At 66.4% G+C, this 112,619-nt stretch carries 102 protein-coding genes (1 of these 102 running past the window's edge); 43 read left to right on the top strand and 59 right to left on the bottom strand.

Translation table 11 applies throughout. The features are described from left to right. Window positions 1–12 precede the first annotated feature (12 nt). Window positions 13–2,262, top strand: coding sequence for a YgiQ family radical SAM protein (locus QO207_RS03950; protein WP_301531274.1), 2,250 nt, complete (start codon window positions 13–15; stop codon window positions 2,260–2,262). Window positions 2,263–2,298: 36 nt separating this feature from the next. Here QO207_RS03950 and QO207_RS03955 read toward each other — a convergent pair whose 3' ends face one another. After that, window positions 2,299–2,709, bottom strand: a complete 411-nt coding sequence (locus QO207_RS03955; RefSeq protein WP_301531275.1) for a bacteriohemerythrin — start codon at window positions 2,707–2,709, stop codon at window positions 2,299–2,301. Between the two features lie 178 nt (window positions 2,710–2,887). Here QO207_RS03955 and QO207_RS03960 point away from each other — a divergent pair, with 178 nt between their 5' ends. From QO207_RS03960 to QO207_RS03995, 8 genes are all read left to right on the top strand, one after another. After that, on the top strand, window positions 2,888–4,135 hold the full coding sequence (locus QO207_RS03960) for a parallel beta-helix domain-containing protein (protein ID WP_301531276.1): 1,248 nt from the start codon (window positions 2,888–2,890) through the stop codon (window positions 4,133–4,135). Beyond that, a complete protein-coding gene (locus QO207_RS03965; RefSeq protein WP_301531529.1) occupies window positions 4,135–5,256 on the top strand; it encodes an SO2930 family diheme c-type cytochrome in 1,122 nt (373 codons plus the stop codon). Before QO207_RS03960 ends, QO207_RS03965 begins: the two co-directional genes overlap by 1 nt. A 109-nt stretch (window positions 5,257–5,365) precedes the next feature. Further along, a complete protein-coding gene (locus QO207_RS03970; RefSeq protein ID WP_301531277.1) occupies window positions 5,366–6,217 on the top strand; it encodes a mechanosensitive ion channel family protein in 852 nt (283 codons plus the stop codon). A 241-nt stretch (window positions 6,218–6,458) separates the two neighbouring features. Next, window positions 6,459–6,932 carry a type IV pilus modification protein PilV gene (gene pilV / locus QO207_RS03975; RefSeq protein ID WP_301531278.1) on the top strand — a complete coding sequence of 158 codons (474 nt, stop codon included), beginning with the start codon at window positions 6,459–6,461 and terminating at the stop codon, window positions 6,930–6,932. A gap of 1 nt (window position 6,933) precedes the next feature. Further along, window positions 6,934–7,881, top strand: a complete 948-nt coding sequence (locus tag QO207_RS03980; protein WP_301531279.1) for a PilW family protein — start codon at window positions 6,934–6,936, stop codon at window positions 7,879–7,881. Beyond that, on the top strand, window positions 7,868–8,347 hold the full coding sequence (locus QO207_RS03985) for a PilX N-terminal domain-containing pilus assembly protein (protein ID WP_301531280.1): 480 nt from the start codon (window positions 7,868–7,870) through the stop codon (window positions 8,345–8,347). The genes QO207_RS03980 and QO207_RS03985 overlap by 14 nt, the downstream gene beginning before the upstream one ends. Window positions 8,348–8,367: 20 nt before the next feature. After that, a complete protein-coding gene (locus QO207_RS03990) occupies window positions 8,368–11,655 on the top strand; it encodes a pilus assembly protein (RefSeq protein ID WP_301531281.1) in 3,288 nt (1,095 codons plus the stop codon). 1 nt (window position 11,656) lies between these two features. After that, a complete protein-coding gene (locus tag QO207_RS03995; RefSeq protein ID WP_301531282.1) occupies window positions 11,657–12,052 on the top strand; it encodes a type IV pilin protein in 396 nt (131 codons plus the stop codon). Window positions 12,053–12,059: 7 nt separating this feature from the next. Here the strand turns inward: QO207_RS03995 and QO207_RS04000 are convergent, their stop codons facing one another. Further along, window positions 12,060–12,647: a TIGR00730 family Rossman fold protein gene (locus QO207_RS04000; protein WP_301531283.1), complete on the bottom strand. Its 588-nt coding sequence runs from the start codon at window positions 12,645–12,647 to the stop codon at window positions 12,060–12,062. A gap of 410 nt (window positions 12,648–13,057) precedes the next feature. On the opposite strand from QO207_RS04000, the gene azu reads away from it, so the two are divergent. Next, a complete protein-coding gene (gene azu / locus QO207_RS04005; protein WP_301531284.1) occupies window positions 13,058–13,504 on the top strand; it encodes an azurin in 447 nt (148 codons plus the stop codon). 112 nt (window positions 13,505–13,616) lie between these two features. Continuing rightward, the gene (locus tag QO207_RS04010) at window positions 13,617–14,243 is read left to right on the top strand and encodes a hemolysin III family protein (protein ID WP_024766000.1); all 627 of its coding nucleotides are present in this window, start codon (window positions 13,617–13,619) and stop codon (window positions 14,241–14,243) included. Window positions 14,244–14,295: 52 nt separating this feature from the next. Here QO207_RS04010 and nadE read toward each other — a convergent pair whose 3' ends face one another. From nadE to QO207_RS04025, 3 genes are read right to left on the bottom strand one after another with little or no spacing between them, the layout of a single operon-like run. Next, window positions 14,296–15,123 (bottom strand): ammonia-dependent NAD(+) synthetase, encoded by an 828-nt coding sequence (gene nadE, locus QO207_RS04015; protein WP_301531285.1) that lies wholly within the window; start codon window positions 15,121–15,123, stop codon window positions 14,296–14,298. Between the two features lie 32 nt (window positions 15,124–15,155). Continuing rightward, entirely contained in the window at window positions 15,156–16,355 is a 1,200-nt protein-coding gene (gene pncB, locus QO207_RS04020) for a nicotinate phosphoribosyltransferase (RefSeq protein WP_301531286.1), read from the bottom strand. Window positions 16,356–16,357: 2 nt separating this feature from the next. Continuing rightward, window positions 16,358–17,005 (bottom strand): nicotinamidase, encoded by a 648-nt coding sequence (locus tag QO207_RS04025; protein ID WP_301531287.1) that lies wholly within the window; start codon window positions 17,003–17,005, stop codon window positions 16,358–16,360. Between the two features lie 155 nt (window positions 17,006–17,160). On the opposite strand from QO207_RS04025, the gene QO207_RS04030 reads away from it, so the two are divergent. Next, on the top strand, window positions 17,161–17,721 hold the full coding sequence (locus QO207_RS04030) for a nicotinate-nicotinamide nucleotide adenylyltransferase (protein WP_301531530.1): 561 nt from the start codon (window positions 17,161–17,163) through the stop codon (window positions 17,719–17,721). Next, window positions 17,708–18,400 (top strand): NUDIX domain-containing protein, encoded by a 693-nt coding sequence (locus tag QO207_RS04035; RefSeq protein ID WP_301531288.1) that lies wholly within the window; start codon window positions 17,708–17,710, stop codon window positions 18,398–18,400. Before QO207_RS04030 ends, QO207_RS04035 begins: the two co-directional genes overlap by 14 nt. A 217-nt stretch (window positions 18,401–18,617) precedes the next feature. Here QO207_RS04035 and QO207_RS04040 read toward each other — a convergent pair whose 3' ends face one another. Then, window positions 18,618–19,511, bottom strand: coding sequence for a LysR family transcriptional regulator (locus tag QO207_RS04040; protein WP_301531289.1), 894 nt, complete (start codon window positions 19,509–19,511; stop codon window positions 18,618–18,620). Window positions 19,512–19,631: 120 nt separating this feature from the next. Between QO207_RS04040 and QO207_RS04045 the strand changes: the two genes are divergently transcribed. The 9 genes from QO207_RS04045 (at window position 19,632) to QO207_RS04085 (ending at window position 30,434) form a co-directional block, all read left to right on the top strand. Continuing rightward, window positions 19,632–21,122 (top strand): aldehyde dehydrogenase family protein, encoded by a 1,491-nt coding sequence (locus QO207_RS04045; RefSeq protein ID WP_301531290.1) that lies wholly within the window; start codon window positions 19,632–19,634, stop codon window positions 21,120–21,122. A 216-nt stretch (window positions 21,123–21,338) separates the two neighbouring features. Further along, entirely contained in the window at window positions 21,339–22,622 is a 1,284-nt protein-coding gene (locus QO207_RS04050; protein WP_301531291.1) for an FAD-binding oxidoreductase, read from the top strand. Between the two features lie 414 nt (window positions 22,623–23,036). Continuing rightward, complete coding sequence (locus QO207_RS04055; protein WP_301531292.1) at window positions 23,037–24,173, top strand: branched-chain amino acid ABC transporter substrate-binding protein; 1,137 nt, start codon at window positions 23,037–23,039, stop codon at window positions 24,171–24,173. Between the two features lie 134 nt (window positions 24,174–24,307). Further along, window positions 24,308–25,222 carry a branched-chain amino acid ABC transporter permease LivH gene (locus QO207_RS04060; RefSeq protein ID WP_301531293.1) on the top strand — a complete coding sequence of 305 codons (915 nt, stop codon included), beginning with the start codon at window positions 24,308–24,310 and terminating at the stop codon, window positions 25,220–25,222. A 2-nt stretch (window positions 25,223–25,224) separates the two neighbouring features. Further along, entirely contained in the window at window positions 25,225–26,529 is a 1,305-nt protein-coding gene (gene livM, locus QO207_RS04065; RefSeq protein ID WP_301531294.1) for a high-affinity branched-chain amino acid ABC transporter permease LivM, read from the top strand. Beyond that, a complete protein-coding gene (locus QO207_RS04070; RefSeq protein WP_301531295.1) occupies window positions 26,526–27,401 on the top strand; it encodes an ABC transporter ATP-binding protein in 876 nt (291 codons plus the stop codon). Before livM ends, QO207_RS04070 begins: the two co-directional genes overlap by 4 nt. Further along, window positions 27,398–28,114: an ABC transporter ATP-binding protein gene (locus tag QO207_RS04075; RefSeq protein WP_301531296.1), complete on the top strand. Its 717-nt coding sequence runs from the start codon at window positions 27,398–27,400 to the stop codon at window positions 28,112–28,114. The genes QO207_RS04070 and QO207_RS04075 overlap by 4 nt, the downstream gene beginning before the upstream one ends. A 116-nt stretch (window positions 28,115–28,230) precedes the next feature. Beyond that, window positions 28,231–29,160, top strand: a complete 930-nt coding sequence (locus tag QO207_RS04080; RefSeq protein ID WP_301531297.1) for an ornithine cyclodeaminase family protein — start codon at window positions 28,231–28,233, stop codon at window positions 29,158–29,160. A gap of 509 nt (window positions 29,161–29,669) precedes the next feature. Continuing rightward, the gene (locus QO207_RS04085; RefSeq protein WP_301531298.1) at window positions 29,670–30,434 is read left to right on the top strand and encodes an SDR family oxidoreductase; all 765 of its coding nucleotides are present in this window, start codon (window positions 29,670–29,672) and stop codon (window positions 30,432–30,434) included. A gap of 73 nt (window positions 30,435–30,507) precedes the next feature. Here the strand turns inward: QO207_RS04085 and QO207_RS04090 are convergent, their stop codons facing one another. Next, complete coding sequence (locus tag QO207_RS04090; protein WP_301531299.1) at window positions 30,508–31,404, bottom strand: LysR family transcriptional regulator; 897 nt, start codon at window positions 31,402–31,404, stop codon at window positions 30,508–30,510. A 107-nt stretch (window positions 31,405–31,511) separates the two neighbouring features. Here QO207_RS04090 and mdlC point away from each other — a divergent pair, with 107 nt between their 5' ends. From mdlC to QO207_RS04110, 4 genes are all read left to right on the top strand, one after another. Continuing rightward, window positions 31,512–33,098 (top strand): benzoylformate decarboxylase, encoded by a 1,587-nt coding sequence (gene mdlC, locus QO207_RS04095; protein ID WP_301531300.1) that lies wholly within the window; start codon window positions 31,512–31,514, stop codon window positions 33,096–33,098. 81 nt (window positions 33,099–33,179) lie between these two features. After that, window positions 33,180–34,571 carry an MFS transporter gene (locus tag QO207_RS04100; protein WP_301531301.1) on the top strand — a complete coding sequence of 464 codons (1,392 nt, stop codon included), beginning with the start codon at window positions 33,180–33,182 and terminating at the stop codon, window positions 34,569–34,571. Beyond that, window positions 34,568–35,581 (top strand): ketopantoate reductase family protein, encoded by a 1,014-nt coding sequence (locus QO207_RS04105; RefSeq protein ID WP_301531302.1) that lies wholly within the window; start codon window positions 34,568–34,570, stop codon window positions 35,579–35,581. The genes QO207_RS04100 and QO207_RS04105 overlap by 4 nt, the downstream gene beginning before the upstream one ends. 24 nt (window positions 35,582–35,605) lie before the next feature. Then, a complete protein-coding gene (locus QO207_RS04110; protein ID WP_301531303.1) occupies window positions 35,606–37,081 on the top strand; it encodes an aldehyde dehydrogenase family protein in 1,476 nt (491 codons plus the stop codon). A 51-nt stretch (window positions 37,082–37,132) separates the two neighbouring features. On the opposite strand, the gene QO207_RS04115 is transcribed toward QO207_RS04110, so the two are convergent. The 5 genes from QO207_RS04115 to QO207_RS04135 all read right to left on the bottom strand — a co-directional run bounded on the left by QO207_RS04115 (window position 37,133) and on the right by QO207_RS04135 (window position 40,758). Next, entirely contained in the window at window positions 37,133–37,705 is a 573-nt protein-coding gene (locus tag QO207_RS04115) for a HupE/UreJ family protein (RefSeq protein WP_301531304.1), read from the bottom strand. 73 nt (window positions 37,706–37,778) lie between these two features. Further along, window positions 37,779–38,393 carry an urease accessory protein UreG gene (gene ureG / locus QO207_RS04120; protein ID WP_301531305.1) on the bottom strand — a complete coding sequence of 205 codons (615 nt, stop codon included), beginning with the start codon at window positions 38,391–38,393 and terminating at the stop codon, window positions 37,779–37,781. Window positions 38,394–38,403: 10 nt separating this feature from the next. Then, the gene (locus QO207_RS04125) at window positions 38,404–39,081 is read right to left on the bottom strand and encodes an urease accessory protein UreF (RefSeq protein WP_301531306.1); all 678 of its coding nucleotides are present in this window, start codon (window positions 39,079–39,081) and stop codon (window positions 38,404–38,406) included. 99 nt (window positions 39,082–39,180) lie between these two features. Further along, complete coding sequence (ureE, locus tag QO207_RS04130) at window positions 39,181–39,681, bottom strand: urease accessory protein UreE (protein WP_301531307.1); 501 nt, start codon at window positions 39,679–39,681, stop codon at window positions 39,181–39,183. A 441-nt stretch (window positions 39,682–40,122) separates the two neighbouring features. Then, window positions 40,123–40,758: a TetR family transcriptional regulator gene (locus tag QO207_RS04135; RefSeq protein WP_253445748.1), complete on the bottom strand. Its 636-nt coding sequence runs from the start codon at window positions 40,756–40,758 to the stop codon at window positions 40,123–40,125. Window positions 40,759–40,912: 154 nt separating this feature from the next. On the opposite strand from QO207_RS04135, the gene QO207_RS04140 reads away from it, so the two are divergent. Continuing rightward, window positions 40,913–42,013 (top strand): ferredoxin reductase, encoded by a 1,101-nt coding sequence (locus tag QO207_RS04140; protein ID WP_301531308.1) that lies wholly within the window; start codon window positions 40,913–40,915, stop codon window positions 42,011–42,013. A 17-nt stretch (window positions 42,014–42,030) separates the two neighbouring features. After that, on the top strand, window positions 42,031–43,116 hold the full coding sequence (locus QO207_RS04145; RefSeq protein WP_301531309.1) for a fatty acid desaturase: 1,086 nt from the start codon (window positions 42,031–42,033) through the stop codon (window positions 43,114–43,116). Between the two features lie 6 nt (window positions 43,117–43,122). Here the strand turns inward: QO207_RS04145 and QO207_RS04150 are convergent, their stop codons facing one another. Together QO207_RS04150 and QO207_RS04155 are read right to left on the bottom strand one after the other, a co-directional pair. Then, a complete protein-coding gene (locus tag QO207_RS04150; protein ID WP_301531310.1) occupies window positions 43,123–43,338 on the bottom strand; it encodes a hypothetical protein in 216 nt (71 codons plus the stop codon). Between the two features lie 96 nt (window positions 43,339–43,434). Next, window positions 43,435–43,692 (bottom strand): DUF6868 family protein, encoded by a 258-nt coding sequence (locus tag QO207_RS04155; protein WP_301531311.1) that lies wholly within the window; start codon window positions 43,690–43,692, stop codon window positions 43,435–43,437. A 217-nt stretch (window positions 43,693–43,909) separates the two neighbouring features. Here QO207_RS04155 and QO207_RS04160 point away from each other — a divergent pair, with 217 nt between their 5' ends. After that, window positions 43,910–45,220, top strand: coding sequence for an MFS transporter (locus tag QO207_RS04160; protein ID WP_301531312.1), 1,311 nt, complete (start codon window positions 43,910–43,912; stop codon window positions 45,218–45,220). Window positions 45,221–45,302: 82 nt separating this feature from the next. Here the strand turns inward: QO207_RS04160 and QO207_RS04165 are convergent, their stop codons facing one another. From QO207_RS04165 to QO207_RS04175, 3 genes are all read right to left on the bottom strand, one after another. After that, window positions 45,303–45,809 carry a phage infection protein gene (locus tag QO207_RS04165; protein WP_301531313.1) on the bottom strand — a complete coding sequence of 169 codons (507 nt, stop codon included), beginning with the start codon at window positions 45,807–45,809 and terminating at the stop codon, window positions 45,303–45,305. Between the two features lie 331 nt (window positions 45,810–46,140). Beyond that, a complete protein-coding gene (locus tag QO207_RS04170; RefSeq protein ID WP_301531314.1) occupies window positions 46,141–46,854 on the bottom strand; it encodes a hypothetical protein in 714 nt (237 codons plus the stop codon). Between the two features lie 800 nt (window positions 46,855–47,654). Then, complete coding sequence (locus QO207_RS04175; RefSeq protein WP_301531315.1) at window positions 47,655–48,188, bottom strand: bacterioferritin; 534 nt, start codon at window positions 48,186–48,188, stop codon at window positions 47,655–47,657. Window positions 48,189–48,483: 295 nt separating this feature from the next. Between QO207_RS04175 and QO207_RS04180 the strand changes: the two genes are divergently transcribed. Continuing rightward, window positions 48,484–50,574 carry an AsmA family protein gene (locus tag QO207_RS04180; RefSeq protein ID WP_301531316.1) on the top strand — a complete coding sequence of 697 codons (2,091 nt, stop codon included), beginning with the start codon at window positions 48,484–48,486 and terminating at the stop codon, window positions 50,572–50,574. Window positions 50,575–50,948: 374 nt separating this feature from the next. Here the strand turns inward: QO207_RS04180 and QO207_RS04185 are convergent, their stop codons facing one another. From QO207_RS04185 to QO207_RS04200, 4 genes are all read right to left on the bottom strand, one after another. Next, entirely contained in the window at window positions 50,949–51,404 is a 456-nt protein-coding gene (locus QO207_RS04185) for a GyrI-like domain-containing protein (RefSeq protein WP_301531317.1), read from the bottom strand. 138 nt (window positions 51,405–51,542) lie between these two features. Further along, window positions 51,543–51,887, bottom strand: coding sequence for an osmotically-inducible lipoprotein OsmE (gene osmE / locus QO207_RS04190; RefSeq protein WP_301531318.1), 345 nt, complete (start codon window positions 51,885–51,887; stop codon window positions 51,543–51,545). Window positions 51,888–51,974: 87 nt separating this feature from the next. Next, window positions 51,975–52,181, bottom strand: coding sequence for a hypothetical protein (locus QO207_RS04195; protein ID WP_301531319.1), 207 nt, complete (start codon window positions 52,179–52,181; stop codon window positions 51,975–51,977). A 74-nt stretch (window positions 52,182–52,255) separates the two neighbouring features. Further along, window positions 52,256–53,521 carry an Hsp70 family protein gene (locus tag QO207_RS04200; protein ID WP_301531320.1) on the bottom strand — a complete coding sequence of 422 codons (1,266 nt, stop codon included), beginning with the start codon at window positions 53,519–53,521 and terminating at the stop codon, window positions 52,256–52,258. A 208-nt stretch (window positions 53,522–53,729) separates the two neighbouring features. On the opposite strand from QO207_RS04200, the gene QO207_RS04205 reads away from it, so the two are divergent. Then, complete coding sequence (locus tag QO207_RS04205) at window positions 53,730–54,593, top strand: oxaloacetate decarboxylase (RefSeq protein WP_301531321.1); 864 nt, start codon at window positions 53,730–53,732, stop codon at window positions 54,591–54,593. Window positions 54,594–54,614: 21 nt separating this feature from the next. On the opposite strand, the gene QO207_RS04210 is transcribed toward QO207_RS04205, so the two are convergent. Next, window positions 54,615–55,259 (bottom strand): hypothetical protein, encoded by a 645-nt coding sequence (locus tag QO207_RS04210; RefSeq protein WP_301531322.1) that lies wholly within the window; start codon window positions 55,257–55,259, stop codon window positions 54,615–54,617. A 180-nt stretch (window positions 55,260–55,439) separates the two neighbouring features. On the opposite strand from QO207_RS04210, the gene QO207_RS04215 reads away from it, so the two are divergent. After that, entirely contained in the window at window positions 55,440–55,706 is a 267-nt protein-coding gene (locus tag QO207_RS04215) for a DksA/TraR family C4-type zinc finger protein (protein WP_301531323.1), read from the top strand. A 158-nt stretch (window positions 55,707–55,864) separates the two neighbouring features. Here QO207_RS04215 and QO207_RS04220 read toward each other — a convergent pair whose 3' ends face one another. The 28 genes from QO207_RS04220 to QO207_RS04360 all read right to left on the bottom strand — a co-directional run bounded on the left by QO207_RS04220 (window position 55,865) and on the right by QO207_RS04360 (window position 90,820). Then, a complete protein-coding gene (locus tag QO207_RS04220; RefSeq protein WP_301531324.1) occupies window positions 55,865–58,024 on the bottom strand; it encodes a GAF domain-containing protein in 2,160 nt (719 codons plus the stop codon). Further along, entirely contained in the window at window positions 58,021–58,620 is a 600-nt protein-coding gene (locus QO207_RS04225) for a biliverdin-producing heme oxygenase (protein ID WP_301531325.1), read from the bottom strand. Before QO207_RS04225 ends, QO207_RS04220 begins: the two co-directional genes overlap by 4 nt. A 665-nt stretch (window positions 58,621–59,285) precedes the next feature. Then, window positions 59,286–61,985 carry an autotransporter outer membrane beta-barrel domain-containing protein gene (locus QO207_RS04230; RefSeq protein WP_301531326.1) on the bottom strand — a complete coding sequence of 900 codons (2,700 nt, stop codon included), beginning with the start codon at window positions 61,983–61,985 and terminating at the stop codon, window positions 59,286–59,288. 345 nt (window positions 61,986–62,330) lie between these two features. After that, window positions 62,331–62,657 (bottom strand): hypothetical protein, encoded by a 327-nt coding sequence (locus QO207_RS04235; protein WP_301531327.1) that lies wholly within the window; start codon window positions 62,655–62,657, stop codon window positions 62,331–62,333. Window positions 62,658–62,822: 165 nt separating this feature from the next. Next, window positions 62,823–64,523 (bottom strand): urease subunit alpha, encoded by a 1,701-nt coding sequence (gene ureC / locus QO207_RS04240; protein ID WP_301531328.1) that lies wholly within the window; start codon window positions 64,521–64,523, stop codon window positions 62,823–62,825. A 210-nt stretch (window positions 64,524–64,733) separates the two neighbouring features. Further along, window positions 64,734–65,039 carry an urease subunit beta gene (locus QO207_RS04245; protein WP_301531329.1) on the bottom strand — a complete coding sequence of 102 codons (306 nt, stop codon included), beginning with the start codon at window positions 65,037–65,039 and terminating at the stop codon, window positions 64,734–64,736. Then, window positions 65,036–65,542 carry a GNAT family N-acetyltransferase gene (locus tag QO207_RS04250; RefSeq protein WP_301531330.1) on the bottom strand — a complete coding sequence of 169 codons (507 nt, stop codon included), beginning with the start codon at window positions 65,540–65,542 and terminating at the stop codon, window positions 65,036–65,038. The genes QO207_RS04245 and QO207_RS04250 overlap by 4 nt, the downstream gene beginning before the upstream one ends. Before the next feature lie 60 nt (window positions 65,543–65,602). Continuing rightward, window positions 65,603–65,905 (bottom strand): urease subunit gamma, encoded by a 303-nt coding sequence (locus tag QO207_RS04255; RefSeq protein ID WP_017518207.1) that lies wholly within the window; start codon window positions 65,903–65,905, stop codon window positions 65,603–65,605. A 1-nt stretch (window position 65,906) separates the two neighbouring features. Continuing rightward, complete coding sequence (locus tag QO207_RS04260; protein ID WP_301531331.1) at window positions 65,907–66,740, bottom strand: urease accessory protein UreD; 834 nt, start codon at window positions 66,738–66,740, stop codon at window positions 65,907–65,909. A 468-nt stretch (window positions 66,741–67,208) separates the two neighbouring features. After that, window positions 67,209–67,661, bottom strand: coding sequence for a GNAT family N-acetyltransferase (locus tag QO207_RS04265; RefSeq protein ID WP_301531332.1), 453 nt, complete (start codon window positions 67,659–67,661; stop codon window positions 67,209–67,211). A 194-nt stretch (window positions 67,662–67,855) separates the two neighbouring features. Continuing rightward, window positions 67,856–68,554 (bottom strand): urea ABC transporter ATP-binding subunit UrtE, encoded by a 699-nt coding sequence (gene urtE / locus QO207_RS04270; RefSeq protein WP_301531333.1) that lies wholly within the window; start codon window positions 68,552–68,554, stop codon window positions 67,856–67,858. A gap of 163 nt (window positions 68,555–68,717) precedes the next feature. Beyond that, window positions 68,718–69,572: an urea ABC transporter ATP-binding protein UrtD gene (gene urtD / locus QO207_RS04275; protein ID WP_301531334.1), complete on the bottom strand. Its 855-nt coding sequence runs from the start codon at window positions 69,570–69,572 to the stop codon at window positions 68,718–68,720. Next, window positions 69,569–70,648, bottom strand: coding sequence for an urea ABC transporter permease subunit UrtC (gene urtC, locus QO207_RS04280; RefSeq protein ID WP_301531335.1), 1,080 nt, complete (start codon window positions 70,646–70,648; stop codon window positions 69,569–69,571). The genes urtD and urtC overlap by 4 nt, the downstream gene beginning before the upstream one ends. 148 nt (window positions 70,649–70,796) lie before the next feature. Beyond that, window positions 70,797–72,383 carry an urea ABC transporter permease subunit UrtB gene (gene urtB / locus QO207_RS04285; protein ID WP_301531336.1) on the bottom strand — a complete coding sequence of 529 codons (1,587 nt, stop codon included), beginning with the start codon at window positions 72,381–72,383 and terminating at the stop codon, window positions 70,797–70,799. A 172-nt stretch (window positions 72,384–72,555) separates the two neighbouring features. After that, window positions 72,556–73,824: an urea ABC transporter substrate-binding protein gene (urtA, locus tag QO207_RS04290; protein WP_301531337.1), complete on the bottom strand. Its 1,269-nt coding sequence runs from the start codon at window positions 73,822–73,824 to the stop codon at window positions 72,556–72,558. A 236-nt stretch (window positions 73,825–74,060) separates the two neighbouring features. Continuing rightward, window positions 74,061–74,654, bottom strand: a complete 594-nt coding sequence (locus tag QO207_RS04295) for a MarC family protein (RefSeq protein ID WP_301531338.1) — start codon at window positions 74,652–74,654, stop codon at window positions 74,061–74,063. Window positions 74,655–75,085: 431 nt separating this feature from the next. Continuing rightward, on the bottom strand, window positions 75,086–77,926 hold the full coding sequence (locus QO207_RS04300) for a hybrid sensor histidine kinase/response regulator (RefSeq protein WP_301531339.1): 2,841 nt from the start codon (window positions 77,924–77,926) through the stop codon (window positions 75,086–75,088). 126 nt (window positions 77,927–78,052) lie between these two features. Then, the gene (gene purD, locus QO207_RS04305) at window positions 78,053–79,342 is read right to left on the bottom strand and encodes a phosphoribosylamine--glycine ligase (protein WP_301531340.1); all 1,290 of its coding nucleotides are present in this window, start codon (window positions 79,340–79,342) and stop codon (window positions 78,053–78,055) included. Between the two features lie 94 nt (window positions 79,343–79,436). Further along, complete coding sequence (purH, locus tag QO207_RS04310) at window positions 79,437–81,044, bottom strand: bifunctional phosphoribosylaminoimidazolecarboxamide formyltransferase/IMP cyclohydrolase (RefSeq protein WP_301531341.1); 1,608 nt, start codon at window positions 81,042–81,044, stop codon at window positions 79,437–79,439. Between the two features lie 87 nt (window positions 81,045–81,131). Continuing rightward, a complete protein-coding gene (gene fis, locus QO207_RS04315; RefSeq protein ID WP_024766365.1) occupies window positions 81,132–81,452 on the bottom strand; it encodes a DNA-binding transcriptional regulator Fis in 321 nt (106 codons plus the stop codon). Then, window positions 81,449–82,456, bottom strand: coding sequence for a tRNA dihydrouridine synthase DusB (gene dusB / locus QO207_RS04320; RefSeq protein WP_301531531.1), 1,008 nt, complete (start codon window positions 82,454–82,456; stop codon window positions 81,449–81,451). Before dusB ends, fis begins: the two co-directional genes overlap by 4 nt. A 221-nt stretch (window positions 82,457–82,677) precedes the next feature. Then, complete coding sequence (locus QO207_RS04325; protein WP_367620472.1) at window positions 82,678–84,327, bottom strand: DUF3426 domain-containing protein; 1,650 nt, start codon at window positions 84,325–84,327, stop codon at window positions 82,678–82,680. Between the two features lie 61 nt (window positions 84,328–84,388). Then, window positions 84,389–85,267, bottom strand: coding sequence for a 50S ribosomal protein L11 methyltransferase (gene prmA / locus QO207_RS04335; RefSeq protein WP_301531342.1), 879 nt, complete (start codon window positions 85,265–85,267; stop codon window positions 84,389–84,391). A 183-nt stretch (window positions 85,268–85,450) separates the two neighbouring features. Then, window positions 85,451–86,800, bottom strand: coding sequence for an acetyl-CoA carboxylase biotin carboxylase subunit (accC, locus tag QO207_RS04340; RefSeq protein WP_301531343.1), 1,350 nt, complete (start codon window positions 86,798–86,800; stop codon window positions 85,451–85,453). Between the two features lie 17 nt (window positions 86,801–86,817). After that, complete coding sequence (accB, locus tag QO207_RS04345) at window positions 86,818–87,285, bottom strand: acetyl-CoA carboxylase biotin carboxyl carrier protein (RefSeq protein WP_301531344.1); 468 nt, start codon at window positions 87,283–87,285, stop codon at window positions 86,818–86,820. A 24-nt stretch (window positions 87,286–87,309) separates the two neighbouring features. Further along, a complete protein-coding gene (gene aroQ, locus QO207_RS04350) occupies window positions 87,310–87,753 on the bottom strand; it encodes a type II 3-dehydroquinate dehydratase (protein ID WP_138214110.1) in 444 nt (147 codons plus the stop codon). A gap of 149 nt (window positions 87,754–87,902) precedes the next feature. Next, window positions 87,903–89,750: a protein-disulfide reductase DsbD gene (locus QO207_RS04355; RefSeq protein WP_301531345.1), complete on the bottom strand. Its 1,848-nt coding sequence runs from the start codon at window positions 89,748–89,750 to the stop codon at window positions 87,903–87,905. 161 nt (window positions 89,751–89,911) lie between these two features. Next, window positions 89,912–90,820, bottom strand: coding sequence for a LysR family transcriptional regulator (locus tag QO207_RS04360; protein ID WP_301531346.1), 909 nt, complete (start codon window positions 90,818–90,820; stop codon window positions 89,912–89,914). Between the two features lie 108 nt (window positions 90,821–90,928). Here QO207_RS04360 and QO207_RS04365 point away from each other — a divergent pair, with 108 nt between their 5' ends. Beyond that, the gene (locus QO207_RS04365; RefSeq protein ID WP_301531347.1) at window positions 90,929–92,026 is read left to right on the top strand and encodes a polyamine ABC transporter substrate-binding protein; all 1,098 of its coding nucleotides are present in this window, start codon (window positions 90,929–90,931) and stop codon (window positions 92,024–92,026) included. A gap of 189 nt (window positions 92,027–92,215) precedes the next feature. Continuing rightward, complete coding sequence (gene speB, locus QO207_RS04370) at window positions 92,216–93,178, top strand: agmatinase (protein WP_301531348.1); 963 nt, start codon at window positions 92,216–92,218, stop codon at window positions 93,176–93,178. 168 nt (window positions 93,179–93,346) lie between these two features. On the opposite strand, the gene QO207_RS04375 is transcribed toward speB, so the two are convergent. Both QO207_RS04375 and QO207_RS04380 read right to left on the bottom strand, forming a co-directional pair. Then, window positions 93,347–95,317, bottom strand: a complete 1,971-nt coding sequence (locus QO207_RS04375) for a methyl-accepting chemotaxis protein (RefSeq protein ID WP_301531349.1) — start codon at window positions 95,315–95,317, stop codon at window positions 93,347–93,349. A 134-nt stretch (window positions 95,318–95,451) separates the two neighbouring features. After that, a complete protein-coding gene (locus QO207_RS04380; protein ID WP_301531350.1) occupies window positions 95,452–97,062 on the bottom strand; it encodes a PleD family two-component system response regulator in 1,611 nt (536 codons plus the stop codon). A 287-nt stretch (window positions 97,063–97,349) separates the two neighbouring features. Between QO207_RS04380 and QO207_RS04385 the strand changes: the two genes are divergently transcribed. From QO207_RS04385 to speA, 4 genes are all read left to right on the top strand, one after another. Continuing rightward, complete coding sequence (locus QO207_RS04385) at window positions 97,350–98,414, top strand: DUF2333 family protein (RefSeq protein ID WP_301531351.1); 1,065 nt, start codon at window positions 97,350–97,352, stop codon at window positions 98,412–98,414. A gap of 3 nt (window positions 98,415–98,417) precedes the next feature. Next, window positions 98,418–98,960, top strand: a complete 543-nt coding sequence (locus QO207_RS04390) for an NUDIX hydrolase (protein WP_301531352.1) — start codon at window positions 98,418–98,420, stop codon at window positions 98,958–98,960. A gap of 309 nt (window positions 98,961–99,269) precedes the next feature. Continuing rightward, the gene (locus QO207_RS04395; protein WP_015479046.1) at window positions 99,270–99,641 is read left to right on the top strand and encodes a translation initiation factor Sui1; all 372 of its coding nucleotides are present in this window, start codon (window positions 99,270–99,272) and stop codon (window positions 99,639–99,641) included. Window positions 99,642–99,923: 282 nt separating this feature from the next. Continuing rightward, window positions 99,924–101,837 carry an arginine decarboxylase gene (speA, locus tag QO207_RS04400; RefSeq protein ID WP_301531353.1) on the top strand — a complete coding sequence of 638 codons (1,914 nt, stop codon included), beginning with the start codon at window positions 99,924–99,926 and terminating at the stop codon, window positions 101,835–101,837. 495 nt (window positions 101,838–102,332) lie between these two features. On the opposite strand, the gene QO207_RS04405 is transcribed toward speA, so the two are convergent. From QO207_RS04405 to QO207_RS04420, 4 genes are all read right to left on the bottom strand, one after another. Beyond that, entirely contained in the window at window positions 102,333–103,031 is a 699-nt protein-coding gene (locus QO207_RS04405) for an anaerobic ribonucleoside-triphosphate reductase activating protein (protein WP_301531354.1), read from the bottom strand. Further along, window positions 103,028–103,174 carry an anaerobic ribonucleoside-triphosphate reductase gene (gene nrdD, locus QO207_RS04410; RefSeq protein ID WP_301531355.1) on the bottom strand — a complete coding sequence of 49 codons (147 nt, stop codon included), beginning with the start codon at window positions 103,172–103,174 and terminating at the stop codon, window positions 103,028–103,030. Before nrdD ends, QO207_RS04405 begins: the two co-directional genes overlap by 4 nt. Before the next feature lie 40 nt (window positions 103,175–103,214). After that, a complete protein-coding gene (locus QO207_RS04415) occupies window positions 103,215–105,230 on the bottom strand; it encodes a ribonucleoside triphosphate reductase (protein WP_301531356.1) in 2,016 nt (671 codons plus the stop codon). A 328-nt stretch (window positions 105,231–105,558) separates the two neighbouring features. Further along, window positions 105,559–106,989: a PLP-dependent aminotransferase family protein gene (locus tag QO207_RS04420; protein WP_301531357.1), complete on the bottom strand. Its 1,431-nt coding sequence runs from the start codon at window positions 106,987–106,989 to the stop codon at window positions 105,559–105,561. 263 nt (window positions 106,990–107,252) lie between these two features. Here QO207_RS04420 and cbpA point away from each other — a divergent pair, with 263 nt between their 5' ends. After that, window positions 107,253–108,221 carry a curved DNA-binding protein gene (cbpA, locus tag QO207_RS04425; protein ID WP_301531358.1) on the top strand — a complete coding sequence of 323 codons (969 nt, stop codon included), beginning with the start codon at window positions 107,253–107,255 and terminating at the stop codon, window positions 108,219–108,221. Beyond that, a complete protein-coding gene (locus tag QO207_RS04430; protein ID WP_225594885.1) occupies window positions 108,218–108,520 on the top strand; it encodes a chaperone modulator CbpM in 303 nt (100 codons plus the stop codon). Before cbpA ends, QO207_RS04430 begins: the two co-directional genes overlap by 4 nt. Window positions 108,521–108,527: 7 nt before the next feature. Here the strand turns inward: QO207_RS04430 and QO207_RS04435 are convergent, their stop codons facing one another. Together QO207_RS04435 and QO207_RS04440 are read right to left on the bottom strand one after the other, a co-directional pair. Beyond that, window positions 108,528–109,280: a hypothetical protein gene (locus QO207_RS04435; RefSeq protein ID WP_301531359.1), complete on the bottom strand. Its 753-nt coding sequence runs from the start codon at window positions 109,278–109,280 to the stop codon at window positions 108,528–108,530. A 163-nt stretch (window positions 109,281–109,443) separates the two neighbouring features. Further along, entirely contained in the window at window positions 109,444–110,004 is a 561-nt protein-coding gene (locus tag QO207_RS04440; protein ID WP_301531360.1) for an NADPH-dependent FMN reductase, read from the bottom strand. A gap of 183 nt (window positions 110,005–110,187) precedes the next feature. Here QO207_RS04440 and QO207_RS04445 point away from each other — a divergent pair, with 183 nt between their 5' ends. From QO207_RS04445 to QO207_RS04455, 3 genes are read left to right on the top strand one after another with little or no spacing between them, the layout of a single operon-like run. Then, a complete protein-coding gene (locus QO207_RS04445) occupies window positions 110,188–110,928 on the top strand; it encodes an NAD(P)-dependent oxidoreductase (protein ID WP_301531361.1) in 741 nt (246 codons plus the stop codon). Continuing rightward, window positions 110,925–111,407 (top strand): cupin domain-containing protein, encoded by a 483-nt coding sequence (locus QO207_RS04450; RefSeq protein WP_301531362.1) that lies wholly within the window; start codon window positions 110,925–110,927, stop codon window positions 111,405–111,407. The genes QO207_RS04445 and QO207_RS04450 overlap by 4 nt, the downstream gene beginning before the upstream one ends. A 22-nt stretch (window positions 111,408–111,429) precedes the next feature. Next, a complete protein-coding gene (locus QO207_RS04455; protein ID WP_301531363.1) occupies window positions 111,430–112,275 on the top strand; it encodes an arylamine N-acetyltransferase in 846 nt (281 codons plus the stop codon). Between the two features lie 4 nt (window positions 112,276–112,279). Here QO207_RS04455 and QO207_RS04460 read toward each other — a convergent pair whose 3' ends face one another. After that, on the bottom strand, window positions 112,280–112,619 hold the 3' portion of the coding sequence (locus QO207_RS04460; RefSeq protein ID WP_301531364.1) for a hypothetical protein. Its footprint extends 269 nt past the window's final position; 340 of the gene's 609 nt are visible here — the last part of the coding sequence; its start codon lies beyond the right edge, outside the window; its stop codon occupies window positions 112,280–112,282.

Here is a 112,619-nt window from a genome sequence, read left to right on the forward strand (position 1 = left end):
CTGGTGCCCGTGATGCAAGCCGCCAAGCCGTTGTTCGACTATCCCAAGTTCTGGGCCGAGTGTTTCGGCCCGGCGCCGTTCCTGCCCATGAGCAAGGAAGAGCTGGATCAGCTGGGTTGGGATTCCTGCGACATCATCATCGTCACCGGGGATGCCTACGTCGACCATCCGTCGTTCGGCATGGCCATCATCGGCCGGCTGCTGGAGGCCCAGGGCTTCCGCGTGGGCATCATCGCCCAGCCGGACTGGCGCTCGAAGGACGACTTCATGAAGCTCGGCCAGCCGAACCTGTTCTTCGGCGTGGCGGCGGGCAACATGGACTCGATGATCAACCGCTACACCGCGGACAAGAAGATCCGCAGCGATGACGCCTACACGCCGGGCGGCCTGGCCGGCAAGCGCCCGGACCGCGCCAGCCTGGTCTACAGCCAGCGCTGCAAGGAAGCCTACAGTGATACCCCGGTGGTCCTCGGCGGCATCGAGGCTTCGCTGCGCCGCATCGCCCACTACGACTACTGGCAGGACAAGGTGCGCCGCTCCATCCTGATGGACGCTACCGCCGACATCCTGCTGTACGGCAACGCCGAACGTGCCGTGGTGGAGATCGCCCAGCGCCTGGCAGCCGGTGAGCAGGTCGAGCAGATCACCGACGTGCGCGGCACCGCCTTCGTGCGCCGCGACACCCCCGAAGGCTGGTTCGAGGTGGACTCCACCCGTATCGACCGTCCGGGCAAGGTCGACAAGATCATCAACCCATACGTGAACACCCAGGACACCGCCGCCTGCGCCATCGAGCAGGACAAGGGCGAGCAGGAAGACCCGAACGAAGCCAAGGTCGTGCAGTTGCTGGCCCACCCGCGCCTGGAGCGCGAGCGCACGGTGATCCGCCTGCCGTCGTTCGAGAAGGTGCGCAGCGATGCGGTGCTCTACGCCCACGCCAACCGCGTGCTGCACCTGGAGACCAACCCCGGAAACGCCCGCGCCCTGGTGCAGAAGCACGGCGAGGTGGACGTGTGGTTCAACCCGCCGCCCATCCCGATGAGCACCGAGGAAATGGACTACGTGTTCGGCATGCCCTATGCGCGCGTGCCGCACCCGCTGTACGGCAAGGAGAAGATCCCGGCCTACGACATGATCCGTTTCTCGGTGAACATCATGCGCGGCTGCTTCGGTGGCTGCACCTTCTGCTCGATCACCGAGCACGAGGGACGAATCATCCAGAACCGCTCCCACGAATCGATCCTCGCCGAGATCGAGGAGATGCGTAAGGTGCCGGGCTTCACCGGCGTGGTCTCCGACCTGGGTGGCCCGACCGCCAACATGTACCGCATCGCCTGCAAGGACCCGGAGATCGAGCGTCACTGCCGCAAGCCGTCCTGCGTCTGGCCGGGCATCTGCGAGAACCTCAATACCGACCACTCCTCGCTCATCGAGCTGTACCGCAAGGCCCGCGCCCTGCCGGGCGTGAAGAAGATCCTGATCGCCTCCGGCCTGCGCTACGACCTCGCCGTGGAGTCGCCCGAGTACGTCAAGGAACTGGTGACGCACCACGTCGGCGGCTACCTGAAGATCGCCCCGGAGCACACCGAGGAAGGTCCGCTGTCGAAGATGATGAAGCCGGGCATCGGCACCTACGACACCTTCAAGCGCATGTTCGAGAAGTTCTCCAAGGAGGCGGGCAAGGAGCAGTACCTGATCCCGTACTTCATCGCGGCGCACCCGGGCACCACCGACGAGGACATGATGAACCTCGCCCTGTGGCTCAAGCGCAACGGCTTCCGCGCGGACCAGGTGCAGGCCTTCTATCCCTCGCCGATGGCCAGTGCGACTGCCATGTACCACTCGGGCAAGAACCCGCTGCGCAAGGTCACCTACAAGAGCGACGGCGTGACCATCGTCAAGAGCGACCAGCAGCGCCGCCTGCACAAGGCCTTCCTGCGCTACCACGACCCGAAGGGCTGGCCGATGCTGCGCGAGGCGCTGGAGCGCATGGGCCGTGCTGACCTGATCGGCAACGGCAAGCACCACCTGATCCCGACCTACCAGCCGCAGACCGACGAGTACCAGAGCGCGCGCCGCAAGAACTCGACCCCGGCCGGCAGCAAGAAGGCCGGCCAGCCGCTGCTGACCCAGCACACCGGCCTGCCGCCGCGCGCCAGCAACGGCTCCAAGCCGTGGAACAAGGCCGAGGAAGGCAAGGCCACTGGCTACGCCAAGGGCAAGAAGCGCACCACCAAGCGGCAGCCGAACATCCCGCGCTGATCCGTCTGCTGCGTGCTGTGAAAGAAGGCGTGCCCGCTAAGCGGTCACGCCTTTTTGCTGGAAGAAGCTCACGTAGGCCTTGTCCACCTTGAGTATGTGGTGGATCAGCCAGGCCTTGAGCAACTCCAGCGCCTCCACCGAGACCACCTCGCCATCCTCGTGGCGGTACAGCAGGTCGATGATCTGCCGGTTGAAGCGATCGTGCTCGGCCCGGTGCGCTTCCTCCTCCGGGTAGCCCAGGCGCTGGAACAGCACCTCCTCGACGATGAAGTGATTCATCGTGTACTCCACCAGCTGCTCCAGCAGCTCGCCGATGGGCGGACCCTGATCCTCCCGGCCCTGCAGGCGGTCGTACAGCGCGTTGGTGAGGTCGACCAGCCAGCGGTGCTGCTCATCGATCCGCGCGATTCCAATCACGAACTCGTCGTTCCAGGGCATGAAGCTCATCCGTGCACTCCTTGGGTTTGGATGCGCAGATCATCCCGATCCGCCACCGTGCGGCAGTGACGTCAATCAATCAAAGTGCGATGTATCTGAAGGGCTGGCGTGGCGCGGGATGTAGGAGTATTCTCGGCATTAGTTGGTACGATAGTTCCATATCATAAGAACAAGACCGGAGCCCGCCATGCGTCTCGCCACCCTCTCGCTCATCGCTCTTTCCGTTGCCCTGGCCGCCTGCGGCGAAGGCGACAAGCCCACCGCCGCCGTCAGCAGCGACTTCCAGAAAGACCTGCAGGCCCGCCTGATCAAGGCCAAGGCCGGCGATGTCATCGACATTCCCGCTGGCACCTACCACCTGGACCGCAGCCTGAGCCTGAAAGTGGACGGCGTGACCATCCGCGGCGCCGGGATGGACAAGACCATCCTCAGCTTCAAGAACCAGAAGGCCGGCGCCGAAGGGCTGTTCGTCGACGCCTCCGATTTCACCCTGGAAAACCTCGCCATCGAGGACACCAAGGGCGACGGCCTGAAGGTCATCGGTGGCAAGAACATCGTCATCCGCAATATCCGCACCGAGTGGACCAATGGCGCCTCCACCGAGAACGGCGGCTACGGCATCTACCCGGTACAGACCGAGAACACCCTGCTCGAAGGCAACGTCGCCATTGGCGCCTCGGACTCGGGCATCTACGTCGGCCAGTCGCGCAACGTCGTGGTGCGCAACAACCGCGCCGAGCGCAACGTCGCCGGCATCGAGATCGAGAACACCATCGGCGCCGACGTCTACAACAACGTCGCCACCGACAACACCGGCGGCATCCTCGTCTTCAACATGCCCAACCTGCAGCAGCCGGGGCGTGGCACCCGCGTCTTCGACAATGACGTGCAGAACAACAACCACGACAACTTCGGCCACAAGGGCACTCCGGTGGCCAGCGTGCCGGCGGGCTCGGGCGTGGTGGTGAACTCCAACGACGACGTGGAAATCTTCAACAACAAGATCGGCAACCACAAGACCGCCAACGTCATCATCAGCAGCTACTTCAGCACCAACTACTCGGAGAAGGCCACCCAGCCGAACTTCGACCCCTATCCCGAAGGCATCTTCATCCACGGCAACACCTTCGGCCCCGGCGGCGACAGCCCGGACCACCTGGAGCTGAAGGCCCTCAAGGTCGCCAAGTTCGGCCTCACCGGGCGCCTGCCGGACATCCTCTGGGACGGCTACTTCAACGAGAAGAAACTGGTCGACGGCAAGCTGCCCGAAGCCCTGGCCATCTGCATCGACAACGGCAATGCCGGCATCGTCAACGTCGACGGTCCCCACGGCTACAAGAACATCAGCACCGACATGACGTCGCACCAGTGCAAGCTCCAGCCGCTGCCGAAGATCGAACAGGCCGGTCTCGGCGAGAAGGGCAATAAAGCATGATGAAACCCGCTTCGTTCCTGTTGTCGCTCGCCCTGGCCGCCGTTCTGGCCGGGTGCGGGCAGGAGAGCAAGCCGCGTTACCAGCCCGAAGGCGACGACTACCCGGAAAAACTCAGCGGCTGGGGCATGCTGCACCTGGCGGGCGGCCACCTGACGCCGGCCGCCGAGGTGCTGCCCTACGACCTCAACACCCCGCTGTTCACCGACTATGCGCACAAGCTGCGCACCGTGTGGATGCCCGACGGGCAGTCGGCGCAGTACGCCGAGGACCGTTTCGACTACCCCGTCGGCACGGTGCTGACCAAGACCTTCTATTACCCGAAGGATGCCCAGGGCAACCTGCTGCAGAACAGCCAGGACGACCGTGATCCCAAGGCCGGGCTCGACATGGCCAGGGTGCACCTGGTGGAAACCCGTGTGCTGGTGCGGCAGAAGGACGGCTGGGCGGCGCTGCCCTACGTGTGGAATGCCGAGCAGAGCGAGGCGACCCTGGAGCTCGCCGGCGACAGCCCGGCGCTGGAGCTCACGGCGGCGGACGGCAAGAAGACCGCCTTCACCTACATGGTCCCGGATGCCAACCAGTGCTCTGAATGCCACGCCGAGCAGAAGGGTGGCGGCATCGCCCCGCTGGGCCCCAAGGCGCGGCACCTGAACAAGGACTTCGCCTACGAGGGTGGCAGCGAGAACCAGCTGCAGCACTGGCAGGCGCGCGGCTTCCTCACGGGCCTGCCGGAGCTGGCGCAGGTGCCGCAGAATGCCCTGTGGGGCCATCCGCGTGCTGGTGAAAGCCTGGAGAAACAGGCGCGCAGCTACCTCGACGCCAACTGCTCGCACTGCCACAACCCCAAGGGCGCGGCGCGCACCTCGGGTCTCTACCTCGACCCGCACACACCGGTCTCCATCGCCTACGGCATCTGCAAACCGCCGGTGGCGGCGGGCGGCGGCACCGGCGGGCGGCTTGAAGATATCCACCCCGGCAGCCCGGACAAGTCCGTGCTCACCTACCGCGTCGGCAGCGATAAGCCGGGCGACATGATGCCCGAACTGGGCCGCGCACTGGTCCACCACGAAGGCCTGGAAATGCTCGACCGCTGGATCGCCTCGCTGCCCGGCGACTGCTGATGGAAACGCCCCGGAGCCCGCCAGGGCTCTGGGCTGCGTGCTGCACCGAGCAAACGGCCAGGGGCGTGCTAGCGTTCATCTGGTCCCTTTCCCTCGCAGGTGCGCATCCATGGACGATACAAACATCATCAATGTGGGTACGGAGAAGTTCAACGCACTGTGGGCGACGGTTTCGCAGTACGCGCTCGCTTTCGGTGTGAAGATCCTCGTAGCCATCCTCTTCTGGGTCCTCGGCCGCTGGCTGATCACCTTCGCCGTCGGCCTGGTCGAGAAGGCCCTGGCCCGACAGAGCGTCGATCCGACGGTGCTGCGCTACGTCGGCTCGTTCATCACGGTCACCCTGAACATCCTTCTGGTCGTCGGCATCCTCGGCTACTTCGGCGTGCAGACCACCAGCCTCGCCGCGCTGATCGCCGCCATCGGCCTGGCCATCGGCATGGCCTGGTCCGGCCTGCTGGCCAACCTCGCTGCCGGCGGCTTCATCATCGTCCTGCGGCCGTTCAAGGTCGGTGACTTCGTTTCAGCCGGTGGGGTGACCGGCACCGTCAAGGAGATCGGCCTGTTCGCCACCGCCATCAACACCCCGGACAACGTCCTGACCCTGGTGGGCAACAACAAGATCTTCAGCGACACCATCCAGAACTTCACCCACAACCCCTACCGCCGTGTCGAGCTCAAGGCCCAGCTGTCCGGCGCCGCCGACTGGCAGGCCGCCGCCGCCGTGCTCAAGCAGCGCATCGCGGCGATCTCCAACGTGCTGAGCGACCCGCCGGTGGACGTGGAAATTCTCGAGTTCAACCTCGTCGGCCCGGTGCTCGCAGTGCGCCCGTACTGCCACAACGACGCCTACTGGCAGGTCTACTTCGATACCAACCGCACCATCAAGGAAGCCCTGGGCACCGACTTCCCGGCACCGATGCCGGCGCAGACGGTGATCGTGCAGCAGTCGGGCAACGGTTGAGAGTTCCGCGCTCAAGCAGAGGCCACCTTGAGGTGGCCTCTTGTTTTTCTGCTGTAGCGTGATGGGTGGTCAACTGCTGGAGACCAGTGGCTTTCCGTCGTGAAAGCCTTCCGCCGCCTGCTTCCAATCACTCCCCGTGGACGGAATTTTCCCCGCGACTCGCAGAACCGGGCTGGCTGACCGCTACTGGAATTGCCTCGCACTCTAGAGGCCGGGTTCACTCTCCGGCGAGGTGCGGTACATGGACAGTCGCTTGTGCAGCAGGGGCTTCACCCTGATCGAGTTGCTCGTTTCCCTGGTCGTGCTGTGCATCGGTCTGCTCGGGTTGGCCGGGCTGCAGAATGTCGGGATTGCCGCCAGCCACAGCTCACTGCAACGCTCCCAGGCGTCCTGGCTGGCCGGCGAGATGGCCGACCTGCTGCGGGCGAACCGACTGGCCGCCTGTTCCGGTGCGTACAACGTTGGTTTTGCAGCGGTAGGTGGCGCCTGCCCTGGTGTCTCCGGAACGACGCGGGCACAGCTCGATGTCAGCCAGTGGCGCAACGGCCTCTGCACCGCACTGGGTGTTAGCGCTGGCGGGTCGGTGCAGGTAGTTCGCCAAGGCGAGTCCTGCAACACGCAGATCGACGTGCGCTGGGACGACAGCCGGGTGCGGGCGCGTTTGGCCGAGGGCGGCGAGCGCTGGGAAATCTTCACCTACCGCACGGTGCTGTGACATGGGCCGCTGCCGCCAGCGCGGCCTTTCGCTGGTCGAGCTGATGATCGCCATGACCCTCAGCCTGCTGCTGATGGCCGGAGTGGTGCAGGTGGTGCTCGCCAGCAAGCGCAGCTACCAGGCCAACCTGGCGCTGGCTGAGTTGCAGGAGAGCGGACGCTTCGCCCTCGACGCCATGGCGCTGGACCTGCGCAACGCCGGTTTTCGCGGAGCTTGTGCGGCGGGGCTGGTTAATGCCAGCGGCCAGTCCTCTGCGCAGTACGCACTGGAGAGCGCCGGTATCGAAGGTTATGGCAGCGGCATGAGTGCTCCCGCCTGGCTGCCGTCCAGCCGGTTGGGCAACACGGATGCACTGCTGTTGCGCTATGCCAGTGACACACCGCTCGAAGCCCGCAGCATCTCCGGCAGCACGCTGACGCTTGCCTCCGGCAGCGTGTCGGCGAGCGCGTTCTACCTGCTTTCCGACCAGCAATCCTGCCTGCTGCTGCGAAACATCGGCAGCGGTTCGGCGCTGGTCGCGGAGCGTTCACTGCAACACCTGCTGGCGCCGGCGACCCGCGTCTACCCGTATCGCTATGCCATCTACTGGATCGGCAAGGGTGTGGATGGCAATCCAGGCCTTTTCCTCACTGACAACAGCGAAAACAGCGGCGTGGCGCAGACCAGCGAGCTGGTCTCCGGTGTGGCTGGTCTGAGCCTGCGCTATGGCGTCGCCGGCACAGGCGAGGGCGTGGTGACGAGCTACAAGGCGGCACGGGAGATGGCGCCCGGTGACTGGCGGCGTGTCCGTACCGTGCGGGTCAGCCTGTTGCTGCAGAGCCTGACCCGCGAGGTCGATGAGGCACCCGCAAGCATCAGCTTCGACGGTCGCACCCTGGCGCCGAACCCGGAGCGTCGCTTGCGGCTGGTAATGGGTAGTACCACGGCGATGCGCAATGGCGCCCCTTAACCGACAGGCCGGCGCGGTGCTGCTGGTCTCCCTGGTCATGCTCCTGCTGCTGACGCTGATCGGGCTGGCCGGCATGCGCCTCGCCAGCCTGGAGGAGCGTATCGCCGGCAACCAGCGCGACCGGGAAGTGGCGTTCCAGGCCGCCGAGGCTGCATTGCGCGCGGGGGAACTGGCGGCGCGTGATTTCGTGCGCCGGGGACGGGCCGACGCCTCTGTCTATGAGCACCGCGAGGAGGTGCAGCTGGCCGGCTTTGCCTATGCCGACAGCGCCGAGCTGGCGCGGCAGCCGGGCTATCGCCTGAAATTCCTGCGCCTGCTGGGCAACGAAGGGCTGGAGGTCGGAAAAGGGCAGTCCTCTTATGGCGTCGCCCTGGAGGTACGGGCGGTGGGGTATGGCTTCCGCCAGCAGCCCTCGGGCGAGCCGGTCTCCAGCGTCAGGCTGAACAGCATCTATTTCGTGCGCTGAACGGCGACGAGGAGGCGACCTTGCTGCGAATTCTGCTGATCATCCTCTTGTTGCCGAACCTGGCGCTCGCCGCGCCGTTGAGCCAGGCGCCTTTGCAGATCGGCGGTGGCGGGTCCGGCAACCTGATCCTGCTGCCGTCCACGGCGCATTCGGCGATGGCCCAGGCGGCCAACGCCGATACGGATTACGCACCGGCCACTATCTACGCGGGGTATTTCGATCCGGACAAGTGCTATGGCTACCGCCAGCCTGAGCGCTATTTCCAGCCTCTGGGGCCGGCGCGGGCACATCTGTGCGTGGCGGCCTGGAGTGGCAACTTCCTCAACTGGGCATCGGCGCAGGCGCTGGATGTCTATCGCGCCGTGCTGACGGGTGGAGACCGCTACGTCGACGGACCTGGCTTCACGGTCCTGCAGAAAAGCCGCAACCTGCGGGCCGACGGTGCCTTTCCAGATCGCCGCCTGCCAGCGATGTTGAGTGGTAGTGCTACGCCATTCCCTGGCGCCGATCTGCACCTGAGAATCGCTGGCCAGGACCGCGATCTGCTGCTGAGCCGCAGCGCGGAGTTTCCCGGCGAGCCGCAAGACTTCATGTCGAACCAAATGCTGGAGCCGGGGAGTACCTATCGACTGGCGGTCCGTGTGCAGGTCTGCGTGGAGAGCCAGCTGGAGCGGAATTGCCGCCTCTTTGCGAGCGGCTACAAGCCCGAGGGGTTGTTGCAGGAGTATGCCCAGCGTCTGCGTTACAGCGTGTTCTCAACGACTGGTAATGAGGGCGAATCGGGACGGGTAACGTTGCAGGCCCGGCAGGGATTCATCGGTCCGGAACTGGACGATGGCACGGCGAATCCCCAGGCGGAATGGTCCGCCGACAGCGGCGTGCTTCTCGCCAATCCCCAGCCAGGCGGAGTGATCGGCTATCTGAATCACTTCGATGAGTCGGGATTGCGTGAATCCGACGACTCCGGCGAATTGCTCTACGCCGCCGTGCGCTACCTGCAGAATCAGGGCAGTCATGCCGCCTGGGCAGTGGGTGAGGGAGAGCCGCGCGCCCAGTCCTGGGGCGATCCAATCTCTCATGCCTGCCAGCCCAATGCTGCGCTGGGGCTGGGCGGGGGAGGAGAGCACGCTGCCCCTGTCGGCGCGCGGCTGGCACAGCTGAGTGCCGGTGACACCACGCTGAACCTGCTCGCGGCCACCCGCCAGGTTGCGGTGATGGAGGGCGACGCCTCGCTGGAGTTCGCCGGGTTGGCGTACGCGGCCCACGTGCGTGATCTGCGCCCGGACCTGCCGGGACGGCAGAGTCTTTCCAGCCATTGGCTGGTGTCACCGCGGGAGAAGACTGGAGCGTTCTGGCAGGTCGCGAAGTACGGCGGATTTTCCGTGCCCCAGGACTATCGTTTCGAGCGCAGCGAACCTTTGCCGATCGACTGGTGGCATGACCCTGCGCGATCCGTCGACGGACGTCCGGACAATCTCTTCCTGCTCGGCGAGCAACAACGGCTGCGAGCAGAGCTCAAGCAGGCCTTCGCCCGTATCGCTGCAAGTGCAGACGCCACCAGCCGGCAGCTCAGCGCGGCAGGGACGTCGGGGGAAGTCCTGGTCACCTCGCTGGAGGCACGGCGCTGGAGCGGTGACCTGCAGCTCTGGCAGAAGGGCAGCACGGAACCTCTCTGGTCAGCCGCGCGAAGCCTGGATGAGCTCACGGAATCACAGCTCGGCGGGCGCACCATCTTCACCGCTGTTCCGACGGCCAGCCAGGCGAAGGATGGCCCGCAGGTACTCCGCAGCGCGGTGCCCTTCGCCTGGAGTTCACTGGATGAGGTGCAGCGAGCAGCACTGGGTAACGAGGCGTTGCTGGACTACCTGCGCGGCTCCCGCCGGGACGAACGTGATGCCCTCCATGCTGATCGGCAGTTCCGCCAGCGCGGCAGCCGGCTGGGCGATATCGACCATTCGCGGCCGGCCTATTCCTGGCATGACCCACAGCTCTATGAGGCATTGCCGGTTGCGCAGGACGATGGGAAAACGCTGGGCGAGAGCTATCGCCAATTCCTCGCCGGCGCTGCCTATCAGCAACGCGCTCCGCTGGTAGCCGTGGGCGCCAACGACGGCATGCTGCATGGCTTCGATGCGCGCGACGGGCGCGAATTGTTCGCCTATGTGCCGGCGGCGGTGTTCGGACATTTGCGCGAGCTGGCCGATCCCGGCTACGCCCACCGCTATTTCGTCGACGCCTCGCCGAGTGTGGGTAACGCCTGGGTCGGTGGCCGCTGGCGCACCTTGCTGGTAGGCGGCACAGGGGCGGGCGGCAACAGCGTATTCGCCCTGGATGTGACCGACCCCGAACGGATGAACGCCGGGAGCCTGCTCTGGGAATTCAGCCATCCCGACCTCGGCTACACCCTGGGGCGGCCGGCGTTGCTGGCGCTGGAGTCGGGACGTTTCGTGGTGGTGTTTTCCTCCGGTGCTCGGGAGCCAGAAGGGGCTGCAGGTGCGCTGTGGATAGTCGATGCGGCGGACGGTCGGTTGCTCAAGCGCATTTCGCTGCCGGGTGCAGGCGATCTCGGGGTGGTAACGGCGATCAGCAGCACCGGGGCCGTGACCGCCAACCGGCTCTATGTGGGGGACAGCCACGGCAATCTCTGGCGCGTGGACCTCGCGGGAGAGGACGGGCGCGAGTCCGCCATTCCAGCTTCGCTGGCAAGTGGTCCGTTGTTCCGGGCGGTGTTGGCGGATGGCAGGACTCAGGCGATCTCCGCGCCCATCGCTGCAGCGCTGGATAGCAGCGGCGCGGTGCGCTTGCTGTTTGGCACCGGGCGCTACTCCCGCGTGGGCGACAACCTGCCGGCCAATCCGCTACGAGTCGAGAGCCTGTATGGCCTGCTCGACGACGGCAAGGCGCTTGCCGGGCGTAGTCGGCTTGCTACGCGGCCATCCGGGACGGAAGGCGCTCGCGGCTGGTATCTGGACCTGCCGGCCGATGGGACTCGCGTGGTGGAGCAGGCACAGGTGCGTGACGGTCGTTTCGTCCTGTTCAACCTGATCACGCCAGGACAGGACCCTTGTGCCGATCCCCTGCGCCACGGCTCGCTGGCGTTATCCATCGAGGCGGGTGGCGAGCCGGTGCTGCCCGTCATCGCCGTGGCGGGTAACCAGCAAATAGATCAGGACAGCGGCGTGCGGGTGCAACCCGATGCAGAGGGCGGTGTGCAGCTTTCCACCCTGGACCGCCAAGGTCGCCCGCAGACCCGCACGCTGGCGCTGCCGGACGACAGCGGGCGCAAGGCCTGGCAGGAGGTGCGTTGAGATGGGCGTCTGGCGTGGCCGGGGTTTCACTCTGGTGGAGCTGCTGGTGGCAGTGACCTTGATCGGCGTGCTCAGCGCCATCGCCCTGCCGACCTATCGCGAGTATATCCGTCGCGCCCAGCGAGTCGACGCGCAGAAGTCGCTGGTGGAGCTGGCGCAGTTTCTGGAGCGCTACCACACCAGCCGGGGGACTTACCTCGGCGCCAGCCTGCCATTCGATACCGCGCCGCGTGAGGGCGGTGTGGCGCGTTATCGGCTGGGGTTTGCAGAGCCGCCGCAGGCTTCCAGCTATCGGCTGCAGGCCGCGCCATTGGACACGATGGCCGAGGATGCCTGCGGGGTGCTGACGCTGGCCAGCAGCGGGCTCCGTGGCGCGGCCGCGGAGCGCTGCTGGTAGGCGCAGGTCAGGTCGGCGTGCGGTCCACCCACTTGGGCGCGGCCAGGGGTTTCCAGGCGGCGAGGGCGTCGACCAGCTCGGCGGGCGAGGAGGCGCGCTGCAGCATGTCGCGGTGCGGCTGGCGGACGAAACGCTCCTGCACCAGATGGTCGAGGAAAGTCAGCAGCGGGTCGAAGAAGCCGTTCACTTCCAGCAGGCCCAGCGGCTTGGCGTGGTAGCCCAACTGGCCCCAGGTCCAGACTTCGAAGAGTTCTTCCAGGGTGCCGAGGCCGCCGGGCAGGGCGATGAAGGCGTCGCTCAGCTCGGCCATGCGGGCCTTGCGCGCGTGCATGCCGTCGACCACTTCCAGACGGGTCAGGCCGCTGTGGCCGACTTCGGCGTCCTTCAGGCTCTGCGGGATGATGCCGATGACTTCACCGCCGGCGGCCAGCGCGGCGTTGGCGACCATGCCCATCAGGCCCACGGCGCCGCCGCCATAGACCAGCTGGATGCCGTTCTCGGCGAGGTGGCGGCCGAGGGCTTCGGCGGCTTCCTGGTAGATCGGGGTGGCGCCGGGGCTGGCGCCGCAGAATACGCAGATGGAACGCAAGGTCATGGAGCTGTCCTCGTTTTGCTGGCCGGTTCTTGCAGGCCGTCAGGGTAGCGGCAGAGCGAGGGGCGACCAAGCCAAAAATCCGCTACTCCAATCCGGTGCGGCCGAACCCGCCGGCGGTGGCGCCCTGGGCGTAGCTGGCGAGCAGGCTTTGCAGCAACTGGTTGTGCAGCAGCGGGCTTTGTAACAGTGAAAGACGGGGCATGGCGCGAACTCCTGTTGGGCCGGGGCGAGAGGTCTATGCTAGGCGGGGTGCGCTGATCTGCCTCGTTGATCCTGCTGATCGACCTGATAGACAGTTCAAAGCTTGGCTCGTGGCCGATGGCCATTGATGCAGATCAGGGGAACCCCGATCACGTTCGGGCAGTCTTCCCCTTCAGGATTCTCCGCCCAACCTGCCTAGGAGGCATGTCATGTTCCGTAAACTCGCCGCTGTATCCCTGCTTGGCCTGTTCAGTGCCCCGCTGCTGGCCGCCGAATGCTCCGTGGACATCCAGGGCAACGACCAGATGCAGTTCAGCACCAACGCCATCAGCGTCGACAAGAGCTGCAAGAGCTTCACCGTGAACCTGTCCCACCCGGGCAGCCTGCCGAAGAACGTCATGGGCCATAACTGGGTACTGACCACCGCTGCCGACATGCAGGGCGTGGTGACCGACGGCATGGCCGCCGGTCTGGACAAGAACTACATCAAGGACGGCGACACCCGCGTGATCGCCCACACCAAGATCATCGGTTCCGGCGAGAAGGATTCGGTGAGCTTCGATATTTCCAAGCTCAAGGAAGGCGAGCAGTACACCTTCTTCTGCTCCTTCCCGGGCCACTCGGCCATGATGAAGGGCACCCTGACCCTGAAGTGAGGCGACTTTCCTCGAAAGTCTGCTGATCCGAGAAGCCCGACCCATGGTCGGGCTTTTTATTTCATGAAAGGACGGTAGGGTGTGACGTGGTTGAGATCCTGACGGGGGACCCATGTACCACGGTGAACGCTTCAACGCCTGGACCCACCTGATTGGCGCCTTGCTGGCGCTGGTAGGCGGCATCTGGCTGCTGGTGGCCACCAGCCTGCTCGGCGAGCCGCTGCGCATCGTCAGCGTGGCGATCTACGGCACGACGCTACTGCTGCTCTACAGCATTTCCACGCTCTACCACAGCGTGCGGGGTCGGGCGAAGGTCATCCTGCGCAAGCTCGACCACCTGTCGATCTACCTGCTGATCGCCGGGAGCTACACGCCGTTCTGCCTGGTGACCCTCAAGGGGCCCTGGGGCTGGACGCTGTTTGGCATCGTCTGGTCGATGGCGGTGATCGGCATGCTGCAGGAGATCAAGCCGCGCTCCGAGGCGCGAGTGCTGTCGATCATCATCTACGCGGTGATGGGCTGGATCGTGCTGATCGCGGTCGGCCCGCTGTACCGCGCACTGGGCGGCGCGGGCTTTGCCTGGCTGGTGGGCGGCGGGGCGTTCTACACCATCGGCATCATCTTCTTCGCCTACGACAGCCGCTTCCGCCACTGGCATGGCATCTGGCATCTGTTCGTGATCGCCGGCAGCCTGCTGCACTTCATCGCCATCTGGCGCTACGTCATTCCCCAGCACTGAACCCTTGAGCCGTTGACGCGAAACTGCTTCCGCGCCAACGGCTGCCTTGCGCTTACGGTGAGGTGGGCAGGGCACGCTTGTGGCGGGTCTTCTCGAAGGTGCGGACGATGATGTCGAAGGCTTCCTGGCCGACGTCCTGGCCATGCAGGAAAGCGTCGATTTCCTTGTAGGTCACGCCGTGGGCGTGCTCGTCCGGCTTGCCGGGGGCGAGGTCTTCAAGGTCGGCGGTCGGCACTTTCTCCACCAGATGCTCGGGCGCGCCGAGGCTGCGGGCGATGCTGCGCACCTGGTTCTTCACCAGGCCGGTGAGCGGGGCGAGGTCGCAGGCGCCGTCGCCGAACTTGGTGAAGAAGCCCATCACCGCTTCGGCGGCGTGGTCGGTGCCGACCACCAGGCCGGCGCGGGCGTTGGCGATGGTGTACTGGGCGACCATGCGGACGCGCGCCTTGGTGTTGCCCAGGGCGAAGTCGCGGGTGGCCGGAGCCAGGCCTTCCAGCGCCTGGGTCTCGGCGGCCAGCGCCTGCACGGCCGGGCCGATGTTCACGGTGTGGCGCTCGTCGGGGGCGATGACGTCCACCGAGTCCTGGGCGTCCTGCTCGTCGCCTTGCACGTTGTACGGCAGGCGCACGGCGAGGAAGCGGTAGTCCTGGTTTCCGGTCTCGGCGCGCAGGCCTTCCACGGCGCGCTGGCAGAGCATGCCGGCGGTGAGCGAGTCGACGCCGCCACTGATGCCCAGCACCAGGGTCTTCATTCCCGAACCCTTCAGGCAGTCCTGGATGAAGCGCACGCGCCGCTGGATCTCGGCCTGCAGCTCGGTGTCGGACTGGAAGGGCGGCTGCACATTGAGTTCTCTGGCGATGGCGGCCTGTGTGTCTTTCATCTGGAGGGCTCCTGTGGAAAGCGGAAAAGGGGTTACACCGGCACCTTGAACACGTGGCGCAGGTAGGTGACGAAGTTCTCGTCGCGGCATTGGGTCTTGCCCGGCGTGTCGGAAATCTTCGCCACCGGGTGGCCGTTGCAGGCGGTCATCTTGATCACGATGTTCATCGGTTCAACGCCGGGGATGTCGCAGGTCAGGTTGGTGCCGATGCCGAAACTGACGTTGATCTTGCCACGCAATGCGCGGAAGAGCTGCAACGCCTTGGGCATGTCGAGGCCGTCGGAGAACACCAGGGTCTTGGTCATCGGGTCGATGCCCAGGCGGCGGTAGTGGGCGATGGCCTTCTCGGCCCAGGCCAGCGGGTCACCCGAATCGTGGCGCAGGCCATCGAAGAGCTTGGCGAAGTACAGGTCGAAGTCGCTGAGGAAGGCGTCCATGGTGATGCAGTCGGTCAGCGCGATACCCAGCTGGCCGCGGTATTCGCGCACCCAGCAGTCCAGCGCGGCGATCTGGCTGTCGATCAGCCGCGGGCCGAGTTGCTGGTGCGCCATCAGCCATTCGTGAGCCATGGTGCCGATCGGCTTCACGTCGAATTCGCGGGCCAGGTGCACGTTGCTGGTGCCGACGAAGCGGCCGGGGAAGTCGCGCTTGAGGATGTGCACGACTTCTTCCTGGGTGCGGTAGGAGAAGCGCCGGCGGGTGCCGAAGTCGGCCACCTGGAATTCCTTCAGCTCCTCCGCGCTGGCGTTGCCGGCGAGCCAATCGAGCTTGCGATAGAGCTGCTCGCCGACCTGCTCCAGCACCACCTCGCGGTAGCGGTAACGGTTGCGCACCTCGCTGACGATGGCCAGCAGCGGCACTTCGAAGAGGATCACGTGCAGCCACGGCCCGCGCAGGCGGATGGCCAACTGGCCGTCCTCGATGCTGGTGTGCACGTAGCGCAGGTTGAAGCGGAACAGGCTGAGGAAGCGGATGAAGTCCGGCTTGATGAACGGGATGCGTTCGAGGAAAGCCAACTGGTCCGGGGTGGCTTCCAGTTCGGCCAGGCGCTCGATCTGGTAGCGGATTTCCGCCAGGTATGGGCGCAGGTCCTCGGCGTTGCGGCAGCGGAACTCCCACTCGACCTCGGCGTTGGGGTAGTTGTGCAGCACCGCCTGCATCATCGTCAGCTTGTAGAAGTCGGTATCCAGCAGGTTCTGCACGATGCTCTCGGCAAACACGCTCTCGGCCATGATCAATTCTCCCTGATGCCCATGAGGGCGTCGTCCAGTTCGTTCTCATCCGCGCAGAGGATCACCCCGGCGCTGCGCATTTCGTTGCAGGCGGCTTCTGCGGTTTCCTCCGCGATGGCGCGGCAGGCCGGCAGGTACAGCAGCACCTGGAAGCCAGCGCGGCGCAGTTGCAGCGCGGTGGTCTTCACGCAGTAGTCCAGCGCCAGGCCGCCCACCAATATGTGGCTGACCGCATTCTGCCGCAGGTATTCGATCACTCCGGTGCTGCGCCGTTCCGCCAGGTCGTGGTAGCAGGCGCCGTAGGGGTGCAGGTCCGGCTCCACACCCTTCCAGATGAAGAAGTCGTAGTCCATCGGCTGTGGCAGTTCGTCGAGCAGCTCGAAGCCCGGCGTGCCCGGCACACAGTGGCTGACCCAGGTGAGGTCGGCGTTGGGCAGGCTCAGCGGTTGCAGCATCTGTGCCGGCTCGCTCACCACCCAGGGCGCTTGCGGCGTGTGGGCGTCCTTGCTGCCCAGGCGCAGGCTGGCGCGTTCGGCCATCAGGTTGAGCGCGCCGCCGATGGCATCGCCGCCGGGTACCGGCAGCTCGTTGGGGCAGAGCGGGGTGAAACCTTTCTGGGCGTCTACATCGAAGCTGGCGATCAGGGTCATGGAAGCCTCCGCTTGACGGTTGGTGGCCTGTCGTGACTACATAATTCACGACATGAAATAAGTCGTCAAGCAGAAAGATCGACAATCATCGGAGGTGGAAGATGATTTCTGTACATGGTGAAATAAGTCGCGGAATGCGCACGGTGCCGGCGGAAATGGCTGCCGGGCAGTCGCCGGCCTTCGCCCTGGCGGTCTACGGTGGGGCTTTCGACCCGCCGCACCCAGGGCACGAATCGGTGATTCGCCGGGCCCTGCGGCACGCCGAACGGGTCGCGCTGGTGCCCAGCCACCGGCACGCCTTCGGCAAGCGCATGGCCGATTTCCACCTGCGTTGTCGCTGGCTGGAGCGGCTGGCGGAGCGGATGGATGGGCAGCGGGTGTACTGCGAGCCGATCGAGGCGCGCCTGGCGCCGGGGGATGCGGCGATCTACAGCATCGACCTGCTGGATGCGCTGCAACGGTGCAGCGGGCTGCCCTCCACACGTATTGCCTTGCTGATCGGTGAGGACAACGAGGCGCAGCTGGAGGGCTTCGAGCGTGCCGACGAATTGCGCCGGCGCTATGGCCGGCTGGTGGCGGGGGAGAGCATCGCGCTGCACAGCTCGATGATCCGCCAGCGCCTGCACCAGGGTTTGCCGCTGCCGGAAGCCTGGTGCCTGGCGGAAGTGAAGGAAGAATTGCATTGCTATGCGAGGAGCATCGATGAGTACCGCTGAAGTGCTGGCCACCGTGGATATCGTGGCCCTGCGCCTGAACCCCGAGCAGGGGCTGGAGCTGCTGCTGATCCGGCGCGGCCAGGCGCCGTTCGAGGGACAGTGGGCGCTGCCTGGCGTGCTGATCAACGGCCGCTGCGCCGACCACGGCCTGGACGATGCCGCGCTGCGTGCATTGCGCGAAAAGGCGCGGGTGAAGCCGGCGTACATGGAGCAGGTGGCGACCGTGGGCAACGCGGTGCGCGACCCGCGCGGCTGGTCGCTGAGTGTGTTCTATCTGGTGCTGGTGGCGCCGGATACCGAGCTGGCCGCTGACGATCTGGACTTCGTGCCGCTGGAGTCCGTGCGCGGCGAGCGCTTCGCCTTGCCCTTCGACCACACCCAACTGGTGCAGCAGGCCTGCGAGCGGCTGGCGGGCAAGTCGGTGTACAGCGCGCTGCCGCTGCACCTGCTGCCGGAGCGCTTCACCGTGGCCGAGGCGCTGAAGGCCTTCGAGTGGTCCATCGGCGAGGAAATCCAGCATTCCAGCCTGCGCGGGCGGCTGGAGCGGATGAAGGCAGCGGGTTGGGTGGAAGACACCGGCGAGCGCCACCAGCCGCCGATGGGCCGGCCGCAGCATGTCCTGCGCTTCACGCCGCAGGGGGATGGGGCGTTTGTGTTTGATCGGAGTTTGTTGGTTTAGGAGTTCCTGGGGGCGTTTGGAGTTGGGCGTTCCCTCTCCCTAACCCTCTCCCTGAAGGGAGAGGGGACTGATTCGGCGTGAAGGGGAACAGCGTGCCCCGCTTGCAATCATGGTGTCAGGAGAACACGGGCGCCCGAGTCACTCGGACACTCCCTCTCCCTTCAGGGAGAGGGCTGGGGAGAGGGCTGGGGAGAGGGTGCCACCGGCCACACGAAAATCACCCCTCCATCCGCTCCCCGATCCACTCCACGAACGCCCGAACCTTGGGCACCGCCGCCGCATGTTCGGGGTAGGCCAGGTAGTAGCCGCTGCGGCTCTGCAAACCGTGCTGCCAGGCGATCACCAGCTTGCCCTCGCTCAGCTCCTCTTCCACCAGGAACCGTGGCAGCAGCGCCACGCCGCAGCCAGCCTGCGCGGCGCGGATGCACATGTAGAAGGTGTCGAAGCGCGGCCCGTGGTAACTGTGCTCGCTGTGCTGGCCGAGGCTGAGGAACCACTCGTGCCAGGCCTCCTGGCGCGTGGCGTTCTGCAGCAGCACCAGGTCCGCCAGCTGGGTCGGGTCGCTCAGCGGCTGCGCCGGCAGGATCGCCGGTGAGCACACCGGCACCATCTCCTCGCCGAACAGCGCCACGCACTCTGCGCCGGGCAGGGTGCCGGCGCCGAAGAAGAACGCGATGTCGCAGCGCGATTGCAGCAGGTCGCCGGGCTCCAGTTCCTGGCGCAGGTCGAGGTGGATGTTCGGGTGACGATGACGCCAGCCGTTCAGCCGCGGGATCAGCCAGCGCGCGCCGAAGGTCGGTGGCGTCGCCACGCGCAGCACTTCGGTCTCGCCGCCGTAGGACAGCAGGTAGTGGGTGGACATCTCCACCTGGGTGAGGATCTTTCGCACTTCCACCAGGTACAGGTCGCCCGCCGGGGTCAGTTGCAGGCGGCGGCGCACGCGGCGGAACAGCAGGTGCTGGAGCATTTCCTCCAGCTGCGCCACCTGCTTGCTGACGGCGCTCTGGGTCAGGTTCAGCTCTTCGGAAGCGCGGGTGAAACTCAGGTGCCGCGCCACCGCTTCGAAGCATTGCAGGGCGGTCATGGACGGCAGGTGGCGTTTGCTCAGCATGGCGGGCAGTTCATGAATTTACGGAATGATGTGCATAGGAAACGTCGTTTGTTGTGCCTCGGCAAGCCGTTTATTACTGCTGGCATTCCGTCAGGTCATCTGAAAAGAACTGGAGCCCGCATGATTTCCGCACTGCTCGAATACCTCGGCGTCGACGCCCGCCTGGTCACCGGTGGCGATCAGGTCATCCACTCTCCCATCGACGGCAGCCGCCTGGGCGCGGTGCGCCTGGAAAGCGCCGCCGAGGTGGAACAGAAGATCGGCCGCGCCGCCCATGCCTTCGACGCCTGGCGCAAGGTGCCGGCGCCGCGTCGTGGCGAGCTGGTGCGGCTGTTCGGCGAGGAGCTGCGGGCGAGCAAGGCGGCGCTGGGCGAACTGGTGTCCTGGGAGGCCGGCAAGATCACCCAGGAAGGCCAGGGTGAAGTGCAGGAGATGATCGATATCTGCGACTTCGCCGTCGGCCTGTCGCGCCAGCTCTACGGCCTGACCATCGCTTCCGAGCGCCCCGGCCACCACATGCGCGAGACCTGGCACCCGCTGGGCGTGGTCGGGGTGATCAGCGCCTTCAACTTCCCGGTTGCCGTGTGGTCGTGGAACACCGCGCTGGCGCTGGTCTGCGGCAACTCGGTGGTATGGAAACCGTCGGAGAAGACTCCACTCACCGCGCTGGCCTGCCAGGCTCTGTTCGAGCGGGCGCTGAAGAAATTCGGTGACGCCCCGGCGCACCTCAGCCAGGTGGTGATCGGTGATCGCCACGCCGGCGAAGCGCTGGTGGACGACGTGCGCGTCGCCCTGGTCAGCGCCACCGGCAGCACCCGCATGGGCCGCGAAGTCGGCCCTCGCGTGGCGGCGCGTTTCGGCCGCAGCATCCTCGAACTGGGCGGCAACAACGCGATGATCCTGGCGCCCAGCGCCGACCTCGACATGGCCGTGCGCGCCGTGCTGTTCAGCGCCGTCGGCACCGCCGGGCAGCGCTGCACCACCCTGCGCCGGCTGATCGCCCATGAGTCGGTGAAGGACGAGTTCGTCAGCCGCCTGAAGACCGCCTACGCCAAGGTGCGCATCGGCCATCCGCTGGAGGGCAACCTGGTCGGCCCGCTGATCGACGAGCGCAGCTTCCTCGCCATGCAGGGCGCGCTGGAGCAGGCACGTGGCGAGGGCGGGGTGGTGTTCGGCGGCGAGCGACAGCTGGCCGACCAGTTCCCCGAGGCCTACTACGTGTCGCCGGCCATCGTCGAGATGCCCGAGCAGAGCGACGTGGTGCGCAGCGAGACCTTCGCGCCGATCCTCTACGTGGTGCCGTACAAGGACTTCAACGACGCGGTGGCGCTGAACAACGGCGTGCCCCAGGGGTTGTCGTCGTGCATCTTCACCACCGACCTGCGCGAGGCGGAAGCCTTCATCTCGGCGGTGGGCAGCGACTGCGGCATCGCCAACGTCAACATCGGCCCCAGCGGCGCGGAGATCGGCGGCGCCTTCGGTGGCGAGAAGGAAACCGGCGGCGGCCGCGAATCCGGCTCCGACGCCTGGAAGGGCTACATGCGCCGGCAGACCAACACCGTGAACTACTCGCGGGAACTGCCGCTGGCGCAGGGCATAGTCTTCGACTGAGGCCGGCATTCAGCGCTGGGCTGCGGCGGATAACGCGTGCCGCGTTATGCGCCCTACGGATTGGCTCTTCGTAGGAGCGAGCTTGCTCGCGAACAAGGCCCGGGTGAGCTTCGGTGTTATGCGGTTCGCGAGCAAGAACTAGGCGTCCCCCTCGCTCCTACACAAAGCACAGCTGTATCGAGTCATTCACAAAGGTTCGCGTAGAAGGATCGCTGGATGTCGCTTCGCCAAGAGTGTCTGTGGGAATACCTGACTCCTGACCGCCCGGAAGCCCCGGAGCTGCGCGGGGACCGCAAGGTTGACGTGTGTGTCATCGGTGCCGGCTTCACCGGCCTGTCCGCCGCGTTGCATCTGCTGGAGCGCGACCAGCAGGTCTGCGTGCTGGAAGCCCACACCACCGGGCATGGAGGCTCGGGGCGCAACGTCGGGCTGGTCAACGCCGGCCTGTGGATTCCGCCGGACGAGATCGAAGCGGGCATGGGGCCGGAGATCGGCCAGCGGGTGAACCGCATGCTCGGCAACGCGCCGTCGCTGGTGTTCTCGCTGATCGACAAGTACGCCATCGATTGCCAGGCGCGCCGCGAGGGCACCCTGCACATGGCGCACAACGCTCGTGGCCTGGCCGACCTGCGCAGCCGCTGTGAGCAATGGGGCCGGCGGGGTGCACCGGTAGAGCTGCTTGCCGGCGCTGACTGCGAACAGGCCTGCGGCACCGACAAGATCGCCGGCGCGTTGCTCGACCGTCGTGCCGGCACGCTCAATCCGATGGGCTATGTCAGCGGCCTCGCCCGCGCTGTGGTCGGCCTGGGTGGCGAGCTGTACCACCACTCTCCGGTGGTCGGCCTGGTACGCGTGGGCAGCGCCTGGAACGTGATCACTTCCGGCGGCGTGGTCACTGCCGACAAGGTGGTGATCGCCTCCAGCGCCTACACCGAAGGCGAGTGGACGCAGCTGCGTCGCACCTTCTTCCCCGGTTACTACTATCAGGTCGCCTCGCGTCCGCTGGAGGGCGCGGAAGCTGCGCGCATCCTGCCGGGCGGGCAGGGCTCCTGGGATACCCGCCAGGTGCTCAGCAGCATCCGCCGCGATGCCGACGGCCGCCTTTTACTCGGCAGCCTCGGCAAGGGCACCGGCAAGCCGGCGTGGTTCCTGAAAAGCTGGGCGGACCGTATCCAGCAGCACTACTTCCCCAGGCTGGGCAAGGTGGACTGGGAGTTCACCTGGACCGGCTGCATCGACTTCACCCCCGACCACCTCATGCGCCTGTTCGAGCCGGCGCCGGGGCTGGTCGCCATGAGCGGCTACAACGGTCGTGGCGTCACCACCGGCACGGTGGTGGGCAAGGCCTTTGCCGACTTCCTGCTGGACGGCGACGCCAGCGCGCTGCCGATGCCGCTGCGGCCCATGGAGGAAATTTCCGCTGTGGGCCTGCGCAGCTGTCTGTACGAAGCCGGCTTCTCCCTCTACCACGCCGGGCAATGCCTGCGGGTGGTGATCTGAGGTCGTTCAGACTGGGGCGCGCGCCGCCCCGGTTTGACCCACCAACGCTCGCTGCACTTTGGTCTAGCCTCTTATGGTGCGTTACCCCGACGGGTCTGCACCGCGGATGTGCAGTTCGGTGACAGCAATGGTTACGGTTGGGGTTGCGCCTGTGGTGGCTGGAAAAAGCCAGCTCACGGGAAAGGTGGTTGCACCCTGTTTGCCGCCTGGTTGCACCTTCGGCATTGATGGGGTTGCACGTGTCTAGCACTTGATGTCTGCCAGCTCAGGCTGTTTTTGCTGTAGGACTTGGTTAATAACAAAAACGAATGGCACGCCGCTTGCTGTCGATAACTCGCTGAATCGCTTAAACGAGAAATCGCCAACACGAAATACAACGCGCCATTACAAAAAAACCCTCAGGAGCAAAACTCCATGTCGCAGAAGATTTTCAGAAAAGGTTTTCTGGCTCTGGCGGTGACTACCGCGCTGGGCATGTCTTCCGTTGTACAGGCCGATGTCGTGATCGGGGTCGCAGGGCCGCATACCGGGGCCAACGCCTCGTTCGGTGAACAGTACTGGCGTGGGGCGAGCCTGGCCGCAGAGGACATCAACGCCGCCGGCGGGATCAATGGCGAGAAGATCAAGCTGGTGAAGGCCGACGACGCCTGCGAGCCGAAACAGGCCGTGGCCGTGGCCAACCGTCTGGTGGACCAGGACAAGGCGGTCGCCGTGGTCGGCCACTTCTGCTCCTCCTCCACCATCCCCGCCTCGGAGGTCTATGACGAGGCCGGCATCATCGCCATCACCCCCGGTTCCACCAACCCGCAGGTCACCGAACGCGGCCTGTCCGGCATGTTCCGCATGTGCGGTCGAGACGACCAGCAGGGTGTGGTCGCCGGCGACTACATCGTCGATGTGCTGAAGGCCAAGAAGGTCGCGGTGATCCACGACAAGGACACCTACGGCCAGGGCCTGGCGGACGCCACCCGTGCGCAGCTGAACAAGCGCGGCGTGAAGGAAGTGCTGTACGAAGGCCTGACCCGTGGCGAGAAGGACTTCAACGCCCTGGTCACCAAGATCCGCGCCTCGGGCGCAGAAGTCGTCTACTTCGGCGGCCTGCACCCGGAAGCCGGCCCGCTGGTACGGCAGATGCGCGAGCAGGGCCTGACCGCCAAGTTCATGTCCGACGACGGCATCGTAACCGACGAACTGGTCACCACCGCTGGCGGCCCGCAATACGTCAAGGGCGTGCTGATGACCTTCGGCGCCGACCCGCGGCTGATCCCGGACGGCAAGGCCGTGGTGGAGAAATTCCGCGCCAACGGCTTCGAGCCCGAGGGTTACACCCTGTACTCCTACGCCTCGATCCAGGCCCTGGCCGCTGCCTTCAACGGCGCCGGCAAGACCGACCCGGCCAAGGCCAGCGAGTGGCTGAAGTCGCACCCGGTCCCCACCGTCATGGGCCAGAAGGAGTGGGACAAGAAGGGCGACCTGAAAGTCTCCGACTACGTGGTCTACGAGTGGGACGACAAGGGCAAGTACCACCAGCTCGACGCGTTCAAGAAGTAACCGCCTGACCGGCCGGCGCCGCTACCCGCGGCGCCGGCTTCCCCGCAGGTCGACGAAACGCGCGCAGCTGGTCACGAGCCGGTGATTGCGCGAGCCGTCCGCCTTTCCTGCCCTGCTTGCGCGAGTACTCAATCGTGGACGGTATCTTCCTCCAGCAAATGATCAACGGGCTGACCCTGGGGTCGGTCTACGGCCTGATCGCCATCGGCTACACGATGGTCTACGGCATCATCGGCATGATCAACTTCGCCCACGGCGAGGTGTACATGATCTCCGCCTACCTCTCCGCCGTGGCCCTGGCGCTGCTCGCGTTCTTCGGGTTGCAGTCGTTCCCGCTGCTGATCCTCGGCACGTTGGTCTTCACCATCTTCGTCACCGGCGTCTACGGCTGGGTGATCGAGCGCATCGCCTACAAGCCGCTGCGCAACTCCACGCGCCTGGCCCCGCTGATCTCCGCCATCGGCATGTCGCTGATCCTGCAGAACTACGTGCAACTGGCCCAGGGCCCGCGCCAGCAAGGCGTGCCGACCCTGCTCGACGGTGCCTTCAAGTTCCATATCGGCGAAGGCTTCGTGCAGCTGACCTACACCAAGGTGTTCATCCTCATCGCCGCCTTCGTCGGCATGGCGGTGCTCACCTACGTGATCCAGTACACCAAGCTCGGGCGCATGTGCCGCGCCACCCAGCAGGACCGCAAGATGGCCTCGATCCTGGGGATCAACACCGACCGGGTGATCTCCTACGTGTTCATCATCGGCGCCGCCATGGCCGCGCTGGCCGGCGTGCTGATCACCATGAACTACGGCACCTTCGACTTCTACGCAGGTTTCATCATCGGCATCAAGGCGTTCACCGCCGCGGTGCTCGGCGGCATCGGCTCGCTGCCCGGCGCCATGCTCGGCGGGCTGATCCTGGGCGTGGCCGAGGCGCAGTTCTCGGGCATGGTGAACACCGACTTCAAGGACGTGTTCGCCTTCGGCCTGCTGGTGACCATCCTGATCTTCCGGCCGCAAGGGCTCCTGGGTCGTCCCCAGGTGTCGAAGGTGTAAGCATGACGTCCGCCTCCCAGACTTCAGCCGCGCCCAAGACTGCGCGCATCGATATCAAGAAGAGCCTGGTCGACACCGTGCTCGCCGGGCTGATCGCCCTGATCGTCTTCGGCCCCATCGTCGGCATCGTGCTCGACGGCTACAGCTTCAAGCTCGAGCCGGTGCGCCTCGCCTGGATGATCGGCGCGGTGATGCTCGGCCGCCTGCTGCTCAGCCTGTACCTGCAGACTCCGGCCGGCAGCCGCATCATGGACCGCTTCGAAAGCACGGACTCGGGCATCAGCGTCCTGCCGCCGGGCTACAAGACGCGCCTGCGCTGGATCGTTCCGCTGGTGATCCTCGCCGCGGTGATCTTCCCGTTCTTCGCCAGCAAGTACCTGCTCACGGTGATCATCCTCGGGTTGATCTACGTGCTGCTGGGCCTGGGGCTGAACATCGTGGTCGGCCTCGCCGGCCTGCTAGACCTCGGCTACGTGGCCTTCTACGCCATCGGCGCCTACGGCCTCGCGCTGGGCTACCAGTACCTGGGCCTGGGCTTCTGGTCGGTGCTGCCGCTGGCGGCCATCACCGCCGCGCTGGCGGGGGCGCTACTGGGCTTCCCGGTGCTGCGCATGCACGGTGACTACCTGGCCATCGTGACCCTGGGCTTCGGCGAGATCATCCGCCTGATCCTCAACAACTGGCTGTCCTTCACTGGCGGCCCGAACGGCATGCCGGTGCCGTCGCCGACCTTCTTCGGCCTCGAATTCGGTCGCCGGGCGAAGGAAGGCGGCACGCCGATCCACGAGTTCCTCGGCATCGATTACAACCAGAACTTCAAGTTCCTGTTCATCTACATCGTGCTGTTCCTGGTGGTCATGCTGGTGCTCTATATCAAGCACCGGCTGACCCGCATGCCGGTCGGCCGCGCCTGGGAAGCGCTGCGCGAGGACGAGATCGCCTGCCGCGCCATGGGCCTGAACCACGTGCTGGTGAAGCTCTCGGCGTTCATGCTCGGCGCTTCCACGGCGGGCCTCGCCGGGGTGTTCTTCGCCAGCTACCAGGGCTTCGTCAACCCGTCGTCGTTCACCTTCTTCGAGTCGGCGCTGATCCTCGCCATCGTGGTGCTGGGCGGTATGGGTTCGACGGTGGGCGTGGTGATCGCCGCCTTCGTTCTCACCGTGGCGCCGGAGTTGCTGCGCAGCTTCGCCGACTACCGCGTGCTGCTGTTCGGCATCCTCATGGTGCTGATGATGATCTGGCGTCCGCGCGGGCTGATCCGCATCAGCCGCTCGGGCTTTGCCGTGCGCAAGGGGGTGGCGCCATGAGTGCTGACAAGATCCTCAGCGTCGAACACCTGATGATGCATTTTGGCGGCATCAAGGCGCTCAACGACGTCAACCTCGACGTGGAGCGCGGCTCCATCACCGCGCTGATCGGCCCCAACGGCGCCGGCAAGACCACGGTGTTCAACTGCCTTACCGGCTTCTACAAGGCCACTGGCGGCAACATCCTGCTCAATACCCAGGGCGGCACCACCGACGTCATCAAGGTGCTTGGCCAGCCGTTCCAGGCCGGCGATTTCGTCAACCCGGCGCAGTTCGGCAATCGCGTCTTCTACAAGATGTTCGGCGGCACCCACCTGGTGAACCGCGCAGGGCTGGCGCGGACCTTCCAGAACATCCGGCTGTTCCGCGAGATGTCGGTGGTGGAGAACCTGCTGGTGGCCCAGCACATGTTCGTCAACCGCAACCTCATCGCCGGCGTGCTCAACACCCCCGGCTACCGTCGCGCGGAAAGCGAGGCGCTGGACCATGCCTTCTACTGGCTGGAAGTGGTGGACCTGGTGGACTGCGCCAATCGCCTTGCCGGCGAGATGTCCTACGGGCAGCAGCGCCGCCTGGAGATCGCCCGCGCCATGTGCACCCGGCCCGAGCTGATCTGCCTCGACGAACCCGCCGCCGGCCTCAACCCGGCGGAAACCCAGGCACTGGCGCGCATCGTGCGCTACCTGCGCGACCACCACGGCATCACCGTGCTGCTGATCGAGCACGACATGGGCATGGTGATGAACATCTCCGACCACATCATCGTGCTCGACCATGGCGTGGTCATCGCCCGTGGCGCGCCGGACGAAATCCGCCACAACGAGAAAGTGATCGCCGCCTATCTCGGCGCAGACGAAGAGGAGCTGGCATGACGGCGCCGATGTTGGAATTCCGTGAGGTCGATGTGTTCTACGGGCCGATCCAGGCGCTGAAGAAAGTCTCGCTGACCGTCAACGAAGGGGAAACCGTGGCGCTGATCGGCGCCAACGGCGCGGGCAAGTCGACGCTGCTGATGTCGATCTTCGGCCAGCCCCGCGCGGCTGGCGGCGCGATCCTCTACAAGGGCCAGGACATCCGCCACAAGTCCGCGCACTACGTCGCTTCCAACGGCATCGCGCAGTCGCCGGAAGGACGCCGGGTGTTCCCTGACATGACGGTGGAGGAGAACCTGCTGATGGGCACCATTCCTGTCGGCATGACGCACGCCGAGGAAGACATGCAGCGCATGTTCGACCTCTTCCCGCGCTTGAAGGAGCGGCGCAACCAGCGCGCCATGACCATGTCCGGCGGCGAGCAGCAGATGCTCGCCATCGCCCGTGCGCTGATGAGCCGGCCCAAGCTGCTGCTGCTCGACGAACCCTCGCTGGGGCTGGCGCCCATCGTGGTCAAGCAGATCTTCCAGACCCTGCGCGAATTGGCCAAGAGCGGGATGACGCTGTTCCTCGTGGAGCAGAACGCCAACCATGCGCTGAAGCTGTCCGACCGCGGCTATGTGATGGTCAACGGCGAGATTCGCCTGAGCGGTACCGGCGCTGAACTGCTGGGTAACCAGGAGGTTCGTAACGCGTATCTGGGTGGGCACTGACCCATCACCTTGCGTAGGAGCGGACTCCGTCCGCGATGCTTCCCGGCGCGCCTGAGAACATCGCGGACAGAGTCCGCTCCTACGGTTATCCAGCGCTTTTCTGCAGAGGGGTTTCCATGCAAGACCTCCGCTTCCTCACCAACGCCGACGTCGCCGCACGGCTGAGTTATCCCCAACTGATCGAAGCCCTGCGCATCGGCCTCGCCGGAGCCTGCGAAGCCCCGGTGCGCGCCTGCCATGAATTGCCCGCCGACGCCTCGCTGCTGACCATGCCGGTGTGGCGGCCAGGGCAGGATATCGGCGTGAAACTGGTCACCGTGTTCCCCGACAACGGCGCGAAGAACCTGCCGGCGGTGGCCGCCCTGTTCTGTCTGTTCGATGGAGAAACCGGGCGTCCGCTGGCGATGCTCGAAGCCTCGGAAATGACCGCCCGGCGCACCGCCTGCACCTCCGCGCTGGCCGCCGATTACCTGGTGCGCCGTGATGCGCGGCGGTTGCTGGTGGTCGGCAGCGGCACCCTGGCGCCACACATGGTCCGCGCCCATAGCTCAGTGCGTGAGTACGAGGACATCGCCGTCTGGGGCCGTCACGAGGACAAGGTGCATGCGCTGGTGAAGCAGCTGCAGGAGGAAGGCTATCCCGCCCACGCCTGTGTCGATCTGCGCGGTGGCGTGGCGGCGGCGGACTGCATCAGCTGCGTCACCACTTCCCGCGAGCCTATCGTCCACGGAGCCTGGCTGCGCTCGGGCTGCCACCTCGATCTGGTCGGCGCCTTCCTGCCCAGCATGCGCGAGACCGACAACGAAGCCGTCAGCCGCGCGCGCATCGTGGTCGATACCCGCGAAGGTGCACTGGAGGAGGCGGGCGACCTGCTGATTCCCATGGGCGAAGGCGTGATCGACGAGAGCGCCATTCAATGCCAACTGTCAGACCTCCTGCACGGTCGCGGCGCACGCCAGGACGACAGCGAGATCACCCTGTTCAAGTCCGTGGGTCATGCACTGGAAGACCTGATCGCCGCACGCCTGCTGCTTGCCGTGAATTAATCCAGAAAAACTGTGGGCGGGCCTGTGGATAACGTCTGGGAGAACTTCCCCAGGCCCCATGGCCACAGGCGCCGCCCAAGGCGGTCGATTTCTGTTCGATCGCCCTGCAGTCCCTGTATGGATGGACAGTTACGCTTTCGCGGATTAGTTCCCCTTTTGCGATAGTTGTCCCCGCCAGCCGTTGAAAGATCTGTGGATAACCTTGGGAAGAACTTCTCCAGCGCAGCGGCGGCGCGGCCTGCGGCGGGGCGCTCGAAAAACGTCCAGGGGAAATCGGCATTCCGCTTTGCCCACAGAATCCGTGGAACAGCCTGTGGACAAGGTGGGCGCAACCTGCGGCAGGCTAGTAGCCGTGGGGCTTTCAAGCGGCTGTTCGGGTTTTATCCAGCACGGCTGTAACGCAACGCGATGGGTTCGGGCTGTTATGCTCGATGACCGACCAGAACGCGCACCGCACGATTCCCCGGCATGCATCGGCGACGGCAGTGCCCAGTAAGAGGATATCTGTGATGACCACTCCCACTCTGTTCATTACCGGCGCCACCTCCGGCTTCGGCGAAGCCTGTGCGCGGCGTTTCGCCCGTGACGGCTGGTCGCTGGTGATCACCGGCCGCCGCGAGGAGCGTCTGAACGCGCTGGCCCAGGAGCTTTCCGCCGAGACCGATGTACTACCGCTGGTGCTCGACGTGCGCGACCGTGCGGCAATGACTGCCGCCGTAGACAGCCTGCCGGAGAAGTTCGCCAAGTTGCGTGGCCTGATCAACAACGCCGGCCTCGCCCTGGGCACTGACCCGGCGCAGAACTGCGAGCTGGATGACTGGGACACCATGGTCGACACCAACATCAAGGGCCTGATGTACGCCACCCGCCTGCTGCTGCCACGCCTGATCGCCCATGGCACGGGCGCGAGCATCCTCAACCTGGGTTCGGTGGCCGGCCGCTGGCCGTATCCGGGCGGCCACGTGTACGGCGCGACCAAGGCCTTCGTCGAGCAATTCTCGCTGAACCTGCGCTGTGACCTGCAGGGCACCGGCGTGCGCGTCACCAACCTCGAACCGGGCATGTGCGAGAGCGAGTTCTCCCTGGTGCGCTTCGGCGGTGACCAGGCCAAGTACGACAAGACCTATGCAGGCGCCGAGCCGATCCAGTCCACGGACATTGCCGAGACCATCCACTGGATCATGAACCAGCCGCCGCACATCAACATCAACACCCTGGAAATCATGCCGGTGAGCCAGGCGTGGGCGGGGTTTGCGGTGCATCGCAAGGGCTGATCGAAGTCCCTCTTACCGGGCAACGCAAGGTTGTCCGGTGTTCTTCCTGCGCAGCCTGCCTGCCACCGCAGGATCAGAGTTGCCCCTCGATGATCGCTTCGGCGATCAACTGGCGGAACCAGTCCAGGGCCGCCGACTGTTCGCTGCTCGCGCGCCAGTGCAGGGACACCTCGAAGTCCGGTAATTCGAACGGCAATTCGAGCATCTTCAGGCCACCCTCGGCGACGAACATGCAGGCGATCTGCGCCGGCAGGATGGCCAGCAGGTCGGTGTCGGCAATGATCTTCGGCAGCACCGAGAAATGCGGCACGCGCAGGGCGATGCGGCGTTCCAGCTTCATGGCCTGGAGCACTTCCTCTGCGATGCCGTGGCCCGAGGTGCGGGTCACCACCACGTGACGTTCGCCCAGGTAGGTCGCCAGGTCCAGGCTGTCGTCGATGCGCGGGTGCTCGGCACTGAGCAGGCACACGTAGTGCTCCTGGATCAGCACCTGGCTGCGGCTGCCGGGCACGGCCTGGCGGCAGATGGCGGCGTCGACCTTGCCGCTGGCCAGCCAGTCGCCGACCTCGTCCACCTGCAGGGCCAGCACTTCCACTTCGGCCAGGGGCGCTTCGTGGTTCAGTCGCGCCAGGATCAGCGGCAGGAAGCCCAGTTCGCCAAGGTCCGACAGGGCAATGCGAAAGTGCCGCTCGGTACTCGCCGGATCGAACTGCCGGGTGCTCTGTACGGCTCCCTCGATACGGGTCAGGGCCTCGCGCAGGGTGACGTAGAGCTGCTCGGCGACGAAGGTCGGCTGGATGCCCTCGCGGCTGCGGGTGAACAGCGCGTCATCGAACAGTTCGCGCAGCTTCGCCAGCGAATAGCTCACCGAGGGCTGGGTGACGAACAGGCGCTCGGCGGCGAGGGTCACGCTGCCGGCCTCGAACAGGGTGACGAAGGTGCGGATCAGGTTGAGGTCGATCTGGGCCATGACGTCTACATAGATGGAATTTATTTTCGATAGAAAGACCATCGATTTGATTGATTATGTTCGGGTTGAGACAGTGGCGCAAATCCCCACAGCCCGAAGGGCCTTGCATGAAAACTGTCCGCAGCGCCTCCTACGACATCCTCCGTCGGCACGGCCTGACCACCATCTTCGGCAACCCCGGCTCCAACGAACTGCCGTTCCTCAAGGACTTCCCCGAAGACTTCCGCTACGTACTCGGTCTGCATGAGGGCGTGGTGGTGGGCATGGCCGATGGCTACGCCCTGGCCAGCGGCAAGCCGGCCTTCGTCAACCTGCATGCCGCCGCCGGTACCGGCAACGGCATGGGCGCACTGACCAACGCCTGGTACAGCCACAGCCCGCTGGTGATCAGCGCCGGCCAGCAGGTGCGTTCGATGATCGGCGTGGAAGCGATGCTGGCCAACGTCGAGGCGACCCAGCTGCCCAAGCCGCTGGTGAAGTGGAGCGCCGAACCGGCCTGCGCCGCCGACGTGCCGCGGGCCCTGAGCCAGGCGATCCACCTGGCCAGCCTGCCGCCGAAGGCACCGGTCTACCTGTCGATACCCTATGACGACTGGGCCCAGCCGGCGCCCGCGGGCAGCGAGCATCTGGCGGCGCGGGAAGTGGCCAGCGCCGGCCTGCCTTCTCCGGCACAGCTCGCCGCTCTGCAACAGGCCCTGGCGCAAGCGAGTAATCCGGTGCTGGTGCTCGGCCCGGATGTCGACGGCGCTGGAGCCAACGACCTGGCAGTGCAGTTGGCGGAGCGGCTGCGCATGCTGGTATGGGTGGCGCCTTCGGCGTCGCGCTGCCCGTTCCCTACTCGCCATCCGTGCTTTCGTGGCGTGCTGCCGGCCGCCATCGACGGTATTTCCCGCGTGCTGGCCGGGCACGACCTGATCCTGGTAGTGGGCGCTCCGGTGTTCCGCTATCACCAGTTCTCGCCGGGCGCTTACCTGCCGGAAGGGGCGAAGCTGGTTCATCTCACCTGTGACCCGTCGGAGGCCGCCCGCGCGCCGATGGGCGACGCGTTGGTCGGCGATCTGTCGCTCACGCTGCAGGCCTTGCTCGAAGAGCTGCAGCCTAGTTCGCGCTGCATGCCTGGCGCCTTGCCGAGGCCTGCGCCGCGCCAGGCTGAAGGCGAGCTGTTGCACCCGGCGACGGTGTTCGACGTGCTCGATGAGCTGGCGCCGGAGGATGCCATCTACGTCAAGGAGTCCACTTCCACCGTCAGCGCGTTCTGGCGCCGGGTGGAGATGCGTCACCCCGGCAGTTACTACTTCCCGGCCGCTGGCGGCCTGGGCTTCGGCCTGCCGGCGGCGGTCGGCGTGCAGCTGGCGCAGCCGCAGCGAAGGGTGATCGGGATCATCGGCGACGGCTCGGCGAACTACGGCATCACTGCGCTGTGGACCGCCGCGCAGTACCGCATCCCGGTGGTGTTCCTGATCCTCAAGAACGGCACCTACGGTGCGCTGCGCTGGTTCGCCGGGGTACTCGACGTGCCGGACGCCCCCGGTCTTGACGTTCCCGGCCTGGATTTCTGCCAGCTAGGTCGCGGTTATGGCGTGCGCTCGGTCACGGTGTCGGACGAGGCAGCCCTTCGCGAGGAACTGGCGCGTGCCCTGGCCGGCAACGAGCCGGTACTCATCGAGGTTCCGACCCTGACCATCGAGCCCTGAGCATCGGGTCTGGCCGTCCAACGGCGCTTGCCGGCGGCTGAACAGCCGCCGGCGCACCAGAACAATAAGAAGAGGTGATCCATGAATACAACTTCCCTCGGCCAACGACCGGTCGCCGCGCAAGTGCGGCCGCTGCCGCACCCACCCAGCGTCGATATCGGCAACCTGCTGGACCAGGGGCCGTTCACGCCCCTGCAGAAGATGGTGGTGCTGCTCGCCGCGCTGTCCATCGTGATGGATGGATTCGACGGCCAGCTCATCGGCTATGCGATTCCGCTGATGATCCAGGAGTGGGGCATCACCCGCGAAGCCTTCGCCCCGGCGGTGGCTGCCGGGCTGATCGGCATGGGCATCGGCAGTGCCTGCGCGGGCCTGCTCGCCGACCGTTTCGGTCGGCGCGTGTCGCTGGTCACCAGCGTCTTCGTGTTCGCCTCGGCAACCTGCGCGATCGGCCTGGCTTCGGGCGTATCGACAGTAGCGCTGCTGCGCTTCATCGCCGGCCTGGGCATTGGTGGCGCGCTGCCCAGCGCTGCGACCATGACCGCCGAGTTCACCCCCGCGCGGCGGCGAACCCTGGCGATCACCCTGACCATCGTCTGTGTGCCGCTGGGTGGCATGCTGGCAGGGGTGTTCGCATCCCATGTGCTGCCAGCCTACGGTTGGCGGACGCTGTTCTTCGTCGGCGGCGCCTTGCCGCTCGTACTGGGGCTGGTATTGCTGATGGCCCTGCCGGAATCGCCGCGCTTCCTGGCACGCCAGCCAGAGCGCTGGGGTGACCTGAATGCGCTGCTTCGGCGCATGGGTCGCCCGCTGGCCAGCAAGACCGGCTTCACCGATACGCCGGGGCAGACAACGCACCAGCGCGTGGGCGTAGGCGGGCTGTTCAGCGCCGGGCTCGGGCGCGACACCCTGGCCATCTGGGTGACCTTCTTCATGTGCCTGACGGCGGTCTACAGCGCCTTCAGCTGGCTGCCGACCATGCTCCAGGCCGAGGGCCTGCCGCTGTCGGTGGCCGGTGGCGGCCTGACTGCCTACAACATGGGCGGCGTAATTGGTGCGCTGGTCTGTGCCGTGGCCATGGCGCGCTGGGGATCGTTCTGGCCGCTGTTGCTCTGCTGTGCCGGCGGCGCCGCCAGCGCCTTCGCCCTGATGACCGTGGATATCCAGCAGAACACCAGCCTGCTGATCTTCGGCTTCGGCGTGCACGGGCTGTTCGTCAACGCGGTGCAGTCCACTCTCTACGCGCTGTGCGCCTTCATCTACCCCACCAGCGTACGGGCCACCGGCACCGCTTCGGCACTCGCCTTCGGCCGCCTGGGCGCCATTCTCAGCGCCTTCGTCGGAGCCGCGATCATCACCCAGGGCGGCGCCCACGCCTACCTGGCGCTGCTGGGGACGGCGATGCTGCTGGCGTTGCTCGCCCTGAAACTGGTCAAGCGCCACATACCGGCGCCAACAGGAGAACCGTCATGAGCCAGGCCGTCGCGACGCAGAAGGAGCAGCCGGTGGCGAATGCCATCGCAGTCCCCGAGGAAGTCCTCAACATCACCATCCTCGGCGCTGGCGCCATGGGCTCGCTGTTCGGCGGCTTGCTGGCGGAGTGCGGGCAGAACGTCACGCTGCTGGACATCAATGACGCGCACCTGGAGGCGATCCGCAGCCAGGGCCTGCGCCTGGAGACCGACCAGGGCGAGCGCTACATCCGCAACCTGCTGGCTTGCCGCCCGGAGCAGGCCAGCGAGCGTGCCGACCTGCTGCTGGTATTCACCAAGACGCTGCATACGGAGGCGGCGCTGCAGGGCGTTGCGCACCTGCTGGGCGAGCAGACCCAGGTGCTCAGCCTGCAGAACGGGCTGGGCAACGCTGAGGCGCTGGGCCGCCACGTCGCCGCGGAGCGGGTAATGGTCGGCATGACCACCTGGCCGGCGGACCTGCTGGGCCCCGGCCACGTGCGTTCCCACGGCCAGGGCGTGGTGCGCCTGCTCTGCGCCGATGGCGTCGAGCGCCCCGCGGCGACCCAGGCCGCCGCCCTGCTGGAAGCGGCCGGGCTGCGCTGCGCGGTGGACCACGAGGTGTGGACCGCGATCTGGGAAAAGGTTGCCTTCAACGCCGCCCTGAACAGCCTGTGCGCGGTGACTGGCTGCACGGTGGGGCAACTGGATGGAGCACCGGAGGGCATGCGCCTGGTCCATGGCATCGTCATGGAAGTGGTAGCAGTGGCGCAGGCGTTGGGCGTGCCGGCAGACCTGCAGCGCTGCCTGCACAGCGTCGTCGACGCGGTTGCGCAGCATCGCACGCACAAACCGTCCATGCTGCAGGACATCCTGGCTGGCCGGCCAACCGAAATCGGCTCGATCAACGGCGAGGTGCTGGCCCGCGCGCGACGTTGCGGTGTTGCCGTCCCGCTGACGGAAACCCTGCTGGGGCTGCTGCGTCTGATGGAGACGCGGGCACGTACCGAGTCCACCCGTTCAGCCACCTGATGCGATCCTTCGAGGAGCCTTGTCATGAGTGATGCACCGACCCGCTACACCGACCTACACCTGCTGCCGCTCGCCGGGCAGTGGCGCGCCGGCGCCGCCGGCAGGACCCTGCGCGACGACAATCCCTACGACGGCAGTACCTTGCTGGAGATCGCCCAGGCCAACCGTGATGACCTCGATGAGGCCTACCGCAAGGCAGCGGAGGTGCAGCCGGCCTGGGCCGCCACGCCGCCGGCCGAACGCAGTGCGCTGCTGCTGCGGGTGGTCGCGATCTTCGACCAGCGCCGCGAGGAAATCATCGACTGGCTGATTCGCGAGTCCGGCAGTACCCGTCTGAAAGCCACCATCGAGTGGGGCGCGGCGCGCGCCATCAGCGTCGAGGCGGCGTCCTTCCCCAGTCGCGTGCATGGCCGCATTGTCGACTCCAATATTGCCGGCAAGGAGAGCCGCATCTACCGCAGCGCCATTGGCGTGGTGGGCGTGATCAGCCCGTGGAACTTCCCCCTGCACCTGACCCAGCGCTCGCTGGCCCCGGCCATCGCGCTGGGCAATGCGGTGGTGGTCAAGCCGGCCAGCGACACGCCGGTCTGCGGCGGCCTGCTGCTGGCGCGCATCTTCGAAGAAGCCGGCCTGCCCGCCGGGGTGCTCAGCGTGGTGGTGGGCGCCGGCAGCGAGATCGGCGATGCCTTCGTCGAGCACCCGGTGCCGGGCCTGCTGACCTTCACCGGCTCGACCCCGGTGGGGCGCAACATCGGCAGCCTCGCCAGCGGCGGCGCGCATCTCAAGCATGTGGCGCTGGAGCTGGGCGGCAACAGCCCGTTCGTGGTGCTGGAGGATGCCGATCTGGAGCAGGCGGTGGCTGCGGCGGTTTTCGGCAAGTTCCTGCACCAGGGGCAGATCTGCATGGCGATCAACCGGATCATTGTCGTCGAGCCGTTGTACGACGCCTTCGCCGAGCGTTTCGTCGAACGGGTGAAGCAGCTCAGGGTTGGCGATCCGCAATCGATCGAGACCGCGCTCGGGCCAATCATCAATGCCCGGCAATTGCGCGGGCTGCTGGAGAAGATCGCCGGTGCCCGCCGTGAAGGTGCCCGGCCGTTGCATGAAGGCGGCGTGCAGGGGCAACTGCTCGCTCCCCACGTCTATGGCGAGGTGACCGCCGACATGGAAATCGCCCGCGATGAAATCTTCGGCCCGCTGGTCGGCCTGCTGCGCGCCCGCGATGAGGCGCACGCGCTGGAACTGGCCAATGCCAGCGAGTACGGGCTTTCCAGCGCGGTGTTCAGCGGCAGCCTCGAACGCGGCGTGGCTTTCGCCCGGCAGGTTCGCGCCGGCATGACCCATGTGAACGACATACCGGTCAACGACGAAGCCAACGCGCCTTTTGGCGGCGAGAAGAACTCGGGTCTCGGGCGCTTCAATGGCGACTGGGCCATCGACGAGTTCACCCGCGATCAGTGGGTAAGCGTGCAGCGCACGCATCGTCACTACCCGTTCTGAAGCCTGACGCGGGGCCGGGGAACCGCAAGGTGTCCAGGCCCCGGCAGGGCTTCAGCCAGCGAGCAGCCAGGCGCCAGCACCCGCCGAAGCCAGGCCGGCGAAACGCACCAGCGGTGCAGCCGCCTGCGGCAGCAGGCGAACGATCCCGTAACCCGCTGCGTGCAGAGCGGCAGTCGCGCCGACGAAGCCGGCGGCATACAGCCACGGGCTGCTCAGTTCCGGCAGTTCCAGCCCGTGGGCCACGCCATGGGCGAGGGCGAACAGCGCGGTCGCACCCATCGCCAGGAACAGCGGTGGACGCACCGCCAGCGCAACGCACAGGCCCAGCGCCAGCACGGAGGCGGCGATGCCGGTCTCCATGAACGGCAGCTGCAGCCCCTCGAAGCCGAGCAATCCGCCGATCAGCATGGTCACGACGAAGGTGCACGGCAGCGCCAGCCGCGCGGCGCCTTTCTGTTGTGCCGCCCAGAGACCGACGGCGAACATCGCCAGCAAGTGATCGAGGCCGGTGAGCGGGTGGGCGATGCCGGCGATCAGGCCGTGGTCGCCGTGCCCCGGATGGGCGAAGGCCACGGCCGGGGTGAGGAACAGCGCCAGGCTGTAGAGGGCTTTGCGCAGTTGCATGGAAAACTCCCTGGTTCTTGTCATGGGGCGTCCTGTCATGAGGCGGCCGGCGTCCGCGGCCGCGAACAAGGCATCAGGCTGCGGTCAGCAGACCCTGGCGTTCGATGAAGGTGATGATCTCGGCCAGGCCCTGGCCGGTCTTCTGGTTGCTGAAGACGAACGGCTTGTCGCCGCGCATGCGCGAGGCGTCCTGGTCCATCACTTCCAGCGAGGCGCCCACCAGCGGGGCGAGGTCGATCTTGTTGATCACCAGCAGGTCGGACTTGCAGATGCCCGGCCCGCCCTTGCGCGGAATCTTGTCGCCGGCGGAGACGTCGATCACGTAGAGCGTCAGGTCCGATAGCTCCGGGCTGAAGGTAGCCGAGAGGTTGTCGCCGCCGGATTCCACCAGGATCAGGTCGAGGCCGGGGAAGCGGCGGTTGAGCTGGTCCACCGCTTCCAGGTTGATCGAGGCGTCCTCGCGGATTGCCGTGTGCGGGCAGCCGCCGGTTTCCACGCCGATGATCCGCTCCGGTTCCAGTGCCTGGTTGCGCACCAGGAACTGCGCGTCCTCCTGGGTGTAGATGTCGTTGGTGACCACGGCGATGTTGTAGCGCTGGCGCAGGGCGCGGCACAGCGCCAGGGTCAGGGCGGTCTTGCCGGAGCCCACCGGGCCGCCGATGCCGACGCGAAGAGGTTGAGTGTTCATGGCAGTTCTCCTAGGAGCGGAACAGGCGGCTGTATTGGGTTTCGTGGGTCATGCAGGCCAGCGCGAGACCGAAGGGCGCGCCGCCATTTGGGGAGTTTTCCAGCGCGGCGCGGCAGGCGGCGTCGAGGTCGGGAAGCAGTTGCGAGGTGAGCTTCTGCGCGGCCATCTGGCCCAGCGGCAGGGTCTTCATCAGGACCGCCAACTGGTTCTCCAGCCAGCTCCACAGCCAGGCTCCGAGGGCCTGCTCCGGGGACAGCCCCCAGGTGCGGGCGGCCAACGCCCAGGCAGCGGCGAAAGAGGGTTCGGGCTGTTCGGCGAGCCACTGGCGTGCGGGCTCGTCCAGCTCGGGCAGGGCTTCGAGCAACTGGCCGAGGGAGAAGCCCATCTGCCGATTCTCCAGGCCTAGCTCGCGGGTTTCGCGGCTGGCGCGATGGCGCTCGGCGGCGTCGCGCAGGGCGTCCCAGTCAGCACTTTGTGCGGCCCGCAGCAGTTCGGCGAGCAGCGGGCCTTCGAAGCGCGCGAGGTTAAGGTGCAACTGATCGACGAGCCAGGTGCGGGCGCTGTCGGCGTCCTTCACCTGGCCCTGGTCGATGGCGCTTTCCAGGCCCTGGGAGTAGCTGTAGCCGCCGATGGGCAACTGTGGGCTGGCCAGGCGCAGTAGTGACCAGATGGTGGAGGGCTCAGCCATGAGCGACGCCCTGTCCATTCGCGCCGATCTGCCCCCTCTCCCTCTGAGCGGGGCGCGCAGCCAGGGCTGGGGTGAGGGCCCCGGACTCGCGCAGGAACATCACAAACGCACTCCGAACTGGTGCAGCTTCGGCGCGTAATTGAATGCTTCCTCGCCATGGTGCGAGTGGTGGTGGCCGCCACCATAGGCGCCATGCTCCGGCTGGAAGGGCGCTTCGATGGCTCCCACCGTGGCGCCGAGCTGGTCGAGCATGGCCTTGAGCACGTAGTCGTCGAGCAGGCGCAGCCAGCCGTCGCCGACCTGCAGGGCGACGTGGCGATTGCCCAGGTGGTAGGCGGCGCGGTTCAGCTCGCGGGCGTTGGTGCAGGTGACGTGCAGGAGTTTTTCCGGCGCAGCGCAGATGCGTACCACGCGGCCGTCATTGGCCAGCAGGAATTCGCCATCGGCCAGCGGCGACTGGCCGCGTTCGAGGAACAGGCCGACGTCTTCACCCGTGCTGGTGAAGCAACGCAGGCGGCTCTTGCTGCGTGCCTCGTAGTTCAGGCGCAGCTCGGCGTCCCAGTGTTCGCGGGGTTCGGTTCGTTGGTGGATGACCAGCATGGCAGCGTCCGGCAGTAGCAATGGCGGTGCTACAGCAAGGGGCTTGCCAGCGCGGGCCCAGGTCAGTGCTGGCGCGGGCTGGAGCGGTTGTCCGTTCGGTCAGTAATGGTGCGCGCGCGCAAGGATGGTGCGCACGAAAACGGTGCGCACCAAGGCGGGGCGAAGTTGAATCGTAGGAGCGGACTTTGTCCGCGATGGGGTGGCCGGGTGCCGAGTGTTCGGTCGGAGCGGGGGCGAATCGATCGCGGACAGAGTCCGCTCCTACAGGGGGACTCTTGCGCTCGGGGACGTGCGTAGGGCGCATAACCCGGAACGGGTTATCCGCCATTTCGGCGGATAACGCCTGGGGGCGTTATGCGCCCTACGATGTTGGGTCCGCAGTGGGGTTCGTTCGCGAGCAAGCTCGCTCCTACAGGTAATGGTCGAGCGCGTGCGGGCGGCTCAGGGCCGCGAGCCAATCCCGGTCCAGTGCTTGGCGCCGATCATGATGAAGCGCAGCTGCTGGGTGATCTTGGCCTGGGGCGAGAGGTGCGTCGGCAGGCTGTCGGCCGGCGGGTCGATCAGCTCGGGGAGGGTGGCGAACACGGTCTTCACCACCAGGTCGGCGATCACGTCGATGTCCTGGGCGGTGAGGTGCGGCAGCTTGTTGAGTAGCGCAAGGTCGGCGGCGAGGTCGTCGGTGATGCGCTGGCGCAGCTCGCCCACGGCCTGGCGAATCGGGTGCGAGCCGCCGTACTGCTCGCGGGCGAGGAAGAGGAACTGGGTGCGGTTGGCGGTGACCGCGTCGAGAAAGATGCGCACCGAGGCCTCGATCACGCCGCCCAGTTCGAACTCGTTGCGGCGCACCACGCGCAGGGTCTCGCGGAAGGTCTCGTCGACCGCAGCGACAAGCGCCAGGCCGAGCTGGTCCATGTCGGTGAAATGCCGATAGAAGCCTGCCGGGACGATTCCTGCGGTCTTCGCCACTTCCCGCAGGCTCAGGCTGCCGAAGCCGCGGCCGCTGTCCATCAGGCTGCGCGCGGCATCCATCAGGGCCAGGCGGGTCTGTTGTTTCTGTTCGGCGCGGGGAGTGGCCATACGGCAGTGCTATCCAGGGCGAGGGCGCAGGCACTCTAACAAATGCCGGTCGGCGCGGGGGAAGTTCCTGAACGAATCAGTGAACAGATGTTGACTGAAAATGCTCGGTCATGAGATTTTAAGTGAACACATGTTTACTGTTCGGTGTTCGTCCATGTCCCTGCTTCCCTTCGCCAGCCTGCGCTTCATCTCGCCGCTGCTGTCTGCGCTGCGCGCCCTGGTGCGCGACCAGTGGCTGCGCGAGTCGGATGTCGATGCCGTGCTGCGCGCCTGCAACCCTGGCTGGTCGCTGCGGCGGGTGTTCGCGCGAGTCGAGGCGCGGCAGTGGGTAGCGGACGACATGCTGGAACTGCGCCTGCGCCCCAATGCGCACTGGCGCGGTGCGCGTCCCGGCCAGCACCTGCAGCTGTTCGTCGAGCGCGACGGCGTGCGCCACAGCCGCAGCTACAGCCTGACCCGCATCGCCGAGGATGGTTGCCTGGAGTTCGCGGTGAAGCTGCAGCCGGGCGGGCGGATTTCTTCCTTCCTGCTGCAACAGTTGTGCGTCGGTGACGTGCTGGAGCTGGGCCAGCCGGACGGCGAGCTGAGCTGGCCGGCCGATGACCAGGGCGTGCTGCTGCTGGCCGCTGGCAGCGGACTGACACCTTTGCTCGGCCTGCTGCGCGAGGCGCTGGCGCGCGGCTACAGCGGCCCGGTGACGCTGCTGCATTACGTCCGCCAGCACGGCCAGAAGGCCTTCGTCGAAGGGCTGCAGGCGCTGGCGCGGCAATATCCGAATCTTGAGCTGCGCTGGGCACTGAGCGGCGATGCCGCGCTGGACGGCGAATTGTCCGGACGTTTCCAGCGCGACCACGTCGCCGACTTGGATGGCTGCCATGTACTGGCCTGCGGCCCCGGTGGCTTTGTCGAAACCGTGCGCCAGGCGCTGGGTACGAGCAGCCGCAGCCTGCAAGTTGAGAGCTTCAGCCCGCCGGCCTGGAACGACAGCGAGCCGGCAAAAGCCGTGAGTCTGCGCTTCGCCCGCAGCGCGCTTCAGGTAGCCGGTGACAGCCGCCGCAGCCTGCTGGAGCAGGCCGAAGCCAGCGGCCTGCGCCCGCTGCACGGCTGCCGCCAGGGCGTCTGTACCAGTTGCACCTGCACGCTGGTCAGCGGCTGCGTGCGCGATCTGCGCAGCGGTGAGCTGTTCAGCGAGCCGGGCCAGCCCATCCGCATCTGCGTCAGCGCGCCCCAGGGCGACCTGACCGTCGATCTCTGATCTTCAGGAGAGTGTCCATGCGCGAAGATCGCGACCTCAGCGCCACCGAACTGGCGGCCTTCGGTGCCGAACTGGACGCTCTGCGCCAGCGCACCCTGCACGACCTGGGCGAGCAGGATGCCCGCTACATCCGCCGCATTCGCGCGGCGGTGCGCTTCTGCTGCTGGAGCGGCCGCGTGCTGCTGATGGCCGGCTGGTTCCCGCCCACCTGGCTGCTGGGCACCTTCCTGCTCGGGCTGGGCAAGATCCTGGAGAACATGGAGCTCGGCCATAACGTCATGCATGGCCAGTACGACTGGATGAACGACCCGGAGTTTTCCGGGCGCAGCTATGAGTGGGACATCGTCGGCCCCGCGGACTTCTGGCGGCACACGCACAACCATGTGCACCATACCTACACCAACGTGCTGGGCATGGATGACGACGTCGGCTATGGCGTGGTGCGGCTGTTCCCCGAGCAGAAGTGGAAGCCGTTCTACCGCTGGCAGCCGATCTGGGTAACGCTGCAGGCGCTGCTGTTCCAGTACGCGGTGGCGGTGCAGCACCTGCGCCTGGACAAGTACGTGAAGGGGCGGATGAGCAAGGAGGAACTGCGCCCGCTGCTGCGCCAGTTCAACGCCAAGGTCGGGCGCCAGTGGGTGAAGGACTACGTGGTGTTCCCGCTGCTCGGCCTGTTCACCGGCGCCTTCGGCGCGGTGCTGCTGGGCAACGTCATCGCCAATCTGATGCGCAACCTGTGGACCTTCACCGTGATCTTCTGCGGCCACTTCACCGAGAAGGCAGCGGTGTTCCCGCCCGAGGTGCTGCAGGGTGAGACCCGCGGCCATTGGTACCTGCGCCAGTTGCGCGGGTCGAGCAACCTGGAGGGTGGCAAGCTGTTCCACATCCTCACCGGCAACCTCAGCCACCAGATCGAGCACCACCTCTACCCGGATCTGCCGGCACGCCGCTATGCGCAGCTGTCGAAGGAAGTGCAGGGGATTGCCGCGCGCTACGGCCAGACCTACAACAGCGGCCGCCTGTCGGCGCAGTTCGCCACGGTGCTCAAGCGCATCTGGGTACACCGCAAGCCAACCGTGCCGGCACTGCCGGCCAGCGCCTGAGGCGAATCAGGCGCGGCGGGTCAGCGGCGAGGCGATTTCCTCACGCAGGGCGCGCAGGTCGGCGGCGTCCTGGTTGAGGTGATGGATCGACTTGAGCAGTTTCTGCCGGAGCAGGTCGTCCTGGACCTGTTCAACCGCGCGCATGACTTCCAGCGCCGTGGCTTCGTTGTTGGCGGCGACGGCGTCGAGGGTCTTGCGCAGGCTGCGGGTTGCGTGGTGCACGGGGGTGATCTCCTGAAAACTGCGAGCACCCTACGACCTGATTATTTCCAATAAATTTCAACCAGTTGCTTTCCGATCGGTGGACATGATGTCGCACTAATGGCCCGTAGCCGGGGAAAGCATGCACAAGGCCAGCAACGGCGCGAGGTTGAGCAGCAGTACGCCGATCTTGTAGACCGCCATGCCGCCGTAATGAATGGCATCGAATTTCTCCACCGGCAGGTCGAACCAGCGGCGATGCAGGCGGTAGACGAAGTCGTGGGCGAAGGTGAAGGCGGCGAACCAGATCAGCAGGATGAAATAGTTGATCAGGGTGCAGTTGAGCAGGAAGGGCTTCAGGTCCTGGAGCAGCATGGCGATTCTCCGGGTACGTACTGTGTTGGACGCGGGCCCGCAGGGATGGTTTCAGGCGTTTTAACGGGCGTTGGTCCGATAGCCGCGGCGCTGGCCGCCGGCCATAATGCGCGCCTGCTGCAAACCATGTGATCTTTGCCGCGCGACGGCTGTCCGATGTCCGGACGGCTACCCTTGCCGTTACACCCTCATTCCTCATCTGCCTGCCGGACTCGCCATGTTCAGCCCGCTCGTCACGTTTCCCGCGCTCTATACCGCCACGCTGTTGATGCTCGCCGGCTCCGGCCTGTTCACCACCTACATGGGCCTGCGCCTGACCCAGGAAGGCGTCAGCGACCTCTGGGTCGGCGGCCTGATGGCGGCCTACTACTTCGGTCTGGTCTGTGGCGGCAAGTTCGGCCACAAGCTGATCGCCGGCTTCGGCCATATCCGTTCCTACGTCGCCTGCGCCGGCATGGCCACGGTGATCGTGCTGATCCACGCGCTGGTCTCGCAGCTGGAGGTGTGGATCTTCCTGCGTTTCATCATGGGCGCGGTGATGATGAACCAGTACATGGTGATCGAGAGCTGGCTCAACGAGCAGGCCGAAGGTCACCAGCGCGGCAAGGTGTTCGCCGGCTACATGGTGGCGGTGGATGCCGGCCTGGTGGTCGGCCAGGGCCTGCTGGCGCTGAGCCCGGCGCTGGATTACAAGCCGCTGCTGCTGGTCGCCATGTGCTTCTCGTCGTGCCTGATCCCGCTGGCGCTGACCCGTCGCGTCCACCCGGCCAAGCTGGTGGCGGCGCCGCTGGAGATCGGCTTCTTCTGGAAGCGCGTGCCGCAGTCGCTGGGCACCATCTTCGTCGCCGGTCTGATGGTCGGTGCGTTCTACGGCCTGGCGCCGGTGTACGCGGCGCGCAACGGCCTGGACACCGCGCAGTCGAGCTTCTTCGTCGGCATGTGCATCGTCGCCGGCTTCTGTGCGCAGTGGCCGCTGGGCTGGCTGTCCGACCGGGTCAACCGCAGCTGGCTGATCCGCGCCAATGCCTTGCTGCTGTGCCTGGCTGCGGTGCCGATGTGGGGGCTGATCGAATTGCCCTATACGCTGCTGCTGGCGAACGGTTTCCTCACCGGCATGCTGCTGTTCACCCTCTATCCGCTGGCCGTGGCCCTGGGCAACGACCATGTCGAGCAGTCGCGCCGTGTGGCGCTGTCGGCGATGCTGCTGACCACTTATGGCGTCGGCGCCTGTATCGGCCCGCTGTTCGCCGGCGCGATGATGCGCCACTTCGGTCCGGGCATGTTCTACATGCTGGTCTCGGCCTATGCGCTGATCCTGATCTTCTGGGTGCAGCCCAAGCGCGTTACCGGCGTACACCGTGTCGACGAGGCTCCGCTGCAGCACGTGGCCATGCCCGATACGGTCAGCCCGATGGCCGCGGCGCTGGACCCGCGCGTCGAGGAAGTGCCGGAAGAGCTGGTGGTGGAAGCACCGGCCAGCATCGGCCGCTCCGATGGCGAGCCGGATGGCGGCGAGTCGAAGAGCTGATCGCCGTTAGCGAAACGCAGAAATGAGAAAGCCCGGCAGATGCCGGGCTTTTCTTTCGCCTGTCAGGCGTATTTCGTCTGGATCAGGAAACACGCTTGAGGTGGGCATCGAACACGGTGTCACCACCGGACTCGGCGACCATGTTGCTGTGCAGCTTGTCGATGGTGTGCTCGGAGCCGTTCTCGGCTACGCGGACGTCATCCATCTGCTTGTGCAGGCGGTCGATGGTGCGCTCGGAACCGTTATCAGCAACGCGGGCATCGTCCATTTGCTTGTGCAGGCGGTCGATGGTGCGCTCGGAACCGTTATCAGCAACGCGGGCGTCGTCCATTTGCTTGTGCAGGCGATCGATGGTGCGCTCGGAGCCGTTATCGGCGACGCGGGCATCGTCCATTTGCTTGTGCAGGCGGTCGATGGTGCGGTCGGAGCCATTCTCGGCAACGCGGGCTTCAGCGCTCTTCTGCTGCAGCTGGTGTTCGTGTTGCGGGAGGTTGCGCGGGCCGTTGTTGAGGATGGCCGGGGCGGCGAAAACGGCGCTGGCGGACATCAGGGAAGTGAGTGCAAGGCTGAGGGCGATCTGGCGTTTCATGTTGTGTGGCTCCGAAAGGGGGGCGGTTTGTCTTGGCTACGGGTCTATTTTCCCTTCGGATAAATCGATTTAAAAACGATGCCGGGTAATACAGAGCATCAGTGTTGTCGATTATTTAGCCGGCTAATTTCTACTATCGCTGCCAATGATGGAACGACGAAAACCGCTCTAGGGCGGTATTTTCAGGCGTGTTTCAGGAGGTTTCAGGCAAGACGCCGTTACAAAACGCGGCTGGCCTGTTATCGAGGGCGGGGGTTCACGGGCTTCGAGCGATAAGAAAGCCCGGCGGGGCCGGGCTTTTCTCTCACCTTGCGGTGTACTGCCTGGAGCGTTACGCCTTCAGGTGGGCGTCGAAGACGGTGTCGCCACCGGACTCGGCAACCATGTTGCTGTGCAGTTGGTCGACGGTGTGCTCGGAACCGTTCTCGGCAACGCTCATCTCTTCGTGCAGACGGTCGATGGTCTTGCTCGAACCGTTTTCAGCGACGCCCAGTTGCTTGTGCAGGCGGTCGACGGTCTGGCTGGAGCCGTTCTCGGCGACGTTCATTTCCTGGTGCAGGCGGTCGGTGGTTTTGCTGGAACCGTTTTCGGCAACGCTCATCTCGCTGTGCAGACGGTCGATGGTCTTGCTCGAACCGTTTTCAGCGACGCCCAGTTGCTTGTGCAGGCGGTCGACAGTCTGGCTGGAGCCGTTTTCGGCAACGTTCATCTGCTGGTGCAGGCGATCGATCGATTTGCTCGAGCCGTTTTCAGCAACGCTCATTTCGCTGTGCAGACGGTCGATGGTCTTGCTCGAACCGTTTTCAGCCACCTTCATTTTCTGGATCAGACGATCGACCGACTGGCTGGAACCATTCTCGGCGATACGGGCCTTGGCGGCTTCCAGTTGTTTCTGCTGTTGATCCAGGGTGTGTTCGGCGCCGTCCTGAACCAGGATCTCGGTCTGGCTGGCGTTGATGACCGGGGATTCCTGCTGGGAGCCGGCGAAAGCGGCATTGGCAGCAAGTACGGAAAGGGCAAAGCCAAGTACGAGGGTGCGTTTCATGATGCGGCTCCAGAAGAGTGGGGGAGTTCGTTGGACACGGACTCAGTATCAGTTCTGGATTATCGATTGGAAAACGATGCCGGAAGATAGTCGCTATCGATGCCGATGATTGTTTATAAGTCTATTTAAAATCAATAAGTTAGTATTGAAAATTGACTTCTATCAATGCCTTCGATGGGCTGTATCGGCGTGATTGGTAATATCGATTTGTTGGATGTTTCTGTGGGCAGGAATGCGGGGAATGCCTCTGGAATGAGGGTCTGGCGGCAGTCATGGCCCTCGAGCTCCCTGTGCATACGCGGAAAATCGTGCCTGCGCCAGGGAGCGCGCGTAGGAGCGGATTTATCCGCGATGCTCTCCAGCAGGGGCGGGGCTATCGCGGACGGAGTCCGCTCCTACGAAACCGCGGGCGCTGGAGTGACGTTGGTAGAAGCGGCGCTCCAGACGGCAGGATGCCCGGTCGGATTGCCCGTGCCAGGGAGCGAGCGTAGGAGCGGATTTATCCGCGATGCTTTCCAGCAAGGGCGGGCCTATCGCGGACGGAGTCCGCTCCTACGAAACCGCGGGCGCTGGAGTGACGTTGGTAGAAGCGGCGCTCCAGACGGCAGGATGCCCGGTCGGATTGCCCGTGCCAGGGAGCGAGCGTAGGAGCGGATTTATCCGCGATGCTTTCCAGCAGGGGCGGGGCTATCGCGGACGGAGTCCGCTCCTACGAAACCCTGGGCGCCGGAGTGATGCTCCAGACAGCAGGATGCCCGGCCGGAGCCGGGCATCGATGGGGCCGATGGCAGGGGGGGGAGTTACTTGAGGTCCTGCAGCAGGTCGGCCATGTCATCGGCGTGCTCTTCTTCCTGGGCGAGGATTTCCTCGAACAGGCGGCGCGTGGTGGGGTCGTCGTCGCCCAGGTAGACGACGATCTCGCGGTAGCTGTCGACCGCGATGCGCTCGGCCACCAGGTTCTCGGTGATCATTTCGCGCAGGTTGGCGCCGGCCACGTATTCGGCGTGGGAGCGCTCGGTCAGCCCGTTGGGGTTGAAGTCCGGCTCGCCGCCCAGCTGCATGATGCGCTCGGCCAGCAGGTCGGCGTGCTGCAGTTCCTGGGTGGCGTGTTCGAGGAATTCGGCGGCGGCCACGCTGGCCTTCAGGCCGGTGGCCATGAAGTAGTGGCGCTTGTAGCGCAGGTAGCAGACCAGTTCGGTGGCCAGCGACTCGTTGAGCAGACGCAGCACGGTCTTGCGGTCGGCATGGTAGCCCTCGGTCACCGCGCCGTCCTCGATGTTCTGGCGCGCCCGCTGGCGCAGGGTCTGGACGTCGGTCAGTTGTGCCTGGTTCATCAGTTTCTCTCCTTAACGGCTGGCCTTGTGGCGAGCCGGCGCTGCGATGGCGCGCGGCTCGATCCGGGTCACAAGGTTCGGAGTCGCCGGCCTGCGGAAAAGTTTGGTTTTTTTGCTGACGCGCCCATTGCTGACATTTCCCGTGCAGATTGCGGGAGCCATCGCCTCGCTATGCTGGTCCAAGACGACAGGCCCGTGGAGAATGCCGCCCCGGCATGCTCAGGCGGCCATCGATACCGGCAGCTACGTGGGGACGGCGCTGCTTCCACCGACGCGGCCAGCAGGGAGTTCAGGTATGACGCGCGGGAAAAGAATCTGCCTCTGGGGCTTCATTGGTTTCATCGCGGTGATTGCCGCGCTGGTGGTGTTCATCGCCACCTTCGACTGGAACCGGGTGAAGCCGATGATCAACGACAAGGTCTCCGCCGAACTGGGGCGCCCCTTCGCCATCAATGGCGACCTGCAGGTGTTCTGGCGTACGGAACCGGAAGAGGGCGGCTGGCGCGCCTACGTACCGTGGCCGCACTTCAGTGCGGCGGACATCACCCTGGGCAACCCTGACTGGGCGGCCGGCAAGACGAAAGCTGCCCACTTCGCCAGCCTGGAGAAGGTCGAGTTCCGCCTCGCCCCGCTGCCGTTGATCTGGCAGACCGTGCGCATTCCGCAGATCGTCCTGACCCGCCCCAGCGCCGATCTGCTGAGGCTCGCGGATGGACGTGCGACCTGGACCTTCGATCTGCCGAAAAAGGCAGAAGACCCCGACGCCATGCCCGAGCAATCCCCGTGGAAGCTCGACATCGGCGAAATCGGCTTCGACAAGGGCAGCGTCACCCTCGATGATCAGACCCTGAAGACCCGCCTGGAGCTGCTGGTCGACCCGCTCGGCAAGCCGGTGCCCTTCGGCCAGTTGGCGGGCAAGGCGCTGGCCGGCGGCGACAAGGCCGGGACCCAGGACTACGTGTTCGGCTGGAAGCTCAAGGGCCAGTACAAGGGCCTGCCGCTCACTGGTGCGGGCAAGGTTGGCGGCATGCTCGCCCTGCAGGATGCGGCCAAGCCGTTCCCGGTTCAGGCCGATGTCTCCGCCGGCAGCACCCGCGCGAGCATCGTCGGCACCCTGACCGACCCGCTGAACCTCGGCGCGCTGGACCTGCGCCTGAAGCTTTCCGGCACCAGCATGGCCAACCTGTTTCCGCTTACCGGCGTGACCCTGCCCGACACCCCGGCCTACGAGACCGACGGCCGCCTCAAGGCGGAGCTGCATGACTCGGCCGGCGCGCAATTCCACTACGAGAACTTCAACGGCAAGGTCGGCGACAGCGATCTGCATGGCGACCTGGTATTCGTCAATCGCCAGCCGCGGCCCAAGCTCTCCGGCAAGCTGCGCTCGGAGCAGCTGCGCATGGCCGACCTCGGCCCGCTGATCGGCGCCGACTCGAACAAGGACAAGCAGGCGCGCGGCCAGAGCACCCGCCAGCCGGCGGACAAGGTGCTGCCGGTGGAAGAGTTCCGCACCGACCGCTGGCGCGCCATGGACGCCGACGTGGAGTTCACCGGCAAGCGCATCGTCCACAGCGACAAGCTGCCGATCAGCGACCTCTATACCCACCTGGTGCTCAACGACGGCCTGCTGACCCTGGAGCCGCTGCGCTTCGGCGTGGCCGGCGGCACGCTGGATTCGCATATCCGCCTGGATGGCGGCAAGACGCCGCTGCAGAGCAAGGTCCAGCTGCAGGCGCGCAGCTTCAAGCTCAAGGAGCTGTTCCCCAGCTTCGCGCCGATGCAGTCCAGCTTTGGTGAGCTGAATGGCGATGCGGCCATCACCGGCACCGGCAACTCGGTGGCGACCATCCTCGGCGGCGCCAACGGCGAGATGAAGCTGCTGATCAACGACGGCCGCATCAGCCGCAGCCTGATGGAAATCGCCGGGCTCAACGTCGGCAACTACGTGGTGAACAAGCTGTTCGGCGATGACGAGGTGAAGATCAACTGCGCTGCCGCCGATGTTGGCATTACCAATGGCCTGGCCAAGCCGCGGGTGTTCGCCTTCGATACCGAGAACGCGATCATCACGGTGGAGGGCAGCACCAACCTGGCCACCGAGCAGCTGGACCTGGACATCGTTCCGCAGAGCAAGGGCGTGCGCATCTTCTCCCTGCGCTCGCCGCTCTATGTGCAGGGCACCTACAAGAACCCGAAGGCTGGTGTCCATGTCGGGCCGCTGGCCGCCCGTGGTGCGGGGATGGTGGCACTCGGCGTGACCGTTGGCCCGGCGGCGGCGCTGCTGGCGCTGATCGCTCCGAGCAAGCAGGACGACAACCAGTGTGCGGCGTTGCTGGCGCAGATGAAGCAGCCGTCGAAGGCGCCGGCTCCGGGCAAGGGAAAATAGGCCGGCAGCTACTGTAGGAGCGGATTTATCCGCGATGTGTTCGGCGCGAAGCTCGGCCGATCGCGGACGGAGTCCGCTCCTACGTTTCCGGCAGGCCGTCGCCGGTGACGATTCGTAGGAGCGGACCCTGTCCGCGAAGTCTCGCCGCCATGTCAGGCCTTTCAGGTGTTGGCGTAATTGGCGTTGGCGGCGACCTGATGGCATCTCCCGAAAAGATGGAATTCCGCCGCAGAGGATTTCGCGGACAAGGTCCGCTCCTACGCGCGCCGGCTAACGCAGCCCGCAGGGCGCATAACCCGGAACGGGTTATCAGCCATTCCGGCGGATAACGCCTGGGGCGTTATCCGCCTTACGGGAACGCGCCCTACGGCCGATCAATAGATCGGCACGTAGAGATCGGTCTCAGACGCCGGGTCTTCCGGGCCGAGGAAGCGTTCGGTGTAGCGCTCCAGGTCCACGCCCTTCTTTGGCTCCAGGCCATGGCGGGTCAGCAGGCTGGAATAGATGGCCTGGAAGCTGTCCGCGATGGCGCTGACCGGGCCGATATGGGTGAACACCGCATACTTCTGCGCCGGCACCTCGAAGCTCATCATCCCCTCGGGCACTGCGGCGCTGGCGTCCACCGGTAGCCCGGCGATGTAGTGGAATTCGCCGCCCGGCAATTGCGTGCAGACGCCGTAGGCAGTCTTGTCCGTCGCGCTCGCCGCGACTTCCTTCTCGCGGGGCAGGAAGCGCTGCCATAGCTGGCCGATGCTGTCGCCCGGCGCGCTGCCGCGGAAATCCATGCCGATGACCTGGAAGGCGGGCAGTTCGATGATGCGGTATTTCATGGTCGGCTCCTCAAGTGGCAGCTGGGATGATAGACCGCCGCTGCCCGCCGCGAACAATCCCCGCGCCACCCTGTGGCACGGCGAACAAAAAAGCCCCCGCCGGCAGGCGAGGGCTTTTCGATACCGCTCAGACTTGCATCACGGCTGGTAGTCACGCTCGTGGCGGTCCAGCTCGGAGCAGGTCAGGAAGCCCGAGCCATCGACCTTGCCGCTGCCATCGAAGCTCACGTAGAAGGGCTGTTGCTGCCCGTCCTTGCTGAGGATGTAGCTGTTGCAGCTGCCCGGCTTCATCAGGCGCTTCTGCGTCGAGGACGGCGTGCCGCCGATCTTCAGGACTTCTTCCTGGCTCATGCCCTTTTCGACATTGCGCACCAGCGCCTCGTCGCGGAAGGTGATGTAGTTGACCGGGTTCTGCACCTTGGTGGAAGCGCAGCCCGCCATCGAGGCCAGTACCACTAGCGCCAGCAGTGATCGCTTGTACATGGTGTTCTCCTTGGTTGAGCAACTCACTCGCCCAACTTGGAGCCCAGGTGATGGCGCAGCGTTCAAGAAATCTGCGCGATGCCGCGCTTACTCGGCATCCTTGATGGCGTCGTCGAGGCGCTGCTGGTTCTGCGCATTGGCCGCATCGACCTGCTGCTTGAGCTGCTGCATCTGCTGCTGCGCCTGTTGTGCCTGCTTGGCTTGCAGGCTGGCGGTGGCGGCGGTTTCGCCCAGGCCGCAGGCGGACAGGGTGGCGCCGAGGAACAACAGGCCGATCAGTGGGAAGGCGCGCATGGCGGGCTCCGCGAAAGAGGTGAAGGACACCGCCACACTAGCGCATGGCGCGCTCGTCGTCAGTGAGCCGCTGCTCAGCCGTAACGCTTCATCGCTTCGATGGCCAGGCCGTTGCCGATCCCGCCGAAGCGGTCGCCGTCGATGTGGCGGGCATTGGGCAGCATGGCTGCCACGCTCTGACGCAGCGCCGGTACGCCGGAGGAACCGCCGGTGAAGAACACCGTATCGACCCGCGCCGGATCGACGTCGGCCGAGCTCAGCAGCTCGCTGATGCTGCCGCGCACGCGCTCCAGCAGCGGGCCGATGGCGCCCTCGAACAGCTCGCGGCTCAGTTCCGCCACCAGGCCCGGTTCGACGCGCGCCAGGTCGATGTCGCGGCGCTCGGCATCGGACAGCTCGATCTTGCTGGCCTCCACCTGCATCGCCAGCCAGTGGCCGGCGCGCTGCTCGATGAGCTTGAACAGGCGGTCGATGCCGGTGGCGTCGACGATGTCGTAGCGCATGTTCTGCAGCGCCAGCTGGGACTTCTGCGCGTACACCGCGTTGATGGTGTGCCAGGTGGCGAGGTTGAGGTGGTAGCTGGTCGGCATGAAGGCGTCGCTCTTCATCTTGCTGCCGTAGCCGAACAGCGGCATCACGCCCTGGATGCTCAGCTGCTTGTCGAAGTCCGTACCGCCGATGTGCACGCCGCCGGTGGCGAGGATGTCGCCCTGGCGATCGGCCACTTCGCGACGCTCCGGCGACAGGCGCACCAGCGAGAAGTCCGAGGTGCCGCCGCCGATGTCGACGATCAGCACCAGCTCTTCACGCTCGATGCTGCGCTCGTAGTCGAAGGCGGCGGCCAGCGGTTCATACTGGAAGGAGACGTCCTTGAAGCCGAGCTTCTGCGCCACGGCGACCAGGGTGTCCTGGGCTTCCTGGTCGGCCTTGGGGTCGTCGTCGACGAAGAACACCGGGCGGCCCAGCACCACGGACTCGAATTCACGCCCGGCGACAGCTTCGGCGCGCTTCTTCAGCTCGCCGATGAACAGGCCCAGCAGGTCCTTGAAGGGCATTGCGCTGCCCAGCACGGTGGTCTCGCTTTTCAGCAACGAGGAGCCCAGCAGGCTTTTCAGCGAGCGCATCAGGCGACCTTCGTAGCCTTCCAGGTATTCGTGCAGGGCCAGGCGGCCGTACACCGGGCGGCGCTCCTCGACGTTGAAGAAGATCACCGAGGGCAGGGTGATCTTGTCGTCTTCCAGGGCGATCAGCGGTTCGCTGTCCGGACGCCACCAGCCGACGGTGGAGTTGGAGGTACCGAAGTCGATGCCCAGGGCGCGGGCCGCAGTGGTCGGGAACATGGTGCAGGATGTCCGGAGAAAAAACGGCCGCGCAGTGTACGCGAGCGCTTTGGGAAAATCAGGGTATCCGTCGGAAGGCTATGGTGGCAAAGAGGGCTTGGGGAGTAGCTTGTAGTTTTGCTACATTGTGTTCCTGTAGTTTTCCTACAAGAGTTTTCCACTATCTGATTTCCGTTCTCCCACCCCGTACAAGCAGTTGGATCCCACCATGCACAGAGCCTCCTTCCACGAATTGCGCAAGGATTTCCGCGCCTTACTGAATTCTTCAGCCTGCTATCACACCGCTTCGGTGTTCGACCCGATGTCCGCGCGTATCGCCGGCGACCTCGGCTTCGAGGTGGGCATCCTGGGCGGTTCTGTAGCTTCACTACAAGTTCTGGCGGCGCCGGACTTCGCGTTGATCACCCTCAGCGAATTCACCGAGCAGGCCACTCGCATCGGTCGAGTCGCCCGCCTGCCGGTGATCGCCGACGCCGACCACGGCTACGGCAACGCGCTGAACACCATGCGCACCATCGTCGAGCTGGAGCGCGCCGGCGTGGCCGCGCTGACCATCGAGGACACCCTGCTGCCGGCGCAATTCGGCCGTAAGTCCACCGATTTGATCCCGGTCGAGGAAGGCGTCGGCAAGATCCGCGCGGCGCTGGAAGCGCGCATCGACGCGGAAATGGCGATCATCGCCCGCACCAACGCCGAAGTGCTGGAAGTGGACGACGTGATCCGCCGCACCCTGGCCTATCAGGCCGCTGGTGCTGACGGTATCTGCATGGTCGGCATCCGCGACTTCGATCACCTGGAAGCCATCTCCCGCCACCTGTCGGTGCCGCTGATGCTGGTGTCCTACGGCAACCCCGAGCTGCGCGACGACGCGCGCCTGGCCGAGCTGGGTGTGCGCATCGTGGTCGACGGCCATGCCGCCTACTTTGCTGCGATCAAGGCCACCTACGACTGCCTGCGCGAGCAGCGCGGCGTGCATGCCTCCGACCTGACCGCTTCGGAACTGGCGAAGAAGTACACGCTGCCCGAGGAGTACCAGATCTGGGCGCGCGAATACATGGAAGTCAAAGAGTAGGGTTCACCTTTCCCGCGCCGCTCAACTACGCGGCAGATGCGCCAGCAGGTATTCGACCTGGGCGTTGAAGGGATAGAGCAGAGTGCCTTCGGGTTTCTCCGCCTTGCGCAGGTAACTCCAGCGCGAGAGCAGGGAGTCCCGGCTGGCACCGGCGGGTAGTGCCGCCAGGCGTTCGCCGATCCGCTCCTGCAGTTCAACGATGCGCACTGCATCGTTCCCGCCCTCCGTTCCCAGCAGCCGGCCATTGGCCCGGCGCGCCTCCAGTAGCGCCAGCTCGCGCAACTCGCCTTCCAGTCCCTGTGGCGCCGGTGACCGTGCCAGGATGAAGCTGTCGAACAGCCCCGCCACTTCCTGCGTCTGCTGCACCGCCTGGCGGATATCCACGTCCTTCTGCGTATACGCCGCGCGTACCCGGTCCAGTGTCTGCCGGTAGAGCTGCCAGAGGTCCCGTAGCGAGCTGGCGTTCTTCTGCTGGGCCAGGTCCTGCTCGAAGCTGCTGCCGAGGTTGTCCAGGCGGTCGAGGAAGCGTGGGTCGCCGGTGGCGCTGTAGAGCAGCAGGTAGCGCTCCATGTCCTGCAGGTTGGCGTCGATGACGTCGGCATTGGCGGCGCGCGGCAGCAAGCCGGCGAACAGCAGGCTGGCGATCAGGGCGCAGGCTTGGCGCATGGGCGGGGCTCCGGACGGGCTCAGGGTCCTTCGATTGTCCCGAGCCTTGGCGCGGTGGCCCATAAGACGTATCTGGTTTCGCCCGCGACGCACTCGTCGCTTCGCGCGCCATCGGCCTTGCATTCGGCGGCCGTGGGCGGCATATCTTCAGGACACGCGAATTTTCCACGGGAGGGCGCCATGGCCAGCGGCTGGGCAAACGACGGAGCGGTTCAGGAGCAGATCGACAGCACCATCGAGGACGCTGTCGCACGGGCGCGCAACCAGCTGCCCAAGGGCGAGAGCCTGAGCCATTGCGAGGAGTGCGATGCGCTGATTCCCGAGGCGCGGCGCAAGGCCATTCCCGGTGTGCGGCTGTGCGTGAACTGCCAGGCCGAGCACGACAAGGAGCAGGGTGGATACGCCGGCTATAACCGGCGTGGGAGCAAGGACAGCCAGTTGCGTTGAAGGGCTTTCGCCCGACCTGAAAACGGCGCCCATGGGCGCCGTTTTTCGTGGGGAACTGTGGGAGTGAGGGGGACGCCCATTCATTGCTCGCGAACCCTGGCCAGCGCCATAGCCTCGGGTGGTTCGCGAGCAAGCTCGCTCCTACGAAAAGCAGTAGGTCAGGCGGTGAGGGGTACCAGCACGCTGAAGGTGATGATGCCGTCGGCCTGCTCCACTTCGATCCTGCCGCCATGGGCGCTGACGATGGCCTGGGAGATGTACAGGCCGATGCCGAGCCCGCTCTTGTTGCGGTTGTGGCCGGGGACGTCCTGCTTGAACGGCACGAACAGGTTGGCCAGACGCGCGTCGTCCAGCGCTTCGGCTTCGTTGAGGATGCTCAGGCGCGCCCAGTCGCTCTCGCGGCGCAACTCCACCAGCACCGGGCGGCCGGGGCGGCCGTGGTGGCGGGCGTTGCTCAGCAGGTTGGCGGCCACCTGCAGGTAGCGGTCCGGGTCGACCTGGCCCTGGAGGCCGTCTTCGATGGCGGTCTCGATGGACAGCCCCGGATAGGCCACGTCGGTCTCCTGGACGATGTCGCGGACCAGTCGCGAAAGATCAGCGGCCACCGGTTTCACCGTCATCCCGGCGCCGCTCTGCAGCCGGCTCATTTCCAGGATCTGGCTGATCAGCCGCTCCATGCGGCTGCTGGAGTAGGTGATGTGCTGGCGCAGCTCGGCGTTGCGCACGTCGCTGGAGGAGAGCATGGCGGCGGCCATGGAGATGGATTGCAGCGGGTTGCGCAGGTCGTGGCCGAGTACCGCGATCAGGCGCTGGCGCATGCGGTCGATCTCGCCGGCGCGGTTCAGGCACAGCTCCACCAGCTCGGTGCGCAGCTTCTCGGCGATGGAGAGGTCGATGCCGGTCCAAGGCATGGAGCGCCCGCGCACCACTTCCTCCCAGGCTTCGAAGGAGCCGCGCGGGGTCAGGCGCGGGCCGGAGGGGCCGGTGCTGACGATCTTCTCCGGCTTGCCGCCCCAGCGGATGCGGTGCACCTGCTCCAGGCGCAGCCAGACGATCCAGCCCGATTCCTGGCGATGGAAACGGATCGCCATGACGCCGCAGTAGCGTGGGTCGTGTTGATCGCCGAGGAACTCCGGGCGGCGGTCGCTGTGGTACAGGTCCAGCTCGTCGTCCTGCTGCAACTGCGAAACGATGGACACCGCCAGCTCCTCGAAGTCGCCGCCGATGCTGCTGGCGCGCCCGCCGAGCATCACCACCGCGGCGTCGCACGGCAGCAGGTCGGCAATGCCGGCGCCGGGTCGCGTCAGGGCGCTGAGCAGGTCGTCGGAGTCGCGGGTGCGGCGCAGCAGCGCCTGCTGGCGCTCGGCGGCCTGGCGCAGCAGTTCGCTGGTGCGGCTCTGCTCCAGGCGTTCGACCATGGCGCTGCACACCTGAGAGAACACCTGGAAGGACATGCGGATCGGGTAGGGCACCACCTTGGGGCTCATGTGGTGGCAGGAGAACAGTCCCCAGAGGCGCCCGCCGACCACGATGGAGATGCTCATGGAGGCGCGTACGCCCATGTTGGCCAGGTACTCGCAATGGATCGGCGAGACGCTGCGCAGGGTGCTGAAGCTCAGGTCGAATGGCCTGCGGCTGCGCGGGTTCAGCGTGGGGCGCACGGCCACCGGCTGGTAGGCCGCGTCGCCGATCAGCCGCACCGGGTTCTGCAAGTACAGGCGGCGCGCCTGGGCGGGAATGTCCGAGGACGGGTAGCGCTGGCCGAGGTAGCTTTCCAGGTCCTCGCGGCGGGATTCGGCGACCACCTCGCCGGAGTCGTCCTCGTTGAAGCGGTAGGCCATGACGCGGTCGTAGCCGGTCATCCGCCGCACTTCCTCGGTGACGCTGACCAGCAGGCTCTCGACGTCGTTGCGCAGTTGCAACTGGCTGACCAGGCGCTGGGCATTCAGGGCGAAGGTGGTGAAGGAGGCGGCACCGGCGGCGCGCCGCTCGAACTCCAGGTAGCGCACGCCGTCATGGCTGTGGCCGATCACATCGAAGAAGCGCCGGTTGATCCGCGCTTCCACGCTGTTGACCCAGGGGCCGTCCTCGCGCAGGCCTTCGGCGAGCATGGTCAGCACGTTGCCGCCGACGTCTTCCTCGGCCAGCGGCAGGCCGAGCTGCGGCGCGATGCCCAACAGGCTGCCGAGGTTGTCGCTGAAGCCGAGCACCTGGCCCTGTTCGTCGAGGGCGATCAGCGCACCGTGGGGCTGGATGGCGCCGGGGACGTGGATGGGTTCGTCTTCGCAGTTGGCGAGGGTGACCGGTTGCTCGCTCATGCCGGGCCCGCCCGGTGCGGTGCGGCGTCGATCACCCAGTCGCGGAACGAGGTGAAGGCGCGCACGGCGGCGGCCTGGGCGAGGGCGATGTCTTCCGGGCTGCTGACGTGTTCGGCCAGCAGGCGCTGGAAGCTGCCCCAGCGCTCGCCGGTGTGCTCGCCATAGCCCTGCAGCCAGCGCAGTGGCAGCGGGTCGAGAGAAGTCTTCAGGCGTTTGTAGAGCACTCGGCCACCGAGGGTGGCGCCTTCGGCTACGTAGGCGATACCGAAGGCTTCGGCCAGGCAACCCGGCGTTGGTGCGTGGGGGCAGTTGGCTCCCTGGGCTGCAGCGCCGGCCTGGAGATCGGCTTCCAGCCACTGGCTCTTGCCCTGGCGCTGTGCGGCGTCACCGGTATCCGGCCAGAGCGGCCACAGCGCTGACTCCAGCGGACGCATCCAGCCGAGCACGCGGGCGGCGTGGTCGAGGTAGTCGTGGGGAGTGAGTTCGCCGGTAAGCGGGGAGCGGCTGTCGAGATCGGCGTGCAGGTCGCGGGTGGCACTGCGCAGAGCGGCCAGCGCGGGCGAGACTCCGGCGTGCTGGTTCGTCTGGGACTTCATCGCCGTCATCGCGTCACCACCTTGGTCATTGAGGAGCAGAGCATAGCAGTAGCGATGTACGACAGGGCGGGTGGGGGAAAGTTGATCTAGTTGCCAGAATTTCAGGGGATAGGGCGGTCGACGGCGCAGGAGGCCTGTAGGAGCGGAGCTTCTCCGCGATGCTCTTGCTTGGAGTTTGGTATTTCTGCGCCGCTTCGGCGTGCGCGCGGATTCTGTGTTTCGCCTCCTCGGGCGACCTTCTTTGGCAAACGACGGATGGCCGCCCCACCCAAAGAAGGCAAAGGTCTTGCCCCGGACATCCGGTTTTTCGCTTAGGCGAAAAATTCCCTCGTTGAATCGAAGTTTCAGGGGCCCGCTGCGAAGGGCCATCCCTGGCCCATCGCGGCTCTCGCGACATCCATGTCGCTCAACCCCTGAAACTCCAATTCAACGAGGCCTCCTGAACGGGGCGTTCGGAGTGCGCGGGCGCTTCTCTGGAAACCTTGCATAGCCAAAGCCAAAGCCAAAGCCAAAGCCAAAGCCAAAGCCAAAGCCCAAGCCGGCTTCGGCGCTAACGCTCTTCGTAGGAGCGAGCTTGCTCGCGAACCGCCCAACGCCGATGCCGCATTGTCGAGCGCAGAAAAAGGCCGCCGCAGTTGCCCGCGGCGGCCCGGTTCACGGCTAGGTCAGAAGTTGACCTTGAGGCCCAGCGTCACCGCCTGGTCGCGGTAGCCGTTGTTGCCGTACTGCTTGCCGACTTCACCCCAGACGTTGACCCGGCTGTTCACCTTGCTGGTGGCACCGAGCTTCACTTCGAAGATGTCGCTGGCGCCGTCCATCTCGAACTTCGTGCTGCCCATCTTCGCGCCGAAGTCGTCGGTGTTGTGGATCCAGTTGGTTTCCACGTAGGGCTCCACGCCGTAGGTGTTGGCGAAGCCGCCTGCCTGGTTGCTGCGCACCGCGGCGCGTGCACCGAGCCGGGTCATGATGTTGCCGTCGCCCTGGCCGGTGACCCTGGTGCCGTTGGCCTCGCGGTGGCTGTCAGCTTTCACGCCCATGTAGACGACCTGCGCCTGGGGCTGCACGTAGTAGCTGGCGCTTTCGGTCTTCGCCACGGTGAAGGTCTTGCCGGCCTCGATGGAGGCGGTGATGCCCTTGGCGTCGTATTTCTCCTTGGCCAGTTGCTCGCCGCGCACTTCAGCATCGAAGTCGTTCCACAGCACCCAGCTGTCGACGTAGGCGCCGTTCTCGTCGTCCTTGTTCTCGTACCAGGTGCCGTAGACGCCGAGGCTGTAGCCGTCGATCTGGCCGCGCGAGCGGTAGCCGGTGATGCGCGATTTGGTCGTGGAGTTGCCGTTGGCGTAGCCGGCCATCACGCCGACGACCCAGTCGCCGTGGTCGGTCTGCTTGCGGTACAGGTCGCTGCCCAGTTGCAGCACGTAGCGGTTGGACTCGGTCTTGAGTTGCCCGGTGCTGTCTTCCCAGCGGTTGGAGCCATCGACGTTGCGCATCCAGAGCATCGAGGTGACCTGCTTGCCAGTGTCCGGGGCGACGTAGGTCAGGTTGCCGGTACGGTCATGCAGACGGTGCAGGAACATCGTGTTGGCCGCTGCGAGGTTGGCGGTGTAGCTGCCGCCTTCGGGCTGGCGCACGCGGTCCTTGTCACCGGGAGTCGGCTTTTCCGGCGCCGGGTCGACCGGACCGGGCTCGACAGGACCAGGCTCTTCAGGGCCAGGCTCTTCAGGACCCGGATCGATGGGGCCCGGGTCTTCGGGGCCGGGATCGACAGGACCAGGGTCTTCCGGGCCCGGATCGACGGGGCCCGGATCTTCAGGGCCGGGATCTTCCGGCTCCGGCTCGGTCGGCTTGTACGAGGTGAGGTACCAGTCGCTGTCCGCACCGGAGGCCCCCACGAAGCTGCCGCCACGGCGCAGCACGTACTCATAGCCGCCCTCGGTCACCCGGTCGGACTTGAACTCACCCGCGGAGGTACCGCCAACGGTGATCATCTGGATGCCTTCCAGGGTTTCGCCGCCGGGGCCGCCGGTGTTATTGACGGTGACGCGGGTCTCGCCGGAGGTGCTTCCGGTGACCGCCAGCTTGTCGGTCTCGGAGTTGTCGTCACCCAGGTAGGTGTTCATCAGCAGGTGGCCGCCTCCCTTGAAGTCGCCATCCACCGTCAGCGTCTTGTAGGTGTAGGCGCCGTGTTCGTCATGGCGGTCGTAGACCAGCTGCGCGCCATCGGTGAGCGACAGGTTGGTCAGGTTGGAGTTGCCGGTCATGAACCACTGGCTGGCGGCGCCGTCCATGGCCAGGTCGATCACCCCGTCGGTGGCGGTGCTGGTGGTGCCGTTGAGGTAGGAGCCGGCGGCCATTTTCAGATCGATGACGCCGGTTTTCTCAGCGAACAGCGACATGCCCTTGCGGTTCTCCGTGGCGTCTGTTGCGCTGCTGTCGAGCCGATAGACGCTGGCCTGGTCGGAAGTAATGCTTGATCCCTCGCCGCTGACAGCCATGGCACGGTTGCCATCGGTCACGATGACCTGGGTGTCGCCCTGCAGGTTCACTTCGCCACCCCGATTGCCCGACCCGGTAGTGCTGGTCTCGGCGTAGATGCCGTAGGACGTGCCCTGTGTGGTGGTGATCTGCGTGTCGCCCAGGTTGATCACGCCGCCCTTGTTGGCGAAGACCGCGTGGGCACGGGCGCCAGTGGACTCGATGATGCTGCCGTTGCTGATGTTCACTTCGGCATCGCCCTTGGCCGCGCTGTTGGTATTGCCGGCGTAGACGGTGTAGCCATCGCCGTACTCGCCCAGCGAGCCAAGATCGAGGTTGGAACCGTTGCCGGAACTCTTTATCTGCGCTCCTTCACCGAGCGTGATGATGTTGCGGGCGCCCTCGTTGGGCGAGGTGTTGGCACGTACACCCATGCCTTTGGTGATGATGACCGCGTTATCACCGACAGTGACGGTGGAGTTGTTCGAGTTGCGAGTAACGTTGATGCCGTCGGCTGAAGTCCCGGTGGTGGTGATGTTCAGCGACTCGACGGTGATCGTGCTGGAGCCGTTGTTCGCCTGGATGCCGTCGGCTTTGCTGCCGCTGGTGGAGATGTCGAGGTTGTTCAGCGTGTACTGCGAGCTGTTGCCATAGATGCCGAATCCGCCCAGGGATTTTCCGCCACCGCCCGGCGTGCCTTCGCCGGTGGTGGTGATTTTCACCGTGTCGAACTGGTTGGGGTTGAAGCCACTGCTGTAGTACAGGGTGTTACCGCAGGACAGGGTCGAGTCATCGATCTTCTCGCAGTCCGCCTGGGCTGCGCCGACCTGCCCGAGCAGCGCGATGGCCACGGCCACGTGAGTGGCCAGAAGAGTCTTGGTAAAGCGCATTGCAAACCTCCTTGCGCCGCTCGCCGGGTGGGCGATGCGGAGCGGGTTTCCAGCGCCTGTGTGAGCCTGTCCTGGCGGGAGATCGGAGGGTTCCGGATCGGTGTCCTGCTTTCGCTGGAGGTGCATTGGGGAGGCGTGGTCGCAAGCCGTCGCGCCACGCCAGACCCGCGGCCGATGGGGCCTTGGCGGATCAGTGGGCACATTGTTCAGCTGGCGTTCAGGTAGCCGAATAAGACGAATCTCAATCGGCCAGCGGCGGGACGGGGGATCGGGAAAAGCTTGACTTATGGCAAGGTCGGAAACCGGACCGCGCGTTGCGCAGCGGCCCGGCAAGCAGAGAGGGTCTTACTTCTTCAGCTTGATCACGTCACCGGAAACGGTGGTGGTGTAGCCGTTGAGGACCCATGCCCAGAACCAGCTTTCCTGGACCTGGGTGTTGATCAGGCCGTCGCCGCCCTTGGCCTTGATCGCGGCATTCTGCGCGCGGACGAAGCGGTCGTTCTGCTGGATCGGGATGAACTGGAACAGCATCACGCCGGTGGCTTTGCCTTCGCTGTGACCGATCACGGTGTACTGCTCGGGGCTGTAGGTCTGGGTCTTCATCGGGGTGCCGGTGCAGCCGGCGATGGCGGCGGTGGCCAGCAGGGTGGCGGCGATACGGGTGAATTTCACGTGACTCTCCTGAGATGCAACCCCCGGGACTCTTTCCCAGGGGAGCGCAGGGTAGCCATCCTCGCGACGTGAAGGAAGATGCCCGAGCGTCGCGTGGAACTTGATCGACATCTTCGCGCCGCCCAACGAATTTCATGCAGTGGTCGACGCTTTCAATGCTCTGGCTCAGAACAGGAAATAGCGCTGCGCCATCGGCAGCACCTCGGCCGGCTCGCACCACAGCAACTGCCCGTCCGCGCGCACCTGGTAGTTCTGCGCGTCGACCTCGATGTGCGGCAGGTAGGCGTTGTGGATCAGGTCGGTCTTCTGCACGTTGCGGCAGCCCTTCACCACGCCGATGGCCTTGTGCAGGCCCAGCTCGTGGTGCACGCCCAGCTCGAACGCGGCCTGGCTGATGAAGGTCAGGCAGGTGGCGTGGCGGCTGCCGCCAAAGCTTGCGAACATCGGCCGGTAGTGCACCGGCTGCGGCGTCGGGATCGACGCGTTGGCGTCGCCCATCAGGCTCGCGGCGATGGCGCCGCCCTTGAGGATCAGGCTCGGTTTCACGCCGAAGAAGGCCGGGCGCCAGAGCACCAGGTCGGCCAGCTTGCCCACTTCGATGCTGCCCACTTCATGGGCCACGCCGTGGGTGATCGCGGGGTTGATGGTGTACTTGGCGATATAGCGCTTGGCGCGGAAGTTGTCGTTGCGTGCGCCGTCGCCGGCCAGTGCGCCGCGCTGCTGTTTCATCTTGTCGGCGGTCTGCCAAGTGCGCGTGATCACTTCGCCGACGCGGCCCATGGCCTGGCTGTCGGAGCTGATCATGCTGAAGGCGCCGAGGTCGTGGAGGATGTCCTCGGCGGCGATGGTCTCGCGGCGAATGCGGCTTTCGGCGAAGGCCACGTCCTCGGCGATGCTTGGGTCCAGGTGGTGGCAGACCATGAGCATGTCCAGGTGCTCGTCGATGGTGTTGCGGGTGAAGGGCCGGGTCGGGTTGGTCGAGCTGGGCAGCACGTTGGCGAAGCCGCAGGCCTTGATGATGTCCGGCGCGTGGCCGCCACCGGCGCCCTCGGTGTGGTAGGTGTGGATGGTGCGGCCCTTGAATGCGGCGAGGGTGGTTTCGACGAAGCCGGATTCGTTGAGGGTGTCGGTGTGGATCGCCACCTGCACGTCGAGGCGGTCGGCCACCGAAAGACAGTTGTCGATGGCCGCCGGGGTGGTGCCCCAGTCCTCGTGCAGCTTCAGGCCGATGGCGCCGGCGCGTACCTGTTCTTCCAGCGGCAACGGCAGGCTGGCGTTGCCCTTGCCGGTGAAGCCGATGTTCATCGGGAAGGCATCCGCGGCCTGGAGCATGCGCGCCATTTGCCAGGGGCCGGAGGTACAGGTGGTAGCGTTGGTGCCGGTGGCCGGCCCGGTGCCGCCACCGATCATGGTGGTGACCCCGCTCATCAGCGCCTCTTCGATCTGCTGCGGGCAGATGAAGTGGATGTGCGTGTCGATGCCGCCTGCGGTGAGGATCATGCCCTCGCCGGCGATCACTTCGGTGCTGGCGCCCAGGGCGATGGTCACGCCGGGCTGGATGTCCGGGTTGCCGGCCTTGCCGATGGCGGCGATGCGCCCGTGCTTGAGGCCGACGTCGGCCTTGACGATGCCCCAGTGGTCGAGGATCAGCGCGTTGGTGATCACCGTGTCGACCACCTGGGCTGCGCACAGCTGGCTCTGGCCCATGCCGTCGCGGATGACCTTGCCGCCGCCGAACTTCACTTCCTCGCCGTAGACGGTGAAATCCTGCTCCACCTCGATCCACAGGCCGGTATCGGCCAGGCGCACGCGGTCGCCGACGGTGGGGCCGAACATGTCGGCGTAGGCTTGGCGGCTGATTTTCATCGGGGCTCCTTGGCGGTTGGCGCTATTCGGTTTCTTCCTGGGCTTTGTACGTGGGGCTTGACCCTCTCCCCCCGCCCTGGCTACGCGCCCCGCTCCGAAGGGAGAGGGCGCTGTTCGTGCCGGCTGACGCTATGGATTCAACCTGTATCGGACGGTCCCCTCTCCCTTCAGGGAGAGGGTTAGGGAGAGGGTGTTAGCCGTGGCACGGACTCACAGCGCGCCCATCACCCGTCCGGCAAATCCATAAACCTTGCGCTCGCCGGCCAGCTCGACCAGCTCCACCTCGCGGCTCTGCCCCGGTTCGAAGCGCACGGCGGTGCCCGCCGGAATGTTCAGGCGCATGCCGCGCGCCGCGTCGCGGTCGAACAGCAGCGCGTTGTTGGTCTCGAAGAAGTGGTAGTGCGAGCCGACCTGGATCGGCCGGTCGCCGCTGTTGGCCACCGTCAGGACGAGGGTGCGGCGGCCGGCGTTGAGTTCGATCTCGCCGGGCTGGATGTCGTATTCGCCAGGGATCATGGGGAGCTCCGTGGGTCGAGGATCAGTTGCATGAAGGTCAGGTCGAGCCAGCGGCCGAACTTCTGGCCCACCTGCGGCATCTGCCCGGTGGTGGCGAAGCCCAGGCGTTCGTGCAGGCGGATCGATGCCGTGTTGCCGCTCTCGATGGCCGCGACCATCACGTGCAGGCCCTGGGCGCGGGCGCGTTCGATCAGTGCCTGCATCAGCACCGGGCCGAGGCCCTTGCCGCGCTGGTCGGCACGCACGTAGACCGAGTGTTCGACTGTCTCGCGGAAGCCGTCGAAGGCGCGCCACGGGCCGTAGCTGGCATAGCCCACCACTTCGCCGCCGTCCTCGGCCACCAGCACCGGGAAGCCCTGCTGCGCGCGCATCTCCAGCCAGGCGCGGCGGTTCTCCAGGTCGATGGCGACCTCGTTCCAGATGGCGGTGGTGTTGAGCACGGCGTCGTTGTAGATGTCGCGCAGACTGCCGAGGTCGGCTTGGCTGGCGTCGCGGATGTGCATGGCGGTTCCTTCTTTCGTAGGGCGAGTAAAGCGCAACGCTTTATCCGCCAAATGGGGGCATCAGGCGATGGGCTGGTGCACGGTGACCAGCTTGGTGCCGTCCGGGAAGGTGGCTTCCACCTGGATTTCCGGGATCATTTCCGGCACGCCTTCCATCACCTGTTCACGGCTCAGCAGCGTGGTGCCGTAGTGCATCAGGTCGGCGACCGTCTGACCATCCCGCGCGCCTTCGAGCAGCGCGGCGGAGATCAGCGCCACGGCTTCCGGGTAGTTGAGTTTCACACCACGGGCAAGGCGGCGCTCGGCGACCAGGCCGGCGGTGAAGATCAGCAGCTTGTCCTTCTCGCGAGGGGTCAGGTCCATCTCAGGTGCTCCAGATTCGGGGAGGAACGGCCTCGCGGCCGAGCAGCGCGGGCCGCAGCCGGCGCCAGAGTTCGATGAGCCAGGCGCGGGCGTGCAGCGCCTCATGGGCGAGGCAGCGGGCGACCACCAGGCCGGGCAGTTGGGTGAGATTGCCGCGCCCCTGGCAGGGAATGGCGCGACAGGCTTCGATCAGTTCTGCGTCGATCTGCCCGCTGGCGATCAGCGTCGCCATCACCGGGTAGCCGGCGAGGCCGATGGGCGAGTCGAGCAGGCGGTCGCGGCCGGTCACGCGCTGGCGTTCGTGCCAGAGGCGCTGGCCGTCTCGGCGGATATCCAGAGCGGCAGCGAAGTGGCCTTCGTCGAAGCGCTCGCCGCTGGCCGGGCGGCCGAGGGCGATAACGTCCCAGTAGAACAGCCGGGCGTTCGCTTCGAGATCGATGCGGGTCGTCAGCTCGGCTTGGGCGCCGGAGTAGACGATGGTTTCCTGCGGCAGCCATTCCAGCGTAGCGCCGGGGGCGACGCGGATGTCCAACTGCTGCTGCGCCGGGCAGCCGGCGCGGTACCACTTGGCGGCGCCGGGGCTGGTCAGCTGAGCCCAGCTGCCCTGGCCGGCGTAGATGTCGAGGTCGAGCGTATCGCCACCAGCGATGCCGCCGGGCGGGTGTACGACGATGTGCTGGCAAACTTCCGGCCCTTCCGCGTACAGGTGCTTCTGCACCCGCAGCGGCCCGAGATGACGCCGGGTGACCGGCCGCGTGCTGTCGCCGATGCGGGCGTAGGCCAGCTCCAGCTCGGCGTGCCAGGCGGGGTGGAAGAGGGTGGCCGGTGCGTTCATGGGCAGCTGCAAAACCAGGGATGCTCAGGACAGAGCAATCAGCGTGCCGGGATGCGCCAGGATAGTGCGCGGTGCCCGCCGGTAGCGCTGCAAGACAGCATTGGTGCGGGTTCAGCGGAGGGGAGGGGGATTGTCTGATCGGTCAGGTATGGGCGCAATTGCGGTGCGTTGGCGGTGCGTGCGCACTTGAATGGTGCGTAGGAGCGGATTCATCCGCGATCGGCCCATCCCCGCGCGGGGGCGAATACATCGCGGATAAATCCGCTCCTACAGGATCAAGGGCCCCTCACCCTGACCCTGGCTGCGCGCCCCGCTCCTCAAGCGGGAGAGGGAACCGTTCGAGCAGGATTAAACCCCGATTTCAGCCGGCACGATCTGCCCCCTCTCCCTTTGGGAGAGGGTTGGGGTGAGGGATGCTCTGGCGCAAATATCCCAGGTGGGGGCGGTCGTTGCGGCGAGAGCTGTACCTCAGCCCAGCTGCTTGCGCATGTACACCCGCCGGAAGCCGTTCTCCAGCCGACGTGCGTATTCCTGGTAGCCGTTCTTCGCGTACAGCTCGATGTTCTCCACCATGCGTTCGTTGGTGTAGAGGTACAGCGACTGATAGCCCAGCTGCACGGCGGCTTCCTCGGCGTGTACCAGCAGCACGCGGCCGACGCCCTGGCCGGCGCATTCGGGTAGCACGGCGATGTTGTCGAGCAGGAAGCCCTCGTCGGTCTCGCGCATCACCAGCAGGCCGACCGGCGCGCCGTCCTGCTCGGCGATCAGCACGCGGTCCTCGGCGATGATGGCGTGGTAGTCATCCAGCATCGGCCCCGGCTTGCGGCCCAGCTTGGGAATCCACTGGGCGTAGGCCGCTGCCACGCAGACCGCGGCGAATCCGGCGTCGTCGTTGACGGCGGGGCGCAGGGTGATCGGCATGACAGGCTCCAGAAATAAACAGTACGGGGCCTGGGAGCTTGCCACCTGGCGCCGCCATCCGCCAGTGACAGGTCGTCTCATGGTTGGACCAAGGTTCGCGAGCAATAACGATGGCGTCCCCCTCGCCCCTACAGGTTAAGCAGTGACTCTCCTCGTAGGAGCGAGCTTGCTCGCGAACCCGCCGACAAGCGGCCTCAGATGGCCACCAACCCGCGCACGCCGTCGCTTTCCATGTCCTCACCGCGGCCCTGCTGGACGATCTCGCCACGGGACATCACCAGGTACTGGTCGGCCAGTTCGGCGGCAAAATCGTAGAACTGCTCCACCAGCAGGATGGCCATGTCGCCGCGCTCGGCGAGCTTGCGGATCACCGCGCCGATCTCCTTGATCACCGACGGCTGTATGCCTTCGGTAGGCTCGTCGAGGATCAGCAGGCGCGGCCGGCTGGCCAGCGCGCGGCCGATGGCGAGCTGTTGCTGCTGGCCGCCGGAGAGGTCGCCGCCACGGCGCTGCTTCATCTCGCGGAGCACCGGGAACAGCTCGTAGATGAACTCGGGCACGGCCTTGGCTTCGCCGGCGCTGAAGCGCGACAGGCCCATCAGCAGGTTTTCCTCCACGGTGAGCCGCGGAAAGATTTCCCGCCCCTGGGGCACGTAGGCGATGCCGGCGTGCACGCGCTGGTGTGGCTTGAAACCGGTGATCGGCTTGCCCTCCCAGCAGACCTTGCCGTCCTTGGCCGGCACCAGGCCCATCAGGCAGCGCAGCAGGGTGGTCTTGCCCACGCCATTGCGCCCGAGCAGGCAGGTGACCTCGCCGATCTTCGCGTCAAACGACAGGCCACGCAGGATGTGGCTGCCGCCGTAGTACTGGTGCAGTTTGTCGACTTGCAGCATGGGAGTTGCCCTTGTGGAGAGTCTTGATATTTCGCTTACAGCAGCGGTGTATCGAGAGCTGTTGGGTATCGCTTCGCTCCACGCCAACCTACGCCGTGCCTCCCGGCGAAATGCGTGCGTAGGATGGGTGGAGCGCAGCGATACCCATGCAGTGCAGTGAGCGTCAGCGCCCCAGATAGACTTCGATCACCTGTTCGTTCGCCTGTACGTCCTCCAGCGAACCCTCGGCCAGTACATGCCCCTGGTGCAGCACGCTGACGTGGTCGGCGATGCTGCCGACGAAGCCCATGTCGTGCTCCACCACCATCAGCGAATGCTGGCCGGCGAGGGACTTGAACAGCTCGGCGGTGAACTCGGTCTCGGCGTCGGTCATGCCCGCCACCGGCTCGTCCAGCAGCAACAGTTGCGGCTCCTGCACCAGCAGCATGCCGATCTCCAGGAACTGCTTCTGCCCGTGGGAGAGCAGCCCGGCGGGGCGGTTGCGCGACTCGCGCAGGCGGATGGTGGTGAGCACCGCCTCGATACGGTCCTTCTGCTCGCCGGAGAGCTTCGCCCGCAGGCTGGCCCACACCGACTTGTCGGTCTTCTGCGCGAGCTCCAGGTTCTCGAATACCGAGAGCGCCTCGAACACCGTGGGCTTCTGGAACTTGCGGCCGATGCCAGCCTGGGCGATCTCCACCTCGCTCATGCGCGTGAGGTCGAGGGTTTCGCCGAAGTAGGCCTTGCCGTTGTCCGGGCGGGTCTTGCCGGTGATCACGTCCATCAGCGTGGTCTTGCCCGCACCGTTGGGGCCGATGATGCAGCGCAGCTCGCCGACGCCGATGTACAGCGTGAGGTCGCGCAGGGCGCGGAAGCCGTCGAAGCTGACGTTGATGTCTTCCAGGGTGAGGATGGTGCCGTGGCGCACGTCCAGCTGGCCGCTGGCGCTCGCACCGATGCCGATGGCATCGCGGCTGGCGCCCGGATCGCGGTTGGGATCGTAGGCCGGTTCCAGCATCAGGTGGGGGACCGCTCTCATTGTGCTTTCTCCCGCTTGATCAGGCCGAGGATGCCGCGCGGCAGGTACAGGGTGACGACGATGAACAGCGCGCCGAGGAAGAACAGCCAGTACTCGGGGAAGGCCACGGTGAACCAGCTCTTCGCGCCGTTCACCACGCCCGCGCCGAGCAGCGGGCCGATCAGCGTGCCGCGCCCGCCGAGGGCGACCCAGACGGCAGCCTCGATGGAGTTGGTCGGCGACATTTCGCTCGGGTTGATGATGCCCACCAGCGGCACGAACAGCGCTCCGGCGAGGCCGCAGAGCACCGCGCTCAGGGTCCAGACGAAGAGCTTGTAGCCGCGCGGGTCGTAGCCGCAGAACATCAGCCGGTTCTCCGCGTCGCGCAGGGCGGTGAGCACCCGGCCGAACTTGCTGCGCGCCAGGGCGAAGCCGATGGCCAGGCTCGCCGCCAGCAGCAGGACGATGGCGATGAACAGCGCCGCGCGGGTGCCCGGCGCGGTGATCGAAAAGCCGAGGATGCTGCGGAAGTTGGTGAAGCCGTTGTTGCCGCCGAAGCCCGTCTCGTTGCGGAAGAACAGCAGCATGCCGGCGAAGGTCAGCGCCTGGGTCATGATCGAGAAGTACACGCCCTTGATCCGCGAGCGGAAGGCGAAGAAGCCGAACACTAGCGCCAGCAGGCCGGGCGCCAGCACCACCAGGCACAGCGCCCAGAGGAAGTGCTGGGTGCCGGCCCAGTACCAGGGCAGCTCCGTCCAGGAGAGGAAGGTCATGAAGGCTGGCAACTGGTCGCCGGCCGCTTCGCGCATCAGGTACATGCCCATGGCGTAGCCGCCTAGGGCAAAGAACAGCCCGTGGCCCAGCGACAGCAGGCCGGCGTAGCCCCAGACCAGGTCCAGCGCCAGGGCGACGATGGCGTAGCAGAGGATCTTGCCGGTGAGTGTCAGCCCGTAGGCGGAGAGGTGCAGCGCGTGGCTCTCCGGCAACAGGTGCAGCAGCGGCAGGACCAGTAGCGCGACCAGGGCGGCGCCGACGATGGCGGCAGTGAGTTTCGGGCCGGCCTTCTGCGCCGCCGTCACGGTGAGTGGCTGGTTCATGGGCGAGTCTCCCCCGTACCTTGTAGGAGCGAGCTTGCTCGCGAACGGATGTTCCGGTGGCGTCGGAGCTGGGCTGGTTCGCGAGCAAGGGCTGAGGCGCCCCCCTCGGTCCTACGAAGAGCAGTCGGTGCGGCCCTTGGTTTTGTCATCAATCGATGACCCTCCCTTTCAGAGCGAAGAGCCCCTGCGGACGCTTCTGGATGAACAGGATGATCAGCGCGAGGATCAGGATCTTGCCCAGCACCGCGCCGATCTGCGGTTCGAGGATCTTGTTCGCCACGCCCAGGCCGAAGGCGGCGAGGACGCTGCCGGCGAGCTGGCCGACGCCGCCGAGTACCACCACCAGGAAGGAGTCGATGATGTAGCTCTGGCCCAGGTCCGGGCCGACGTTGCCGACCTGCGACAGCGCCACGCCGCCCAGGCCGGCGATGCCCGAGCCGAGGCCGAAGGCGAGCATGTCCACGCGGCCGGTGGGCACGCCGCAGCAGGCGGCCATGTTGCGGTTCTGGGTGACGGCGCGGACGTTCAGGCCCAGCCGCGTGCGATTGAGCAACAGCCAGGTGAGCGCCAGCACGAACAGTGCGAAGCCGATGATGACGATGCGGTTCCACGGCAGCACGAGGTTGGGCAGCACCTGGATGCCGCCGGACAGCCACGCCGGGTTGGCCACCTCGACGTTCTGCGCGCCGAACAGCACGCGCACCAATTGGATCAGTACCAGGCTGATGCCCCAGGTGGCGAGCAGGGTTTCCAGTGGGCGCCCATAGAGATGGCGGATCACCGTGCGCTCCAGCGCCATGCCGATGCACGCGGTGACCAGGAAGGCCACCGGCAGCGCGAGCAGCGGGTACAGCTCCAGCACGCTGGGCGCGTAACGCTGGCAGAGCAACTGCACCACGTAGGTGGAGTAGGCGCCGAGCATCAGCATCTCGCCGTGCGCCATGTTGATCACCCCGAGCAGGCCGTAGGTAATCGCCAGGCCGAGGGCGGCGAGCAGCAGGATCGAGCCCAGCGACAGGCCGCTGAAGGCCTGACCGAACAGGTCGCCGACCAGCAGGCGGCGCTTCACCTGGCCGAGGCTGGTGGCGGCGGCGGTGCGTACCGAGTCGTCGGGTTCGACGGCGGGGTCGAGCAGGTTTTCCAGGCGGGTGCGCGCCTGCGGGTCGCCGGATTCGCCCAGCAGGCGCACGGCGGACAGGCGTACAGCAGGGGCCGGGTCGGCGAGCTGCAGGTTGGCCAGGGCCAGTTGCAGGGCGGCCCTGACGTCGTCGGCGGATTCTTCGTTGAGACGGTATTCGAGCAGCGTGCGTTGCGCCGGGCGTGCGCTCTTCTGCAACTGGCGGGCGGCCTCCAGGCGCACTTCGGCGCTGTCGGCGACCAACTGGTGACTGGCCATGGCGGTGATCACCAGGCCGCGCAGGCGGTTGTTCAGGCGCAGCTTGTCGGGCTCGCCGACCGGCGCGGCGCCGCCGTCCGCGGGGTGGTATTGCTCATCCTCGCCGAGGATGAAGGCGCGGTTCTGTGCATCGACGGCGAGGCGGCCGGACTGGATGGCTTCGAGCAACGGCAGGCGGTCGGCGTCGGGCGCGGCGGCCCATTGTTCGAGCAGTCTGGCGCGGGCGTCGTTGTCGGCGCTGGCGAAGTCCTGCGCAGGGCCGGCGAAGGCGAACTGCGGCAGCAGCAGGGCCAGCGCGAGGGCGCAGAGGCGGAGCAGGGAGAGCAAGGCAGTGGGCATGGTACGTTTCCTGAGAGGGCGCTGTGGGGTGTTGCACCCTCTCCCTAACCCTCTCCCTGAAGGGAGAGGGGACCGTACGGTGCAGGATGAAACCGAGGCGTCAGCCGGCACGGACAGCTCCCTCTCCCTTCAGGGAGAGGGCGGGGGAGAGGGGCTCTGAGCCCGCTCCGGATCAGTTACTGCGCACCGCGTAATCCGGCTTCGTGTCGTTGCCCGGAATGAACGGGCTCCACGGCTGGGCGCGGATCGGCTCGGGAGTCTTCCAGACCACGTTGAACTGACCGTTGTCCTCGATCTCGCCGATCATCACCGGCTTGTGCAGGTGGTGGTTGGTCTTGTCCATGGTCAGGGTGAAGCCCGACGGCGCCTTGAAGGTCTGCCCGCCCATGGCCTCGCGGACCTTGTCGACGTCGGTGCTGCCGGCCTTCTGCGCAGCCTGTGCCCACATGTGGATGCCGACGTAGGTGGCCTCCATCGGGTCGTTGGTCACGGCGGTGCTGTAGTTGGGCAGGTTCTTCGCCTTGGCGTAGGCCTTCCAGTCGGCGACGAACTTGCTGTTCTCCGGGTTCTTCACCGACTCGAAGTAGTTCCACGCGGCGAGGTTGCCCACCAGCGGCTTGGTGTCGATGCCGCGCAGTTCCTCCTCGCCCACGGAGAAGGCCACCACCGGTACCTCGGTGGCTTCCAGGCCCTGGTTGGCCAGCTCCTTGTAGAAGGGCACGTTGGAGTCGCCGTTGACGGTGGAGATCACCGCGGTCTTGCCGCCGGCGGAGAACTTCTTGATGTCGGCGACGATGGTCTGGTAGTCGCTGTGACCGAACGGCGTGTAGACCTCCTGGATGTCCTTGTCGGCCACGCCCTTGCTATGCAGGAAGGCGCGCAGGATCTTGTTGGTGGTACGCGGGTAGACGTAGTCGGTGCCCAGCAGGAAGAAGCGCTTGGCTGCGCCACCGTCCTCGCTCATCAGGTACTCCACCGCCGGAATCGCCTGCTGGTTCGGCGCCGCGCCGGTGTAGAAGACGTTGGGCGACATTTCCTCGCCCTCGTACTGCACCGGGTAGAACAACAGGCCGTTGAGCTCCTCGAACACCGGCAACACGGATTTGCGCGACACGCTGGTCCAGCAGCCGAAGACCACCGCGACCTTGTCCTGGGTCAGCAGCTGGCGCGCCTTCTCGGCGAACAGCGGCCAGTTGGAGGCCGGGTCGACCACCACCGCTTCGAGCTTCTTGCCGTTCACTCCACCCTTGGCGTTGATCTCGTCGATGGTCATCAGCGCCATGTCCTTGAGCGAGGTCTCGGAGATCGCCATGGTGCCGGACAGCGAGTGCAGGATGCCGACCTTGATGGTCTCGGCAGCCTGGGTGCTGAACGGGAACAGACCGGTGAGCAGCAGGGCACTCACGGCCAGCGTACTTTGCAACAGCGGACGGCGTTTCATCGCGGCAGCCTCCTTGGCTATCCAGGGGCGGGGAGTTGCCGGTGCGGCAGCTTCCCCGGAAATGGGGCGACCCGCGGTCGGGTCGAAGCTGCCATCGCAGCATCCGTGCCAAACAGGCAAAAGCCTTGGCGCAGATGGGCTGCACGCGATTTTCTGTCGTAGTGGTGAGGCTTTTCAGTGCGCGGCTTTGGTGCGCCGAACGCCCTCTGGTGCGCGGCGCTCCCCAAAGGGGCGCGTCATTGCGGGATGAAGTAGCCGCGCACGCCGGTCATGATGATCTGCGCGGCGAGAGCACAGACGAACAACCCCATCAGGCGGCTGACGATCATCAGGCCCTGCTCGCCGAGGACCTTTTCGATCTTGTCCGAGAGGTAGAGCGTGATGCCCACGGTCAGGCAGGCGAGGAAGATCGCGGCCAGCGCGAGGAACTTGTGCTCCCAGTCCTGGTTCACGCCCATCACCAGCAGCGCACCGATGGTGCCGGGGCCGACGGTGATGGGGATGGTCAGCGGGACGATGGTGACGTCCTGCTGCACGTTATCCGCCTGCACCGCCGAGCGCCCCTGGGCCATGCCCAGCGCGGAGATGAACAGCACGCTGCCCGCGCCAATGCGGAAGGCGTCGGCGGTGATGCCGAACAGGGTGAAGATGTAGCGCCCGAACAGGTACAGCAGCACGCTGGCGATCAGCGCCGCCAGGGCCACGCGCCAGGCCATGCGCTTGCGGTCGCGCGGGGCGAAGCCGCGGTTCAGGCTGATGAAGCAGGAGAGGACGAAGAAGGGGCTGTAGAGCACCAGCATCTTCAGGTACACGCTGAACATCGCTTGCATGGGAACGACTCGTCCGGATTGAGTGGGCGCGGCAGGGCAAAGCATAGCGGCTGGGGCGGCGGGTGGCATTGCGGCGGGGCAAATGCCCACTCGGTCTAGCACGCCGCGTAGGAGCGGACTTCGTCCGCGATCGATTCCGCATCGCGCCGGAGGCCAATCGCGGACAGAGTCCGCTCCTACGCTCGGGGGTGGCCCGAGTCTGTAGGAGCGAGCTTGCTCGCGAACAGAGTTTCCCGGCGGCGTCGGAGTTGGGCGGGTTCGCGAGCAAGGGCTAGGCGCCCCCCTCGGTCCTACGAAAATCAGGCTGGCAGGTTGATTGAACCGTGGGTAGGAGCGGACTTTGTCCGCGATCGATTTCGCACCACGCCTGAGGCCAATCGCGGACAGAGTCCGCTCCTACGCCAAGGGATGCGACGGGCGGGCAGGCGACCTCAGGACGGCAGGGCGTCGCTCTGCTGGCGCAGGCGGCGATCACGCTCGCCGACCCAGTACGCCACCAGTTCGCGCAGCTGCGACAGCTCCACCGGCTTGGCCATGTGGCCGTCCATGCCGACCAGTCGCGCGCGTTCCTTGTGCTCGCTGAGGATGTGCGCGGTAAGCGCCACCACCGGGGTGTGCGGGCGGTGTTCGCTGGCTTCCCAGGCGCGCAGGCGTTCGGTGGCGGAGAAGCCGTCGAGCACCGGCATCTCACAGTCCATCAGCACCAGGTCGTACTGGGTGGCCTTCATCGCCGCCAGGGCTTCCTCGCCGTTGCTGGCGGTGTCCGGCTGCAGGTTGAGCTTGCTCAGCATGCCGCGGATGACCTTGGTGGAGATGCTGTTGTCCTCGGCGACGAGGATGCGGAAGTCCGGCGGCGGCACGTTGGACACCGGCTCGCTGGCCGGCGACAGGTAGTTGCTCACGCCGCTCGGGCCACGTTGCGACAGCTCTTCGGCGAGGGTCGCCTTGAGCGTGTAGCCGGCCACCGGCTTGGCCAGGATGCGCTTGATCCCGGCATTGCGCGCGATGATCTTGCTCGGCGCGTTGCTGATGCCGGTGAGCATGATCAGCAGGATATCGTGGTTGAGGTTGGGGTCTTCCTGGATCTTGGTCGCCAGCTGCATGCCGGTCATGCCGGGCATGTCCTGGTCGAGCAGGACCACGTCGAAGTACTCGCGCAGGTGCGCCTTGGTGCGCAGCTGGGCCAGTGCTTCCTTGCCCGAGGACACCGCGCTGACGTTCATGCCCCAGGCGCTGCATTGCTGCACCACCACCTTGCGGCAGGTCTGGTTGTCGTCCACCACCAGCAGGCGCGCGCCCTGCAGCGGGCCGTCCAGGTCGGCGCCGGTCTGGTCGATCTGCTGCGGGTCCAGCGGCAGGCTGAGCCACAGCAGGTTGCCCGAGTCGCCGCCGTTGTCACCGCTCTCGATACCGAAGTCGCCAGACATCAGGCGGATCAGCTGGCGCGCGATGATCAGGCCGAGGCGGCTGCTGATGCGGGTGGCGGAGAGGAAGTCGCGGCTGTGCAGCTCGGCGGTGAGCAGCGCCTGGCGGTCGGCGCTGTCCAGCGGGCGGCCGCTGTCCTGCACGGCGATGCGCAGGCGCGGCTGGGTCGGCGGGCCATCGAGAGCGACCACGAGGAGAATTTCACCCTCGTCGGTCTGCTTGAAGGCGTTGTCCAGCAGGCTCAGCACGGCCTGGCGCAGGCGTGTCGGGTCGCCACTGATGATGCGTGGCACCTGCGGCTGGGTGAAACTGATCAGCTCGACCTTCTGCTGCTCGGCCTTGGCGCGGAAGATCGCCAGGCAGTCCTCGATCAGCGCGCCGAGGTCGAACTGCACCTCGTCCAGCTCGATCTGCCCGGACTCCAGCTTGGAGATGTCGAGAATCTCGTTGATCAGCGAGAGCAGCTCGTTGCCCGCGCTGTGGATGGTCTGCACGTAGTCGCGCTGCTTGGCCGAGAGCGGGGTGCCGAGCAGCAGCTCGGTCATGCCCAGCACGCCGTTCATGGGCGTGCGGATCTCGTGGCTGATCTTCGCCAGGAAGTCGCCCTTGGCCTGCAGCTCGGCGGCGTGGGCGGCCTCGCTGGTGCGGCGCTGCAGGTTGAGCTGCTGCAGCAGGCGCTGGCGCTCGGTGATCGAGATGCTGAGGACGAAGCCGGCGAGGGTGGCGAAGCTGAACACGCCGAGCACCAGCCAGCCCGGATCGAGCTGGCGGACGCCGAACAGCACCGGCAGGAACACCGTGAAACTGGCGTTGAACACCAGCATGCCGGCGACGATCAGGCGCGCCGGGCGATAGCCGTGGTACCAGTGCCAGGCCGCCACCAGCGGCACGCTGAGCGAACAGAGCACCACCAGCAGGTAGACCAGCCAGCTGAACCAGAACACCTGGGTGAAGGCGATCAGCAGGCCGACCGCGAGGATCAGCCCGGCCTCGACCTGCAGCAGGCGGTTGAGCCGGCTGCTGACCGTGCCCTGGAAGAAGCTGCTGGCGAAGCCCAGCAGGCAGACGGCGGCGCCCAGTGCGGCGAGGTCGGCCACCAGCGACTGGTTGAAGGTCAGCCAGGGCAGGAAGAACGCCACCAGCCCCAGGTTGGCGGCGGCGCAAAGGCCCAGCGATGCGTGCATCGCGGCCAGCCACAGGCTGCTGGTGTTGCGCGTGTAGACGAAGCGCGTGAGGTTGTACATCAGCAGCAGGAGCATGCCGCCCAGCAGCATGCCGAAGAAGTACGCGGGCCTTTCCAGGGCCACCAGCCCGGCGTCGTCGATCTGGTCGAACCAGGCCATCAGCGGATGGTTGGAGGTCATCCGCACGTACAGCGTCAGCGGCTGGCCGTTGCTCGGGAGCGAGAACAGGTACGAACGCGACGGCAGCGGGCGGTCCAGGAAGGGGCGCGATTCGCCGGTGTGCAGCTCCTTCTTCAGCTGCCCGTCCTGGACCAGGTAGTAGTCGAGATACTGGACGCGCGGCGCGAAGATCCACAGCCAGCTGGGCAGCTCCTGGGCCGGGAGTTGCACCTGCAGCCAGACGGCCTGGGGGCTGGCGGGGAAGATGAAGGAGTGACGCTCCAGCGGGAAGAACTGCTGTTTGCGCTGCAGGACATCGCCGATCTGCAGGCGGGCGCTTTCGTCGCGCAGCACGTTCCACTGGGTTGTCGGGGCATTACGGGGGCTGGCGGGCGGCGCCGCCTGGGATGCTTCCGCCGAGCTGGAGGCAGCCAAAGCAAACGGACCCGGCAATAACAGCACGAGGCTGACGAGAAGTCCTATGGCAGTCCAGAGCCGACGCACGGCGAAGTCCCTTCGGTAGTGAGTGGGCGGATTATAGCCAAGTGTGCTGAAGGCCGTAATCCACCCGGGCACGCCGAGACCGCATGGCGAAAGGCGTCCGACGGGGGGACGCCTCCGCCTGTCGGATCAGCCCTCGCCGCGTTCGCGGGCGATGGCGCGATAGCCGATGTCGGTGCGGTAGAAGCTGCCGTTCCAGCGGATCTTCTCCGCCAGGCGGTAAGCCTGCTGCTGGGCCGAGGAGACGGTCGGGCCGATGGCGGTGGCGCACAGCACGCGGCCGCCGGCGGTGACGACCTGGCCGTCCTTGAGCGCGGTACCGGCGTGGAACACCTTGCCGTCGAGCTTGGCGGCTTCTTCCAGACCTTCGATGACGTCACCCTTGGCGTAGTCGCCCGGGTAGCCGCCAGCGGCGATCACCACGCCCACGGTGGGACGCGGGTCCCAGGTGGCTTCGACCTTGTCCAGCGCCTTGGCCAGGGCGGCCTCGACCAGCAGGACCAGGGACGATTCGAGGCGCACCATGATCGGCTGGGTTTCCGGGTCGCCGAAGCGGCAGTTGAACTCGATGACCTTGGGCTTGCCGCTCTTGTCGATCATCAGGCCGGCATAGAGGAAACCGGTATAGACGTTGCCTTCCTCGGCCATGCCGCGCACGGTCGGGTAGATCACTTCGTCCATCACGCGCTGATGCACGTCGGCAGTCACCACCGGAGCCGGGGAGTAGGCACCCATGCCGCCGGTGTTCGGGCCGCTGTCGGCGTCGCCGACGCGCTTGTGGTCCTGGCTGGTGGCCATGGGCAGCACGTTCTGGCCGTCGACCATGACGATGAAGCTGGCTTCCTCGCCGTCGAGGAACTCTTCGATCACCACGCGCGAACCGGCGTCACCGAAGGCGTTGCCGGCGAGCATGTCGCGCACGGCTTCCTCGGCTTCGCCCAGGGTCATGGCGACGATCACGCCTTTGCCCGCGGCCAGGCCGTCGGCCTTGATCACGATGGGCGCGCCTTTCTCTTTCAGGTAGGCCAGCGCCGGCTCGACTTCGGTGAAGTTCTGGTAGTCGGCGGTGGGGATCTGGTGGCGCGCGAGGAAGTCCTTGGTGAAGGCCTTGGAGCCTTCCAGCTGGGCGGCACCGGCGGTGGGGCCGAAGATGTCCAGGCCGCGGGTGCGGAACAGGTCGACCACGCCTTTGACCAGCGGAGCTTCCGGGCCGACGATGGTCAGCTGCACGTTCTTCGCGGCGAAGTCAGCCAGCTCTTCCAGGGCCAGCACGTCGATGGCGACGTTCTCGCACTTGGCTTCGGTGGCGGTGCCGGCGTTGCCCGGCGCGACGAAGACCTTCTGCACGCGCGAATCCTGCGCGACCTTCCAGGCCAGCGCGTGCTCGCGACCGCCGCTACCGATGATGAGTACGTTCATGAATCTCTCCTGCGGAGAGGCCGCAGGCTATAGGCTGCAGGCGGCAGGAAGTGCTCTTGCCTGCCGCCTGTAGCTTGCCGCCTGCCGCCGCTATTTAGTGACGGAAGTGGCGCATGCCGGTGAACACCATTGCTATGCCGGCCTCGTCGGCGGCGGCGATCACTTCGTTGTCGCGCATCGAGCCACCCGGCTGGATCACCGCGGTGATGCCGGCCTTGGCGGCGTTGTCGATGCCGTCGCGGAACGGGAAGAAGGCGTCGGAAGCCATGACCGCACCTTTCACTTCCAGGCCGGCGTGCTCGGCCTTGATGGCGGCGATGCGGGCGGAGTTCACGCGGCTCATCTGGCCGGCGCCGACGCCGACGGTCTGGCGCGCCTTGGCGTAGACGATGGCGTTGGATTTGACGAACTTGGCGACTTTCCAGGCGAAGATCAGGTCGTGGATTTCCTGCTCGCTCGGCGCGCGCTGGGTGACGATCTTCAGGTCATCGGCGGTGATCATGCCGATGTCACGGCTCTGCACCAGCAGGCCGCCGTTGACGCGCTTGAAGTCCCAGCCCGGCGCACGCTCGGCCGGCCACTCGCCGCATTCGAGCAGGCGCACGTTGGCCTTGGCAGCGACCACGGCACGGGCGGCCTCGGAGATTTTCGGGGCGATGATGACTTCGACGAACTGGCGCTCGACGATGGCCTGGGCGGTCTCGCCGTCCAGCTCGCGGTTGAAGGCGATGATGCCGCCGAAGGCCGACTCGGTGTCGGTGGCGTAGGCCAGGTCATAGGCCTTGCGGATGCCGCCTTCGTTTTCCGGGACAACCGCCACGCCGCACGGGTTGGCGTGCTTGACGATGACGCAGGCCGGCTTGACGAAGCTCTTCACGCATTCCAGCGCGGCGTCGGTGTCGGCCACGTTGTTGAACGACAGTTCCTTGCCCTGCAGCTGGATGGCGGTGGAGACGCTGGCCTCGCCCTTCTTCGCCTCGACGTAGAAGGCCGCGCTCTGGTGCGGGTTCTCGCCGTAGCGCATTTCCTGCGCCTTGATGAACTGGCTGTTGAAGGTGCGCGGGAAGGCGCCACGCTCTTCGGTGGAGAGGGTGTCGCGCGCCTGGTCGATGGTGCCCAGGTAGTTGGCGATCATGCCGTCGTAGGCGGAGGTGTGCTCGAACGCCTTGAGGGCCAGGTCGAAGCGCTGGGCGTACGTCAGGCCGCCGGCTTTCAGGGCGCTGACGATGCTGGCGTAGTCGCCGGCGTTGACCACGATGGCGACGTCCTTGTGGTTCTTCGCCGCGCTGCGGACCATGGTCGGGCCGCCGATGTCGATGTTCTCGATGGCGGTCGGCAGGTCGCAGTCTGCCTTGGCCACGGTCGCCTCGAACGGGTACAGGTTGACCGCCACCAGGTCGATCGGCTTGATGCCGTGCTCTTCCATCACCGCGCCGTCGAGGTCACGACGGCCGAGAATGCCACCATGGATCTTCGGGTGCAGGGTCTTCACGCGGCCATCCATCATCTCCGGGAAGCCGGTGTAGTCGGCCACTTCCACGGCGGCGATGGCGTTGTCCTTGAGCAGCTTGTAGGTGCCGCCGGTGGAGAGAATCTCCACGCCGAGGGCAGCCAGCTCACGGGCGAAATCGACGACGCCGGTCTTGTCGGAAACGCTGATCAGCGCACGGCGGACGGGCAGGCGGGTGGTTTGGTCGGTCATAACGGCTTCCACAAAGGCTTCGGGCTTTTCGCGTGTCAGGCGTGGGCCCGGCTGACCTTGTGGTCGCGGGCCCGCGCCTGCCACCAGTCAGAGAAGATCGTACTGCTTGAGTTTCTTGCGCAGGGTTCCGCGGTTCAGCCCCAGCAGTTCGGAGGCTTTGGTCTGGTTACCCTTCACGTGGTTCATGACGGTTTCCAGCAGCGGCGCTTCGACTTCGCAAAGCACCATGTTGTACACGTCCGTGACCGGCTGCCCTTCGAGATGGGCGAAATAGTTATGCAGTGCCTTTTCCACGCTGTCGCGGAGGGTCTGACCCTCCTGCGTCGGAGTGGTCAGGTGCTGTTTAAGGTTGGCGTTGTCGCTCACGGGTGTCATTCCACTCACTAATGTCTCGGTCATCGTTGTCATGCGGCCACCCCTTCTCCGTTATTGTGGCGCTCGGCGAAGAACTGCCTGACGCTGGCGCTCTGTGCATCCGTGTCCTGCAAACGATTGAACTGGGAACGGAACTCCGCCGCTCCCGGTAGGGTTGCGAGGTACCAGCCCACATGCTTGCGGGCAATTCGCACACCCATTTCCTCCCCATAAAACGCATGCAATGCAGCCAGGTGTTCGAGCAGGATGCTCTGCACCTCCTGCAGACTCGGCGCCGGCAGAAGTTCACCGGTGCTCAGGTAATGATCGATCTCGCGGAAGATCCAGGGGTTGCCCTGGGCGGCGCGCCCGATCAGCAGGGCGTCCACGCCCGTCTGCTCGAATACCTGCCGCGCCTTCTGCGGGGAATCGATATCACCATTGGCGAAGACCGGAATCGAAACCGCCTGCTTGATCGCTGCGATGGTTTCGTACTCCGCCTCGCCGGTGTAGAGGTCGGCACGGGTCCTGCCGTGTACCGCCAGCGCCTGGATGCCCGACTGCTCGGCAATCCGCGCCACCGTCACGCCGTTCTTGTTCGACCGGTCCCAACCGGTGCGAATCTTCAGGGTGACGGGAACCTCTACCGCCGCGACCACCGCCTCGAGGATGTCGGCCACCAGCCGTTCATCCTTCATCAGCGCCGAACCCGCGGCCTTGTTGCAAACCTTCTTCGCCGGACAGCCCATGTTGATGTCGATGATCTGCGCACCCAGCTCCACATTGCAGCGAGCGGCTTCCGCGAGCATCTGCGGGTCGCCGCCGGCGATCTGCACCGAACGTGGCTGGTCCTCGTGGTCGTGCTGCAGGCGCAGGCGCGACTTGCGGCTGTTCCACAGGCGGACATCACTGGTGACCATCTCCGAGACCACCATGCCGGCGCCGAGTCGGCGGCACAGCTGGCGGAACGGACGATCGGTGACGCCGGCCATCGGGGCCAGGATCAGTCTGTTGGGCAGTGTGTAGGAGCCGATGCGTACCACCGACTGGTTTTCCATGGTTAATGGGGCGGGAACACCGATGCGCCGCGCGTTACAGGAGTCGCGGGAGGGTATCGGTCCAGCCACCGGTGCCAGCAAAAAAGGGAGGGCATGATACCCGCTCTCGATGACCGGATAAAGGCGATTTTGGATAAATTCTGAACAGCCCCGGGCTTAGCACCCAAGGTAGGAAGACCAGCGGAAGTGGCGCGCTCAGGCGCTTTGAGCTACTCGCCGGATCATTCCGGCGAGTGGAAGCTCAGGCTGTAGTTCACCGCCTTCGGGCCCGGATCGAGGATATCCAGGGAGATGTGGATCGGCGTCTGCGGCGGCATCTCGCTCTGCCCGGCCAGCTCGCCGGAGAGGTATTCGCTGGGCTTGAAGCGGCGACTGGCGATCAGCTGGCCGTTGAGGTCGGCGAAGCGCATCTCCAGCAGCGGGAAGGGCTGGGAGAAGTTGGCGCGGTTGTAGATGATCGCGTCCACCACCAGCGCGCCACTGAAGTCCGGATGGCTGCGTACCACCAGGTTGCTGCTGCGGATCTGTTCCACGTCGACCTTGGAGGGCAGGGTGCAACCCAGCTCCGGGCAGGCCTGGGCGAACCAGGGGCGGTACTGGTCCTGGCGGGCCAGTTCCTCGAAGTGATAGGCGATGTACTGCCCGGCGAGGCCGGCCAGGGCGAGCAGGATCAGCAGCGCCCAGAACAGGCGGCGGCCCCAGCGACGCTTGGGCTTCTGCCAGTCCAGTTGCAGCGGTTCGTCGTTCAGGTCGTGCAGGCCGCCGTTGTGCAGGTCGGGTTCGGTGCGGCGGCGCTCGCCACGCTGGTCGGCCAGGGGCGGCTCTTCGTCGTCGTCCTGTTCATCGTGGTCGTCGCGAATGGAGCGCAGCTCATCGCGCTGCGGCCGTTCATCGTCGTCGCGGCGGGCGCCGAAGGCCGGCAGGTCGTCGTCATCGTCCGAGGCGCTGAGCGGCGCCGGGTCGATCCGCGGCTCGTCGTCGTGCTCGTCCTCGTGGTGCTCTTCCTCAGGCTCCGGAGTGGCGACCAGACGCGCGCCGGGTGCTGGCTCATCCGCTTCCCGCGGTGGCAGGCGGCCCAGGCTGGGCTCCTGGCGCGAGGCGCGGCTGGCGTTGCTCTGTTCTTCTTCGAGGAGGACTTCGGCCCAGCGCTCGTCATGCGGGTCGCGCTTCTCGTCCTGACGGCTGAGCAGTGCTTCGCTGGGCTTGGGCGCGCGGTCGATGCTGAGGAATTCCTGGGACAGCTCGAACTCGTCGAGCTTGGCCAGTTCCTCGTCGAGGTTGAGGCTGTCGAGGTCGAGATCGTCGTGAATCCACAGCGTCTCGTCCTTCTTGCCCGGCACCGGGGCAGGCAGGATCGGTTCGCTGGTCACGGTGGCCGCCGGGGCGATCACCGTGGTGGCGGCAACGACCGGGGCTGGCTCGGTTATCGGTGCCGGCTTTACTTCTGCCCGGGTCTCGGTGACAGCGGGTTTCTCCGCTACGTCGCTGGAGTGCCGCGCGGCGTGGGGCGCCAGGGGCCAGCCAAGGGTAGCGGTGGCCGGTGCAGCGGGTGCGGCGGGCTTTTCCGGGGTGAAGGTGTTGAAGGTCGGCGCGGGAGCCGAGACTGCGAAGGCCGGTTCCGGGGCTTTCGGTGGCACCGGTTGCGCAACCGGCTCCGGTATCGACGCGGGTTTCGGCGGCTCGACAGGTGCTACCGCCGTGACGGCCGGTTCCACCACCTGGGTCGGTTCGCCCACCATGTTCTGTGGCGCGCTGAACACCTTCAGGCAGGTTCCGCAGCGCACTGCACCGCTGGCCGCGCCCAGTTGCGCCGAGTTGACGCGGAAACGGGTCTGGCAATGGGGGCACTGGGTGATGAAGCTTTCGCTCATGCGGCGGTCCGGCGGAAAAATCAGGCGGTTAGTCTAACTCAAGCCCCGACTGGCGGGGCACTCAGCGGCGGCGGCCGCTGATGCGGATCCAGCCGTCACGCTCGGCGGTCGGGTCGAGGTCGAAGGCGCCGGCGTAGGCGGCGCGAACTTCCTCGGCCTGTTCGGCGAGGATGCCCGAGAGGGCCAGCAGGCCGCCGGTCTTCACCAGGCCGGTGAGCTGCTCTGCCAATGTGACCAGCGGACCGGCCAGAATGTTCGCCACCAGCACGTCCGCTTGCTGCTTGGGCAGATCAGCGGGCAGGTAGACGGGGAATTTCGCCGGGTCGATGCCGTTGCGCGAGGCGTTGTCGCGGGAGGCTTCCAGCGCCTGCGGATCGATGTCGGTGCCGACCGCCTGTTCGGCGCCCAGCAGCAGCGCGGCGATGGCGAGGATGCCCGAGCCGCAGCCGAAATCCAGCACCTGCTTGCCGACCAGTTCCTGGCCGTCCAGCCATTCCAGGCACAGCGCGGTGGTCGGATGGGTGCCGGTGCCAAAGGCCAGGCCCGGGTCGAGCAGCAGGTTCACCGCGTCCGGCTCCGGGGCGTCGTGCCAGCTGGGGACGATCCACAGGCGGCGGCCGAAGCGCATCGGCTTGAAATTGTCCATCCAGCTGCGTTCCCAGTCCTGGTCGGCGATGTGCTCGATCTGGTGCTGCGGCAGTTCGCCGCCGGTGAGCAGGGTCAGGTGGGCGATCAGCGCGGTTTCGTCGGTATCGGCCTCGAACAGCGCGAGCAGGTGGGTGTGGCTCCACAGCGGGGTGGTGCCCAGGTCCGGCTCGAAGATCGGCTGGTCTTCGGCGTCCATGAAGGTCACGGAAACGGCGCCCACTTCCAGCAGCGCATCTTCATAGGTTTCCGCCTGATCCGGGGTGATGGCGAGTCGGACTTGGAGCCAGGGCATGGGGCGGGACCTCGATAGTGCTGGGATGGCGCTGGAAAAGACAACGGACCGCCTGGGCGGCCCGCCAATAAAGGCCGCAAGCTTACTGCACGGCACCTTGCCATGCCAGCGTGCAGGGGCCGCAAAGCACAAGGGCCGCCCGGAGGCAGCCCTTGTGATGGAGCGAGGCGGAGCGCGGCAAGCTTAGTGCTTGTCCATGCCCAGCTTCTTCTCCAGGTAGTGGATGTTCACGCCACCCTTGCAGAACTCTTTGTCGCGGACCAGCTCCTTGTGCAGCTCGGTGTTGGTCTTGATGCCATCGACGATCAGTTCGTCCAGCGCGTTACGCATGCGCGCCATGGCTTCGTCGCGGTCCTTGCCGTAGGTGATGATCTTGCCCACCAGCGAGTCGTAGTTCGGCGGTACGGCGTAGCCGCTGTACAGGTGCGAATCCACACGCACGCCGTTGCCGCCCGGTGCGTGGAAGTGCTTCACCTTGCCGGGGCTCGGCATGAAGGTTTTCGGGTCTTCGGCGTTGATCCGGCATTCCAGCGCATGGCCACGGATGACCACGTCTTCCTGCTTGATCGACAGCTTGTTGCCCGAGGCGATGCTGAGCATCTCCTTGACGATGTCGATACCGGTGACCATCTCCGACACCGGATGCTCCACCTGCACGCGGGTGTTCATCTCGATGAAGTAGAAGCGGCCGTTCTCGTAGAGGAACTCGAAGGTGCCGGCGCCACGGTAGCCGATTTCCACGCAGGCCTGGACGCAGCGGGCCAGCACTTCGGCGCGGGCCTTCTCGTCGATGCCCGGGGCTGGGGCTTCTTCCAGCACCTTCTGGTGACGACGCTGCAGGGAGCAGTCGCGGTCGCCCAGGTGGATGGCGTTGCCCTGGCCGTCGGAGAGCACCTGGACTTCCACGTGACGCGGGTTGGTCAGGAACTTCTCCAGGTAGACCATCGAGTTGCCGAAGGCTGCGCCCGCTTCGGTGCGGGTCAGCTTGGCGGACTTGATCAGGTCTTCTTCCTTGTGCACGACGCGCATGCCGCGACCACCACCGCCACCGGCGGCCTTGATGATCACCGGGTAGCCAACCTCGCGGGCAATCGCCAGCGCGGCTTCTTCGTCTTCGGGCAGCGGGCCGTCGGAGCCCGGTACGGTCGGTACGCCGGACTTCTTCATGGCGTCCTTGGCGGACACCTTGTCACCCATCAGACGGATGACGTCGGCGCTCGGGCCGATGAAGGTGAAGCCCGAGCGCTCGACCTGCTCGGCAAAGTCGGCGTTCTCGGCGAGGAAGCCGTAGCCGGGGTGGATACCCACGGCGCCGGTGACCTCGGCGGCGGCGATGATCGCCGGGATGTGCAGGTAGGACTTCGCAGCGGGTGCCGGACCAATGCAGACCGCTTCGTCGGCCAGCGACAGGTGCATCAGCTCACGGTCGGCGGTCGAGTGCACGGCCACCGTCTTGATGCCCAGTTCCTTGCACGCGCGCAGGATGCGCAGTGCAATTTCGCCGCGGTTGGCGATCAGTACTTTTTCCAACATCGCAGGTTCCCCGCGGTTTAAACGATGGTGAACATGGGCTGGTCGAATTCGACCGGCTGGCCGTTCTCCACGAGGATCTGACCGATCACGCCGCTGGTCTCGGCCTCGATGTGGTTCATCATCTTCATGGCTTCGACGATGCAGAGGATGTCGCCTTTCTTCACGCTCTGGCCGACTTCGACGAAGTTGGCGGAGGTCGGCGAGGCCGCGCGGTAGAAGGTGCCGACCATCGGCGAGCGCACGGCGCCGGCGAGGTTCTGCGCAGCCGGGGCGGCTTCAGCGGCCGGGGCGGCAGCGGCAGGGGCGGCGACCGGAGCGGCGGCCGGGGCCGGAGCGTAGGCCGGGGCGGCAGCGTAGATCGGCTGGGCGGCGGTCTTGCTGTTGCGGCTGATACGTACGGACTCTTCGCCCTCTTTGATCTCCAGTTCGTCGATACCGGATTCTTCGAGCAGTTCGATCAGTTTCTTGACTTTACGGATGTCCATCAGTGTTCGCTCTCCCAGGTGAGGTCACGGGCGTTCAAGTTGTTCGAGGGCGGATTCCAGGGCCAGGCGGTAGCCTGTGGCTCCCAGACCGCAGATCACCCCTACCGCCACGTCGGAGAAGTAGGAGTGATGCCGGAAAGGTTCACGTTTGTGCACGTTGGAGAGGTGCACTTCGATGAATGGGATGCTCACTGCGAGCAATGCGTCACGTAGAGCGACACTTGTATGCGTGAAAGCGGCCGGATTGATCAGGATGAAGTCGACGCCTTCGTGGCGCGCGGCGTGGATCCGGTCGATCAGTTCGTACTCGGCGTTGCTCTGCAGGTGCATCAGGTGGTGGCCGGCCTCGCGGGCGCGGCGCTCCAGGTCCTGGTTGATCTGCTCAAGGGTGACGGAGCCGTATTTGTCGGGCTCGCGAGTGCCCAGCAGGTTGAGGTTGGGCCCGTGCAGTACCAGTAAGGTCGCCATCTGGATGCGGTAGTCCTTGTTCTTGGCGGATAAAGATAGGGCGGGACTATGCCGGAAAGCCGGCGTGACTGTCCAGTCATGCCGGTTTTGCCGTAGATGTCAGCATGTTGCCAGCCGATTACGGCAAAACCATTGCAATCAAACTGTGATCAGGAGCGCGTTCCAGCCTGTTTCAGGCGGTCGGCCAGGGTGGCGGCGTCGGTTTCGCCGATGATGCGCAGGTCGCTCCATTCGTCGCCTTTTGCCGAGAAGAACAGCAGCGCGGGCGGGCCGAACAGGTTGTAGCGGTCGAGCAGGGCGCGCTGTTCCTCGGTGCTGGCGGTCATGTCGAAGCGCAGCAGGACGAAGCCGGGCAGCTGCGACTGGACCTCCGGCGCCGGCAGCACCTGGCGCTCGATGATCTTGCAGCTGATGCACCAGTCGGCGTACCAGTCCAGCAGCACCGGGCGGCCGGCGGCCTGGGCGCTGGCCAGGGCAGCATTGAGCTGCGCCGGGCTGGTGATGTTCTGCCAGTCGCCGGGGGTGGACGTCGGCGGGCCGGCATGCAGGCCGGGAGTATTGCGGCCCAGCGGGTGCAGCGGGTCGGACTCGCCGCGCAGGGCGCCGGTCCAGGCGGCCACGGCATAGACCAGCAGCATCAGGCCGAATAGCTGGGCGAGGCGTTGCAGCGGCTTCTTCGGCCCCAGTTCGAGGGTGCCGATGGCCAGGGCGATGCCGCCGGCCAGGGTGCCCCAGAGGGTCAGTGCCACCGGCCCGGACACCAGGCGTTCGAGCATCCAGATGGCCACCGCCAGCAGCATCACGCCGAACACGTTGCGCACGCCGTTCATCCAGGCGCCGCTCTTGGGCAGCAGTGCGCCGCCGCCGACGGCGAAGATCACCAGCGGCGTGCCCATGCCCAGGCCCAGGGAGAACAGCAGCAGGCCGCCGCCCACCGCGTCGCCGGTGCTGCTGATGTACAGCAGCAGGCCGGCCAGCGGGGCGGTGACGCAGGGCGATACCAGCAGGCTGGAAAGCACGCCCAGGGTGGCCGCACCGGCGATGGAGCCGCCGCGGGTGTTGTTGGCCATGTTGTCCAGGCGCTCGCGGACGAAGCCCGGCAGGCGCAGCTCGAAGGCGCCGAACATGGCGATGGCGAAGACCACGAAGAACGCCGCGAAGGGGATCAGCACCCAGGGCGACTGCAGCATCGCCTGCAGGTTGAGCTTGGCGCCGAACAGGCCCATCAGGGTGCCGAGCACCGCGTAGCAGGCTGCCATCGGCAGCACGTAGGCCAGTGACAGGGCCAGGCCGCGCATTCCGCCCGGACGGCCGCGCAGCACGACACCGGAGAGGATCGGCAGCATCGGCAGCACGCAGGGGGTGAAGGTCAGCGCCAGGCCGAGCAGGAAGAAGATCACCAGCGCGCGGCCGAGTTTCTTGATCTTGCCCGGCTCGTGGTCGCCCAGCAGGCTGGCCAGCGGGTTGCCGGAAGCGGCGGTGGACTTGGCCGAGGGTGCGGGGCCGGCCACCACACTGGCGGCCTGGCCGTCGGCGATCTGCAGGCGGGTGATTTCCGGCGCGTAGCACAGGCCCTTGTCGGCGCAGCCCTGGTAGCTGACGACCAGGGTGAAGGGCTTGTGCTGCGGGTTGACCAGCGGCACGTCGATATCGGTGATGGCGTAGTAGACCACCGTGTCGCCGAAGTAGTCGTCGTGGTGCTGCTTGCCTGGCGGCAGCTTCACTTCGCCGACGCTCACGCCGTTGTCGGCGGGTTCGACCTTGAAGCTGAAGCGATGCTGGTAGAGGTAGTAGCCGTCGGCATTGATGAAGCGCAGCTTCACCTGCTGGCTGTCGCTGTCCTCGACGCTGACGCGGAAGGCCTCGGCCACCGGCAGGAAGTCGCCCTTGGCCGGTTGCCCGACGGCGAAGCCGCCCTTGTCGGCGGGTTTGTCGAACAGGCCGGCGGAGGCGGGCAGGGCGACCAGGAGCAGGAGCAGGGTGAGCAGGCGGCGCATGGACATCTCGCAGACTACGGAATGGGCGGGCACAGGGCTGGCGGGCATGATAGCGGAAAGCTTCCGACGCGGCCCGAGGCGTTGCCGGATCAGCTGTCACAAGACGTGATAGCGGCTGTGGGACTGCGCCAGCGGGCCTCGGTTCCCGAAGCGCCTCTGCGTCAATCGGCCGCGTGCTGGCCGAAGGCTGCCAGCAGGTCGCTGACGAAGGCCTGCTCGGCGTCGCCGGGGTGGCGGCCGCGATGGCGGGTCAGGCTGAAGGCCACGTCGAAGCCCAGCTCGCCGGGCAGCAGTTCGCGCAGCTGGCCGCGCTCGATCCATGGCTGGGCGACATGTTTGGGCAAGTAGCCGATGTGCGCGCCGGAGAGGATGAACGCCAGGCTGCCGTCCACCTGCTCGCAGCGCGCGCTGCTGCGGCTGGTCTGCAGCGGCTCGTCGGCAGCGATGAAGCGGTAGGGGTGCAGCACCTGGTCGGCGTCGGCCAGGGAATCGCGGCTCGGCTGCTTCTCGGTGAACGCCGGGTGGCCCGCACCGCAGTAGAGGCCCTGGGGTTCGCTGAACAGCTCGACGTGCTCCAGCGCCGCCTGGGTGCCGGCGAAATAGCCGACCGCCAGGTGCAGGCGGTCCTGCAGCAGCAGGCGCTCCAGCTCGGCGGGCGTGGCGGTGATCAGCTCCAGGCTGACCGCCTCGTTGCGCTGGCGGAAGCGGCGGATCGCCCCGGACAGCTGCGCCAGCACTTCCACAGCAAGCCCCTCGGACAGCCCGATGCGCACCTCGCCGAGCAGCTTGTCGGCGACACCGCGCGCCTCGTCGCGGAAGCCCTCGATGGCGACGAACAGGCGCCGTGTCGATTGCAGCAGGTGTTCGCCCTTGGGCGTCAGGCGGAAGCCGCCCTTGCCGCGTTCGCACAGGCGGTAGCCCAGGCGCGTCTCCAGCTTGGCCATCTGGATGCTGATGCTCGGCTGGCTCAGCCCCAACTCGCCCTGCGCGGCGCTGAAGCCGCCGCACTCCACCACGGTGACGAACAGCCGCAGCAGCTGCAGGTCGAGGTCGCGCAATTGGCTGAGCATGGCTTCTCCAAACATTGTCGTGGGGAAATGCCAAAGTAATTAACTTTGTATTTTTACAAAGTAAAGCCCGCCCCATGCTCGCCGCATAACGACAACAACCCTGAGGCGATGATCATGCGTGTGTTCTTCCGGGCTTCTCTCGCGGTTCTGGCCGTGGCCCTGGCCATGCCCCTGCAGGCGCAGGAGCGGGTGCTCAACATCTATAACTGGGCGGATTACGTCGGCGCCGACGCCCTGCAGCGCTTCCAGAAGGAAACCGGCATCCGCGTCAAATACGACACCTTCGACAGCGCTGAGGTGCTCGACAGCAAGCTGATGACCGGCCGCAGCGGCTACGACGTCGTCTTCCCCGCCAGCAGCGGGTTGGCCCGCGCCATCCAGGCCAAGGCCGTGCAGCCGGTGGACACCGCGCAGCTGAAGAACTTCGCCAACCTCGACCCGGAACTGCTGGCCAAGCTGGCCGCCATCGACCCCGGCAACCGCTTCGGCGTGCCCTACACCTGGGGCACCGTGGGCCTGGCAATCAACAAGGATGCAGTGCTCAAGCGCATTCCCGACGCCCCGCTGGACAGCCTCGACCTGCTGTTCAAGCCCGAGTACGCCAGCCGCCTCGCCGACTGCGGCATCTCGCTGATCGACTCGCCGCAGGAAGTCATCAGCGTCGCGCTGAACTACCTGGGCAAGTCGCCTTACAGCACCGACGCGGCCGATCTCGCCCAGGTCAGCCAGTTGCTGCAGAAGCTGCAGCCCAACGTGCGCTACATCGCCAGCGGCAAGCACATCAATGACCTGGCCAACGGCACGCTGTGCGTCGCCCTGACCTACACCGGCGACGCGCTGATGGGCGCCGCCCAGGCCAAGCAGGCGAACAAGCCGTTCGAGGTGATCTACCGGATTCCCAAGGAAGGCACGCTGATCTGGTTCGACACCATGGCCATCCCGGTGGACGCCCCGCACCCGCAGGAAGCCCGCGCCTTCATCGACTTCATGCTGCGCCCGGACTCCATCGCCGAGCTGACCAACACCCTGTACTTCGCCAACGCCAACCTCAAGGCCACGCCGTTGCTGAATGCCGATGTCGCCGGCGACCCGGACATCTACCCGGCGCCGGCCATGCGCCAGAAGCTGTTCGGTGAACAGTTGCTGACCTTGAAGCAGCAGCGCGAGCGCACCCGGTTGTGGTCGGCGTTCCGTACCCGCAACTGATTCGTGTGCGCTTGCCCTCTCCCTAACCCTGGCTGCGCGCCCCGCTCCGAAGGGAGAGGGGACCGTTCGGTGCAGGTTGAAGTCGTAGCGTCAGCTGGCACAGACAGCACCCTCTCCCTTCAGGGAGAGGGTGGTCCCGCAGGCACCGAACCATCAGAACAACACAACAAAGACATTGATGAGGACACCATGGATCTCGCCCAAGACAACGACCAGGCCATCACCCGCGACAGCCTGTACGGCACCGCTGCCGAAACCACCTACGCCGGCATCACCAGCTTCATGCGTCGCCGCTACAGCCGCGACCTGAACGGCGTCGACCTGGTGGTCAGCGGCGTGCCCTTCGACACCGCCACCACCAACCGCCCCGGCAGCCGCTTCGGGCCGCGGGCGATCCGCGCCGCCTCGGTGCAGATGGCCTGGGCGCGGCACTTCCCCTGGGAGTTCGACCCCTTCGACCACCTGGCGGTGATCGACTACGGCGACTGCTCCTTCGACCACGGCGTGCCGCAGGAAACCCCGGAAGTCATCGAAGCCCACGCCGCGCGCATCCTCGATGCCGGCTGCGCGTTGCTGACCCTGGGCGGCGACCACTTCATCAGCTACCCGCTGCTCAAGGCCCACGCGAAGAAGCACGGCCCGCTGTCGCTGATCCACTTCGACGCGCACAGCGACACCTGGCCGGACGAAGACTGCAAGCGCATCGATCACGGCACCATGTTCTACCACGCGGCCCGCGAAGGGCTGGTCGACCCGGCGCGCTCGGTGCAGGTCGGCCTGCGCACCACCAATGACGATGTGATGGGTTTCCAGGTGCTGGACGCCCGCGAGGTGCACCGTAATACACCGCAGGCCATCGCCGAGCGCATCCGCGCGCGGGTGGGCGATAACCCGGTGTACCTGACCTTCGACATCGACTGCCTCGACCCGGCCTTCGCCCCGGGCACCGGCACGCCGGTCTGCGGCGGGCTGAGTTCGCACCAGGCGCTGGAAATCCTCCGCGCGCTGCGCGGCATCAACCTGGTGGGGATGGACGTGGTGGAAGTCGCACCGCCCTACGACAGCGCCGAGATCACCGCCCTGGCCGGCGCGACCCTGGCGATGGAGATGGTTTGCCTGTATGCGGCGCGGCACAAGCTGGGCGAGCGCTGAGTCGACGCGGAACTACAGGGGGCACAAGCGTAGGAGCGGACTTTGTCCGCGATTGACTCAGCGCCCGCTCCGGGTTGCCTGATGGTGCCAGGCTGGCCCATCGCGGACGGAGTCCTCTCCTACGCTCCCTGTCGGGGCCGTACAGCAGGCAGGAACAGGTGGAGTCCGTTACACGCGGAACGCCCTGACGGCGGTGTGCAACGCCCCGCCCAGCTCCTGCAACTGCTCACCCTGGCTACGCCCCTGGCCGATCAGGCGCAGGTTTTCGCTGCCCAGTTCGTGGATGCGCTCGCTGTGGGAGCGGATTTCGCTGACCGCGCCGCTCTGCTGGGCGGAACTTTCGGCGATGCGCTCGGCCATGCTGGCGATGGTGCGGATGGCGCCGACCACTTCGTCCAGGGCGCCCTCGGCGGCGCCGGCCTGGTTGGCGGTGACTTCCGCGTGTTCGACCTGGCTGCGCATGGCGTCCACCGACTGCCGCGCGGCCTGCTGCAGGCGAGCGGTGAGCTGCTGGATTTCCTCGGTGGCGCCGGTGGTGCGCAGGGCCAGGGAGCGCACTTCCTCGGCGACCACGGCAAACCCACGGCCCTGCTCGCCGGCCCGTGCGGCCTCGATGGCGGCGTTCAGCGCCAGCAGGTTGGTCTGGTCGGCGATGGAGCGGATCACCCCCAGCACGTTGCCGATGGTGGCCGACTCTTCGGCCAGGTTCTCGATGGACTGGGCGTTGCTCTGCACTTCATCCACCAGCGCGCGCATGCCGCTGAGGCTGTTGCCGATCACCAGTTGACCCTGCTCGACCGCCATGCCGGCGGCGTGGCTGGCCGAGGCGGCCTGGCTGGCGTCGCCGGCCACTTGCTGGATCGCCGCTTCCATGTCGCCCAGCGCGTCGCGGATTTCCCCGGTGTCGCTGGCCTGGCGCTCGGCACCGGCATGCAGGCCGCCGCTGAGTTCGGCCAGGGCGCGGCTGCTGCCGGCGACTTCCTCGGCGCGCTGGTGGATGGTGCCGACCAGGGTGCCGAGGAAGTCGCGCAGGCGGTTCAGCGACTCCTGCAGCTCCACCAGGTCGCGGGTGCGGGTGGCCAGGGAGATGGGCTTGGCAAAGTCGCCACGGGCCCAGGTCGAGAGCGCCGGGACTAGTTGGCCAAGCACGCGCGCCAGGCGGCGTTGCAGGGTGTCGATGAGCAGCGCGGTGGCGAGGATCAGGGCGATCAGTGCGCCCTGGATGACGCGCACCTGCGCCTGGATCTTCGAGCGTTCCTCGCGCACCTGCGGCTCCAGGGTCGCCAGGGCCTGCTGCACGGCGCCCAGGCGCTGGGCGGTGGCGTTGGCCAGTTCCTGGCGCTGGGTGATCAGCTGGCGGGTGCGGTTGAGTTCGTCCGGGTAACGGCGCAGCACGCTGGCGAGGTCGCGCTTGAGCGTCACGCCACGGTCCTCGCTCTGCGCCTGCGCAGCGGCCGGCTGTGCTTCCAGGCCCATCATCGCGGCGAAGTCGTCGGAGGCGGAGGCCTGCTGCTCCAGCACGCCGAGCAGGGGCAGGGCGTCGATACGTTCGGCCAGTTGGCGCAGGGTTTCCAGCTCGCGCTGGATGTCTTCGGCCAGTGCCGGGTTGCCGCTTTCCACCAGCTTGGCGCGGGCGTGGGCCAGGCGCGTCAGGTGCAGGCCGGCCTGCAGCAGCGGGGTGCGGTACTCGGCGGCGGCGGGGTTCTGGCTGGCGTCGGCGTAGGCGCCGAGCTGGTCCAGCGCGGCCAGCAGGTCGCGCTCGGCCTGCAACAGCAGGCCCTGCGGATCACCGGCCAGCTTGCCGGCGGCGAGCAGCTGGTTGCCGCTGAACTGGTGCAATTCGTCGAGGCTCTGGCCGAGCAGCTGGCTAAGGCTTTCCGGCAGTTGCGGCAGCTCCTGCGCGAGTTCGTCCAGGCCTTGCTGGGCGGCTTTCTGCTTGAGCGCATCGCCGCTGGCGAGGTACGCCTGGATGTTCTGCGCGACCTTGCGCTCGAAGCCCTGGGACAGCTCCAGGTAGCGGTCCATCAGGGTGAAGGGGCGTTCCAGCGCGCGTTGCGACCACCACAGGGTGGCGCCCAGCGCGAGGCAGACGAGCAGGAGCAGGAAGGTGTTGAGGTTGGTGAGCAGCTTGAGGCGCATGGCAGGTCTCGACCGACAGCGGAAAAACGGCGAGTCCTGAACCTATTGCAGTTTCGTTACTGGCTGATGACACGGTGCCAGCATTCGGTCGGGAAATGGCGCGGCAGAGCGCCGCGCCAGACCAGCGGCGGGTATTACTGGTAGACCTCGACGCGGTTGCGGCCGCCATGCTTGGCGCGGTACAGCGCTTCGTCGGCCTGCTTGGCGATGGTCTTGATGTCCATCTCCGGGCCCAGCTCGGCGATGCCGCAGCTGAAGGTGCAGGACAGGTCCTGGGGCTGCGCCGGGTAGTGGATCTCGGCGAAGCGCTGGCGGATTTCCTCCAGCACCTTGCGCGCGGAGTCGGCGTCGGTGTCCGGCAGCACCACAGCGAACTCTTCGCCGCCGTAACGGCCGATGTGGTCGGTCTTGCGCAGGCGCTGCTTGAGGAATAGCGCCAGGCTCTTGATCACCCGGTCGCCCATGGGGTGGCCGTAAGTGTCGTTGACCCGCTTGAAGTGGTCGATGTCGAGCATCGCGAAGGTCAGCGGGCGCTCCTCGCGGCGCGCGCGGAAGCGGGCGTCGTCGAGCAGCTGCAGGGTGTGGGTGTGGTTGTACAGGCCAGTCAGGCTGTCGCGGACCATCCGCGCCTTCAGGCTGCGCGCGCGGGCGGCGCGGTTGCGCACGGTGGCGATCAGGTGGCGCGGCTTGATCGGCTTGGTGAGGAAGTCGTCGCCGCCTTCGCTCATGGCATCGAGCTGCTTGTCCAGGTCGTCCTCGGCGGACAGGTAGATGATCGGCACGCTGACATAGCGCTCGTGCTGGCGGATCACCTTGGCCAGCTCGGTGCCCAGGCATTCGGGCATGTACATGTCGAGGATGATCAGGTCCGGCTGGAACTCGGCCAGTTCGGCCATCACCGACAGCGGCGCGGTGAGGGCGCGGGTGACGATACCGGCGCTGTTGAGGACCATCTCGGTGTGTGCGGCCTGGGCGCGGGAATCGTCGACGATCAGCACGCGGAACGGCTCGTAGTGCGCCACGCGGGTCAGCGTCTCGATCTTCTCCAGCAGGCCGGAGGCATCCAGCGCGCCGCTGAAGAAGTCCTGGCCACCGGCGCGGGCAGCGGCCAGGCGGGTCGGGGTATCGGTCTCTTCATGGCTGAAGAACAGCACCGGCAGCTTGTGCTTGAGGCCGGCCTGGGCTTCATCGGCCAGGGCCAGGCCCTGGCCACCGGCGAAGTCGACTTCCATGACGATGGCCGCCGGATGGCGGTCGGCCATGGCGGCGCGGAAGGCATTGGCGTGCTCGCACGGCTGCGCGGCCATGCCGAAGAACTCCAGCTGGCGGGCCAGGCGCTCGGCGCGCTCCTGGTCCTGCAGGGCCAGGTAGACCGGCTTGCGCAGCGGCGGCAGGCTGGTCTGATCGAACTGGTCGCCATGCCGCAGGCCGGTGCGCGACAGGCGCTGCATCAGGCGGTTGAGCTCGGTGATCAGCTCGCTGGACAGGCGCCCGCGGTTGTCCTGCACGGCGCGCAGGCACTGGTCGATGGCCTTGGCCAGGTCGGCGTGCTCGGCCTGCTCGAAGCGCTCGGCGTAGCGTTGCAGACGCAGGCAGGCCTCGGCCAGCTCGGCCATGCCGGCGCTGTTCCATTCGGCGCGCGACAGGCGCTGCCAGACTTCCAGCAGGTGGCGCGCCTGGTGGATCACTCGCTGGGCGAAGTGATGCTTGAGGCGGTCGAGGGAGGGATCGTCGGACTCGGTCATCGCACGCTTCTTCGTAAGCCGTTCCGGCGGCCTGCGGGGCGGAGATGTTTCCGCCGTGATACACACTGATGGCCCTATGCTACCAATCCTTGATGGCAATAACAGTGCCTTCGGTCAAACATTGCGCGCTTTGTAATTCACACCATTACCGCGCACCATGCGCAGGGTAGGCTGCGCCGATGCGCCCGTGTGCGGCATGCTGGCGCAGCGGGACCGAAGAATCCGGCACCCTTGGGGCGCAAACCGGTCCAAGCTAACTTCGAATTCGGGACGTTAAGGAACTTGCCATGTGGAACTGGAAGAAACGCGGCTCCGTGCGCGATCGCGTGGATGACTCGGTAGATAACGTGCGCGCCTATGTCGGCGGCCCCTGGCTGGGCCGTGTACTGGGCGGCGCGCTGGGCGCCTACCTGGTGGTCTGCGGGGTGATCGGCTGGTACTGGAGCCAGGAACCGGACCTGTTCCCCGTGCAACAGAACGCCCAGGCCGCCGCCGAGCGCGCCGGCCGGCAGATGGTGGTGGGCTACACCACCGTGGAAACCCTCAAGGAAGTGGTCGCCACGCTGCTCAACAAGCCGGGCGGCTACCTGTCCAACGACATCTTCCCGCCGGGCATCTGGCTGGACAACATTCCCAGCTGGGAATACGGCGTGCTGGTCCAGGTGCGCGACCTGTCCCGCGCGCTGCGCAAGGACTTCGCCCGCTCCCAGTCGCAGTCCACCGAGGACGCGGACCTGGCGCGCGCCGAGCCGCGCTTCAACTTCGACAACAAGAGCTGGGCGCTGCCGTCGTCCGAGTCCGAGTACGCCGAGGGCATCAAGTCCCTGGACCGCTACCTCGGCCGTCTCTCCGCCGACCCTGCCGGCGCGCAGTTCTATGCCCGCGCCGACAGCCTGAACAACTGGCTGGGTGACGTCTCCACCCGCCTGGGCTCGCTGTCCCAGCGCCTCTCGGCCAGCGTCGGCCGGGTCAAGCTGAACACCAACATCACGCCGATGCAGCCGGTCACCCCGGGCCAGGCGCCGGAGGTCGAGGAAGTGCTGCAGGAAACCCCCTGGATGCAGATCGACAACGTGTTCTACGAAGCCCGCGGCCAGGCCTGGGCGTTGTCGCACATCCTGCGCGCCATCGAGGTGGACTTCGCCGACGTGCTGGCGAAGAAGAACGCCACCGTCAGTGTTCGCCAGATCATCCGCGAGCTGGAGGCCGCCGAGGCGCCGCTGTGGAGCCCGATGGTCCTCAACGGCAGCGGTTTCGGCGTGCTCGCCAACCACTCGCTGGTGATGGCCAACTACATCTCCCGCGCCAACGCCGCGATCATCGACCTGCGCCAGCTGCTGGCCCAGGGCTGATCCATGGCCGCCGGTATCAGCGACAAGGAAGCCGCCCACCGGGCGGCTTCGGATGCCGAGAAGATCGCCTGGGTCGACGACGACGACCAGTTGCTGGGCAGCCTGCCGCGCGCCGAACTGCGTGCGCGTGGGCTGATCGGCCGCGGCACCTTCATCCTGCTGTTCAACTCCGCCGGCGAGCTGTGCGTGCACCGCCGCACCCTGAGCAAGGCGGTCTACCCCGGCTACTGGGACCCGGCCGCTGGCGGCATGGTGCAGGCCGAGGAGAGCTACGCCGAGTCCGCCGCCCGTGAGCTGGAAGAAGAACTGGGCATCGCCGGCGTCGAGCTGCGCGCCCACGGCACCTTCTTCTTCGACCAGCCGGACAATCGCCTCTGGTGCGCGGTGTTCTCTGCCGTCTCCGATGCGCCGCTGAAGTTGCAGCCGGAAGAAGTGCTGGAAGCGAAATTCATCGACCCGCACCAGGCGCTGGCCGAGGCCAAGGCGGGTACGCCCTATTGCCCGGATTCGCTGGCGGCGTTGCGCAAGTATCTGGTCAGTTTCTGACGCCCCAGCCCGCTGTGGGCTGCTCTTCGTAGGAGCGAGCTTGCTCGCGAATGGCTTCGCAGCGGGGCTTGTTCGCGAGCAAGCTCGCTCCTACAACAACCCTGCAGCGCCGGCATGTCGCCAAACTGCCGATCAATGACGCATTTTCGCTCTTAGCATTTGCCTTCAATGCTGCTAAATTGCGCGACCTTTCCGGCAGGGTCCTCCGCCGGGAATTGCGCAGCCCCTGCCTGAGTGGGGCGTCGCGGTCGGCGCCAGCCGGCCATTCGTTGACCTGGCCCGCAGAGGCCAATCCTGGGGAAACGCCCGGTGGTCAAGAAAGCATCCTCCCTGTCCGCCCTCGGCGGGCTCGTCTATTCCACTGATTCCGGCCGGCATTGCCCGGACTGCAATCAGCCCATTGGCGCGTGCATCTGCAAGCAGGCCGAGATTCCGGCCGGCGATGGCATCGCTCGCGTGCGTCGGGAAACCAAGGGCCGCGGTGGCAAGACCGTGACCACGGTGACCGGCGTGCCGCTGGCGGCCGATGCGCTGAAGGACCTGGCCACCGCGCTGAAGAAGCGCTGCGGCACGGGTGGCGCGTTGAAGGACGGCATCATCGAGATCCAGGGCGACCACGTCGACCTGCTGCTCGAAGAGCTGACCAAACGCGGCCTCAAGGCGAAGAAGTCCGGCGGCTGATCCGCCCCCTGTCCAGACAGACAAGCGACTCTCCCCTGTCGAGAACGGGTTCCAGGCCCTGTGCAGAGCGTGCATGGCCCGCAAGCCCTTTCCCTAGATGGGAGATTGGTCGGCGCGCCCTGGGCGTGTCGTCGGATTTTCCTAAACTTACCGCCAACGCTGGCGGTCAACACGGCAACGTCACGACGCCCGGCTAGGTTTATACAACCAGGCCCTGACGACTCACCCGCACGCCGGGCGGGCGCCTGCACACATTCGCGCTATCTGAGGAGACCACCACGCATGGCCGCTAGACGGACCCGCAAAGACGACGGCAGCAACTGGACCGTGGCAGACAGCCGCAGCATCTACGGAATTCGCCACTGGGGTGCTGGCTACTACGCCATCAACGACGCCGGTAACGTGGAAGTTCGCCCGCAGGGCGCCGATGCCCAGCCGATCGATCTGCATGCGCTGGTCGAGCAGCTGCGCGAGGCGGGCCTGTCGCTGCCGCTGCTGGTGCGCTTCCCGGACATCCTCCAGGACCGCGTGCGCAAGCTCACCGGCGCCTTCGACGCGAACATCGCGCGGCTGGAATACAACAGCCGCTACACCGCGCTGTACCCGATCAAGGTGAACCAGCAGGAAGCGGTGGTGGAAAGCATCATCGCCACGCAGAACGTCTCCATTGGCCTGGAAGCCGGCTCCAAGCCCGAGCTGATGGCCGTGCTGGCACTGGCGCCCAAGGGCGGCACCATCGTCTGCAACGGCTACAAGGACCGCGAGTTCATCAAGCTGGCGCTGATGGGGCAGAAGCTCGGCCACAACGTGTTCATCGTGATCGAGAAGGAGTCCGAGGTGCAGCTGGTGATCGAGGAGGCCGCCAACGTCGGCGTGCTTCCGCAGGTCGGCCTGCGCGTGCGCCTGTCCTCGCTGGCTTCCTCCAAGTGGGCCGATACCGGTGGCGAGAAGGCCAAGTTCGGCCTGTCCGCCGCGCAGCTGCTGTCGGTGGTCGAGCGCTTCCGCGCGGCCGGCCTGGACCAGGGCGTGCGCCTGCTGCACTTCCACATGGGTTCGCAGATCGCCAACCTGGCCGACTACCAGCACGGCTTCAAGGAAGCCATCCGCTACTACGGCGAACTGCGCGCCCTCGGCCTGCCGGTGGACCACGTGGACGTCGGCGGCGGCCTGGGCGTGGACTACGACGGCACCCACTCGCGCAACGCCAGCTCGATCAACTACGACATCGACGACTACGCCGGTGTGGTGGTGGGCATGCTCAAGGAATTCTGCGACGCCCAGGGCCTGCCGCACCCGCACGTGTTCTCCGAGAGTGGCCGCGCGCTGACCGCGCACCATGCGGTGCTGATCACCCAGGTCACCGACGTCGAGCGGCACAACGACGAAGTGCCGACCATCCCCGATCGCAATGAGCAGCCGGAGATCGTCCAGTGGCTGGCCGACCTGCTCGGCCCGACCGATGCCGAGATGGTCACCGAGACCTACTGGCGCGCGACCCACTACATGAGCGACGCCGCCGCGCAGTACGCCGAAGGCAAGATCAACCTGGCGCAGAAGGCCCTGGCCGAGCAGTGCTACTTCGCTATCTGCCGCCGCCTGCACAACCAGCTCAAGGCCCGCCAGCGCTCGCACCGCCAGGTGCTGGACGAGCTCAACGACAAGCTCGCCGACAAGTACATCTGCAACTTCTCGGTGTTCCAGAGCCTGCCCGACACCTGGGCCATCGGCCAGGTGCTGCCGATCCTGCCGATCCATCGTCTGGAAGAAGAGCCGAACCGTCGCGCCGTGCTGCAGGACCTGACCTGCGACTCCGACGGCAAGATCACCCAGTACGTCGACGAACAGAGCATCGAGACCAGCATGCCGGTGCACGACGTGAAGGAGGGCGAAGACTACCTGATCGGCACCTTCCTGGTCGGCGCCTATCAGGAGATCCTCGGCGACATGCACAACCTGTTCGGCGACACCGACTCGGTGAACGTCTACCAGAACGCCGACGGCAGCTTCTACCACGCCGGCATCGAGACCCACGACACCATCGAGGACATGCTGCGCTACGTGCACCTGTCGCCCGAAGAGCTGATGACCCACTACCGCGACAAGGTCGCCGGGGCCAAGCTCACCGCCCGCGAGCGCACGCAGTTCCTCGACTCGCTGCGTCTGGGGCTGACCCGCTCGGCGTACCTGTCGTCCTGATCGGGCAGCAGTCCGCCTGATGAAAAGCCCCGCTTCGGCGGGGCTTTTTGCTTTCCGTAGGACCGAGGGGGGCGCCTAGCCCTTGCTCGCGAACCGGGCCCCGCAGCGGAGGTTGTTCGCGAGCAAGCTCGCTCCTACAGGGATACGCCGGAGCTGCCGGCTACGCAGGGGGACACAATCTTTCCCCATGCAGTTCCGTTTCTGCGTTTTCCCCCTCACCCCAGCCCTCTCCCTCAGGGAGAGGGGGCAGATTGTGCCGGCTGACGCCATGGTTTCATCCTGCACCAAACGGTCCCCTCTCCCCTGGGAGAGGGTTAGGGGCGGCCCGAGCGCAGAGCTATCCGGTAGGAGCGGACCTTGTCCGCGAAATCCTGCGCGGCGGAATTAACGGTGTTCGGATGGCACCTTGGCCGGGCGCCATCCGAGGCCAGGGTGGACAGCCGGGGATGCCGGTGCCGGGGCGAGGATTCGCGGACAAGGTCCGCTCCTACGGGGTCAGGCATCGCGCAATTCGAAGCGAGGGAACAGGGAGTGCAGCTCTTGCCAGAGCTCGGGCGCGCCATGGGGCGCGGGTGTGGCGATCAGCTCGGGATCGAGCTGGCGCCCACTGCGGGCCAGTTGCACGACGAAGTTATCCACACCCATCCCGCGCAACCGCGTGGCAAGCCGGCGCAACCTTTCCAGATCGAACAACTGCCAGTGCACGGTGGTGCGGCACTCATGCTCCACGCGGCTTTCCAGCAGTAGCTCCAGGCTGCGCCAGTTGGCCAGCCCGCTGCGTTTCACGCCGGTTGTAGCGTCCATGCCCTCGGCCAGCCCCTTCACGTCGAAGCCGACCCAGTCGGTCTGGGGCAACGCGCGGGCGAAGGCTTCCGGGCGGATGCCGGCGCTGTGCAGCCCGGCGCGAAAGCCCATCTCGCGCACCTGGGCCATGGCCTCGGGCAAGGCGTTCTGCAGGGTTGCCTCGCCGCCGCTGAACACCACCGCCTGCAAGAGGCCCTGGCGGCGCCGGAGGAAGGCGAGGATATCGTCCCAGTGAATTTCAGCTTCGCCCCGTGGCGGAATCAGCTCCGGGTTGTGGCAGTAGCGGCAGCGCCAGGCGCAGCCCTGGCAGAACAGCACGCAGGCGAGCAGGCCGGGGTAGTCGAGGGTGGTCAGGGGCACCAGGCCCCCGACCCTGAGCGTACTGCTCATCGCGCCTCTTGGAAGTGGCGGCGCTCGCGGTGCTCGGACTGCTTGCCGGCGTTGAAGGCCGACACCGGACGGTGATAACCCATCACGCGGGTCCAGACCTCGCAGCGCTGACGCTGGCTTTCGGGCAGTTGGTTGGCGGTCATCGGTAGTGCTCCTTTTGCGTGGATGAAAGGGAAAGGGGAATCAGGCGCAGCAGCTCTTCGGTGCGGCCTTCTGCAGCGCGGCTTCGTCGCATTTCGGGCAGAACTCGTGTTCGCCGGCGAGGTAGCCGTGCACCGGGCAGATGGAGAAGGTCGGCGTCACCGTCAGGTAGGGCAGGCGGAAGCGCCCGAGGGCGGTGCGCACCAGGGTCTTGCAGGCCTCGGCGCTGGAGATGCGCTCGGCCATGTACAGGTGCAACACGGTGCCGCCGGTGTATTTGCATTGCAGGGCGTCCTGCAGTTCCAGCGCCTCGAACGGATCGTCGGTGAGGCCCACCGGTAGCTGCGAGGAGTTGGTGTAGTAGGGCGCCTCCGCCGAGCCGGCCTGGAGAATCTCCGGGTGGCGTTTGCGGTCCTCGCGGGCGAAGCGGTAGGTGGTGCCTTCGGCGGGCGTGGCTTCGAGGTTGTAGAGGTGCCCGCTGTCTTCCTGGAAACGCACCAGCTGTGCCCGTACGTGATCCAGCAGCTCCAGCGCCATCTGCCGGCCGACCTCGGTGTGCAGGCCTTCGCGGTCGTCGGTGAAGTTGCGCAGCATCTCGTGCAGGCCGTTCAAGCCGATGGTGGAGAAGTGGTTGCGCAGGGTGCCCAGGTAGCGCTTGGTGTAGGGATAGAGGCCGGCGTCCATGTGCTGCTGGATGACCTTGCGTTTCACCTCCAGGCTGTCGAAGGCCAGCTCCAGCAGGTAGTCGAGCTGAGCATAGAGGCCGGCGGCGTCGCCGCGATGGCGATAGCCCAGGCGCGCGCAGTTGATCGTCACCACGCCCAGCGAGCCGGTCTGTTCCGCCGAGCCGAACAGCCCGTTGCCGCGCTTGAGCAGCTCGCGCACGTCCAGTTGCAGACGACAGCACATGGAGCGCACCTGGTTGGGCTGCATGTCCGAGTTGAGGAAGTTCTGGAAGTACGGCAGGCCGTAACGCGCGGTCATCTCGAAGAGGCGCGTGGCGTTGTCGCTGTCCCAGGGGAAGTCGTGGGTGATGTTGTAGGTCGGGATCGGGAAGGTGAACACCCGGCCGTGGGCGTCGCCGGCCTGCATCACCTCGATGTAAGCGCGGTTGATCAGGTCCATCTCGGCCTGCAGCTCGCCGTAGGCGAAGGGCATCTCGACGCCACCGACGTAGGGAATCTGCTCGCGCAGGTCTTCCGGGCAGACCCAGTCGAAGGTCAGGTTGGTGAAGGGCGTCTGGGTGCCCCAGCGCGACGGCACGTTGAGGTTATAGATGAACTCCTGCAGCGCCTGGCGCACCTGTTGATAACTCAGCCCGTCGTTGCGTACGTAGGGCGCCAGGTAGGTGTCGAAGGAGCTGAAGGCCTGGGCGCCGGCCCATTCGTTCTGCAGGGTGCCGAGGAAGTTGACCATCTGCCCCAGCGCGCTGGACAGGTGTTTCGGCGGCCCGGCCTCGACCCGCCCCGGCACGCCGTTCAGGCCCTCGCTGAGCAGCGTGCGCAGCGACCAGCCGGCGCAGTAGCCGGCGAGCATGTCGAGGTCATGGATGTGCAGGTCAGCCTCGCGGTGGGCGACGGCGATGCCCTCGCTGTACACCTCGTCCAGCCAGTAGTTGGCGGTGACCTTGCCCGATACGTTGAGGATCAGCCCACCGAGGGAATAACCCTGGTTGGCGTTGGCGCGCACCCGCCAGTCTTCCCGCGACAGGTATTCGTTCATCGAGGCGGCGACGTCCACCAGGGTCTTGCGCTCGCGACGCAGGCGGCCGTGGCGCTCGCGGTAGACGATGTAGGCGCGGACGGTGGGGTAGTGGCCGGCTTCCATCAGGGCACGCTCGACCACGTCCTGCACCTGCTCGACATCGAGGTCGTTCTGCGCCGGCAGGCGCGCCAGCACCTGGCGGGTCAGCTCCTGGGCGTGCAGCGCGGAGAACTCGCCGCTGGCCTCGCCGGCGGCGGCGATGGCGCGTTCGATCTTGCTCGGGTCGAAGGCGGCGGAGCTGCCGTTACGCTTGCGCAGGCTGCTGGGCAGAGAAGCAGTTCGGGATGGGGGCATTAGCTTGATTCCACAACATGCTGTGTCTCGAATCATTCAAGACAACAAGATGTTGTAGGAATCTAACGACATCCTCTGAAGGAAAATTGACCTCGGTCAACGCCCGGTATCAGTCAATTTTTGCCATCGGAGGTATTGACCGCCGGCCAGCCCGAAAGCGTTGCGAATGAGATTCCTGACGGGCGAGCAGTGTTTCTTCAGGGGGGTGGCCGTAGCCGGCCGGTTCGCGAGCAAGCTCGCTCCTACGAAGAGCAGGCTGGTGTGCCGCTGTAGGAGCGAGCTTGCTCGCGAGCGGGAAGGTGCGCCAAACGAAAACCCTCCCCGGGGGTCAGCCCAGCAGAGGCGCCAGTCGCTCTGCCAGGCGCCCGGCGAGGTCTTCGTCGGTGACGTTGGTGAAGCTCATGAGCAGTGCCGGCTCCCGTCGTGCCTCCACGCACCAGGCGTTCAGCGCCTGCAGGCCGAGGCCTTCGGCGTGGGCTCGGCGGGCGACGGCCAGGTCGTCCTGGCGCAGCGTGCCAAGCAGATGCAGCCCGCCGGGCGTATCGGCGAAACGCAGGTGTTCGCCGACACGCGCTTGCAGTGCGCTGCGCAGCCACTGGCGGCGCTGGGCGTACAGCGTGCGGGTGCGCTTGAGGTGGCGGGCGAAATGACCCTCCTGCATGAAGTCGCACAGGGTCGCCTGCAGCAGCTCCGCACAACCGGAAGGGAATACCTGCTGGGTGCGCACGAAGTCCTCCACCAGCTGCGCCGGGACGACCAGATAGCCCAGGCGCAGGGCCGGGTAGAGCACCTTGCTGAAGGTGCCGGTGTAGAGCACGCGGCCGGCGCGGTCGAGGCTCTTCAGTGCCGGCAATGGGAAGCCGGCGTAGCGATACTCGCTGTCGTAGTCGTCCTCGACTATCCAGGCGCCGCCGCTGGCCGCCCAGTCCAGCAGGGCCAGGCGGCGCGGCAGGCTGAGCGCGACTCCAGTAGGGCTCTGCTGCGATGGGGTGACCAGGGCGAAGCGTGCATCGGGCGCGCGGGCAATGCCGTCCTCCACGCGCAGGCCATCGGCGTCCACCGCGACTGGCACCGGTATTCCACCAGCGCGACGCAACAGCTCGCGGCCGCGCGGGTAGCCGGGGTCTTCGTGCCAGAAGCGCTGGCCGGGTTCGAGCAGGGTACGGCTGATCAGGTCCAGCGCGCCCTGGTAGCCGGCGCAGATGAACACCTGCGCGGGGTCGCAGACGATGCCGCGGGAAATCCCCAGGTAGCCGGCGACGGCTTCGCGCAGCGGGCCGTAACCGCAGGGTTCCGGATAGGCCAGCATCGCCGCGCTCTGCTGGCGCACACGCCGCGCACACAGGCGCGCCCAGAGTGCGCGGGGGAAGGCGTCCAGGGCCGGCACGCCGAGCTGGAACGGCCGCAGGGTCGGGCCGTGGGCGATCAGGCCGGGCAGGCTGCGCTCCACCGTTGCCGGGGCCACCCGCAAAGCCGGCGCAGCGCTGGCGCGCCCGGCCAGTTGCGGCGATACCACGGTCCCCGCCGGCCCGCGTGCCAGCAGGTAACCCTCGCTGGTCAGCAACTGGTAGGCCAGCTCCACAGTGCCGCGTGCCACGCCCAGCTCGCCGGCCAGTCCGCGCACCGGCGGCACGCGTTCGCCCGGCCGCAAGGCGCCACGGCTGATCGCGTCGCGGAAGCGCTCGTACAGCTGGCGGTAGATCGGCAGCTCGTGGCTCGGGTCCAGTGGTTGGCGCAACGCGTCGATGGGCGCAGTCATGGCCTTGGCGTTCTGTGAAGAGGTGAGGTGGATGACTATGCCATGACCGGCATCAAGTCGTCCCGCCAGCCCCGATGCAGGATCAGCGTCTAGGCTTGCAGGCAGTGTTGAAAAGCGGGCGATGCGACTCCATCTGTGTTTGCACAACCCGCTTTTTCCACCTGTTCGCCTCGCAGTGCGCGCAGCGGCTCCGGCTGCCCGCGCGAATCCCCCGTGTCCCAGGCGCCGACAGGTCCAACGCATGTGAGGAGTGACCGCTACCGATGGAATTCAAGGACTATTACGCCGCGCTCGGGGTCGAACCCGAGGCCGACGAGAAGGCGATCAAGACCGCCTACCGCAAGCTCGCGCGCAAGTACCACCCGGACGTCAGCAAGGAGCCGGATGCCGAGACGCACTTCAAGGAAGTCTCCGAAGCCTACGAAGTGCTGAAGAGCCCGGAAAAGCGCGCCGAGTACGATGAACTGCGCAAGTACGGCGCCCAGGGCCCGCAGTTCGAGGCGCCGCCCGGCTGGCAGCCTCGCGGTGGTTTCGACGGACCGTCGCCGGGGCATGAGCAGGACTTCAGCGACTTCTTCGAGCAGATCTTCGGCGCCCGTGCCGGTGGCTCCCACGGTGGTTTCGGCGGTGCGCGCCAGCCGCAGGCCCACCGTGGCCAGGATGTGGAGATGGAAGTCCCGCTGTTCCTCGAAGAGAGCCTCTCCGGCGACAGCCGGCCGATCAGCTTCAGCCTGCCCAGCTTTGATGAGTACGGCCGCAAGCTGCCGCCGCAGAACAAGACGCTGAACGTGAAGATTCCCGTGGGCACCGCCGACGGCGAACGCATCCGCCTCAAGGGGCAGGGCGCGCCGGGCATCAACGGCGGGCCGGCGGGCGACCTGTACCTGGCTATCCGCCTGGTGCCGCACCCGTTGTTCGACGTCGATGGTCGCGACCTGATCGTCACCGTGCCGGTGGCGCCCTGGGAGGCCGCGCTCGGCGCCAAGGTGGAAGTGCCCACCCTGAGTGGCCGGATCAACCTCGGCATCCCTGCCAACAGCCAGGCCGGCCAGCGCCTGCGCATCAAGGGCAAGGGCCTGCCGAACAAGGGCGAGGCCGCCGCCGGCGATCTCTATGCGGTGCTCAAGGTAGTGATGCCGAAGACGGCGGACGAAGCGACCCGCAAACTCTGGGAAGAACTGGCTGCCAAGGCGGCCTTCGACCCCCGTGCCGATTGGGGTAAACGCGCATGACGACGACAGTGATGGTGGTGGACCTCGACGAGCTCTGCCAGTCGGTGAACCTCCCCCGCGACGTGCTCGTCGAGATCGTCGAGGTGGGCATCGTGGAGCCCCGCGAACAGCGCGCCGGGCATTGGGTCTTCGATTACCAGGCGGTCAGCGTGGTGCGTCGCGCGGTGCGCCTGCGTCGCGAGTTCGAGCTGGACTGGCCGGGCATCGCTCTGGCGCTGCGCCTGCTGGACGAGGTGGACGAGTTGCGCGCGGAGAACCGCTATCTGCGCCAGCGCCTGGCGCGTTTGCTGGAGGATTAGCCAGGCTTCACTGAATGGCGGCGGCGGCCTGGTCCAGCGGGATGAACTGCACCAGGCCGAGGATGGGCGCTGCGAGGATGCCCTGTACGTAGTTGATGCCGGCTCGGCGCAGGCTTTCGTTGGACATCTGCGCCAGCAGCTCCAGGCGGCCGATCATGCGGCCGAACTCTCGCTCGAAGGACAGGTTGCGCCCCGCCGCGCTGAGCTCGTTGGACAGCAGCAGGGGCTGCCCCTGTCCGTCGGTGCGGCTGGCGAGCAGCCAGGCAGCCACCTCGATGTTCCAGGCGGCGTTGGCGGTCTTTTGCGAGTTCAGCCCGCTGAGCAGGTGCTGGGTGTCGGTGCCGCCGTAGAGCTCATAGAGCATGCTGCCGATCCCGTAGATCAGCGCACCGGCGCGGTCGCCGTTGTAGTCCGCGGCAAAGGCGAGGGACATCGCCTCGATGGATTTCCTGCCGCCCAGGCCGGGTAGCGGCCGCTCCTCGGTAATGGCGTCCATGACCTTCTGCCGCGCGTGCTCCAGGGTATCGGCGCCGGTCTTCTTCCATTCCCGCGGGTTGCGCTTGTAGAGCTTGTCCAGCAGCGTCGAAAGGCTTTCCAGGTTGTCCCGCATGGCCAGGTTGGCGGCGCGGTTGGCGTCGTTCTGCAGCATCTGGCCGCCGGAAAAGGCATCGCCTTGCACGTCTTTCTTCACCGGCGGTGAGGTACAGGCGGCGAGCAGGACAAGGCTGCAGAGGCAAAGGGCGAGTTGGCGCGGGAGCATGGTCGGACCGGACGCGGCGAGCGGTCTTGAACCATGGCGCGCGAGGCGAGCCCGAACCAGTCGGATCGACGCAGGTTCCGGGCCTGCGCGGCAGCTTGCGACGGATTAGACAGATTGGCGGGGAAGAGCCAGACGCCGACACGGGCCGGCGCCTGGTTGCGGATCAGCGCGGCTGGTTCTGCACGATCCAGGCGGAGAAGGCGTCGATGATGCTCTTCAGGAACGGCTGGGTCTTTTCCGACAGCTTGCCGGCTTCGTCGAAGAAGCCACCGGCGCCGCCCAGGTAGGCCTCGGGCTGCTGCAGGACCGGCATGTTGAGGAATACCAGCGACTGGCGCAGGTGGTGGTTGGCGCCGAAGCCGCCGATGGCGCCCGGCGATGCGCTGACCACGGCGCATGGCTTGCCGTTCCAGGAGCTCTGGCCATAGGGGCGCGAGCCGACGTCGATGGCGTTCTTCAGTACGCCGGGCACCGATCGGTTGTATTCCGGGGTGACGAAGAGCACCGCGTCGGCGCGCTGCAGGCGGGAGCGGAAGGCCTGGTAGCTGGCCGGCGGATTGCCGGCATCGATGTCCTCGCTATATAGCGGCAGGTCGCCGATTTCGACGATTTCCAGCTTCAGGTTGGCCGGTGCCAGGTCGGCGAAAGCCTTGGCAATCTTGCGGTTCAGGGATTCCTTGCGCAGGCTGCCGACGACAACGGCAACATCGAAGACTTGGCTCATGGCGACTCCTCGGAAAAGGGTGATGTTGAGCCGTTTGTTATAGACGATGACGGTGACAATAGGGGGACATGGGTCAAAGGACGCCAACCATGTCCCAGTCATTCGATCCGATCTTGGCTCTGTGGGGTAGGTCATTGCACGCCTAGATTGCGTCCATGTCCCCATCGTCCGTCCGAGGTTCCCATGTGCATGAAAGTCTTCTTCGCCGGCGCCAGTGGCGCCATCGGCCAGCGCCTGTTGCCGCTGTTGCTGGAGCGCGGCTACGAGGTGCTGGCGATCAGTCGCTCGGCGGAGCGTGCCGCACGGCTGGAGGCTGCTGGCGCACGGGCGCTGGTGCTGGATGTGTTCGATGCGCAAGGCTTGCGCGAGGCGATGCTGGCCTTCCGGCCACGCTGGGTGATCCACCAGCTGACCGACCTGCCGGCGGGCCTGGACCCGGCGCAGATGCCGGCGGCGCAACCGCGCAATGCCCGCCTGCGCCGCGAAGGCACCGCCAACCTGGTGGCCGCCGCGAGCGCCGCCGGTGCCGAGCGCCTGGTGGCGCAGAGCATCGCCTGGGCCTACCGCCCCGGCGAGCTGCCGCTGCATGAGGAGCAACCGCTCGACCTCGACGCCGAAGGGCCGCGCGCCATCAGCGTGGGCGGTGTGGTGGCGCTGGAATCCGCCGTGCTCGGCGCCGAGCCGCTGGAGGGCATCGTGCTGCGCTACGGCCGTCTCTACGGGCCGGGAACCGGCAGCGAGCTGGCCGACCCGCGCCTGGCCGTGCACGTTGACGATGCTGCCCGCGCGGCCTTGTTGGCGCTGGAGTGGGGCGCGCGGGGGGCCTACAACATCGCCGAGCAGGACATCGAGGTCAGCTCGGCCAAGGCCCGTCACCGCCTCGGCTGGCAGCCGGGCTATCACCTGCCGGGAGTCCCGGCATGAACCTCGCCAGCGCACTCGACTCGCGCGCGGTCGTGGCCCTGCTGGCGACCCTCTCGGCTGCTGCGTTGCTCTGGCAGCCCTGGTCGCGGCCGCAGGTGCAACTGGCCGAAGGGCACGCCCAGCACTCGGCCAGCGCTCGCCCGGCGACCCAGGTGTCGCGGCTGTCCTGCGAGCCCTTGGCGGACGTGCCCGGCAAGGTGGTCACCACGCTGCGGGTGGACTTCCCGCCGGGCGGCTTCACTCCGGCGCACCGCCATCCCGGCGCGGTCACCGCCATCGTCCTTGCTGGCCAGGTGCGCTCGCAGATGCAGGGCCTGCCGGCGCAGACTTACCACGCCGGTGAAACCTGGTTCGAGCCCAGCGGCGAGCTGCACCTGTTCGCCGAGAACCCCAGCGCCAGCACCCCAGCGCAGCTGCTGGCGGTGATTGTCAGCGATGAAGGCTGCGGCCCGCTGGTCATCCCCGAACCGAACCACTGAAAGACCGCGAAAGGAGACTCGCATGACCCCGCTCACCCCGTTCGATCCAGCCCAGCTCAAGGCGACCCTGGAACGGCTCGGCCTGCCGCCGGAGCGCCCGGCGCCGACGCTGGAAAACCTCGACCGGCTGATCGTCGCGGCGCTGCACCATTTGCCCTTCGAGAACCTCGACGTGCTGCTGGGCAAGCCGATCCGGATCGAACCGGAGGCGGTGTTCGCCAAGGTCGTCGAGGGTCGGCGCGGCGGCTACTGCTTCGAGCTGAACAGCCTGTTCGCGCGCCTGCTGAGCAGCCTGGATTACCGCGTGACGCTGCTGGTGGCGCGGGTGCGCTGGGGCTTGCCGGCCGACGCGCCGCTGACCCCGCAGACGCACCTGCTGCTGCGGGTCGACCTGCCGCAGGGCGCCTGTCTGGTCGACGTCGGCTTCGGCGGCCCGGCCTCACCCCGTGCCTTGCCGTTGCGCCTGGATGAGGAACTGCCCGGAGGCTGGCGCATCAGTAGCGTGACCGACGGCGAGCTGGAGATGGCGACGCGCTCGGCCTCCGGCTGGCAGACGCTCTATCGCTTCACCCTGGAGCCGCAGCACTGGGCGGACTACGGCATGCGCAACTGGTACACCTCGACCTTCCCGCAGAGCGTGTTCCGCAACTCCCTGCGCGTGGCGTTGAGCGAGGAGGGTGCGCGCCTGTCGCTGCTCAATGGGCAGTTCAGCCGGCGCAGCGCGGACGGGGTGGTCGAACAGCGCAGTATCCGTAGCGTCGATGAGCTGTTGGGCGTGCTGCGCGAGCGTTTCCGACTGCAAGCGGAAGCGGCGGACGTACCGGCCCTGCGGCAGCGGCTGGAGCAGCTGCTGCAGCCAGCGCCGTAAATGCCTACTGGCCGGCGATGACGGCCGGCGGGGCGAGGTCCAGCGCGATGGTCAGGCGCACGGTGTTGCCGCGCAGCTCGTCGATCCGCAGGGCGCCACCGGGGCTGGCGCCAGCCCAATTGCCCGCAGCGTCGACGGCGTGGCACTGCGCGTTGTCCGGCTCGCCACCGGCGGCGATCGGCCAGCGGCAGCGGATATCGAAGATCCGCAAGCCACTCTTCGGCATACCCGCCGAGCCGCTGTCTTCTTGCCGGCGGACCGCCAGCTCGGCTACCTGAACGTGCTTCCCGGTGGCTGGCGCCGGACTGTCGGCGAGGCTGAATACCACGCGATCGAGCATCAGC

This window comes from Pseudomonas sp. CAN1, assembly GCF_030462585.1.
Taxonomy (GTDB): domain Bacteria; phylum Pseudomonadota; class Gammaproteobacteria; order Pseudomonadales; family Pseudomonadaceae; genus Pseudomonas.

Excerpts from the sequence above, each read along its gene's own strand:
- QO207_RS04030 (WP_301531530.1), top strand. The coding sequence starts at position 17,161 with ATGGCTGCCGGGCAGTCGCCGGCCTTCGCCCTGGCGGTCTACGGTGGG.
- QO207_RS04390 (WP_301531352.1), top strand. The coding sequence starts at position 98,418 with ATGGCCGCCGGTATCAGCGACAAGGAAGCCGCCCACCGGGCGGCTTCG.
- QO207_RS04250 (WP_301531330.1), bottom strand. The coding sequence starts at position 65,542 with ATGCACATCCGCGACGCCAGCCAAGCCGACCTCGGCAGTCTGCGCGAC.
- ureG (WP_301531305.1), bottom strand. The coding sequence starts at position 38,393 with ATGAACACTCAACCTCTTCGCGTCGGCATCGGCGGCCCGGTGGGCTCC.
- QO207_RS04110 (WP_301531303.1), top strand. The coding sequence starts at position 35,606 with ATGAGTGATGCACCGACCCGCTACACCGACCTACACCTGCTGCCGCTC.
- QO207_RS03955 (WP_301531275.1), bottom strand. The coding sequence starts at position 2,709 with ATGAGCTTCATGCCCTGGAACGACGAGTTCGTGATTGGAATCGCGCGG.
- QO207_RS04265 (WP_301531332.1), bottom strand. The coding sequence starts at position 67,661 with ATGCCGATCACCCTGCGCCCCGCCGTCAACGACGACGCCGGATTCGCC.
- ureE (WP_301531307.1), bottom strand. The coding sequence starts at position 39,681 with ATGCTGGTCATCCACCAACGAACCGAACCCCGCGAACACTGGGACGCC.
- QO207_RS04365 (WP_301531347.1), top strand. The coding sequence starts at position 90,929 with ATGATCATGCGTGTGTTCTTCCGGGCTTCTCTCGCGGTTCTGGCCGTG.
- QO207_RS04025 (WP_301531287.1), bottom strand. The coding sequence starts at position 17,005 with ATGACCCTGATCGCCAGCTTCGATGTAGACGCCCAGAAAGGTTTCACC.
- QO207_RS03980 (WP_301531279.1), top strand. The coding sequence starts at position 6,934 with ATGGGCCGCTGCCGCCAGCGCGGCCTTTCGCTGGTCGAGCTGATGATC.
- nrdD (WP_301531355.1), bottom strand. The coding sequence starts at position 103,174 with ATGACCGCCAACCAACTGCCCGAAAGCCAGCGTCAGCGCTGCGAGGTC.
- QO207_RS04325 (WP_367620472.1), bottom strand. The coding sequence starts at position 84,327 with ATGAGCGAAAGCTTCATCACCCAGTGCCCCCATTGCCAGACCCGTTTC.
- cbpA (WP_301531358.1), top strand. The coding sequence starts at position 107,253 with ATGGAATTCAAGGACTATTACGCCGCGCTCGGGGTCGAACCCGAGGCC.
- QO207_RS04000 (WP_301531283.1), bottom strand. The coding sequence starts at position 12,647 with ATGACCTTGCGTTCCATCTGCGTATTCTGCGGCGCCAGCCCCGGCGCC.
- QO207_RS04100 (WP_301531301.1), top strand. The coding sequence starts at position 33,180 with ATGAATACAACTTCCCTCGGCCAACGACCGGTCGCCGCGCAAGTGCGG.
- QO207_RS04215 (WP_301531323.1), top strand. The coding sequence starts at position 55,440 with ATGGCCAGCGGCTGGGCAAACGACGGAGCGGTTCAGGAGCAGATCGAC.
- QO207_RS04070 (WP_301531295.1), top strand. The coding sequence starts at position 26,526 with ATGAGTGCTGACAAGATCCTCAGCGTCGAACACCTGATGATGCATTTT.
- accC (WP_301531343.1), bottom strand. The coding sequence starts at position 86,800 with ATGTTGGAAAAAGTACTGATCGCCAACCGCGGCGAAATTGCACTGCGC.
- QO207_RS04170 (WP_301531314.1), bottom strand. The coding sequence starts at position 46,854 with ATGAAACGCACCCTCGTACTTGGCTTTGCCCTTTCCGTACTTGCTGCC.
- QO207_RS04045 (WP_301531290.1), top strand. The coding sequence starts at position 19,632 with ATGATTTCCGCACTGCTCGAATACCTCGGCGTCGACGCCCGCCTGGTC.
- QO207_RS04255 (WP_017518207.1), bottom strand. The coding sequence starts at position 65,905 with ATGGACCTGACCCCTCGCGAGAAGGACAAGCTGCTGATCTTCACCGCC.
- accB (WP_301531344.1), bottom strand. The coding sequence starts at position 87,285 with ATGGACATCCGTAAAGTCAAGAAACTGATCGAACTGCTCGAAGAATCC.
- pncB (WP_301531286.1), bottom strand. The coding sequence starts at position 16,355 with ATGGCCGAGAGCGTGTTTGCCGAGAGCATCGTGCAGAACCTGCTGGAT.
- QO207_RS04200 (WP_301531320.1), bottom strand. The coding sequence starts at position 53,521 with ATGTTCCCGACCACTGCGGCCCGCGCCCTGGGCATCGACTTCGGTACC.
- QO207_RS03950 (WP_301531274.1), top strand. The coding sequence starts at position 13 with ATGCAAGCCGCCAAGCCGTTGTTCGACTATCCCAAGTTCTGGGCCGAG.
- osmE (WP_301531318.1), bottom strand. The coding sequence starts at position 51,887 with ATGTACAAGCGATCACTGCTGGCGCTAGTGGTACTGGCCTCGATGGCG.
- QO207_RS04055 (WP_301531292.1), top strand. The coding sequence starts at position 23,037 with ATGTCGCAGAAGATTTTCAGAAAAGGTTTTCTGGCTCTGGCGGTGACT.
- QO207_RS03970 (WP_301531277.1), top strand. The coding sequence starts at position 5,366 with ATGGACGATACAAACATCATCAATGTGGGTACGGAGAAGTTCAACGCA.
- QO207_RS04205 (WP_301531321.1), top strand. The coding sequence starts at position 53,730 with ATGCACAGAGCCTCCTTCCACGAATTGCGCAAGGATTTCCGCGCCTTA.
- QO207_RS04405 (WP_301531354.1), bottom strand. The coding sequence starts at position 103,031 with ATGAGCAGTACGCTCAGGGTCGGGGGCCTGGTGCCCCTGACCACCCTC.
- QO207_RS04380 (WP_301531350.1), bottom strand. The coding sequence starts at position 97,062 with ATGACCGAGTCCGACGATCCCTCCCTCGACCGCCTCAAGCATCACTTC.
- dusB (WP_301531531.1), bottom strand. The coding sequence starts at position 82,456 with ATGGAAAACCAGTCGGTGGTACGCATCGGCTCCTACACACTGCCCAAC.
- speA (WP_301531353.1), top strand. The coding sequence starts at position 99,924 with ATGGCCGCTAGACGGACCCGCAAAGACGACGGCAGCAACTGGACCGTG.
- QO207_RS04115 (WP_301531304.1), bottom strand. The coding sequence starts at position 37,705 with ATGCAACTGCGCAAAGCCCTCTACAGCCTGGCGCTGTTCCTCACCCCG.
- QO207_RS04225 (WP_301531325.1), bottom strand. The coding sequence starts at position 58,620 with ATGAAGTCCCAGACGAACCAGCACGCCGGAGTCTCGCCCGCGCTGGCC.
- QO207_RS04165 (WP_301531313.1), bottom strand. The coding sequence starts at position 45,809 with ATGAAACGCCAGATCGCCCTCAGCCTTGCACTCACTTCCCTGATGTCC.
- QO207_RS04180 (WP_301531316.1), top strand. The coding sequence starts at position 48,484 with ATGACGCGCGGGAAAAGAATCTGCCTCTGGGGCTTCATTGGTTTCATC.
- QO207_RS04125 (WP_301531306.1), bottom strand. The coding sequence starts at position 39,081 with ATGGCTGAGCCCTCCACCATCTGGTCACTACTGCGCCTGGCCAGCCCA.
- QO207_RS04075 (WP_301531296.1), top strand. The coding sequence starts at position 27,398 with ATGACGGCGCCGATGTTGGAATTCCGTGAGGTCGATGTGTTCTACGGG.
- QO207_RS04260 (WP_301531331.1), bottom strand. The coding sequence starts at position 66,740 with ATGAACGCACCGGCCACCCTCTTCCACCCCGCCTGGCACGCCGAGCTG.
- ureC (WP_301531328.1), bottom strand. The coding sequence starts at position 64,523 with ATGAAAATCAGCCGCCAAGCCTACGCCGACATGTTCGGCCCCACCGTC.
- nadE (WP_301531285.1), bottom strand. The coding sequence starts at position 15,123 with ATGAAAGACACACAGGCCGCCATCGCCAGAGAACTCAATGTGCAGCCG.
- QO207_RS04360 (WP_301531346.1), bottom strand. The coding sequence starts at position 90,820 with ATGCTCAGCCAATTGCGCGACCTCGACCTGCAGCTGCTGCGGCTGTTC.
- urtD (WP_301531334.1), bottom strand. The coding sequence starts at position 69,572 with ATGAGAGCGGTCCCCCACCTGATGCTGGAACCGGCCTACGATCCCAAC.
- purD (WP_301531340.1), bottom strand. The coding sequence starts at position 79,342 with ATGAACGTACTCATCATCGGTAGCGGCGGTCGCGAGCACGCGCTGGCC.
- urtC (WP_301531335.1), bottom strand. The coding sequence starts at position 70,648 with ATGAACCAGCCACTCACCGTGACGGCGGCGCAGAAGGCCGGCCCGAAA.
- QO207_RS04230 (WP_301531326.1), bottom strand. The coding sequence starts at position 61,985 with ATGCGCTTTACCAAGACTCTTCTGGCCACTCACGTGGCCGTGGCCATC.
- QO207_RS04295 (WP_301531338.1), bottom strand. The coding sequence starts at position 74,654 with ATGCAAGCGATGTTCAGCGTGTACCTGAAGATGCTGGTGCTCTACAGC.
- fis (WP_024766365.1), bottom strand. The coding sequence starts at position 81,452 with ATGACAACGATGACCGAGACATTAGTGAGTGGAATGACACCCGTGAGC.
- azu (WP_301531284.1), top strand. The coding sequence starts at position 13,058 with ATGTTCCGTAAACTCGCCGCTGTATCCCTGCTTGGCCTGTTCAGTGCC.
- QO207_RS04220 (WP_301531324.1), bottom strand. The coding sequence starts at position 58,024 with ATGAGCGAGCAACCGGTCACCCTCGCCAACTGCGAAGACGAACCCATC.
- urtE (WP_301531333.1), bottom strand. The coding sequence starts at position 68,554 with ATGCTGCAAGTCGACAAACTGCACCAGTACTACGGCGGCAGCCACATC.
- livM (WP_301531294.1), top strand. The coding sequence starts at position 25,225 with ATGACGTCCGCCTCCCAGACTTCAGCCGCGCCCAAGACTGCGCGCATC.
- QO207_RS04145 (WP_301531309.1), top strand. The coding sequence starts at position 42,031 with ATGCGCGAAGATCGCGACCTCAGCGCCACCGAACTGGCGGCCTTCGGT.
- urtA (WP_301531337.1), bottom strand. The coding sequence starts at position 73,824 with ATGAAACGCCGTCCGCTGTTGCAAAGTACGCTGGCCGTGAGTGCCCTG.
- QO207_RS04035 (WP_301531288.1), top strand. The coding sequence starts at position 17,708 with ATGAGTACCGCTGAAGTGCTGGCCACCGTGGATATCGTGGCCCTGCGC.
- QO207_RS04090 (WP_301531299.1), bottom strand. The coding sequence starts at position 31,404 with ATGGCCCAGATCGACCTCAACCTGATCCGCACCTTCGTCACCCTGTTC.
- QO207_RS04135 (WP_253445748.1), bottom strand. The coding sequence starts at position 40,758 with ATGGCCACTCCCCGCGCCGAACAGAAACAACAGACCCGCCTGGCCCTG.
- urtB (WP_301531336.1), bottom strand. The coding sequence starts at position 72,383 with ATGCCCACTGCCTTGCTCTCCCTGCTCCGCCTCTGCGCCCTCGCGCTG.
- QO207_RS04210 (WP_301531322.1), bottom strand. The coding sequence starts at position 55,259 with ATGCGCCAAGCCTGCGCCCTGATCGCCAGCCTGCTGTTCGCCGGCTTG.
- QO207_RS04440 (WP_301531360.1), bottom strand. The coding sequence starts at position 110,004 with ATGAGCCAAGTCTTCGATGTTGCCGTTGTCGTCGGCAGCCTGCGCAAG.
- QO207_RS04155 (WP_301531311.1), bottom strand. The coding sequence starts at position 43,692 with ATGCTGCTCCAGGACCTGAAGCCCTTCCTGCTCAACTGCACCCTGATC.
- prmA (WP_301531342.1), bottom strand. The coding sequence starts at position 85,267 with ATGCCCTGGCTCCAAGTCCGACTCGCCATCACCCCGGATCAGGCGGAA.
- QO207_RS04445 (WP_301531361.1), top strand. The coding sequence starts at position 110,188 with ATGTGCATGAAAGTCTTCTTCGCCGGCGCCAGTGGCGCCATCGGCCAG.
- QO207_RS04140 (WP_301531308.1), top strand. The coding sequence starts at position 40,913 with ATGTCCCTGCTTCCCTTCGCCAGCCTGCGCTTCATCTCGCCGCTGCTG.
- QO207_RS04160 (WP_301531312.1), top strand. The coding sequence starts at position 43,910 with ATGTTCAGCCCGCTCGTCACGTTTCCCGCGCTCTATACCGCCACGCTG.
- QO207_RS04385 (WP_301531351.1), top strand. The coding sequence starts at position 97,350 with ATGTGGAACTGGAAGAAACGCGGCTCCGTGCGCGATCGCGTGGATGAC.
- QO207_RS03960 (WP_301531276.1), top strand. The coding sequence starts at position 2,888 with ATGCGTCTCGCCACCCTCTCGCTCATCGCTCTTTCCGTTGCCCTGGCC.
- QO207_RS04355 (WP_301531345.1), bottom strand. The coding sequence starts at position 89,750 with ATGCGCCGCCTGCTCACCCTGCTCCTGCTCCTGGTCGCCCTGCCCGCC.
- purH (WP_301531341.1), bottom strand. The coding sequence starts at position 81,044 with ATGACCGACCAAACCACCCGCCTGCCCGTCCGCCGTGCGCTGATCAGC.
- QO207_RS04105 (WP_301531302.1), top strand. The coding sequence starts at position 34,568 with ATGAGCCAGGCCGTCGCGACGCAGAAGGAGCAGCCGGTGGCGAATGCC.
- mdlC (WP_301531300.1), top strand. The coding sequence starts at position 31,512 with ATGAAAACTGTCCGCAGCGCCTCCTACGACATCCTCCGTCGGCACGGC.
- QO207_RS03985 (WP_301531280.1), top strand. The coding sequence starts at position 7,868 with ATGGCGCCCCTTAACCGACAGGCCGGCGCGGTGCTGCTGGTCTCCCTG.
- QO207_RS03995 (WP_301531282.1), top strand. The coding sequence starts at position 11,657 with ATGGGCGTCTGGCGTGGCCGGGGTTTCACTCTGGTGGAGCTGCTGGTG.
- QO207_RS04375 (WP_301531349.1), bottom strand. The coding sequence starts at position 95,317 with ATGCGCCTCAAGCTGCTCACCAACCTCAACACCTTCCTGCTCCTGCTC.
- aroQ (WP_138214110.1), bottom strand. The coding sequence starts at position 87,753 with ATGGCGACCTTACTGGTACTGCACGGGCCCAACCTCAACCTGCTGGGC.
- speB (WP_301531348.1), top strand. The coding sequence starts at position 92,216 with ATGGATCTCGCCCAAGACAACGACCAGGCCATCACCCGCGACAGCCTG.
- QO207_RS04455 (WP_301531363.1), top strand. The coding sequence starts at position 111,430 with ATGACCCCGCTCACCCCGTTCGATCCAGCCCAGCTCAAGGCGACCCTG.
- QO207_RS04245 (WP_301531329.1), bottom strand. The coding sequence starts at position 65,039 with ATGATCCCTGGCGAATACGACATCCAGCCCGGCGAGATCGAACTCAAC.
- QO207_RS04435 (WP_301531359.1), bottom strand. The coding sequence starts at position 109,280 with ATGCTCCCGCGCCAACTCGCCCTTTGCCTCTGCAGCCTTGTCCTGCTC.
- QO207_RS04450 (WP_301531362.1), top strand. The coding sequence starts at position 110,925 with ATGAACCTCGCCAGCGCACTCGACTCGCGCGCGGTCGTGGCCCTGCTG.
- QO207_RS04420 (WP_301531357.1), bottom strand. The coding sequence starts at position 106,989 with ATGACTGCGCCCATCGACGCGTTGCGCCAACCACTGGACCCGAGCCAC.
- pilV (WP_301531278.1), top strand. The coding sequence starts at position 6,459 with ATGGACAGTCGCTTGTGCAGCAGGGGCTTCACCCTGATCGAGTTGCTC.
- QO207_RS04185 (WP_301531317.1), bottom strand. The coding sequence starts at position 51,404 with ATGAAATACCGCATCATCGAACTGCCCGCCTTCCAGGTCATCGGCATG.
- QO207_RS04080 (WP_301531297.1), top strand. The coding sequence starts at position 28,231 with ATGCAAGACCTCCGCTTCCTCACCAACGCCGACGTCGCCGCACGGCTG.
- QO207_RS04175 (WP_301531315.1), bottom strand. The coding sequence starts at position 48,188 with ATGAACCAGGCACAACTGACCGACGTCCAGACCCTGCGCCAGCGGGCG.
- QO207_RS04085 (WP_301531298.1), top strand. The coding sequence starts at position 29,670 with ATGACCACTCCCACTCTGTTCATTACCGGCGCCACCTCCGGCTTCGGC.
- QO207_RS03965 (WP_301531529.1), top strand. The coding sequence starts at position 4,135 with ATGAAACCCGCTTCGTTCCTGTTGTCGCTCGCCCTGGCCGCCGTTCTG.
- QO207_RS04010 (WP_024766000.1), top strand. The coding sequence starts at position 13,617 with ATGTACCACGGTGAACGCTTCAACGCCTGGACCCACCTGATTGGCGCC.
- QO207_RS04050 (WP_301531291.1), top strand. The coding sequence starts at position 21,339 with ATGTCGCTTCGCCAAGAGTGTCTGTGGGAATACCTGACTCCTGACCGC.
- QO207_RS04430 (WP_225594885.1), top strand. The coding sequence starts at position 108,218 with ATGACGACGACAGTGATGGTGGTGGACCTCGACGAGCTCTGCCAGTCG.
- QO207_RS04040 (WP_301531289.1), bottom strand. The coding sequence starts at position 19,511 with ATGCTGAGCAAACGCCACCTGCCGTCCATGACCGCCCTGCAATGCTTC.
- QO207_RS04195 (WP_301531319.1), bottom strand. The coding sequence starts at position 52,181 with ATGCGCGCCTTCCCACTGATCGGCCTGTTGTTCCTCGGCGCCACCCTG.
- QO207_RS04415 (WP_301531356.1), bottom strand. The coding sequence starts at position 105,230 with ATGCCCCCATCCCGAACTGCTTCTCTGCCCAGCAGCCTGCGCAAGCGT.